At 67.1% G+C, this 113,349-nt stretch carries 103 protein-coding genes, 1 tRNA gene and 2 riboswitches (2 of these 106 only partly in view); of the genes, 66 read left to right on the top strand and 38 right to left on the bottom strand.

Features of this window, described 5'->3' with window-relative positions:
- Positions 1-530: the 5' portion of a LysR family transcriptional regulator gene (locus tag ACW4E8_RS24605; protein WP_456806900.1), read on the bottom strand. Its footprint begins 358 nt before the window's first position; the window shows 530 of its 888 coding nt (coding positions 1-530); its start codon is at positions 528-530; its stop codon lies off the left edge, out of view.
- Positions 531-760: 230 nt separating this feature from the next.
- Here ACW4E8_RS24605 and ACW4E8_RS24600 point away from each other — a divergent pair, with 230 nt between their 5' ends.
- The 13 genes from ACW4E8_RS24600 to ACW4E8_RS24540 all read left to right on the top strand — a co-directional run bounded on the left by ACW4E8_RS24600 (position 761) and on the right by ACW4E8_RS24540 (position 16,858).
- Positions 761-2,317, top strand: coding sequence for a CoA-acylating methylmalonate-semialdehyde dehydrogenase (locus ACW4E8_RS24600; protein ID WP_456806899.1), 1,557 nt, complete (start codon positions 761-763; stop codon positions 2,315-2,317).
- Positions 2,318-2,344: 27 nt separating this feature from the next.
- The gene (locus ACW4E8_RS24595) at positions 2,345-4,012 is read left to right on the top strand and encodes a GMC family oxidoreductase (RefSeq protein WP_456806898.1); all 1,668 of its coding nucleotides are present in this window, start codon (positions 2,345-2,347) and stop codon (positions 4,010-4,012) included.
- Between the two features lie 353 nt (positions 4,013-4,365).
- Positions 4,366-5,142 (top strand): ABC transporter ATP-binding protein, encoded by a 777-nt coding sequence (locus tag ACW4E8_RS24590; protein ID WP_456806897.1) that lies wholly within the window; start codon positions 4,366-4,368, stop codon positions 5,140-5,142.
- 17 nt (positions 5,143-5,159) lie between these two features.
- Entirely contained in the window at positions 5,160-5,897 is a 738-nt protein-coding gene (locus ACW4E8_RS24585; protein ID WP_456806896.1) for an ABC transporter ATP-binding protein, read from the top strand.
- A 74-nt stretch (positions 5,898-5,971) separates the two neighbouring features.
- Positions 5,972-7,180: an ABC transporter substrate-binding protein gene (locus tag ACW4E8_RS24580; RefSeq protein ID WP_456806895.1), complete on the top strand. Its 1,209-nt coding sequence runs from the start codon at positions 5,972-5,974 to the stop codon at positions 7,178-7,180.
- Between the two features lie 164 nt (positions 7,181-7,344).
- A complete protein-coding gene (locus tag ACW4E8_RS24575) occupies positions 7,345-8,229 on the top strand; it encodes a branched-chain amino acid ABC transporter permease (RefSeq protein ID WP_456806894.1) in 885 nt (294 codons plus the stop codon).
- Entirely contained in the window at positions 8,229-9,284 is a 1,056-nt protein-coding gene (locus ACW4E8_RS24570) for a branched-chain amino acid ABC transporter permease (RefSeq protein ID WP_456806893.1), read from the top strand. Before ACW4E8_RS24575 ends, ACW4E8_RS24570 begins: the two co-directional genes overlap by 1 nt.
- A gap of 332 nt (positions 9,285-9,616) precedes the next feature.
- Positions 9,617-10,153 carry a hypothetical protein gene (locus ACW4E8_RS24565; RefSeq protein WP_456806892.1) on the top strand — a complete coding sequence of 179 codons (537 nt, stop codon included), beginning with the start codon at positions 9,617-9,619 and terminating at the stop codon, positions 10,151-10,153.
- A gap of 81 nt (positions 10,154-10,234) precedes the next feature.
- Positions 10,235-10,996: a sulfite exporter TauE/SafE family protein gene (locus ACW4E8_RS24560; protein WP_456806891.1), complete on the top strand. Its 762-nt coding sequence runs from the start codon at positions 10,235-10,237 to the stop codon at positions 10,994-10,996.
- Positions 10,997-11,447: 451 nt separating this feature from the next.
- Positions 11,448-12,599, top strand: coding sequence for an ABC transporter substrate-binding protein (locus ACW4E8_RS24555; RefSeq protein WP_456806890.1), 1,152 nt, complete (start codon positions 11,448-11,450; stop codon positions 12,597-12,599).
- Positions 12,600-13,207: 608 nt separating this feature from the next.
- Positions 13,208-14,260, top strand: a complete 1,053-nt coding sequence (locus ACW4E8_RS24550) for a branched-chain amino acid ABC transporter permease (RefSeq protein WP_316151889.1) — start codon at positions 13,208-13,210, stop codon at positions 14,258-14,260.
- A 3-nt stretch (positions 14,261-14,263) separates the two neighbouring features.
- Positions 14,264-16,105, top strand: coding sequence for a branched-chain amino acid ABC transporter ATP-binding protein/permease (locus ACW4E8_RS24545; RefSeq protein WP_456806889.1), 1,842 nt, complete (start codon positions 14,264-14,266; stop codon positions 16,103-16,105).
- Between the two features lie 9 nt (positions 16,106-16,114).
- Positions 16,115-16,858, top strand: a complete 744-nt coding sequence (locus ACW4E8_RS24540; protein ID WP_456806888.1) for an ABC transporter ATP-binding protein — start codon at positions 16,115-16,117, stop codon at positions 16,856-16,858.
- 259 nt (positions 16,859-17,117) lie between these two features.
- Here the strand turns inward: ACW4E8_RS24540 and ACW4E8_RS24535 are convergent, their stop codons facing one another.
- Complete coding sequence (locus ACW4E8_RS24535) at positions 17,118-18,053, bottom strand: LysR substrate-binding domain-containing protein (protein ID WP_456806887.1); 936 nt, start codon at positions 18,051-18,053, stop codon at positions 17,118-17,120.
- A 152-nt stretch (positions 18,054-18,205) separates the two neighbouring features.
- On the opposite strand from ACW4E8_RS24535, the gene ACW4E8_RS24530 reads away from it, so the two are divergent.
- The 21 genes from ACW4E8_RS24530 to ACW4E8_RS24430 all read left to right on the top strand — a co-directional run bounded on the left by ACW4E8_RS24530 (position 18,206) and on the right by ACW4E8_RS24430 (position 44,265).
- Positions 18,206-19,198 (top strand): Bug family tripartite tricarboxylate transporter substrate binding protein, encoded by a 993-nt coding sequence (locus tag ACW4E8_RS24530; protein WP_456806886.1) that lies wholly within the window; start codon positions 18,206-18,208, stop codon positions 19,196-19,198.
- A 3-nt stretch (positions 19,199-19,201) separates the two neighbouring features.
- Positions 19,202-20,074 (top strand): N-formylglutamate amidohydrolase, encoded by an 873-nt coding sequence (locus tag ACW4E8_RS24525; protein ID WP_456806885.1) that lies wholly within the window; start codon positions 19,202-19,204, stop codon positions 20,072-20,074.
- A gap of 211 nt (positions 20,075-20,285) precedes the next feature.
- Positions 20,286-22,244, top strand: a complete 1,959-nt coding sequence (mnmG, locus tag ACW4E8_RS24520; protein WP_456806884.1) for a tRNA uridine-5-carboxymethylaminomethyl(34) synthesis enzyme MnmG — start codon at positions 20,286-20,288, stop codon at positions 22,242-22,244.
- Positions 22,245-22,265: 21 nt separating this feature from the next.
- Positions 22,266-22,967: a 16S rRNA (guanine(527)-N(7))-methyltransferase RsmG gene (rsmG, locus tag ACW4E8_RS24515; RefSeq protein ID WP_456806883.1), complete on the top strand. Its 702-nt coding sequence runs from the start codon at positions 22,266-22,268 to the stop codon at positions 22,965-22,967.
- A gap of 84 nt (positions 22,968-23,051) precedes the next feature.
- On the top strand, positions 23,052-23,825 hold the full coding sequence (locus ACW4E8_RS24510) for a ParA family protein (RefSeq protein WP_456806882.1): 774 nt from the start codon (positions 23,052-23,054) through the stop codon (positions 23,823-23,825).
- Between the two features lie 14 nt (positions 23,826-23,839).
- Entirely contained in the window at positions 23,840-24,742 is a 903-nt protein-coding gene (locus ACW4E8_RS24505) for a ParB/RepB/Spo0J family partition protein (protein ID WP_456806881.1), read from the top strand.
- A 357-nt stretch (positions 24,743-25,099) separates the two neighbouring features.
- On the top strand, positions 25,100-25,603 hold the full coding sequence (locus ACW4E8_RS24500) for an ATP synthase subunit I (protein WP_456806880.1): 504 nt from the start codon (positions 25,100-25,102) through the stop codon (positions 25,601-25,603).
- Positions 25,604-25,834: 231 nt separating this feature from the next.
- Positions 25,835-26,701 (top strand): F0F1 ATP synthase subunit A, encoded by an 867-nt coding sequence (gene atpB, locus ACW4E8_RS24495; RefSeq protein ID WP_456806879.1) that lies wholly within the window; start codon positions 25,835-25,837, stop codon positions 26,699-26,701.
- Positions 26,702-26,762: 61 nt separating this feature from the next.
- Positions 26,763-27,029, top strand: a complete 267-nt coding sequence (gene atpE / locus ACW4E8_RS24490) for a F0F1 ATP synthase subunit C (RefSeq protein WP_013958389.1) — start codon at positions 26,763-26,765, stop codon at positions 27,027-27,029.
- 99 nt (positions 27,030-27,128) lie between these two features.
- Entirely contained in the window at positions 27,129-27,599 is a 471-nt protein-coding gene (locus tag ACW4E8_RS24485) for a F0F1 ATP synthase subunit B (RefSeq protein WP_456806878.1), read from the top strand.
- A gap of 2 nt (positions 27,600-27,601) precedes the next feature.
- Positions 27,602-28,144 carry a F0F1 ATP synthase subunit delta gene (locus tag ACW4E8_RS24480; protein ID WP_456806877.1) on the top strand — a complete coding sequence of 181 codons (543 nt, stop codon included), beginning with the start codon at positions 27,602-27,604 and terminating at the stop codon, positions 28,142-28,144.
- A 39-nt stretch (positions 28,145-28,183) separates the two neighbouring features.
- Complete coding sequence (gene atpA, locus ACW4E8_RS24475; protein ID WP_115215777.1) at positions 28,184-29,725, top strand: F0F1 ATP synthase subunit alpha; 1,542 nt, start codon at positions 28,184-28,186, stop codon at positions 29,723-29,725.
- A gap of 74 nt (positions 29,726-29,799) precedes the next feature.
- Complete coding sequence (gene atpG / locus ACW4E8_RS24470) at positions 29,800-30,675, top strand: F0F1 ATP synthase subunit gamma (protein WP_456806876.1); 876 nt, start codon at positions 29,800-29,802, stop codon at positions 30,673-30,675.
- A 33-nt stretch (positions 30,676-30,708) separates the two neighbouring features.
- Positions 30,709-32,112: a F0F1 ATP synthase subunit beta gene (gene atpD, locus ACW4E8_RS24465; RefSeq protein ID WP_456806875.1), complete on the top strand. Its 1,404-nt coding sequence runs from the start codon at positions 30,709-30,711 to the stop codon at positions 32,110-32,112.
- A gap of 142 nt (positions 32,113-32,254) precedes the next feature.
- Complete coding sequence (locus tag ACW4E8_RS24460) at positions 32,255-32,671, top strand: F0F1 ATP synthase subunit epsilon (RefSeq protein ID WP_114131723.1); 417 nt, start codon at positions 32,255-32,257, stop codon at positions 32,669-32,671.
- A 695-nt stretch (positions 32,672-33,366) separates the two neighbouring features.
- Positions 33,367-33,807, top strand: a complete 441-nt coding sequence (locus ACW4E8_RS24455) for a CoA-binding protein (RefSeq protein WP_456806874.1) — start codon at positions 33,367-33,369, stop codon at positions 33,805-33,807.
- Positions 33,808-33,857: 50 nt separating this feature from the next.
- Positions 33,858-34,808, top strand: a complete 951-nt coding sequence (locus ACW4E8_RS24450; protein WP_456806873.1) for an alpha/beta hydrolase — start codon at positions 33,858-33,860, stop codon at positions 34,806-34,808.
- Positions 34,809-34,860: 52 nt separating this feature from the next.
- The gene (gene hemE, locus ACW4E8_RS24445; RefSeq protein ID WP_456806872.1) at positions 34,861-35,952 is read left to right on the top strand and encodes a uroporphyrinogen decarboxylase; all 1,092 of its coding nucleotides are present in this window, start codon (positions 34,861-34,863) and stop codon (positions 35,950-35,952) included.
- A gap of 524 nt (positions 35,953-36,476) precedes the next feature.
- Positions 36,477-38,798, top strand: coding sequence for a primosomal protein N' (locus ACW4E8_RS24440; protein ID WP_456806871.1), 2,322 nt, complete (start codon positions 36,477-36,479; stop codon positions 38,796-38,798).
- Positions 38,799-38,992: 194 nt separating this feature from the next.
- Positions 38,993-42,958: a trifunctional transcriptional regulator/proline dehydrogenase/L-glutamate gamma-semialdehyde dehydrogenase gene (putA, locus tag ACW4E8_RS24435; protein WP_456806870.1), complete on the top strand. Its 3,966-nt coding sequence runs from the start codon at positions 38,993-38,995 to the stop codon at positions 42,956-42,958.
- Between the two features lie 155 nt (positions 42,959-43,113).
- Complete coding sequence (locus tag ACW4E8_RS24430) at positions 43,114-44,265, top strand: branched-chain amino acid ABC transporter substrate-binding protein (protein WP_456806869.1); 1,152 nt, start codon at positions 43,114-43,116, stop codon at positions 44,263-44,265.
- 86 nt (positions 44,266-44,351) lie between these two features.
- On the opposite strand, the gene ACW4E8_RS24425 is transcribed toward ACW4E8_RS24430, so the two are convergent.
- A complete protein-coding gene (locus ACW4E8_RS24425; protein ID WP_456806868.1) occupies positions 44,352-45,596 on the bottom strand; it encodes a hypothetical protein in 1,245 nt (414 codons plus the stop codon).
- A gap of 23 nt (positions 45,597-45,619) precedes the next feature.
- Positions 45,620-46,291 carry a hypothetical protein gene (locus tag ACW4E8_RS24420; protein WP_456806867.1) on the bottom strand — a complete coding sequence of 224 codons (672 nt, stop codon included), beginning with the start codon at positions 46,289-46,291 and terminating at the stop codon, positions 45,620-45,622.
- 318 nt (positions 46,292-46,609) lie between these two features.
- Here ACW4E8_RS24420 and ACW4E8_RS24415 point away from each other — a divergent pair, with 318 nt between their 5' ends.
- The 3 genes from ACW4E8_RS24415 to ACW4E8_RS24405 all read left to right on the top strand — a co-directional run bounded on the left by ACW4E8_RS24415 (position 46,610) and on the right by ACW4E8_RS24405 (position 51,082).
- Positions 46,610-48,574: a hypothetical protein gene (locus ACW4E8_RS24415; RefSeq protein WP_456806866.1), complete on the top strand. Its 1,965-nt coding sequence runs from the start codon at positions 46,610-46,612 to the stop codon at positions 48,572-48,574.
- A gap of 166 nt (positions 48,575-48,740) precedes the next feature.
- Positions 48,741-49,967: a cation:proton antiporter gene (locus ACW4E8_RS24410; RefSeq protein WP_456806865.1), complete on the top strand. Its 1,227-nt coding sequence runs from the start codon at positions 48,741-48,743 to the stop codon at positions 49,965-49,967.
- Positions 49,967-51,082 carry a YbdK family carboxylate-amine ligase gene (locus ACW4E8_RS24405; RefSeq protein ID WP_456806864.1) on the top strand — a complete coding sequence of 372 codons (1,116 nt, stop codon included), beginning with the start codon at positions 49,967-49,969 and terminating at the stop codon, positions 51,080-51,082. The genes ACW4E8_RS24410 and ACW4E8_RS24405 overlap by 1 nt, the downstream gene beginning before the upstream one ends.
- A 24-nt stretch (positions 51,083-51,106) precedes the next feature.
- Here ACW4E8_RS24405 and ACW4E8_RS24400 read toward each other — a convergent pair whose 3' ends face one another.
- The 9 genes from ACW4E8_RS24400 to ACW4E8_RS24360 form a co-directional block, all read right to left on the bottom strand.
- Entirely contained in the window at positions 51,107-51,598 is a 492-nt protein-coding gene (locus tag ACW4E8_RS24400) for a YMGG-like glycine zipper-containing protein (protein ID WP_456806863.1), read from the bottom strand.
- A 137-nt stretch (positions 51,599-51,735) separates the two neighbouring features.
- The gene (locus tag ACW4E8_RS24395; RefSeq protein WP_456806862.1) at positions 51,736-52,593 is read right to left on the bottom strand and encodes an alpha/beta hydrolase; all 858 of its coding nucleotides are present in this window, start codon (positions 52,591-52,593) and stop codon (positions 51,736-51,738) included.
- A gap of 10 nt (positions 52,594-52,603) precedes the next feature.
- Positions 52,604-53,077 (bottom strand): OsmC family protein, encoded by a 474-nt coding sequence (locus ACW4E8_RS24390; protein ID WP_456806861.1) that lies wholly within the window; start codon positions 53,075-53,077, stop codon positions 52,604-52,606.
- A 27-nt stretch (positions 53,078-53,104) separates the two neighbouring features.
- Positions 53,105-53,842 (bottom strand): MBL fold metallo-hydrolase, encoded by a 738-nt coding sequence (locus ACW4E8_RS24385; RefSeq protein WP_456806860.1) that lies wholly within the window; start codon positions 53,840-53,842, stop codon positions 53,105-53,107.
- Between the two features lie 55 nt (positions 53,843-53,897).
- Positions 53,898-55,274 (bottom strand): L-serine ammonia-lyase, encoded by a 1,377-nt coding sequence (locus tag ACW4E8_RS24380; RefSeq protein ID WP_456806859.1) that lies wholly within the window; start codon positions 55,272-55,274, stop codon positions 53,898-53,900.
- A 144-nt stretch (positions 55,275-55,418) separates the two neighbouring features.
- Positions 55,419-58,349, bottom strand: a complete 2,931-nt coding sequence (gcvP, locus tag ACW4E8_RS24375; RefSeq protein WP_456806858.1) for an aminomethyl-transferring glycine dehydrogenase — start codon at positions 58,347-58,349, stop codon at positions 55,419-55,421.
- A 117-nt stretch (positions 58,350-58,466) separates the two neighbouring features.
- Positions 58,467-58,847 carry a glycine cleavage system protein GcvH gene (gene gcvH / locus ACW4E8_RS24370; protein ID WP_010812169.1) on the bottom strand — a complete coding sequence of 127 codons (381 nt, stop codon included), beginning with the start codon at positions 58,845-58,847 and terminating at the stop codon, positions 58,467-58,469.
- 90 nt (positions 58,848-58,937) lie between these two features.
- Positions 58,938-60,065, bottom strand: coding sequence for a glycine cleavage system aminomethyltransferase GcvT (gcvT, locus tag ACW4E8_RS24365; RefSeq protein ID WP_456806857.1), 1,128 nt, complete (start codon positions 60,063-60,065; stop codon positions 58,938-58,940).
- Positions 60,066-60,163: 98 nt separating this feature from the next.
- Positions 60,164-60,289, bottom strand: a riboswitch (glycine riboswitch).
- Between the two features lie 21 nt (positions 60,290-60,310).
- Positions 60,311-60,398: riboswitch (glycine riboswitch) on the bottom strand.
- Between the two features lie 77 nt (positions 60,399-60,475).
- The gene (locus tag ACW4E8_RS24360; RefSeq protein WP_035821473.1) at positions 60,476-60,703 is read right to left on the bottom strand and encodes a glycine zipper 2TM domain-containing protein; all 228 of its coding nucleotides are present in this window, start codon (positions 60,701-60,703) and stop codon (positions 60,476-60,478) included.
- Positions 60,704-60,985: 282 nt separating this feature from the next.
- Here ACW4E8_RS24360 and ACW4E8_RS24355 point away from each other — a divergent pair, with 282 nt between their 5' ends.
- Entirely contained in the window at positions 60,986-63,082 is a 2,097-nt protein-coding gene (locus ACW4E8_RS24355) for a UvrD-helicase domain-containing protein (protein ID WP_456806856.1), read from the top strand.
- Between the two features lie 224 nt (positions 63,083-63,306).
- Here ACW4E8_RS24355 and ACW4E8_RS24350 read toward each other — a convergent pair whose 3' ends face one another.
- Positions 63,307-63,801: a hypothetical protein gene (locus tag ACW4E8_RS24350; protein ID WP_456806855.1), complete on the bottom strand. Its 495-nt coding sequence runs from the start codon at positions 63,799-63,801 to the stop codon at positions 63,307-63,309.
- Positions 63,802-64,086: 285 nt separating this feature from the next.
- Here ACW4E8_RS24350 and ACW4E8_RS24345 point away from each other — a divergent pair, with 285 nt between their 5' ends.
- Together ACW4E8_RS24345 and ACW4E8_RS24340 are read left to right on the top strand one after the other, a co-directional pair.
- Complete coding sequence (locus ACW4E8_RS24345; protein WP_456806854.1) at positions 64,087-64,824, top strand: response regulator; 738 nt, start codon at positions 64,087-64,089, stop codon at positions 64,822-64,824.
- Positions 64,821-65,948: a sensor histidine kinase gene (locus ACW4E8_RS24340; RefSeq protein WP_456806853.1), complete on the top strand. Its 1,128-nt coding sequence runs from the start codon at positions 64,821-64,823 to the stop codon at positions 65,946-65,948. The genes ACW4E8_RS24345 and ACW4E8_RS24340 overlap by 4 nt, the downstream gene beginning before the upstream one ends.
- On the opposite strand, the gene ACW4E8_RS24335 is transcribed toward ACW4E8_RS24340, so the two are convergent.
- Positions 65,934-67,076 carry an ABC transporter substrate-binding protein gene (locus ACW4E8_RS24335; RefSeq protein WP_456806852.1) on the bottom strand — a complete coding sequence of 381 codons (1,143 nt, stop codon included), beginning with the start codon at positions 67,074-67,076 and terminating at the stop codon, positions 65,934-65,936. The two genes, ACW4E8_RS24340 and ACW4E8_RS24335, sit on opposite strands and share 15 nt — an antisense overlap.
- 201 nt (positions 67,077-67,277) lie before the next feature.
- On the opposite strand from ACW4E8_RS24335, the gene hemN reads away from it, so the two are divergent.
- Complete coding sequence (hemN, locus tag ACW4E8_RS24330; RefSeq protein ID WP_456806851.1) at positions 67,278-68,762, top strand: oxygen-independent coproporphyrinogen III oxidase; 1,485 nt, start codon at positions 67,278-67,280, stop codon at positions 68,760-68,762.
- A gap of 73 nt (positions 68,763-68,835) precedes the next feature.
- Here the strand turns inward: hemN and ACW4E8_RS24325 are convergent, their stop codons facing one another.
- The gene (locus ACW4E8_RS24325; protein ID WP_456806850.1) at positions 68,836-69,729 is read right to left on the bottom strand and encodes a c-type cytochrome; all 894 of its coding nucleotides are present in this window, start codon (positions 69,727-69,729) and stop codon (positions 68,836-68,838) included.
- Between the two features lie 460 nt (positions 69,730-70,189).
- On the opposite strand from ACW4E8_RS24325, the gene ACW4E8_RS24320 reads away from it, so the two are divergent.
- The 3 genes from ACW4E8_RS24320 to arfB all read left to right on the top strand — a co-directional run bounded on the left by ACW4E8_RS24320 (position 70,190) and on the right by arfB (position 71,769).
- Positions 70,190-70,265: transfer RNA gene (locus tag ACW4E8_RS24320), tRNA-Arg, on the top strand.
- 236 nt (positions 70,266-70,501) lie between these two features.
- Positions 70,502-71,329 (top strand): MipA/OmpV family protein, encoded by an 828-nt coding sequence (locus tag ACW4E8_RS24315; RefSeq protein ID WP_456806849.1) that lies wholly within the window; start codon positions 70,502-70,504, stop codon positions 71,327-71,329.
- A gap of 35 nt (positions 71,330-71,364) precedes the next feature.
- Positions 71,365-71,769 (top strand): alternative ribosome rescue aminoacyl-tRNA hydrolase ArfB, encoded by a 405-nt coding sequence (gene arfB, locus ACW4E8_RS24310; protein WP_414218619.1) that lies wholly within the window; start codon positions 71,365-71,367, stop codon positions 71,767-71,769.
- Between the two features lie 18 nt (positions 71,770-71,787).
- On the opposite strand, the gene ACW4E8_RS24305 is transcribed toward arfB, so the two are convergent.
- From ACW4E8_RS24305 to ACW4E8_RS24295, 3 genes are all read right to left on the bottom strand, one after another.
- Positions 71,788-72,885, bottom strand: a complete 1,098-nt coding sequence (locus ACW4E8_RS24305; RefSeq protein ID WP_456806848.1) for a GNAT family N-acetyltransferase — start codon at positions 72,883-72,885, stop codon at positions 71,788-71,790.
- A gap of 42 nt (positions 72,886-72,927) precedes the next feature.
- Positions 72,928-73,806, bottom strand: coding sequence for a protease HtpX (gene htpX, locus ACW4E8_RS24300; protein ID WP_456806847.1), 879 nt, complete (start codon positions 73,804-73,806; stop codon positions 72,928-72,930).
- A 114-nt stretch (positions 73,807-73,920) separates the two neighbouring features.
- Positions 73,921-74,328, bottom strand: a complete 408-nt coding sequence (locus ACW4E8_RS24295) for a hypothetical protein (RefSeq protein WP_456806846.1) — start codon at positions 74,326-74,328, stop codon at positions 73,921-73,923.
- A 133-nt stretch (positions 74,329-74,461) separates the two neighbouring features.
- Here ACW4E8_RS24295 and ACW4E8_RS24290 point away from each other — a divergent pair, with 133 nt between their 5' ends.
- From ACW4E8_RS24290 to ACW4E8_RS24275, 4 genes are all read left to right on the top strand, one after another.
- Positions 74,462-74,917, top strand: coding sequence for a Cd(II)/Pb(II)-responsive transcriptional regulator (locus ACW4E8_RS24290; protein WP_010812157.1), 456 nt, complete (start codon positions 74,462-74,464; stop codon positions 74,915-74,917).
- A gap of 163 nt (positions 74,918-75,080) precedes the next feature.
- On the top strand, positions 75,081-75,260 hold the full coding sequence (locus ACW4E8_RS24285) for a hypothetical protein (RefSeq protein ID WP_456806845.1): 180 nt from the start codon (positions 75,081-75,083) through the stop codon (positions 75,258-75,260).
- A gap of 196 nt (positions 75,261-75,456) precedes the next feature.
- Positions 75,457-75,876: a nucleoside diphosphate kinase regulator gene (gene rnk, locus ACW4E8_RS24280; RefSeq protein WP_456806844.1), complete on the top strand. Its 420-nt coding sequence runs from the start codon at positions 75,457-75,459 to the stop codon at positions 75,874-75,876.
- Between the two features lie 281 nt (positions 75,877-76,157).
- Positions 76,158-76,571, top strand: coding sequence for a hypothetical protein (locus ACW4E8_RS24275; protein WP_035816072.1), 414 nt, complete (start codon positions 76,158-76,160; stop codon positions 76,569-76,571).
- A 158-nt stretch (positions 76,572-76,729) separates the two neighbouring features.
- Here the strand turns inward: ACW4E8_RS24275 and ACW4E8_RS24270 are convergent, their stop codons facing one another.
- The 7 genes from ACW4E8_RS24270 to gcl form a co-directional block, all read right to left on the bottom strand.
- Positions 76,730-79,876 (bottom strand): multidrug efflux RND transporter permease subunit, encoded by a 3,147-nt coding sequence (locus tag ACW4E8_RS24270; RefSeq protein ID WP_456806843.1) that lies wholly within the window; start codon positions 79,874-79,876, stop codon positions 76,730-76,732.
- Positions 79,877-80,279: 403 nt separating this feature from the next.
- Positions 80,280-81,149: a KPN_02809 family neutral zinc metallopeptidase gene (ypfJ, locus tag ACW4E8_RS24265; RefSeq protein WP_456806842.1), complete on the bottom strand. Its 870-nt coding sequence runs from the start codon at positions 81,147-81,149 to the stop codon at positions 80,280-80,282.
- Between the two features lie 223 nt (positions 81,150-81,372).
- A complete protein-coding gene (pyk, locus tag ACW4E8_RS24260) occupies positions 81,373-82,836 on the bottom strand; it encodes a pyruvate kinase (RefSeq protein ID WP_456806841.1) in 1,464 nt (487 codons plus the stop codon).
- A gap of 108 nt (positions 82,837-82,944) precedes the next feature.
- Positions 82,945-84,267 carry a glycerate kinase type-2 family protein gene (locus tag ACW4E8_RS24255; RefSeq protein WP_456806840.1) on the bottom strand — a complete coding sequence of 441 codons (1,323 nt, stop codon included), beginning with the start codon at positions 84,265-84,267 and terminating at the stop codon, positions 82,945-82,947.
- A 66-nt stretch (positions 84,268-84,333) separates the two neighbouring features.
- Complete coding sequence (gene glxR, locus ACW4E8_RS24250) at positions 84,334-85,248, bottom strand: 2-hydroxy-3-oxopropionate reductase (protein ID WP_456806839.1); 915 nt, start codon at positions 85,246-85,248, stop codon at positions 84,334-84,336.
- Between the two features lie 269 nt (positions 85,249-85,517).
- On the bottom strand, positions 85,518-86,300 hold the full coding sequence (gene hyi, locus ACW4E8_RS24245; protein WP_035816082.1) for a hydroxypyruvate isomerase: 783 nt from the start codon (positions 86,298-86,300) through the stop codon (positions 85,518-85,520).
- A gap of 111 nt (positions 86,301-86,411) precedes the next feature.
- Entirely contained in the window at positions 86,412-88,196 is a 1,785-nt protein-coding gene (gcl, locus tag ACW4E8_RS24240) for a glyoxylate carboligase (protein WP_456806838.1), read from the bottom strand.
- Between the two features lie 252 nt (positions 88,197-88,448).
- On the opposite strand from gcl, the gene ACW4E8_RS24235 reads away from it, so the two are divergent.
- The 3 genes from ACW4E8_RS24235 (at position 88,449) to ACW4E8_RS24225 (ending at position 90,629) form a co-directional block, all read left to right on the top strand.
- A complete protein-coding gene (locus tag ACW4E8_RS24235) occupies positions 88,449-89,174 on the top strand; it encodes a hypothetical protein (protein ID WP_456806837.1) in 726 nt (241 codons plus the stop codon).
- Between the two features lie 148 nt (positions 89,175-89,322).
- Entirely contained in the window at positions 89,323-90,243 is a 921-nt protein-coding gene (locus ACW4E8_RS24230) for a LysR family transcriptional regulator (RefSeq protein ID WP_456806836.1), read from the top strand.
- A gap of 17 nt (positions 90,244-90,260) precedes the next feature.
- Complete coding sequence (locus ACW4E8_RS24225) at positions 90,261-90,629, top strand: DUF2784 domain-containing protein (protein ID WP_456806835.1); 369 nt, start codon at positions 90,261-90,263, stop codon at positions 90,627-90,629.
- A gap of 10 nt (positions 90,630-90,639) precedes the next feature.
- Here ACW4E8_RS24225 and ACW4E8_RS24220 read toward each other — a convergent pair whose 3' ends face one another.
- The 5 genes from ACW4E8_RS24220 to ACW4E8_RS24200 form a co-directional block, all read right to left on the bottom strand.
- Positions 90,640-91,476: a crotonase/enoyl-CoA hydratase family protein gene (locus ACW4E8_RS24220; RefSeq protein WP_456806834.1), complete on the bottom strand. Its 837-nt coding sequence runs from the start codon at positions 91,474-91,476 to the stop codon at positions 90,640-90,642.
- 98 nt (positions 91,477-91,574) lie between these two features.
- Complete coding sequence (locus ACW4E8_RS24215; protein WP_114131692.1) at positions 91,575-92,354, bottom strand: enoyl-CoA hydratase-related protein; 780 nt, start codon at positions 92,352-92,354, stop codon at positions 91,575-91,577.
- Positions 92,355-92,396: 42 nt separating this feature from the next.
- Positions 92,397-93,200 (bottom strand): SDR family oxidoreductase, encoded by an 804-nt coding sequence (locus ACW4E8_RS24210; RefSeq protein WP_456806833.1) that lies wholly within the window; start codon positions 93,198-93,200, stop codon positions 92,397-92,399.
- 748 nt (positions 93,201-93,948) lie between these two features.
- On the bottom strand, positions 93,949-94,641 hold the full coding sequence (locus tag ACW4E8_RS24205; RefSeq protein WP_456806832.1) for a GntR family transcriptional regulator: 693 nt from the start codon (positions 94,639-94,641) through the stop codon (positions 93,949-93,951).
- 48 nt (positions 94,642-94,689) lie between these two features.
- Positions 94,690-96,090, bottom strand: a complete 1,401-nt coding sequence (locus ACW4E8_RS24200; RefSeq protein ID WP_456806831.1) for a C4-dicarboxylate transporter DctA — start codon at positions 96,088-96,090, stop codon at positions 94,690-94,692.
- A gap of 426 nt (positions 96,091-96,516) precedes the next feature.
- Between ACW4E8_RS24200 and ACW4E8_RS24195 the strand changes: the two genes are divergently transcribed.
- Both ACW4E8_RS24195 and ACW4E8_RS24190 read left to right on the top strand, forming a co-directional pair.
- The gene (locus tag ACW4E8_RS24195) at positions 96,517-97,773 is read left to right on the top strand and encodes an allantoate amidohydrolase (protein WP_456806830.1); all 1,257 of its coding nucleotides are present in this window, start codon (positions 96,517-96,519) and stop codon (positions 97,771-97,773) included.
- Positions 97,774-97,832: 59 nt separating this feature from the next.
- Entirely contained in the window at positions 97,833-99,101 is a 1,269-nt protein-coding gene (locus tag ACW4E8_RS24190; protein WP_456806829.1) for a M20/M25/M40 family metallo-hydrolase, read from the top strand.
- A gap of 125 nt (positions 99,102-99,226) precedes the next feature.
- On the opposite strand, the gene ACW4E8_RS24185 is transcribed toward ACW4E8_RS24190, so the two are convergent.
- The 3 genes from ACW4E8_RS24185 to ACW4E8_RS24175 all read right to left on the bottom strand — a co-directional run bounded on the left by ACW4E8_RS24185 (position 99,227) and on the right by ACW4E8_RS24175 (position 100,459).
- The gene (locus ACW4E8_RS24185; protein WP_456806828.1) at positions 99,227-99,499 is read right to left on the bottom strand and encodes a type II toxin-antitoxin system RelE/ParE family toxin; all 273 of its coding nucleotides are present in this window, start codon (positions 99,497-99,499) and stop codon (positions 99,227-99,229) included.
- Positions 99,496-99,780 (bottom strand): antitoxin of toxin-antitoxin stability system, encoded by a 285-nt coding sequence (locus tag ACW4E8_RS24180; protein ID WP_456806827.1) that lies wholly within the window; start codon positions 99,778-99,780, stop codon positions 99,496-99,498. The genes ACW4E8_RS24185 and ACW4E8_RS24180 overlap by 4 nt, the downstream gene beginning before the upstream one ends.
- A 97-nt stretch (positions 99,781-99,877) precedes the next feature.
- Entirely contained in the window at positions 99,878-100,459 is a 582-nt protein-coding gene (locus ACW4E8_RS24175) for an N-acetyltransferase family protein (protein ID WP_456806826.1), read from the bottom strand.
- A gap of 174 nt (positions 100,460-100,633) precedes the next feature.
- Between ACW4E8_RS24175 and arsC the strand changes: the two genes are divergently transcribed.
- A complete protein-coding gene (gene arsC, locus ACW4E8_RS24170; protein WP_456806825.1) occupies positions 100,634-100,993 on the top strand; it encodes an arsenate reductase (glutaredoxin) in 360 nt (119 codons plus the stop codon).
- Between the two features lie 88 nt (positions 100,994-101,081).
- Here arsC and ACW4E8_RS24165 read toward each other — a convergent pair whose 3' ends face one another.
- The 3 genes from ACW4E8_RS24165 to ACW4E8_RS24155 form a co-directional block, all read right to left on the bottom strand.
- On the bottom strand, positions 101,082-101,309 hold the full coding sequence (locus tag ACW4E8_RS24165; protein WP_456806824.1) for a hypothetical protein: 228 nt from the start codon (positions 101,307-101,309) through the stop codon (positions 101,082-101,084).
- Between the two features lie 207 nt (positions 101,310-101,516).
- A complete protein-coding gene (locus tag ACW4E8_RS24160; RefSeq protein WP_456806823.1) occupies positions 101,517-102,173 on the bottom strand; it encodes an exonuclease in 657 nt (218 codons plus the stop codon).
- Between the two features lie 4 nt (positions 102,174-102,177).
- A complete protein-coding gene (locus tag ACW4E8_RS24155; RefSeq protein WP_456806822.1) occupies positions 102,178-102,828 on the bottom strand; it encodes an MBL fold metallo-hydrolase in 651 nt (216 codons plus the stop codon).
- A gap of 280 nt (positions 102,829-103,108) precedes the next feature.
- On the opposite strand from ACW4E8_RS24155, the gene ACW4E8_RS24150 reads away from it, so the two are divergent.
- The gene (locus ACW4E8_RS24150) at positions 103,109-103,885 is read left to right on the top strand and encodes a septal ring lytic transglycosylase RlpA family protein (RefSeq protein WP_456806821.1); all 777 of its coding nucleotides are present in this window, start codon (positions 103,109-103,111) and stop codon (positions 103,883-103,885) included.
- An 87-nt stretch (positions 103,886-103,972) separates the two neighbouring features.
- Here the strand turns inward: ACW4E8_RS24150 and rsmI are convergent, their stop codons facing one another.
- Positions 103,973-104,881: a 16S rRNA (cytidine(1402)-2'-O)-methyltransferase gene (rsmI, locus tag ACW4E8_RS24145; RefSeq protein WP_456806820.1), complete on the bottom strand. Its 909-nt coding sequence runs from the start codon at positions 104,879-104,881 to the stop codon at positions 103,973-103,975.
- Positions 104,882-104,899: 18 nt separating this feature from the next.
- On the opposite strand from rsmI, the gene ACW4E8_RS24140 reads away from it, so the two are divergent.
- The 11 genes from ACW4E8_RS24140 to soxY form a co-directional block, all read left to right on the top strand.
- Complete coding sequence (locus tag ACW4E8_RS24140; RefSeq protein WP_340530996.1) at positions 104,900-105,295, top strand: YraN family protein; 396 nt, start codon at positions 104,900-104,902, stop codon at positions 105,293-105,295.
- A 63-nt stretch (positions 105,296-105,358) separates the two neighbouring features.
- Positions 105,359-105,946, top strand: coding sequence for a phosphoheptose isomerase (locus ACW4E8_RS24135; RefSeq protein ID WP_456806819.1), 588 nt, complete (start codon positions 105,359-105,361; stop codon positions 105,944-105,946).
- Between the two features lie 47 nt (positions 105,947-105,993).
- Positions 105,994-106,854, top strand: coding sequence for a BON domain-containing protein (locus tag ACW4E8_RS24130; protein WP_456806818.1), 861 nt, complete (start codon positions 105,994-105,996; stop codon positions 106,852-106,854).
- Positions 106,855-107,023: 169 nt separating this feature from the next.
- Entirely contained in the window at positions 107,024-107,374 is a 351-nt protein-coding gene (locus ACW4E8_RS24125) for a c-type cytochrome (RefSeq protein ID WP_010812125.1), read from the top strand.
- A gap of 15 nt (positions 107,375-107,389) precedes the next feature.
- Entirely contained in the window at positions 107,390-108,655 is a 1,266-nt protein-coding gene (locus ACW4E8_RS24120) for an FCSD flavin-binding domain-containing protein (protein WP_456806817.1), read from the top strand.
- 127 nt (positions 108,656-108,782) lie between these two features.
- A complete protein-coding gene (locus ACW4E8_RS24115) occupies positions 108,783-109,673 on the top strand; it encodes an EamA family transporter (RefSeq protein ID WP_456806816.1) in 891 nt (296 codons plus the stop codon).
- A gap of 47 nt (positions 109,674-109,720) precedes the next feature.
- A complete protein-coding gene (locus tag ACW4E8_RS24110) occupies positions 109,721-110,140 on the top strand; it encodes an ArsR/SmtB family transcription factor (protein WP_456806815.1) in 420 nt (139 codons plus the stop codon).
- A 108-nt stretch (positions 110,141-110,248) separates the two neighbouring features.
- The gene (soxC, locus tag ACW4E8_RS24105; protein ID WP_456806814.1) at positions 110,249-111,598 is read left to right on the top strand and encodes a sulfite dehydrogenase; all 1,350 of its coding nucleotides are present in this window, start codon (positions 110,249-110,251) and stop codon (positions 111,596-111,598) included.
- Positions 111,582-112,619: a c-type cytochrome gene (locus tag ACW4E8_RS24100; protein ID WP_456806813.1), complete on the top strand. Its 1,038-nt coding sequence runs from the start codon at positions 111,582-111,584 to the stop codon at positions 112,617-112,619. The genes soxC and ACW4E8_RS24100 overlap by 17 nt, the downstream gene beginning before the upstream one ends.
- 117 nt (positions 112,620-112,736) lie before the next feature.
- Entirely contained in the window at positions 112,737-113,063 is a 327-nt protein-coding gene (locus ACW4E8_RS24095) for a c-type cytochrome (protein ID WP_456806812.1), read from the top strand.
- Between the two features lie 156 nt (positions 113,064-113,219).
- Positions 113,220-113,349 carry the start of a thiosulfate oxidation carrier protein SoxY gene (soxY, locus tag ACW4E8_RS24090; RefSeq protein ID WP_010812118.1) on the top strand. The gene runs 326 nt beyond the window's last position, so 130 of the gene's 456 nt are visible here — the first part of the coding sequence; its start codon is at positions 113,220-113,222; its stop codon lies off the right edge, out of view.

The raw sequence follows: 113,349 nt of genomic DNA, 5'->3' as shown, positions 1-113,349 counted from the left end.
GTGCGCTCTTTCCAGCCCTTGGGCGCCACCACGTAGTAAGAGAAGGGCGTCAGCGTCAGCGCATGGAAGCCGGCGTCGGGCGGCTGGCCCAGGTAGAAGCCCACGTCGAGCGCGCCGCTGCGTACCTGTTGCAGCACCCAGCCCGACATGCCGTGGCGCAGCTCGGTGCCGATCTGCGGATGGCGTTCCACCAGCGTGCGCAGCATCGGGCCCAGCCGCGTGAATTCCGGATCGAGAATGGTGCCGATCGCCAGCCGGCCGCGCACGGTGTGATGCATCGCGCTGACGGTATGCTGCAGGTCGCCCACGCCGTCGAGGATGCGCTCGGCCAGCGGCAGCAATGCGGTGCCGTCGGCGGTCAGCGTCAGGCCCGCGGCAGTGCGCTCGAACAGCCGGATGCGCCACGCCGATTGCAGCGCCTTCAATTGCAGGCTCACTGCGGGCTGCGTCAGGTGCAGCCGCTGCGCGGCGCGGGTCAGGTTGCCCTCGCGCGCGACGGCAACGAAGGCGCGCAGGTGGTGGAGGTCCAAGGCGGTGTCGGGGCGAAAGGTGGCGCGGGAGCGTGGCGTGGTGCGGCGCAATATTTTGCGCGGCTTATATTGCGATTGACGATAAATCATTGGACGGGGCCGCGCAACTGCACCAAGCTTGCGCTCAATACGGCCCGGCACGCCTTGTGCGGCGCGGCATCGATGCCAGTGCGAGACTGGCGGATGTTTGCGCCAGCGTCTTCACCAGACGCAAAGATCCGGCAAGCCGCATGCCGTCGACCCAGCATTCAGGAGCGGAAGTGGAAGACATCCTTGCAGAAGCCAGCGCGGTGCAGACCATCATCGGCCATAGCATCGCAGGCCGGCAGACACGCGGCGCATCGCAGCGTCTGGCCGATATCTATAACCCCGCCACGGGCGAAGTCGCCGCGCGCGTGGCACTGGCCACCGCGCAGGACGTGGCCGATGCCGTCGCCGCCGCCCATGCTGCATTCCCCGCCTGGGCCGACACCCCGCCGCTGCGCCGCGCGCGCATCCTGTTCAAGTTCAAGGAGCTGCTCGACCAGCACCACGACGACCTGGCCGCGCTGATCACGCGCGAGCACGGCAAGGTGTTCTCCGACGCCAAGGGCGAAGTCACGCGCGGCATCGAGGTGGTGGAATTTGCCTGCGGCATCCCCAACCTGCTCAAGACCGACTTCACCGACAACATCGGCGGCGGCATCGACAACTGGAACCTGCGCCAGCCGCTGGGCGTGGTGGCCGGCATCACGCCGTTCAACTTCCCGGTGATGGTGCCGATGTGGATGTTCCCGGTGGCGCTGGCGTGCGGCAATACGTTCGTGCTGAAGCCGTCGGAACGTGATCCGTCGCCGAGCCTGCTGATTGCCGACCTGCTGCGCCAGGCTGGTTTGCCCGATGGCGTGTTCAATGTCGTGCAGGGTGACAAGGAAGCCGTGGACGCGCTGCTCGCACATCCGGACGTGCAGGCGCTGTCGTTCGTCGGCTCGACGCCGATCGCCGAGTACATCTATACGGAAGGGACGAAGCACGGCAAGCGCGTGCAGGCGCTGGGCGGCGCCAAGAACCACCTGGTGGTGATGCCGGATGCCGATCTCGACCAGGCGGTCGATGCGCTGATCGGTGCCGCGTATGGTTCTGCCGGCGAACGCTGCATGGCGATCTCGGTGGCGGTGGCAGTCGGCGATGTTGCCGACAAGCTGGTGCCGCGGCTCGCCGAACGCGCCAGCTCGCTGAAGATCCGCAACGGCATGGACTCCGACGCCGAAATGGGTCCGCTGGTAACCGCTGCGCACAAGGCGAAGGTGGAGGGCTATATCGCCAAGGGCGTGGAAGAGGGCGCGACGCTGGTGACCGATGGCCGCGGTCATACCGTACCCGGCCATGAGAACGGCTTCTATGTCGGCGGCACGCTGTTCGACAACGTCAAGCCCGACATGACGATCTACAAGGAAGAGATCTTCGGCCCGGTGCTGTCGGTAGTGCGCGTGCATGACTTTGCCGAAGCCGTGGCGCTGATCAATGCGCATGAATACGGCAACGGCGTATCGTGCTACACCAGCGACGGCGGCATCGCGCGTGCGTTCGCACGGCAGATCCAGATCGGCATGGTCGGCATCAACGTGCCCATTCCGGTGCCGATGGCATGGCATTCGTTCGGTGGCTGGAAGCGATCGCTGTTCGGCGACCATCACGCCTATGGCGAAGAGGGCGTGCGCTTCTACACGCGCTACAAGAGCGTGATGCAGCGTTGGCCGGATTCGATCGCCAAGGGCGCTGAGTTCACCATGCCGGTGGCGAAATAACCCGCAACGATGATGACAAGAACAGCGATGGAGACATTCGACTACATCATCGTGGGAGCCGGTTCAGCCGGCTGTGTCCTGGCGAACCGCCTGACGCAGGACCCGGACGTCAGCGTGCTGCTGCTGGAGGCCGGCGGCAAGGACGACTACCACTGGATCCATATCCCGGTGGGCTACCTGTACTGCATCGGCAACCCGCGCACCGACTGGCTCTATCGCACCGAGGCCGAGGCGGGGCTGAACGGCCGCTCGCTGGGCTATCCGCGCGGGCGCGTGCTGGGCGGTTGCTCGTCGATCAACGGCATGATCTATATGCGTGGCCAGCGCGAGGATTATGACGAGTGGGCGCGGCTGACCGGCGACGATGGCTGGCGCTGGGACAATGTGCTGCCGCTGTTCAAGCGCAGCGAGGACCACCACCGCGGCCCGAGCGAATTCCATGGCGCCGGCGGCGAATGGCGCGTAGAAGGCCAGCGCTTGCGCTGGGACATCCTGGAGCGCTTTGCCGATGCCGCAGAAGAGGCGGGGATTCCGCGCACGGAGGATTTCAACCGCGGCGACAACTTCGGCGTGGGCTATTTCGATGTGAACCAGCGCCGCGGCATCCGCTGGAACACGGCCAAGGCCTTCCTGCGGCGTGCGTCGGAGCGTCCCAACCTGACCATTGTCACCGGGGCGCAGGTGAGCGGGCTGACCTTCGACGGGCGCCGCTGCACCGGCGTGAACTATATCGGTGGCGGCCGGCCGCACACGGTGGCGGCCACGCAGGAAGTGATCCTGGCCGCGGGCGCGGTCAATACGCCACAGCTGCTGGAGCTGTCGGGCATCGGCCAGGCCGAGCGCCTGCAGGCGCTGGGTATCCCGGTGCGCCATGCGCTTCCCGGCGTGGGCGAGAACCTGCAGGACCACCTGCAGCTGCGCTCCGTGGTGAAGGTCAGCGGCGTGCGCACGCTCAACACGCGCGCCGCGAGCCTGTGGGGCAAGTTCTGCATCGGCGTGCAGTACGCCTTCAACCAGAGCGGGCCGATGAGCATGGCGCCGTCGCAGCTGGGCGCCTTTGCGCGCTCGGACCCGTCGCAGGCGCGGCCGAACGTGGAGTACCACGTGCAGCCGTTGTCGCTGGACAAGTTCGGCGACCCGCTGCATGCGTTCAATGCCTTTACCGCGAGTGCCTGCAACCTGCGGCCAACCTCGCGCGGCAGCGTGCATGTCGGCAGCGCGGATTTCCGCCAGGCGCCGGTGATCGCGCCCAATTACTTGACGACCGACGAAGACCGGCGCGTCGCGGCCGACTCCATCCGGCTCACGCGCCGCATCGTGGCGTCGCCGGCGCTGGCGCCGTACCAGCCCGAGGAATGGCTGCCGGGTCCGGCATTCCAGACCGACAAACAGCTGGCCGAAGCGGCCGGCAATATCGGCACCACCATCTTCCATCCGGTGGGCACCTGCAAGATGGGCCGCGCCGACGACCCGATGGCCGTGGTCGACCATCGCCTGCGCGTGCTGGGCATCGACGGCCTGCGCGTGGTCGATGCCTCGGTGATGCCGCTGATCACGTCGGGCAACACCAATTCGCCGACCATCATGATCGCCGAGCGCGCCAGCGACCTGATCCGCGAAGACCGCCGGCAGGGCCTGGCGGCGGCGGAAGTATTGGTGCACCCGGCGCCGGCGGCAGCCGCTGCAGGCGCCTGACATGAGCGCGCCACGGGGTCGCGGGCGGGGCCGTGACCAAGTGGCGCAGCCTGCTCATGTGCGCTCGCAGAAAAACTGACACTTGGTTCATGTTTCATAGTGCAAACCCCGATGTTTTGCGATGCAACAGGCGCACACAATAGACGCCTCACAGGGTGCGTCGGCAGCACATCAAAGCCATCGCCGCAACCTGCGCGGGAGCCGCCCCGCACCTGAACAGAAAGCCGCAGGCAGGGCCGCAACCACGGCCAGCCTGACGGAACAAGCGGCAGCAAGGGCCTACAAGGCCGGTTCGGACCATTGTCAGTGCCGGGCATCACCCCGGCAGTTCAGCAAGAGGGCGGGCAGGAGACATGAACCAGCAGGAAACCATCCTGGAAACGCGGAACCTCACCAAGGAGTTCAAGGGGTTCACGGCGGTGAGCGACGTCAACCTACAGGTGCGCCGCGGGTCGATCCATGCGTTGATCGGGCCCAACGGCGCCGGCAAGACGACCTGCTTCAACCTGCTCACCAAGTTCCTGGAGCCGACCACCGGCACCATCCTTTTCAACGGCATCGACATCACCCGTGAAAAGCCCGCGCAGATCGCCCGGCGCGGCGTGATCCGTTCGTTCCAGATCTCGGCGGTGTTCCCGCACCTGACGGTGATGGAGAACGTGCGCATCGGGCTGCAGCGGCAACTCGGCACGGCGTACCAGTTCTGGCGCAGCGAGCGCTCGCTGGACGTGCTCAATGACCGCGCCATGGAGCTGCTCGAACAGGTCGGCCTGACCGAGTTCGCGCAGACGCTGACGGTGAACCTGCCGTACGGCCGCAAGCGCGCGCTGGAGATTGCCACCACGCTGGCGATGGAGCCCGAGCTGATGCTGCTCGACGAACCCACCCAGGGCATGGGCCACGAAGACGTGGACCGCGTCACGCAGCTGATCAAGAAGGTCTCGGCGGGCCGCACCATCCTGATGGTGGAGCACAACATGAGCGTGGTCTCGTCGATCGCTGACAAGATCACCGTGCTGCAGCGTGGCGCGATCCTGGCCGAAGGGCCGTATGCGGAAGTGTCCAAGGACCCGCGCGTGATGGAGGCCTACATGGGCACCGTCGACGCGGAACTGCAGGGCGCGCACTGAGACGGCCGGGGAACGATATGACTTCATTGAACACACCCGCCAACACACCCGCGCTCGAGATCAAGGACCTGCACGCCTGGTACGGCGAATCGCACATCCTGCACGGCGTTGACCTGACCGTGAACCGCGGCGAAGTGGTCACGCTGCTGGGCCGCAACGGCGCCGGCCGCACCACCACGCTGCGCGCGATCATGGGCCTGACCGGGGCGCGCAAGGGCTCGATCAAGGTGGACGGCCACGAGACCATCAGCCTGCCCACGCACAAGATTGCGCACTACGGCATTGGCTATTGCCCTGAAGAGCGGGCGATCTTCTCCAGCCTCTCATGCGAAGAGAACTTGATGCTGCCGCCGGTGCTGAAGGGCGCCGACACCAGCAAGGGCATGAGCGAGACCGATATCTACGAGATGTTCCCGAACCTGAAGGAGCGCCGCCAGAGCCAGGGCACGCGTCTTTCCGGCGGCGAGCAGCAGATGCTGGCGGTCGGGCGCATCCTGCGCACCGGCGCGAACCTGCTGCTGCTCGATGAAATCTCGGAAGGGTTGGCACCAGTGATCGTGCAGGCGCTCGCGCGCATGATCCTGATGCTCAAGCAGAAGGGGTACACGGTGGTGATGGTGGAGCAGAACTTCCGCTTTGCCGCGCCGCTGGCGGACCGCTTCTACGTGATGGAGCATGGCAGCATCGTCGAGCGTTTTGCCGCCAGTGAGCTGGAGGCCAAGATGCCGGTGCTGCACGAACTGCTCGGGGTCTGATCCGCACGGATCATGGGTTGATGTTTGGCAGGAACGGGTGGCGCGCACGCCGCCGCAAATCAGGAGACATAGAGATGAAAAAGACTCGGCTCGCGGCCGCGATGGCGGCCATTGCCATGGGTGCGGTTTCCTTCAGCGCCGTTGCCCAGGTGTCGGGTGACACCGTGAAGATCGGCTACATCACCGACATGTCGGGCCTGTACGCCGACATCGACGGCCCCGGCGGCCTGGAAGCCATCAAGATGGCGGTCGAGGACCGCGGCGGCAAGGTGCTGGGCAAGCCCATCGAAATCGTCTCTGCAGACCACCAGAACAAGGCCGACATCGCCGCCTCGAAGGCGCGCGAATGGATGGACCAGCAGGGCCTGGACCTGCTGCTGGGCGGCACCAACTCGGGCACCGCGCTGGCGATGAACAAGGTGGCTACGGAGAAGAAGCGCGTCTACATCAATATCGGCGCCGGAACCGCGCGCCTCACCAACGAAGAGTGCTCGCCGTACACGGTGCACTACGCCTATGACACGGTGGCGCTGGCTAAGGGCACCGGCAGCGCGGTGGTCAAGCAGGGCGGCAAGTCGTGGTTCTTCCTGACCGCCGACTACGCCTTCGGCCATTCGCTGGAAAACGACACCGCGGCGGTGGTCAAGGCCAGCGGTGGCACGGTGGCGGGTCAGGTGCGCCATCCGCTGTCGGCATCGGATTTCTCTTCGTTCCTGCTGCAGGCACAGTCGTCCAAGGCGCAGATCCTGGGCCTGGCCAACGCCGGCGGCGACACCATCAACGCGATCAAGGCGGCCAAGGAATTCGGCATCACCAAGTCGATGAAGATCGCCGGCCTGCTGATGTTCATCAACGACGTGCACAGCCTCGGGCTGAAGAACACCGAAGGCCTGCTGATGACCGACAGCTGGTACTGGGACATGAACGACGACACCCGCAAGTTCGCCAACCGTTTCTTCGGCAAGATGAAGAAGATGCCTAGCAGCCTCCAAGCGGCGGACTACTCGGCGGCCAGCACCTACCTGAAGGCGGTGGAAGCGGCCAAGACCGACGATCCGGACAAGGTCATGGCCGAGTTGAAGAAGATGAAGATCAACGACTTCTACACCAAGGGCTATATCCGCCAGGACGGCCGTGGCATCCACGACATGTACCTGATGCAGGTGAAGACCGCGGCAGAGTCGAAAAAGCCGTGGGACTACCTGAAGGTGGTCGCGACCATTCCGGGCGACCAGGCCTTCACCACGGTGGCCGATTCGAAGTGCGCAATGCTGAAGAAATAAGCTGATGTGAGATCTGCCGGCGGCGCGCCACCTGCGTGCCGCCGGCATCGGACGCGGTTCTTTGCTGCGGTGTTCGCCAAAGGTGTTCGCCGCAGCGTTCGCATTACCTGGCACCAACCGCAGCAATCCCCGCCATACAACGGCGGTATCAACGGCACTCCGCGATGGACATCTTCGGAATCCCCTTGCCGGCCATGCTTTCCCAGCTATTGCTGGGGCTGGTCAACGGCGCCTTCTATGCGATGCTGAGCCTGGGCCTGGCGGTTATCTTCGGCCTGCTCAACGTCATCAACTTTGCGCACGGCGCGCTCTTCATGCTGGGCGCGGTGCTGGCCTGGATGGGCATGGAGTACGCCGGGCTGAACTACTGGATCATGCTGCTGCTGTCGCCGCTGGTCGTCGCCGCCTTGGGCGTGGTGATCGAAAAGACCATGCTGCGCTGGATCTACAAGCTCGACCATATCTACGGCCTGCTGCTGACGCTGGGCATCACGCTGGTGATCGAGGGCATCTTCCGCTCCATCTACGGCGTCTCCGGGCTGCCGTATTCGGCGCCGGACGCGCTGCAGGGCGCGACCGACCTGGGCTTCATGATCCTGCCCAACTACCGCGCGTGGGTCGTGGTGGCGTCGCTGACGGTGTGCTTTGCCACCTGGTACGTGATCGAGAAGACCAAGCTGGGCGCCTACCTGCGCGCCGGCACCGAGAACCCCAAGATGGTCGAGGCCTTCGGCGTCAACGTGCCGCTGATGGTGACCCTGACCTACGGCTTCGGCGTGGCGCTGGCCGCGTTTGCCGGGGTGCTGGCCGCGCCGGTGATCCAGATCTCGCCGCTGATGGGGCAGAACCTGATCATCATCGTGTTCGCGGTGGTGGTGATCGGCGGCATGGGCTCGATCATGGGTTCGATCCTGACCGGCCTGGGGCTGGGCGTGGTCGAGGGGCTGACCAAGGTGTTCTATCCTGAAGCGTCGTCGACCGTGGTGTTCTTCATCATGGTGATCGTGCTGCTGCTGCGCCCGGCCGGGCTGTTCGGGAAGGAGAAGTGATGAGCACACCCTCCACATCATCGACGCCATCCACGGTGGCGGCCAACGCGGGCAACGCAGGAAAGGGACAAGGCGTGCAGAAGAAACTGTTGTACGGATTGCTGCTGCTGGCACTGGTGGCCGCGCCGCTGGCCGGTGCGTATCCGGTGTTCGTGCTCAAGGTGATGTGCTTTGCGCTGTTTGCGTGCGCCTTCAACCTGCTGATCGGCTATACCGGGCTGCTGTCGTTCGGCCATGCGGCCTTCTTCGGCGGCGCTGGCTATGCGGCCGGCCAGGCGATGAAGGTCTGGGGCGTGACCCCGGAAATCGGCCTGATCGTGGGCACCGGTGCGGGCGCGCTGATCGGCTACGTGGTGGGCTCGCTGGCCATCCGCCGGCAGGGCATCTACTTCTCGATGATCACGCTGGCGCTGGCGCAGATGCTGTTCTTTATCTGCCTGCAGGCGCCGTTCACCGGCGGCGAGGACGGCCTGCAGGGCATCCCGCGCGGCAAGCTGTTCGGGGTGCTGCCGCTGTCGGACGACCTGACGCTGTACTACGTGGCGCTGGCGATCATCGTGGCCGCCTTTGCGCTGATCGTGCGCACGGTGCATTCGCCGTTCGGCCAGATCCTGAAGGCGATCAAGGAGAACGAGCCGCGCGCGATCTCGCTGGGCTATGACGTCGACCGCTTCAAGCTGACCGCCTTCGTGCTGTCGGCGGCGCTGTCGGGGCTGGCCGGGTCGATCAAGGCGCTGGTGCTGGGCTTCGAGACGCTGACCGACGTGCACTGGTCGATGTCCGGCTCGGTCATCCTGATGACGCTGGTCGGCGGCCTGGGCACATTGTCGGGCCCGATTGTCGGTGCCTTCGTGGTGGTCGCGCTGGAGAACAAGCTGGGCGACATCGGCAACTTCCTGGCGTCGGTCACCGGCATGTCCTGGTTCGGCACGCTGGGCGAGTCGGTGACGATGGTGACCGGCGTGATCTTCGTGATCTGCGTGCTGACTTTCCGCCGTGGCATCATGGGCGAGCTGCTGGCGCGCTTCGGGGGCCACGCGGGCAAGCGGGAATAAACCCGGCAGGAGTGACCGCGAGTCGACATGCCCGATTCTGGGGCTAGGGTTTTTTCTAGCTTGTCCTCGATGCACCGCTTCGTTACATTCCATATACGGTTTTCGCAGGTTAAATGGAGGCGGAAGCGAGGAGACGACAGGCGCGCACCCGGTGTCGGGTAGCAGCGTTATAAATAAAGGGCGTTGCCGGGTGATCCTCGGCAACGCTTTTTTCATTTGGGCTTCCCAACCCCTCCTGTGGCGCTTTCGCCCCACCATGGGGCATCCAGGCTGCATCGGCATCACCTGGCTATCCTCCACATGCGACAATGCGGGCGCTCTCATTGCCCGCCATGCCTGCCGCCCCTGATTCCCCCGACTCCCCAGCCGTTCCGGATCGTCCTGACGCACCCGCGCCGCAGGGCTTGGTACGCCTCGGGCTGGGTGCCGACGCAGCCACGCTGGAGGCCTGGCTGGATACGGTGCAGCCACTGCCGGTGCCCGCCGCGCGCGCGCGCCGGCTGATGCTGGACGACCTGCTGGCCCAGTCCGGTCGCGGCATCTGCCTGCTGGTGGACGACGCGCAGGCTCCGCACGATCTGCTGGCGTGCCTGCCGGTGGCGCTGCTCCCGAGCCTGGAGCTTGCCGGCCTGGCCGCCTGCGGCATCGAGTGGTGGGTACGGCCCGGGCTGGACGGCGGGACCCGCCGTGCCTGCCTTGAGGCCTGCTGCGCCACGCTGGCCGACTGGGGCCGCGCGCACGGTATCCGCCACGCGCTGCTGGCGCCGGGGCTGGTGGCAGGGCAAGGCGGCGCGCCGCCGGGCTTCGGCCCGCATGGCAACGGCATGTGGCACCGCAGCCTGGTGCCGGCGGCCAAGGTGTTGGGCTGAACCGGCGCCGCCCGGCTGCGCGCCGGTCTGTCCGCACCGATCTCTTCCGATCTTTCCCTTTTCGCTTCCCTGCTTCCTGCAATGACGGAATTCGCATTCCTGGCGGTTGCCGCCTTTCTCGCCGGCCTGATCGACGCGGTCGCCGGCGGCGGCGGCCTGGTACAGATCCCGGCGATGTTCTCGGCCTATCCTAATATCGCGCCGGCCACGCTGCTGGGCACCAACAAGATGGGCTCGATCGCGGGCACCGCCAACGCGGCGCTGCGCTACGGCCGCAGCGTGCGCATCTACTGGGGCGCGACCGCGCCCGCGGTGGTGGCGGCCTTTATCTTCTCGATGGCCGGTGCCTGGGCGCTGACCAAGATCCCGGCCGAGCCGCTGCGCAAGGCGCTGCCGTTCGTGCTGGTGGTGTTGCTGGTCTACACCGTGGCCAGGAAGGACCTGGGCACGGAACACGCGCCGACGCTGTCGGGTTCGCGCGAGCGCGTCGCGGCGTTGCTGGCCGGGGCTGCCATCGGCTTCTATGACGGCGTGTTCGGTCCGGGCACCGGCAGCTTCCTGATGATCGCGTTCGTGCGGGTGTTCGGCTATGACTTCCTGCACGCGGCGGCCTCGACCAAGGTGGTCAACCTTGCCACCAACCTGGCGGCGCTGCTCTTGCTGGCGAGCAAGGGCCATATCTGGTGGCAGCTGGGCCTGGTGATGGCGGTGGCCAACATCGCCGGCAGCCAGGTGGGCAGCAAGCTGGCCCTGCGCCACGGCAGCGCCTTCGTGCGCAAGGTGTTTATCGTGGTGGTAAGCGCGCTGATCCTGAAGACCGCCTGGGACGCGTTCCTGCGTTGACGGCAAAGCCAGGCGGCGCGCGCGATGCGGGTTAATCCTCCCTTTTCGCGGTAGGTCGCTGTGCTAGACTCGATCCGAATTCCCGACCGTGCGGTCGGTGAATGGCCGGAGCGCGCCTATCCGGGGGAGTGGTGCGGACGGGGAAATTGGGGAGCGGCCTCGCGTCGTTCCTGGCTGTAGCGCAGGTGCCGGCGATGTGCCTGTGTTGACCCGAGGGGTCGATCCAAGGCCCACTGAACCGGATGGAATGCGCACCCGCTGGGCTGCGCCTCAAGGCCGTATGCGTCGTTGCAAATGCTCGCAATAGCCGTGCTATTGCTGCGCTTTGCGCCTAGCCTACGACCTTGCTGCGCAGCCCCTCGAGTGCGATTCATCCAGTTCAGTGGACCAGGGCATCCGCCGGTGGACGCCGGACGGATGCCTTTCCGTTTCAGGAACCGAAGGAGACAAGATGGATTTCAAGCGCGCCAGCCTGCTGGCAATCGCTGCGGCGAGCCTGGTTGCCGGTGCAGCCCACGCACAGGTCAAGGTCGGGGTGACGGTGTCGGCCACGGGTCCGGCGGCATCGCTGGGCATTCCGGAAAAGAACACCTTCACGCTGATGCCCAAGGAAATCGCGGGCAAGAAGATCGAGTACATCGTGCTGGACGATGCCTCCGACACCACCACCGCGGTCAAGAACACCCGCAAGCTGATCAGCGAAGACAAGGTTGACGTGGTGGTGGGTTCCACCGTGACGCCGAACTCGCTGGCGATGGTGGACGTGGCGGCCGAGAACGAGACGCCGATGATCACCATGGCCGCCTCGGCCCGCATCATCGAGCCGATGGACGCCAAGCGCGCCTGGGTTTTCAAGACGCCGCAGAATGACTCGCACATGGCGACCGCCATTGCCGAGCACATGACCAACAACAACGTGAAGACGGTGGCCTTCATCGGCTTCGCGGACGCCTATGGCGACAGCTGGGCGCAGGAGTTCGCCAAGGTGGCGGAGCTGCGCAAGATCAAGGTCGTCGCCAACGAGCGCTTTGCCCGCACCGATACCTCGGTCACCGGCCAGGTGCTGAAGATGATGAGCGCCAACGCCGACGCCGTGCTGATCGCAGGCTCGGGTACGCCCGCGGCGCTGCCGGCCAAGACGCTCAAGGAGCGTGGCTTCAAGGGCAAGATCTACCAGACCCACGGCGTGGCCAATGCCGACTTCCTGCGCGTGTGCGGCAAGGACTGCGAAGGCACCTTCCTGCCGGCTGGCCCGCTGCTGGTGGCTGAGCAATTGCCCGACAGCAACCCGGTGAAGAAGCCGGCCATGTCCTACAAGACTGCTTATGAGAAGGCCTTCGGCGGCCAGGTCTCGACTTTCGGCGGCCATGCCTGGGATGCGGGGCTGATCCTGCAGCATGCCATCCCTGAGGCGCTGAAGAAGGGGCAGCCGGGTACCAAGGAATTCCGCAAGGCGTTGCGGGATGCGATGGAGCAGATCAGGAATCTGCCGGTTTCGCATGGGATCATGAACATGAGTGCCACCGACCATCTGGGCTTCGATCAGCGGGCGCGGGTGATGGTGCAGATTGTTGATGGGAAGTGGAAGTTGCTGACTAAGTGAGGGTGGGGGGCGGCGTGGCGCTATGCGGTTGGATGTCGCTCTTGACTAGCGTGGGCTGTTTCGCCGGCGTAGCCGGCGACTTACTTCTTGTCCAAGCGACAAGAAGTAAGCAAGAAACGCGTCGCCTATGCGGCTGGCAATAAATTGCACGGCGTTGGTGGTTCGCACGGTGGTGCTTGCCGTTTGGGCGTGGGTGCCCGTTCGACCCTGCTACGCCATGTGAGTCAGGGATAGTGCCTGCGTTAACCCACTATTGAACGATCCCCATGCAGGGTGTAGGCCGCCTGCTGCCGACCGTATCGCGGGGACGCCTACGGCTGCTGCGCCGGCTCAAAATGCGCCGACGGTCATTGGGCGCTTGCGCGGAGCGCAGCCGAAGGCGTTGATGCGATATCGCTGGACAGCCGACGCCCGCCAAGAGCCACAAACCAACCGCATAGCGACAAAGCGAAACTCCCGCGCCCACGCCCACCACACGCCTCTCGTTAGGGCTTGCCCTGTACTTCCACAATAGGCAATCCGTTTACTATTGCGTAAATCCCAAAGCGCACAGCACCCTGTCGGCCCCCCTATGATGCAGGCAGGTATTTCCAAGAGACGGGGAGACAATGGACTTATCAATCGCTGCCATCCTGGCCCAGGACGGCATCACCTCGGGCGCGATCTACGCGCTGCTGGCACTGGCCCTGGTGCTGGTGTTCTCGGTGACCCGGGTCATCTTCATCCCGCAAGGGGAGTTTGTTGCCTACGGCGCGCTGACGCTGGCGGCGATGCAGGCCGGGCACGCGCCGCAGACCAGCTGGCTGCTGCTGGCGATGGGGGCGCTGACCTTCCTCTATGAAACTGTCACGGTGCTGCGCAGCGCCGAGTTGCGCCGCACGCTGGGCCAGCGGCTGGCGGTGCTGGCCGGCAAGTACCTGGTGTTCCCGCTTGCGGTGCACTGGCTGGCGCAGCAGTATGGCGCGCAGCCGCTGCCGATGCTGGCGCAGATCGCGCTGACGCTGCTGATCATCATCCCGCTGGGGCCGATGCTGTACCGGCTGGCCTACCAGCCGCTGGCCGAAGCCAGCACGCTGGTGCTGCTGATCGTCTCGGTCGGCGTGCACTTTGCGCTGGTGGGGCTGGGCCTGGTGATGTTCGGGGCGGAGGGCTCGCGCACCAATGCGTTCTCGGATGCGCGCTTCGACGTGGGGGCGCTCAGCATCTCGGGCCAGAGCCTGTGGATCGTGGGCGTGTCGGCGCTGTTGATCGGCGCACTGTACTTCTATTTCGAGCGCACGCTGCAGGGCAAGGCGCTGCGCGCGACCGCGGTGAACCGGCTGGGTGCGCGCCTGGTCGGCATCGGCACCACGCAGGCGGGGCGCCTGTCGTTCACGCTGGCCGCGGCGATGGGTGCGCTGTGCGGCATCCTGATCGCGCCGCTGACGACCGTGTACTACGAGTCGGGCTTCCTGGTGGGCCTGAAGGGCTTTGTCGGCGCCATCGTCGGCGGGCTGGTGAGCTACCCCGTGGCGGCGCTGGGTGCGCTGCTGGTGGGGCTGCTTGAATCCTATTCGTCCTTCTGGGCCAGCGCGTTCAAGGAGGTCATCGTCTTCACACTGATCATTCCGGTGCTGCTGTGGCGCTCGCTGACGAGCAAGCATGTCGAGGAGGAGGAATAAGCCATGACCATGCTGACCGACAAGCAGGCGGGGGTGGCCAGTGCCGAGGCAGGCAGCCGTGCGCGGCTGAACCGCAACCGGGTATTGGTGCTGGCTTTCATTGTGGTGCTGGTGTTGCTGCCGGCGCTGCCGACGCCGGAGTTCTGGATCACGCTGGGCAATTACATTGGCCTGTACAGCATCGTGGCGATCGGGCTGGTGCTGCTGACCGGGGTGGGCGGCATGACCTCGTTCGGGCAGGCCGCGTTCGTGGGGCTGGGCGCGTACAGCACCGCCTACCTGACCACGCAGTTCGGGCTGTCGCCGTGGTTCGGGTTGCTGGTGGGGCTGGTGATCACGGTGGGCTCGGCCTATGTGATCGGGCTGATCACGATGCGGATGTCCGGTCACTACCTGCCGCTGGCCACCATCGCGTGGGGCCTGTCGTTGTTCTTCGTGTTCGGCAACCTGGAGTTCCTGGGCAAGTACGATGGCATCAGCGGCATCCCGGTGCTGTCGCTGTTCGGCATCGAGCTGCAGTCCGGCCGCTCGATGTTCTACCTGATCTGGGCAGTGGTGCTGCTGGCCGTGCTGGCGATGCAGAACCTGCTGAACTCGCGCCCCGGCCGCGCCATCCGCGCGCTCAAGGGCGGTGGCGTGATGGCCGAGGCGATGGGCGTGAACACCGCATGGATGAAGGTGGTGATCTTCGTGGTGGCGGCGATCCTGGCGTGCGTGTCGGGCTTCCTGTATGCACACCTGCAGCGCGCGGTGAACCCGACGCCGTTCGGGCTGAACTACGGCATCGAATATCTCTTCATGGCGGTGGTCGGTGGCGTGGGTCACGTGTGGGGTGCGGTGCTGGGCGCCGGCATCCTCACCATCCTGAAGGACGTGCTGCAAGGCGTGCTGCCCAAGCTGCTCGGTGCCGACGGCAATTTCGAGATCATCGTCTTCGGCGTGCTGCTGGTGCTGCTGCTGCAGTACGCGCGCGATGGCATCTGGCCGTTCCTGCGGCGTCTGGTTCCTTCGGGGCCGCCGGTACTGGCGCCGGCGCAGGCCGAGGCCCTGGCCGTGCGCCAGAAGCCCGAGGCCGGCGACCTGATCCTGGATGTACGCGCCGCGCGCAAGGAGTTCGGCGGGCTGGTGGCGGTGAACGATGTCAGCTTCCAGGTGCGCGCGGGCGAGATCATCGGGCTGATCGGTCCCAATGGCGCGGGCAAGTCCACCACCTTCAACCTGGTGACGGGCGTGCTGCCGGTCACGCGCGGGGAGGTGCGTTACCGCGGTGAAGTGATCTCGGGCCTGCCGTCGCGCGAGATCGTCAAGCGGGGCATCGGCCGCACCTTCCAGCACGTGCACCTGCTGCCGACCATGACGGTGCTGGAGAACGTGGCCATCGGCGCGCACCTGCGCGGCGATTTCCGTGCCCAGGGCGGCGTCTCGGCCGCGATCCTGCGCATGAACAAGGCCGAGGAAGAGAAGCTGCTGTTCGAAGCGAAGCGCCAGCTTGAACGCGTGGGCCTGGCCGATTGCATGTACATGGAAGCCGGCAGCCTCGCGCTGGGCCAGCAGCGGATTCTTGAAATCGCGCGTGCACTTTGCTGTGACCCGGCGCTGCTCTTGCTCGACGAGCCGGCAGCGGGCCTGCGCTACAAGGAGAAGCAGGCGCTGGCCGAGCTGCTGCGCAAGCTCAAGGGCGAGGGCATGAGCGTGCTGCTGGTCGAGCACGACATGGACTTCGTGATGAACCTGACCGACCGGCTGGTGGTGATGGAATTCGGCACGCGCATTGCCGAGGGCGTGCCCGAGGAAGTGCAGAAGAACCCCGCGGTGCTGGAAGCCTACCTGGGTGGCGTGGAGTAAGGACCGGACATGAGCCTGATTCTCGAAGTGAAGGACCTCCACGTCCGCTACGGCAAGGTGGAAGCGGTGCACGGCGTCAACCTGAAGGTGGAGGCCGGCAGGATCGTCACGGTGATCGGCCCCAACGGCGCCGGCAAGTCGACCATGCTCAATGCGATCATGGGTGCGCTGCCTGTGACGGGGTCGTCGAGCGACTCGGTGAGCTACCTCGGCCACGACATGGCCGGCATCCCGGTGGAGGGGCGCGTTGCGCGCGGCATGTGCCTGGTGCCGGAGAAGCGCGAGCTGTTTGCGTCGATGACGGTAGAGGACAACCTGCAGCTGGGCGCCTTCCGCCGCAAGCGCGCCGGCGAGAAGAACTACCTGGACCAGATGGGCGTGGTCTACGACCTGTTCCCGCGCCTGCGCGAGCGCGCCCGCCAGGACGCCGGCACGCTCTCCGGGGGCGAGCGCCAGATGCTGGCGGTGGGTCGCGCGCTGATGGCCAAGCCGCAGTTGCTGATGCTGGACGAGCCCAGCCTCGGCCTGGCGCCGCTGATCGTGAAGGAGATCTTCCATATCATCAGCAACCTGCGCCAGACCGGCGTGGCCACGCTGCTGATCGAGCAGAACGCACGCGCCGCGCTGCAGGTGGCGGACTACGGCTATGTGATCGAGACCGGCGATATGGCGATGGAAGGCCCGGCCGACGAGCTGGCGGCGAATCCGAAGGTGATCGAAACCTATCTTGGCTTGGCAAAAAAGGCGGCTTGATCCGCTCGGTTTTCGCCAGAGGAATGAGGGCCTGCTGATGCAGGCCCTTTTTTATTGGTGGTGTGAATAACTTTGGGGATAACCCAATTCAGAGGCGCTTCGGACTGATGTCGCTACCAGTGCGCTGATATAGGTACGCCAATATCTATCAGATTGATTTTTGGCAATCAAACTTACCGCTTAACATCCATCCAGATCATAACTTGAGGATTGTTATTTTTGAGATGAATGTATTTCTGCAGAATTTTGGTTGTGTGAGTTATATCGTGAATAAAGTGTTGGTGCCGCTGCCTGCATCCTTCGCTGCGGTCTCCAGCAGCCAATCCCGGAAGCAGTTCAGCGCCGGATGGTCGCGCCGTTCCTTCGGCACACACAGGAAATAGCCCCGTTGCAGCGTAATTGGCAGGTCAAACGGCGCCGTTACGCGTCCGGCGGCAATTTCGTCGCGCACCAGGCAGCGCTGCAGCACGGCGACGCCGATGTCGGCGCGCACCGCCTGGATCAGGATCGAGACCTGGTCGAACGCTGTGGATAACCTTGGCGCAGCGTTGGGTACGCCGGCGGCCTGCAGCCAGTTTTGCCAGTTCGCCGGCGCGGTGGTGTGGTAGAGCAGGGGCTCGTCCAGCAGCTCCGCGGGAGACTGCCAGCGGCCGGCCTCGCGCCGTGCGCGGGCGCGGTCCGGATGGCAGACCGGCACCATTTCACGTCCCACCACATAGTCGGCCTGCAGGCCGGGCCACTTGCCGGCTTCACCAGCCAGGATGGCGGCGTCGGGGGACGGGCCGGAGAGGTCCTCGTCGCGCTGGTAGGGCACGAAGTCCAGCCGGATTTCCGGATGGCGGCGATGGAAGTCCGGCAGACGCGGCACCAGCCAGACACTGGCGAGCGTGGGCACGACGGACAGCGTCAGGTGGTGCCGGCGGTCGCCGGCGCGCAGGGCGGCGCTGGCGTGCTCGATCGTGGCCAGCGGCCCGGCCACGGCATCAAGCAATTGCCGGCCGGCATCGGTCAGCACCAGCCGGTGGGCATTGCGCTGTAGCAGCGGCTGCCCGAAATGCGCTTCGAGCCGCGCGATGGCGCGGCTGATGGCACCCTGCGTCACGCACAGTTCGTCCGCTGCACGCGTAAAGCTGCCCAGCCGTGCCGCGGTGGCAAAGGCGTGCAACTCGGACATCGATGGGGAATGCAGCCGCATGGCGGAGGAGGGGAGGAAGGGCGGGCGGCTGCCGGAGCGGCCGCTGCAGGATGATCTTTGGTAATGCAAACGTGCAATATAGTCGTTTGTGCCCGCCCGGTAAACGGCTGACACTCGTCCGGTTCATGCACAAAACCAACAGGAGAAACCCCATGGTCCGAGCCAGGATGTCCCGCCGCCAGCTGCTGCTGTCCGGTACCGCCGCCGCCACGCTGGCCTTTGTCGGCAGCGCTTGCGCGCAAGCCAACTACCCGACGCGCCCGATCCGCCTGATCGTGCCGTTCGCGGCGGGCGGCTCCACCGATCTGTCGGCGCGCCTCGTGGCCGAGTTTGCCGGCCGCGAGCTGGGCCAGTCGATCGTGGTCGAGAACAAGGGCGGTGCCGGCGGCTCGCTGGGCATGGAGCAGGTGGCCAACGCCGCGCCGGATGGCTACACCATCGGCATGGCCACGGTCAGCACGCACGGCTCTAACCCCGCCGTATTCCCGAAACTCAAGTACGACCCGATCAAGGACTTTGCCCCGATCACCAACGTGGTGTCGATGCCGAGCGTATTCACGGTGCATCCGAGCGTGCCGGCGAAAACCATGCAGGAATTCATTGCCTTAGCCAAGGCCAATCCGGGCAAGTATTCGGTTGCCTCGCCGGGCACAGGGACCCTCGGCCACGTAAATCTTGAGAACTTCCAGATGCTGGCGAAGATCGAGTTGCTGCATGTGCCGTACAAGGGTGCCGGCCTTGGGCTTAATGATGCGGTGGCAGGGCAGGTCAATGCAATCTCGGACAACCTGGCCTCCGCGCTGCCTCACGTGAAGTCGGGCCGCCTGCGCGCGCTGGCGGTGCTTGGCGCCACGCGCTCGCCGCAGTTGCCAAACGTGCCCACCTATGCGGAACTGGGCTACAAGGAGATGGGCGACGGCGGCTGGTTCGGCATCGTCGCGCCCGCGGGCACGCCGCCCGCCATCGTGGCAAGGCTGAACCAGGCCATCCTCAAGGCCATGCAGAACCCTGAATTCAAGCGCAAGGTGGAAGAGTCCGGCGGCACGTTGGTGCCGACCACGCCGGAGCAGTTCAAGGCCCAGATCCAGCAGGCCATTGCGCGCTATGCCCGCGTCGCCAAGGCCGCCAACATCCAACTGGACTGACGCATGGCTGAAGCGAATCACCTGGCCGCCGCGCTGCCGCCGGTCATCGTTCGCCTGCCGGAAGGGGAGGTGCTACCGCTGGTGTGTGACTCGCCGCACAGCGGCACCGCGTACCCGGCTGATTTCGGTGCGGCGATCCCGGCCGTGCGCCTGCGTGGCGGCGAGGATACCCACGTCGATGCCTTGTGGGAGGCCGTGCCCGCAGCAGGCGGTACGCTGCTGGCGGCCACCTTCCCGCGGGTCTATATCGACCCGAACCGGATGCCCGACGACATCGACCCGGCCCAGCTCGACGGCACCTGGCCGTCGGCGCTGGCCCCGGGGCCGAAGACGCAGCTGGGCTACGGCCTGATCTGGAGCCGGGTCGACGCCAGCACGCCGATCTATGACCGCCGCCTGTCCGTGGCGGAAGTGCAGGCCCGTATCGACCGCTACTACCGGCCGTACCATGCGGCGCTGGCCGAGGCCGTGGAGGGTGCTCACCAGCGCTTTGGCGCGCTCTGGCACCTGAACCTGCACTCCATGCCCAACAACGCCTACGAGCGGCTCAAGATCGCCAGCCTGCACCCGCTGGCGGACTTTGTGCTGGGCGACCGGGACGGCACCACCTGCGAGCCGGGGCTGGTCGACCTGGTCGAACGGGAACTGCGCGGCATGGATTACACGGTGGCACGCAACGACCCATACAAGGGCGTGCAGCTGATCGCGCAGATCGGCCGGCCGGCGGAGCGGCGCAATAGCCTGCAGATTGAGATCCGGCGGCCGCTGTATATGGACGAAGTGACGCGCGAGCGCAATGCCGGGTTCGCCACCTTGCAGCGCGATCTTGGCAAGCTGACCGAGCAGGTTGCGGGCTATATCCGCGCGCAGCTCTGAGGCGCTTGTTCCACGTGAAACATCCGGCCGGGCCATGTGCCCGGCCTTTTTGTTTCACGTGGAACATAACGTCGCTTTCGAGCGACTCGCCGGGTATCGCCAACGCCATGTTTCACGTGAAACATGGTTACCGTCGGAAAGCGGCTAGTCGAATACCGCTATAATTTCGCATTCCCGTATTTTCCCGCCAGCCTCCTGGAGGAGGTGCCCCATGCTTTACCCAAAAGAATTCGATGTCATCGTCGTTGGCGGTGGCCATGCCGGCACTGAAGCTGCTCTCGCCGCGGCCCGTATGGGCTGCCAGACGTTGCTGCTGACCCACAACATCGAGACGCTGGGCCAGATGAGCTGCAATCCATCGATCGGCGGCATCGGCAAGGGGCACCTGGTCAAGGAAGTGGACGCGATGGGCGGTGCCATGGCCGCCGCCACGGACGAGGCCGGCATCCAGTTCCGCATCCTCAACTCCAGCAAGGGTCCGGCTGTACGCGCCACGCGCGCCCAGGCGGACCGCGTGCTGTACCGCAAGGCGATCCGTACCCGGCTGGAAAACCAGCCGAACCTGATGCTGTTCCAGCAGGCCGTGGACGATCTGATGGTGGAGGGCGACCGCGTAGTCGGCGCCATGACGCAGGTCGGCATCGCCTTCCGCGCCCGCGCGGTGGTACTGACCGCCGGCACCTTCCTGGACGGCAAGATCCACGTCGGGCTGGACAACTACACCGGCGGACGCGCCGGCGACCCGGCAGCGGTGTCGCTGTCGGCGCGCCTGAAGGACCTGAAGCTGCCGCAAGGCCGCCTAAAGACCGGTACGCCGCCGCGCATTGACGGCCGCACCATCGACTTCTCGGTGATGGAAGAGCAGCCCGGCGACCGGGATCCGGTACCGGTATTCTCCTTCCTGGGCCGTCCGGAGCAGCACCCGCAACAGCTGCCGTGCTGGATCACCCATACCAATAGCCGTACCCACGACATCATCCGTGGCGGGCTGGACCGCTCGCCGATGTACACCGGCGTGATCGAAGGGGTAGGGCCGCGCTACTGCCCCAGCATCGAGGACAAGATCCATCGCTTTGCCAGCAAGGAAAGCCACCAGATCTTCCTAGAGCCGGAAGGCCTGACCACCAACGAGTTCTACCCCAACGGGATCTCGACCAGCCTGCCCTTCGACGTGCAGCTGGAACTGGTGCACTCGATCCGCGGGATGGAGAACGCGCATATCCTGCGCCCCGGCTATGCGATCGAGTATGACTACTTCGATCCGCGCGGGCTCAAGGCATCGCTGGAGAGCAAGGCCATCCGCGGCCTGTTCTTTGCGGGACAGATCAATGGCACCACCGGCTATGAAGAAGCCGCCGCGCAGGGCCTGCTGGCCGGCATCAATGCTGGCTGCTATGTGCGCGAACGCGATGCGTGGACGCCGCGCCGCGACCAGGCCTACCTGGGCGTGCTGGTCGACGACCTGATTACCCGCGGTGTGACCGAGCCGTACCGCATGTTCACCAGCCGCGCGGAATTCCGCCTGAGCCTGCGGGAAGACAACGCCGATATGCGCCTGACTGAGGTCGGCCGTGAGCTGGGCGTGGTCGACGATGCGCGCTGGGATGCCTTCAACCGCAAGCGCGACGCTGTTTCACGTGAAACAGAGCGCCTGAAGAGCACATGGGTGAACCCGACCATGCTGCCGGCCGAAGACGCCGTACCGCTGCTGGGCAAGCCGATCGAACGCGAGTACAGCCTGGCCGACCTGCTGCGCCGGCCGGAAGTCCGCTATGAAGCACTGATGGCGCTGCAGGGCGGCCGACTAGCCCCGGAAACGCCGCTGGACGCCGAGCCGATGCTGGCAGAGCAGATCCGCGAGCAGATCGAGATCGGCATCAAGTACCACGGCTATATCGCCCGCCAGGCGGCGGAGGTCGACAAGCTGGAAGCCAACGAGTCGACGCGCCTGCCCGAAGGGCTGGACTACACCGAAGTGCGTGGCCTTGGCTTCGAGGTCAGCCAGAAGCTGAACCAGCATCGTCCGGAAACGCTGGGCCAGGCCTCGCGCATTTCCGGCGTGACGCCAGCCGCGATCTCGCTGCTGCTGGTGCACCTGAAGAAGAAGGGGCTGGGGCGCACGCGCTCTGAGTCGGGCGCACCTTCCGGCAACTCCGAAGAGGCCGCCTGAGTGCCCGGTCCGCGACACACCATGACCGACGACGCCACGCAGCGTCGTCGCCTTGAAGCCGGTCTGGCCGAGATCGGGCTGGCGCTGGCGCCAGCCCGGATCGACACCTTGTTTGCCTACCTGGCGCTGCTGCGCAAGTGGAACGGCGTCTACAACCTGACCGCAATCCGCCACCCCGATGAGATGCTTACGCATCACATGCTGGACTCGCTCGCCGCCGTGCCGGCGCTGGCCGAAGCCGCGCGCGCCGCAGACGTAGGCACGCCGGCGCGGGGCAGGGTATTGGACGTGGGCTCGGGCGGCGGCATGCCTGGCCTGCCGCTGGCCATCGCCTGTCCCGACGTGTCGGTGCTGATGGTGGACATTGTGCAGAAGAAGACGGCCTTTCTGACCCAGTGTCGTGCGCAACTCGGGCTTTCCAATGCCGCGGCGCATTGGGGGCCGGTGGAGAAGCTGGACGATGCCGATGGCTTTGCCGTGATCACCTCGCGCGCGTTTGCCGAGCTGACCGACTTCGTGAACCTGTCAGGCCAGCTCCTCGCACCCCACGGCAAGCTGATCGCCATGAAAGGTGTTTATCCACAGGCCGAGCTGGACCGGATGGAAGCTGCCGGGCTGATGGCGCAATGGCAGGTCGATGCGGTGCCCCGCATCACCGTGCCCGGGCTGGATGCCGAGCGCCACCTGGTGGTGCTGTCGCGGCGCGCAAGCGCCCACGCATGACGTACGCCGCGGCGCTGCATGCAGCGCCGCGAACTGCCAGCCCCGCGCTGGTCGGATGAAATGAAGCAGGAGCCTCAGTAGCTTATGGCCAAGGTATTCGTGATCGCAAACCAGAAGGGCGGGGTAGGCAAGACCACCACCACGGTCAACCTCGCCGCGGGCCTGGCCGCGCAGGGCCAGCGCGTGCTGCTGGTCGACCTGGACCCGCAGGGCAATGCCTCGATGGGTTCGGGCATCGACAAGCAGGCGCTGGAGCACAGCGTGTACCAGGTGCTGGTCGGCCTCGCCAGCATCAAGCAGGCGCGCCAGCGTTCCGAGACCGGCAGGTACGACGTGCTGCCCGCTAACCGCGAACTGGCCGGCGCGGAAGTGGAACTGGTCGACCTGGACCAGCGCGAGCGCCGCCTCAGGCATGCCATCGAAGAGGTCAATGACGAATATGACTTCGTGCTGATCGACTGCCCGCCGTCGCTGTCGCTGCTGACGCTGAACGGCCTGTGCGCCGCGCACGGCGTGATCGTGCCGATGCAGTGCGAGTACTTCGCGCTGGAAGGGCTGTCGGACCTGGTCAACACCATCAAGCAGGTGCACGCCAACCTGAACCGCGACTTGCAGGTGATCGGCCTGCTGCGCGTCATGTTCGATCCGCGCGTCACGCTGCAGCAGCAGGTGTCGGCGCAGCTGGAATCGCACTTCGGTGAAAAGGTCTTCAAGACCCTGATCCCGCGCAATGTGCGGCTGGCCGAGGCACCGTCCTATGGCATGCCGGGCGTGGCGTTCGATCCGTCATCGAAGGGCGCAAAAGCGTACCTGGATTTCGGCGCCGAGATGATCGCGCGCGTCAGGCAGCTGGGCTGAAGGAGAGGGCAAGCATGAGCACTGCAAAGAAAAAGGGCCTGGGCCGCGGCCTCGAAGCGCTGCTGGGCGGGCCGGCTGAAATCGTTGAATCGGCGAAGCAGGAGGGTGCGCCCACCGTGCTGCGCCTGACCCAGTTGCAGCCGGGCAAGTACCAGCCGCGCACGCGCATGGATGAAGGCGCGCTGCAGGAGCTGGCCGCCAGCATCCGCGCGCAGGGCCTGATGCAGCCGATCCTGGTGCGCCGCGTGGCCGAGCCGGACCGCTATGAAATCATCGCGGGCGAGCGGCGCTTCCGTGCGTCCAAGCTCGCCGGCCTGGACAAGGTGCCGGTGCTGGTGAAGGACGTGGCCGATGAAGCCGCGGCCGCGATGGCGCTGATCGAGAACATCCAGCGCGAAGACCTGAACCCGCTGGAAGAAGCGCAGGGCATCATGCGCCTGATCCGCGAGTTCAGTTTCACGCATGAGCAGGCGGCCGAGTCGGTCGGCCGTTCGCGCAGCGCGGTGTCGAACCTGCTGCGCCTGCTGAACCTGGCCGCGCCGGTGCAGACCATGCTGATGGCGGGCGACCTCGACATGGGCCACGCGCGCGCGCTGCTGGCGGTGGACGGCGCCAACCAGATCACGCTGGCCAACCAGATCGTGAACAAGCGGCTGTCGGTGCGCGAGACCGAGAAGCTGGTGGCGTCCACACTCAAGCCGTTCGACCTGAAGTCGCTCAAGCAGAAGGGCGCCAACAACGTGCGCGACGTGGCACGGCTGGAAGAAGAATTGTCGGATGCGCTGGGCCTGGCGGTGCAGATCAAGCTGGGCGCGCGCGGCAAGGGCCAGCTTACTATCCACTTCAGCGACAACGACGCGCTTGAAGGCGTGCTCGAGCGCCTGCGCGAATCCACTGAAAGGCAGAAGGTCGCCTGAGGCAAGATGCGAACGCGCAAGTAACTTCGCGTGCGCAATTCGGTGCGATTAACGGCCATTGCGGCGATGACTGTTGCGTGTACGCTGCAGTGGCCGTTCCAAGGGCCGGTATACGTACGGCGTGCCCCGTAATCCCTCATCATGCGCAGGGTTCGCTGCGCAATCCAATTACGTCAAACATCATTGCTGCGCAATTTTTGCGCGGCCATCATGCAATCGTGATGGCAACCGTTGTGCGCAACGCACTGCAAGGTAAATGTAAGCGGATTGACGCGAATCAGTAGTTCCCCTTAAAATCGTGCGGTTTGAATTCTGGTCTGGCCGAAAAGTTCCGGCCTGGAATGAGGCAGGCAGGTAGTGGTTCGAGACCGTCAGCAGCAAGGCGCCGGGTCCCGTCAGGATGATGACTGGGACGACTGGAAAGAGGGCGCAGACCGAGAGGAAGATGCGGTCGATCCGCTGTCGCGCGCCGAAGCGGAAACGCTGTTTGGCGAACGCGCGCTGCGTCCTTCGCGCATGACCCCGGGCAAGGTTGTCCTGGCGCAGGTGATTGTCACCCTGCTGTCGGCACTGTGCTGGGCGCTGTTCGCGAAAGAGGCGGGCCCGTACGGCTGGTCGGCGCTGTTCGGCGGCATGGTGTGCTTCGTGCCGAGCGGGTTCTTCGCGTTCCGCCTGTGGCTGGCGCGCGACCGGGCTTCGGTGGGCGGACTGGTCCTGGGCGAGGCGATCAAGGTCTTTGGCACGGCGGTACTGCTGGTGCTGGTGGTGGTGCTGTACCGGGATCTGCGTTGGGTGCCGATGCTGGTCACGTTCCTGCTAGCGCTCAAGACATATTTGGTGGTGGCCCTGGTGATCCGCTAGGCCAGTCGCACGAAGACGGTGCTTCATCCGGAGGTGGGGCACCAAGACGGAATATCAAGATTTGCCGTGCCGGTTTCACAGTGGTGACACCGGACACGGCCAAGGTTGGACCCCGCTTGCATTGCGGTGACCGGCGAATCCGCCGAAGGCAATGCAAGACGCGTACCGGGCGTTTGCCAGACAGTGGCGGCGCGCGGCCTGAAGATTTCGCAATATACCGTTCGTATCGACATGTCTGATGCTACCCAAGGCGCCGAACACGCGCTGACACCCTCCGGCTATATCGCCGAACACTTGCAGAACTTGAACTCGGTCGGCGGCAAGCAAGCGTCGGTGGTCGATTTCTCCGTGCTCAACTACGACACGGTGTTCTGGTCCGTCCTGTGCGGCGCCATCGCCGTGCTGTTCCTGTATGCCGCCGCGCGCCGCGTCACCGCCGGCGTGCCGGGCCGCTTCCAGGCCTTCGTCGAGATGATCGTCGAGATGGTCGACGACCAGGCCAAGGGAATCATTCACGGCGACCGCTCGTGGATCGCTCCGCTGGCGCTGATGGTGTTCTGCTGGATCACCATGATGAACGCCATCGACCTGATTCCGGTCGACTGGGTCACCGGCCTGAACAGCCTGCTGGGCGTCTTCCACATTCACCTTCCCCACCACCGCGCAGTGGCCACGGCCGACCTGAACGGCACGCTGGGCATGTCGTGCTCGGTGCTGGTGCTGATGATCTACTACAGCTTCAAGATCAAGGGCACGGGCGGCTTCATGCACGAACTGTTCTCGGCCCCGTTCGGCGCCAAGTGGTACCTGGCTCCGTTCAACCTGATCCTGAACCTGATCGAATTCCTGGCCAAGGCCGTTTCGCTCGGCATGCGGTTGTTCGGCAACATGTACGCCGGCGAACTCGTGTTCCTGCTGATCGCGCTGCTGGGTTCCATCTGGACGTTCGGCGCCGACCTGTCCGCGCTGGGCTTTGTCGGTCACGTGCTGGCCGGCACGGTATGGGCGATCTTCCACATCCTGATCGTCCTGCTCCAGGCCTTCATTTTCATGATGCTGACGCTGGTGTACATCGGCCAGGCTCACGATCACCACTGATTTTCGGTTTTTGGTTTTTTGGTTTTTTGGTTCTAAGTCTCTCTAAATTAAAGGAGTCATCATGCAAGCATTTCTCGCCAACATCCAGGGTCTGACCGCCATCGGTATCGGCATCATCATCGGCCTGGGCGCTATCGGCGCCTGCCTGGGTATCGCCCTGATGGGTGGCAAGTACATCGAAGCCTGCGCACGTCAGCCTGAGCTGATGAACCCGCTGCAAACCAAGATGTTCCTGCTGGCTGGCCTGATCGACGCTGCATTCCTGATCGGCGTGGGTGTTGCAATGCTGTTCGCCTTCGCCAACCCGCTGCTGGCTGTCATCAAGTAATTCTTTTCGGTCTGCATGATGCTGACGGGCGGCGCGGGCCACCAGCCCAGCCGCCTTTTGTGCATTTATCTGTAGTTTGATTACCGAAAGGAACACACCATGAATCTGAACGCAACGTTTTTTGCGCAGATGGTCGTGTTCTTCATCCTGTGGTGGGTTGTTGCCAAATTTATTTGGCCGCCGCTGGTGAAGGCGCTCGACGAACGCGCAAAGAAGATCGCCGATGGCCTCGCCGCTGCCGAGAAGGGCAAGGCCGAGCTCGAACTCGCCAACAAGCGTGTGGACCAGGCTATGGCCGAAGCCCGCACCGAAGGCGCCCAACGCGTCGCTGACGCCGAGAAGCGCGCCCAGCTGACGGCGGACGAGATCAAGCACAACGCCCAGGCAGAAGCCGCACGCATCATTGCCCAGGCCAAGGCCGAAGCAGACCAGCAGGTTACCCGTGCACGTGAAGAACTGCGTGACCAGGTTGCCGTGCTGGCCGTCAAGGGTGCCGAGCAGATCCTCAAGCGTGAAGTGAACGCGCAGGTCCACACCGACCTGCTCAATCAACTCAAGGCTGAGCTCTAATCATGGCTGAAACCGCAACCATTGCCCGTCCCTACGCTGAGGCGCTGTTCCGCGTCGCCAGCGAATCGAGCGCAGGCAATCTGGGTGCATGGTCCGAGCTGGTGTCGGAGATGGGGCAGGTTGCTGCCAATCCCGACATGAAGGCGCTCGCCGGCGATCCGAACGTTCCCGGCGAGAAGCTGGCCGAACTGTTCCTGTCGGTGCTGAAGTCCCCGCTGAATGACGAGGCTCGCCGCTTCGTCAAGCTGCTGGTGGATAACGGCCGCCTGACGGTGATGCCGGAAATCGCCGAGCAGTTCCATGTGCTCAAGAACGCCCGCGAAGGGTCGTCGGATGTCGAGATCACCAGCGCATTCCCGCTGGAAGGTTCGCAGTTGAACGACCTGGTCGCTGCACTCGAACGCAAGTTCGGCCGCAAGCTGTACGCGCAGGTGGCGGTGGACCCGTCCCTGATCGGCGGCGTGAGCGTCAAGGTCGGCGACGAAGTGCTCGACACCTCCGTGCGTTCGCGCCTGGCTGCCATGCAAGCCACGCTGACCGCCTGACCGCACCGGCCGACGGATTGAAGAATTAGGAGCATTGTGATGCAACTGAACCCCTCAGAAATCAGCGAGCTGATCAAGACCCGCATCTCGGGCCTTGGCGCTGAAGCTGAAGTGCGCAATACCGGCACGGTGATCTCCGTGACCGATGGCATCTGCCGCGTGCATGGCCTGTCCGGCGTGATGCAGGGCGAGATGCTGGAATTCCCCGGCAACACCTTCGGCCTCGCGCTGAACCTCGAGCGCGACTCGGTCGGCGCCGTGGTGCTGGGTGACTACGAACACATTTCCGAAGGCGACACGGTCAAGTGCACCGGGCGCATTCTGGAAGTGCCGGTGGGCAAGGAACTGCTGGGCCGCGTGGTCAACACGCTGGGCCAGCCGATCGACGGCAAGGGCCCGATCAACGCCAAGGAAACGGACGTGATCGAGAAGGTCGCCCCGGGCGTGATCGCGCGTCAGTCGGTGAGCCAGCCGGTGCAGACCGGCCTGAAGTCGATCGACTCGATGGTGCCGATCGGCCGTGGCCAGCGTGAGCTGATCATTGGCGACCGCCAGACCGGCAAGACCGCCGTGGCTGTCGACGCGATCATCAACCAGAAGGGCAAGGGCATGTACTGCGTGTACGTCGCCATTGGCCAGAAGGCTTCGACGATCGCCAACGTGGTGCGCAAGCTGGAAGAGCACGGCGCGATGGAATACACCGTCGTCGTGGCCGCCGCCGCTTCGGACTCGGCCGCCATGCAGTACCTGGCTGCCTACGCCGGCTGCACGATGGGCGAGTACTTCCGCGACCGCGGCGAAGACGCGCTGATCGTCTATGACGACCTGACCAAGCAAGCCTGGGCCTACCGCCAGGTGTCGCTGCTGCTGCGCCGCCCGCCGGGCCGTGAAGCGTACCCGGGCGACGTGTTCTACCTGCACTCGCGCCTGCTGGAGCGTGCTGCCCGCGTGAACGCCGAGTACGTCGAGAAGTTCACCAACGGCGCCGTCAAGGGCAAGACCGGTTCGCTGACCGCGCTGCCGGTGATCGAAACGCAGGCCGGCGACGTGTCCGCGTTCGTGCCGACCAACGTGATTTCGATTACCGACGGCCAGATATTCCTGGAAACCGACCTGTTCAACGCCGGTGTCCGTCCCGCCATCAATGCCGGTATTTCGGTGTCGCGCGTGGGTGGTGCTGCCCAGACCAAGGTGGTGAAGAACCTGGCCGGTGGTATCCGTACCGACCTCGCCCAGTACCGTGAACTGGCTGCTTTCGCGCAGTTCGCTTCGGACCTGGACGATGCCACCCGCAAGCAGCTGGAGCGCGGCCGCCGCGTGACCGAGCTGCTGAAGCAGGCGCAATACCAGCCGCAGCAGGTGTGGCAGCTGGCCGCGTCGCTGTTCGCCGCCAACAACGGCTTCCTCGACAACGTGGAAGTGAAGGACATTCTGCCGTTCGAGAAGGGCCTGCACGACCATCTGAAGACCAAGTACGCCGACCTCATCAACCGTATCGAAGAGACCAAGCAGCTCTCGAAGGAAGATGAACCCGCCCTGCGTGCCGCGATCGAGGATTTCAAGAAGTCCGCCGCGTTCTAACCGCGCAATTCTCCGATACCGCCGCCGCGCCTGGCTAACGCCGGCGCGGCGCTGGTTCGGACGGAGAGGAAAGTATGGCCGGAACGAAAGAGATTCGAACCAAGATTAAGAGCGTGCAGAACACGCGCAAGATCACCAAGGCGATGGAGATGGTCGCCGCATCCAAGATGCGCAAGGCGCAGGAACGGATGCGCAATGCCCGTCCCTATGCCGAGAAAGTGCGTAACATCGCGGCGCACCTGGCTTCGGCCAACCCCGAGTTCAAGCACCCGTTCATGCAGGAGCGCGAAGTCAAGCGCGTCGGCATGATCGTGGTCACGACCGACAAGGGGCTGTGCGGCGGTCTGAACACGAACGTGCTGCGTGCGGTGACCAACGAGCTGAAGAGCCTGCAGGGTCGCGGCGTGGGTGTGCAAGCCACTGCCATCGGCGGCAAGGGCATGCAGTTCCTGAGCCGCATCGGCGCCAAGGTGGCCTCGAATGTGGTGCAGCTCGGCGACACCCCGCACCTGGAAAAGCTGATCGGCGCGATCAAGGTCCAGCTCGATGCCTTCACCAACGGTGAGGTCGACGCGGTGTACCTGGCGTACACCAAGTTCATCAATACGATGAAGCAGGAACCGATGGTCGAGCAGCTGCTGCCGCTCGCCGCCGACAAGCTGGTTCAGACTGAAGAAGAGAAGCGCGCCTACTCGTGGGACTACATCTACGAGCCTGACGCGCAGACCGTGGTGGAAGAGCTGTTGGTTCGCTACGTCGAGGCGCTGGTGTACCAGGCCGTGGCCGAGAACATGGCGTCCGAACAGTCGGCGCGCATGGTGGCTATGAAGGCGGCATCCGACAATGCCAAGAACGTGATCGGCGAACTGCAGCTGGACTACAACAAGACCCGGCAGGCAGCGATCACCAAGGAATTGTCAGAGATCGTCAGCGGTGCGGCAGCGGTCTGAGGCGTTAAGAATTCAAGCTATCGGAGATACGAAATGAGTATCGGAAATATTGTGCAGTGCATCGGCGCCGTGGTGGACATCGAGTTCCCGCGCGACGCGATGCCGAAGGTGTACGAAGCGCTGGTGCTGGAAGACAGCGGCGAAACGTCGTTCGCCGAAAAGGGCCTGACGTTCGAAGTCCAGCAGCAGCTGGGTGACGGCGTGGTCCGTACCATTGCCCTCGGTTCGTCGGACGGCCTGCGCCGCGGCATGCCGGTGAAGAGCACCGGCGCGCCGATCTCGGTGCCGGTGGGTCAAGGCACGCTGGGCCGCATTATGGATGTCCTGGGTCGACCCATCGACGAAGCTGGCCCGATCGCTTCCGACGAGCGGCGCGCGATTCACCAGAAGGCGCCGAAGTTCGACGAACTGTCGCCTTCCACCGACCTGCTGGAAACCGGCATCAAGGTGATCGACCTGATTTGCCCGTTCGCCAAGGGCGGCAAGGTGGGTCTGTTTGGTGGCGCAGGCGTGGGCAAGACCGTCAACATGATGGAGCTCATCAACAACATCGCCAAGCAGCACAGCGGTCTGTCGGTGTTCGCCGGCGTGGGCGAGCGTACCCGTGAAGGGAACGACTTCTACCACGAAATGAAGGACTCGAACGTGCTCGACAAGGTGGCCATGGTGTTCGGCCAGATGAACGAGCCGCCGGGCAACCGTCTGCGCGTGGCACTTTCCGGCCTGACCATGGCCGAGAAGTTCCGCGACGAGGGCCGTGACATCCTGTTCTTCGTCGACAACATCTACCGCTACACGCTGGCTGGTACCGAAGTGTCGGCACTGCTGGGCCGTATGCCTTCCGCCGTGGGCTACCAGCCGACGCTGGCTGAAGAAATGGGCAAGCTGCAGGAGCGTATTACGTCGACCAAGACTGGCTCGATTACGTCGATCCAGGCCGTCTACGTGCCTGCGGATGACTTGACCGACCCGTCGCCGGCTACCACCTTCCTGCACCTGGACTCGACCCTGGTGCTGTCGCGTGACATTGCCGCTCTCGGTATCTACCCCGCAGTGGACCCGCTCGACTCGACCTCGCGTCAGATGGACCCGCAAGTGGTTGGCCAGGAGCACTACAACGTTGCGCGTGCCGTGCAGCAGACCCTGCAGCGCTACAAGGAACTGCGCGACATCATCGCGATTCTGGGCATGGACGAACTGTCGCCGGAAGACAAGATGGCCGTGAACCGCGCTCGTAAGATCCAGCGTTTCCTGTCGCAGCCGTTCCACGTGGCCGAAGTGTTCACGGGTTCGCCGGGCAAGTACGTGCCGCTGAAGGAAACCATCCGTGGTTTCAAGATGCTGGTGGATGGCGAGTGCGATCACCTGCCCGAGCAGGCGTTCTACATGGTCGGCTCGATCGACGAAGCCTTCGAAAAGGCCAAGAAGCTCCAGTAAGCGGCGTCTTTCGCCTTCATGCGTCGTTGCGGCCGCCTTGCCGTAGTTAATCTACTGTCTGCGGCGGCCGCGCCTGGCACGAAGGCGAAATACTTGCTTCCCGGAAACGGGAAGCCAAAGCTTTCAGGAGAAAGGATCTGATATGGCAACCATTCTTGTAGACGTCGTCAGCGCGGAAACGTCGATCTTCTCCGGCCAGGCGAAGTTCGTGGCGCTGCCGGGCGAGTCGGGTGAGCTGGGCATTCTGCCGGGTCACACGCCGCTGATCACGCGCATCCAGCCGGGTGCCGTGCGGATCGAGAAGGAAGACGGCAGCGAAGAGTTCGTGTTCGTTGCCGGCGGCATTCTCGAAGTCCAGCCCAAGCACGTCACCGTGCTGGCCGATACCGCTATCCGCGGTGGCGACCTGGACGAAGCCAAGGCGCAGGAAGCCAAGCGTGCTGCCGAAGAGCTGATGCAGAACCAGAGCAGCGATCTGGATCTGGCACGGGCTCAGAGCGAGCTCGCCGTGGCGGCTGCCCAACTGGCTGCCATCGCCCGCCTGCGTCGTAAGAAGTAAGCAATTAGTGGGTTGTCGCGCTGTTGTTTTTCTGGCGCGACAATGAAAAAAGGCAGCCGCATGGCTGCCTTTTTTTTGGGCGTGGCGATATGCTTTTGTCCTGCCTGGACAAAAAAAAGCGCGCGGGCCGGGGAGGCTCCGCGCGGACGGGAAAATCCCTTCGAGGGGTCAATTCGAAGGAACGGGTACGGTCCAGGTCGACAATCAAGGCGCAACGGATATCCAATATCCGACCAGAGGCCGCAAAGGCCACGCGCTGCAACGGTCTACCTGGTGCTCCGGTCCAGCGGCGATCTGCTGGATCGGATAATCGGGTTACTGCTTCAAAAAGGCTTTCTTCACCACGCCCCTTTAAGTCTGCACAGCCTTATTCACTGGGGCGCCACACGCCGCACAGCGGGTGTGTCAATGCATTGTGGGGGAAACTCCCCGGCATGGCAGTAACAAAATGTATCGTTTTGCAAGAAGTTGAAAGCCCGAGGCGTCGGGATCTGGCGTGTTCGGCATATTTTCATGCGTTCACGTCACGTTAGCCGAAGAAAGGTGCCGTTGGCTTATCTTTAGCGGCGCGATTTCCGTGTTCGCTCCCCCACCAATCCCTGCGTGACAATTCCGGTTACGATTCAGGACGCCTGTGGCCTTCGCGTTGCGTTTTTGCATGTCCGCGGGCCCGCCCTTGCCCACCCGGAGACGCGATGCACCCTGAGATGCAGCAAGCCATACAAGCCATGCTGGCGATGAAGACCGTGGCCGTGGTCGGCCTGTCCGACCGCCCGGAGCGTCCCAGCCATGAGGTTGCGGAGTTCCTGCAGGACCACGGCTTCCGGATCGTACCGGTCAATCCGCGCCATGCCGGCGAACGCATTCTGGGCGAGACCTGCCACGCCACGCTGCGCGAAGCCGCCGACGCTGCCGCGGCAGCAGGCAGCCCCATCGCGTGGGTCGACATCTTCCGCCGTGCCGAGGAAACGCCCGGCGTGGTCGATGAGGCCATCGCCATTGGCGCACAGGGTGTCTGGCTGCAGCTGGGCATTGTCAACGACCATGCCGTGCGCCGCGCATCTGATGCCGGCCTGCTGGCGGTTCAAGATTGCTGCAGCAAGGTCGAGCTGACGCACCAGCTCGGGCTGGACTGATTCCCGCCTGGCACCGCTTTCACTTTCCGCTTTCCCATCAGCCGCCAACCATGGCCATCGACCCGCAACTACTTGCCTATTACCGCCGCCTGGCGGAGCGCTATGCCAATGCGCCCGCGCCGGCCGACATTCCCGCACAGCGGGCCCGTTTTGCCGAGATCGCAGCCGCGTCGCTGTTGCCGGAACCGGCCGGCATCACGGTGCAGGACCTGGAGCTTGCGCTCGCCGGCCGCACGCTGGGTGCCAAGCTGTTCCGGCCGGCCGGCGAGACAGCGCCGCGGCTGGTGGTCTACTTCCACGGCGGCGGCTGGGTGATCGGCTCGCCGCAGACGCACCATACGGTTGCCGCCTTGCTGGCGGCCGACACGGGCTGTGCGGTGGCCAGCGTCGACTACCGCCTCGCCCCCGAACACGCGTTCCCGGCACCCTGCGACGATGCCGCCGAGGCCGTGCTGTGGTTCGCCGGGCAACGCCAGGCACTCGGGCTGGCGACCGACTTCCTGGCCGTGGCGGGCGACAGCGCCGGCGGCCACCTGGCGGCGCAGGCAGCGCAGCAGCTCAACGGCGGCGGCGCGGTGCAGGTCGATGCGCAACTGCTGATCTATCCGGTGACGGCACCGGTGCTCAGCACCGAAAGCTACCGCGCCTTTGCCGACGGCCCTGGCCTGACGCGTGACGAGATGGCCTGGTTCTGGGCCCAGTTCATCGGCGCCGAGGCCCTGGCGCAGGGCGCCGCCCACCCCGACCCCCGCGTGCACCTGATGGCCGCGCCGCCGGTGCGCCCGCCCGCCACCGTGCTGATGGTGGCCGCGCACGATGTGCTGCGCGACGACGGCCTGGCCTATGCCGACTTCCTGGTGCGCCACGACGCCCCGGTGATTACCATCGAGGCCAGCGGCATGACCCACGGCTTCGCGCGGCTGCAGCCCGATGCCGAACGCGCGCGCGAATGGATGCGGCGTGCCGCATCGGCCTTCGCCGGGATGATCGACGACGTCTGAGCGGCATCCACCGGCAGCCATCCCTTAGAATGGCGGTCTTACGAGGATGACCATGACCGCACTGCAGAACGATACCTTCCTGCGCGCGCTGCGCCGCCAGCCGACCGAATACACGCCGCTGTGGCTGATGCGCCAGGCGGGCCGCTACCTGCCCGAGTACAACGCCACGCGCGCCCGCGCCGGCAGCTTCCTCGGGCTGGCGAAGAACCCGGCCTACGCCACCGAAGTGACACTGCAGCCGCTGGACCGTTATCCGCTGGACGCGGCGATTCTCTTTTCCGACATCCTGACCGTGCCCGACGCGATGGGCCTGGGCCTGTCGTTCGCACAGGGCGAGGGCCCGCGCTTTGCGCATCCGCTGCGCACCGAAGCCGACGTGCAGAAACTGGCCGTGCCGGACATGGCGTCGCTGCAGTATGTCTTTGACGCGGTGAGCGAGATCCGCCGCGCACTGGTCCAGGACGGCCGCCAGCGCGTGCCGCTGATCGGCTTTTCCGGCAGCCCCTGGACGCTGGCGTGCTACATGGTCGAAGGCGGCGGCTCGGACGACTTCCGCACGGTCAAGGCGATGATGTACGGCCGCCCGGACCTGATGCACCGCATTCTCGAGATCAACGCCCAGGCGGTGACGGCGTACCTGAATGCCCAGATCGAAGCCGGCGCGCAGGCCGTGATGATTTTCGACACCTGGGGCGGGGCGCTCGCCGACGGCATGTACCAGGCGTTTTCGCTGGCCTATATGCGCCGGGTGCTGGCCGGCCTGAAGCGCGAGCACGATGGCCAGCAGGTGCCCGCGATCGTCTTTACCAAGGGCGGCGGCCTGTGGCTCGAGGCGCTGGCTGACACCGGCGCCGACGCGATCGGGCTGGACTGGACCGTCAACCTGGCCGAAGCGCGCCGGCGCACCGGCGGGCGCGTGGCGCTGCAGGGCAATATCGACCCGACCGTGCTGTTTGCGCCCGAGGCCGCGATCCGCGAGCAGGTGCGCGGTGTGCTGGACAGCTACGCCGCCGCCGGGGGCAGTGATGGTCACGTATTCAACCTGGGCCACGGCATTTCGCAGTTCACGCCGCCGGAGAACGTCTCGGTGCTGGTGGATGAAGTGCATCGCCACAGCCGCCAGCTGCGCGCCGAGCAGAAGTGACGGTGACAGTATGCGGTCGGCCTGGCGGCTGCTGCGGCGCCCTGCGCTGCAGCGCGCCGGCGCGCCAGCGTACCCAGTGCTGCGGGAGCCGCGCCGCTGGACCCTGTCAAGTTAACTTTTTCGCCAGCATTCGCCAAAAAGGTGCTCGGCCTTGACTGGCAGCACTTGACTTATGCACACCGATAGGTTTGCCGCAGTGCGGGACAGGGTTATTCCCTAACCTATCCGGGGGATGTTTGCAAGCCCTTGATTTTTAAGGATTTGGAAGATTTGCAAAGGAAGGCCCGATGCCGGTGGATCCCTTGTTTCTCGGGGCTTCCCGGCCAGCCAGTGCGACTTTTCAACAAAGTTATCCACAGGGGCGGTGGAATTAGTGGAAAACCAGTCATCTATCATCGACTTAGGGCCACATTTGAAGTTTTACTTTAAGTTGATGTTGCGCCGCACACTAGATTTCCACCCTCCATACGCCTGCCGCCCGTTGCACAAAGGTTGCGCAAACGCGGTGCACCAGGAAGGGCCGCATGGCGCCAACTAGCGGCGCGCTCCCACTGGTCGAGGACAGCACGGCGGTGGGCGCCGTGATGCCGTCCGCAGCCGCCCAGCCAGTCATCCGGGTCGCGCTGGACACCCCCGCCGACGACTGCTTCGACTATCTCGCCACGCCCGAGGTCGCCCCAGGTGACCTGGTGGTGGTGCCGTTCGGCCGCCGTAGCATGGTCGGCGTCGCGGTGGCGTACGCCGACAACTCCGATGTGCCCGCCGACCGGCTGCGCCCAGTGGCGCAGCGCCTGGACTGGATGCCGCCGCTGCAGCGCGACTGGATCGAGCTGGCCGCCTTTGCCGCGCGCTACTACCAGCGCCGCCTGGGCGAAGTGATGCTGCCGGCCTTGCCGCCGGCCTTGCGTGAGGCCGAGAGCTGGCCAGGCCTGGCCCAGCGTGCCCGCACCGACGAATACCGCCTGTTGCCCGAGCATGCAGAGGCCCTGCTGGCTGCCGTGCCGCCACGCGCACGCAGCGTGCGTGCCCTGGCGCAGGCGCTGGCCGAGCGCGCCGCCGCGGCCGAGCCGCTGACGCTGGCCGACGCCCGCGTGCTGTGCGCGGCGGCACCGGCGCGGCTGGCCGAATGGCAGGCCGCCGGCTGGGTCGAGGCCAGCCGCACCGCGCGCACCCTGCTGCTGACCGACCCCGCGCAGCCGCCATCGGCCGCGCCGCCGCTGCACGACGAGCAGCGCGCCGCGGTGCAGGCCATTGCCGAGGCCGAGGGCTTTGCGCCGTTCCTGCTGCACGGGGTGACCGGCAGCGGCAAGACCGAGGTCTACCTGCATGCGATGCAGGCGGTGCTCGAACGCGACCCCCAGGCCCAGGTGCTGATGCTGGTGCCTGAAATCAACCTGACCCCGCAGTTGCAGGCCCGCATCGCCGCGCGCTTCCCGCACCTGCCGCTGGCGGTGCTGCACAGCGGCCTGGCCGACCAGGAGCGCAGCCTGCAGTGGCTGGCCGCGCACCGCGGCGAGGCCCGCATCGTGCTGGGCACGCGCATGGCGGTGATGGCGTCGCTGCCGGCGCTGGCACTGATCGTGGTCGACGAGGAACACGACACTTCCTACAAGCAGCAGGAAGGGCTGCGCTACTCCGCGCGCGACCTGGCGGTGTGGCGCGCCAAGCAGCGCGGCATTGCCGTGGTATTGGGTTCGGCCACGCCGTCGATGGAGACCTGGTGGCGGGCCGGGCAGGGCACCTACCGCAAGCTGGTGCTGCGCGAGCGCGCCCAGGCTGAAGCGACCCTGCCGACGGTGCGCCTGGTCGACCTGAACCACGAGCGCCAGCGCCAGCGCGCGCTGTTCGAAGGGTTGTCGGTGCCGCTGCTGGAAGCCATCGACGCCCGCCTGGCGCGCGGCGAGCAGAGCCTGCTGTTCCTGAACCGCCGCGGCTACGCGCCGGTGATTGCCTGCGACAGCTGCGGCTGGCTGTCGGGCTGCCCGCGCTGCTCGGCGTACCTGGTGCTGCACCGCCCCGAGCGGCGCCTGCGCTGCCACCACTGTGGCCTGGAGGCGCCGGTGCCGCACCACTGCCCGGACTGCGGCAATGTCGACATCGCGCCGCTGGGGCGCGGCACGCAGCGTATCGAAGAGGCATTGGCGGCGCGCTTCCCGCAGGCCCGCATCGCCCGCATCGACGCCGATTCCACGCGCCGCAAGGGCAGCGCGCAGGCCATGTTCGACGAGGTCCATGCTGGCGAAGTCGACATCCTGGTGGGCACGCAGATGGTGGCCAAGGGGCACGACTTCCAGCGCGTGACCCTGGTCGGCATCGTCCATCCGGATGCGGCCATGTTCAGCCACGACTTCCGCGCCGCCGAGCACCTGTTCGCCTCGCTGATGCAGGTGGCCGGGCGGGCAGGGCGGGCCGGCCTGCCGGGCGAGGTGCTGATCCAGACACGCTACCCGGACACCCCGGCATTGCAGGCGCTGACGCGCCACGACTATGATGGATTCGCGGCCAGCCAGTTGCGCGAGCGGCGCCAGGCCGGGTTGCCCCCGTTCTGCTACCAGGTGCTGGTAACCGCCGAGCACGGCCAGCTGGAGCGTGCACTGCAGTTCCTGGAAGTGGCGCGCCGGCATGCCGAAACCTGCGAGCTGGCGGCCGAGGTGCAACTGCACGACCCGGTGCCGATGTCGATGGTGCGCATCTTCAACCGGGAGCGTGCGCAGATGCTGGTGGAGGCCACCTCGCGGCCGGTGCTGCAACGCTTCGTGGCTGAGTGGGTACAGACTTTCGCAGATGTAGGGACGGAGGCAAAAGGGGTGCGCTGGCAGCTTGAGATCGACCCGTTGCGGATCTGAGCCGGCTGGCGTGGCAGTGAAAGGTGCAACCCTTGCATTAGGGTTTTCGATAGGGTTGCACCAGGTTGCACCTTGGTGATTTTCGGGAGTAAGATCGCGCCAGCTCACAGGCTGCGGCCGGTCGCGCGCCCGTGCCTGCCGGCATGGACGAGGTAGCACCGGCGGCGGCTCCAGTCTTTCGGAGAATTGCCCGCATGGCCACCACCACTCTCGGCGTCAAGCTCGACGACGCCTCGCGCGACCGCCTCAAGCGCGTTGCCCAATCCATCGACCGCACGCCGCACTGGCTGATCAAGCAGGCCATCTTCACCTATCTCGAGCAGATCGAGCGCGGCCACCTGCCGCACGAGACCGGCGCCGCCGGTAGCGCGGATGCGGATGGTGCCGACGGAGCCGAGCTGGTCCATGGCGATGCGCCGCAGCCGTTCCTGGAGTTCGCCCAAAGCATCCAGCCGCAATCGGTGCTGCGTGCTGCCATTACCTCCGCCTATCGGCGTCCAGAAACCGATTGCGTGCCGGTGCTGCTGGAGCAGGCGCGCCTGCCGCAGCAGCAAGGCGAGGCCGCCATCAAGATGGCCAAGACCCTGGCCACACGGCTGCGCGAGCAGAAGGTCGGCACCGGCCGCGAAGGCCTGGTGCAGGGCCTGATCCAGGAATTCTCGCTGTCGTCGCAGGAAGGCGTGGCGCTGATGTGCCTGGCCGAGGCCCTGCTGCGCATCCCCGACAAGGCCACCCGCGACGCGCTGATCCGCGACAAGATCAGCGGCGCCAACTGGCAGTCGCACCTGGGCCAGAGCCCGTCGCTGTTCGTCAACGCCGCCACCTGGGGCCTGCTGCTGACCGGCAAGCTGGTCGCCACCCATACCGAATCGGGCCTGACAACGGCGCTCACGCGCATCATCGGCAAGGGCGGCGAGCCGCTGATCCGCAAAGGCGTGGACATGGCCATGCGCCTGATGGGCGAGCAGTTCGTCACCGGCGAAACCATCTCCGAGGCGCTGGCCAACGCGCGCAAGTACGAGGCCGAAGGCTTCCGCTACTCCTACGACATGCTGGGCGAGGCCGCCATGACCGAGGCCGACGCGCAGCGCTACCTGGCCTCGTACGAGCAGGCCATCCATGCCATCGGCCAGGCCTCACGCGGGCGCGGCATCTATGAAGGCCCGGGCATCTCGATCAAGCTGTCGGCGCTGCACCCGCGTTACAGCCGCGCGCAGCATGAGCGCGTGGTGGGCGAACTGTACGAGCGCCTGAAGTCGCTGACGCTGCTGGCACGCCAGTACGACATCGGCATCAATATCGACGCCGAGGAAGCCGACCGCCTGGAGATCTCGCTGGACCTGCTCGAGCGCCTGTGCTTCGAGCCCGAGCTGGCCGGCTGGAACGGCATCGGCTTCGTGGTGCAGGGCTACCAGAAGCGCTGCCCGTTCGTGATCGACTACCTGATCGACCTGGCCCGCCGCAGCCGCCACCGCCTGATGATCCGCCTGGTCAAGGGCGCCTACTGGGACAGCGAGATCAAGCGCGCCCAGGTCGAAGGGCTGGAGGGCTACCCGGTCTATACGCGCAAGGTCTACACCGACGTGTCGTACATCGCCTGCGCGCGCAAGCTGCTGTCGGTGCCGGACGCGATCTACCCGCAGTTCGCCACGCACAATGCGCATACGCTGTCGGCCATCTATCAGATCGCCGGCCACAGCTACTACCCCGGCCAGTATGAGTTCCAGTGCCTGCACGGCATGGGCGAGCCGCTGTACGACCAGGTGGTTGGCGCCACTGCGGACGGCAAGTTCAACCGCCCGTGCCGCATCTACGCGCCGGTCGGCACGCATGAAACGCTGCTGGCCTACCTGGTGCGCCGCCTGCTGGAGAACGGTGCCAATACCTCGTTCGTGAACCGCATCGCAGACGACACCATCTCGCTGGACGAGCTGGTGGCCGACCCGGTCGCCGTGGTCGAGGCCATGCACCGCGACGAGGGCGTGCTGGGCCTGCCGCATCCGCGCATCCCGTCGCCGCGCACGCTTTACGGCAAGAGCCGTCCCAATTCGGCCGGCATCGATCTCGCGAATGAGCACCGGCTGGCCTCGCTGTCGTCGGCACTGCTCGCCGGCACCAGCGAACGCGCCGTGGCCGAGCCGCTGCTGGGCGCAGAGTTGCCGCGCGCTGCCGACGCCATCACGGCACCGGTGCTGAACCCGGCCGACCACCGCGACGTGGTGGGCCATGTCACCGAGGCCAGCCAGGCCGACGTTGACGCCGCGCTGCAGGCCGCCATCAATGCCGCGCCGATCTGGCAGGCGACGCCGCCGGACGTGCGCGCGGCCGCGCTGGAACGCGCGGCCGACCTGATGGAAGCCCAGATGCAATCGCTGATGGGCATCATCATGCGCGAGGCCGGCAAGACCTTCTCCAACGCCATCGCCGAAGTGCGCGAAGCCGTGGACTTCCTGCGCTACTACGCCGCCGAGATCCGCCGCAGCTTCGACAACGAGACCCACCGCCCGCTGGGCCCGGTGGTCTGCATCAGCCCGTGGAACTTCCCGCTGGCGATCTTCACCGGCCAGGTAGCCGCGGCGCTGGCGGCCGGCAACCCGGTGCTGGCCAAGCCCGCCGAGCAGACCCCGCTGATCGCTGCCGCCGCCGTGCGCCTGCTGCGCGAAGCCGGCGTTCCGGCCGGCGCGGTGCAGCTGCTGCCGGGCCGCGGCGAGACCGTGGGCGCCGCGCTGGTGGGCGATGCCCGCGTCAAGGGTGTGATGTTCACCGGCTCGACCGAAGTCGCGCGCATCCTGCAACGCAACGTCGCCGGCCGCCTGGACGCCGCCGGCCGCCCGATCCCGCTGATCGCGGAGACCGGCGGGCAGAACGCGATGATCGTCGACTCGTCGGCGCTGGCTGAACAGGTGGTGGGCGATGTCCTCAGCTCCGCTTTCGATTCAGCCGGCCAGCGCTGCTCGGCGCTGCGCGTGCTGTGCCTGCAGGAAGACGTCGCCGACCGCGTGCTGGAAATGCTCAAGGGCGCCATGCAGGAACTGAACATGGCCAACCCGGACCGGCTGTCGACCGACGTCGGCCCGGTGATCGACGAAGAAGCGCGCGGCAATATCGTGCGCCATGTCGACGCCATGCGCGCCAAGGGCCGCCGCGTCCACCAGGCCGACCCCAACGCCGCGCAGGGCGCCAGCTGCCGCAACGGCACCTTCGTGCCGCCGACGCTGATCGAACTGGACAGCATCGAGGAACTCAAGCGCGAGGTGTTCGGCCCGGTGCTGCACGTGGTGCGCTTCCCGCGCGCGGCGCTGGACACCATGGTCAGCCAGATCAATGCCACCGGGTACGGCCTGACGCTGGGCATCCATACCCGCATCGACGAGACCATCTCGCACATCGTCAGCCGTGCCCATGTGGGCAACCTGTATGTCAACCGCAATATCGTCGGCGCCGTGGTCGGCGTGCAGCCCTTTGGCGGTGAAGGCCTGTCGGGCACCGGCCCGAAGGCGGGCGGCCCGCTGTACCTGCACCGCCTGCTGTCGGTCTGCCCGCAGGATGCAGTAGTACGCAGCGTGCGCGCGTCGGACGCAGGCGGCGGCGCCGAGGCGGCCACGCTGCGCGACGAGGCCGCAGCGGCCTTCCAGGCCTGGGCCAGGGCCGAGCTGCCGGCGGTGGCCGGCGCCTGCGAGCGCCTGGCCGAGGCATCGCCCTCGGGCCTGACCGTGACGCTGCCCGGCCCCACCGGCGAGCGCAACACCTACACCCTGCTGCCGCGCGAGCGCGTGCTGTGCCTGGCCACGCAGGAGGCCGACCTGGCCCTGCAGCTGGGCGCCGTGCTGACTGTCGGCGCCGAGGCCGTATGGCCGGAAAACCCTGTCAGCCGGGGGCTGTTTGCGCGCCTGCCTAAGGGCGTACAATCGCGCGTCCGCATGGTGGCCGACTGGACCGTTGCGGACACGGCAATCGATGCGGTGCTGCACCACGGCGATTCCGACCAGCTGCGCACGGTGTGCGAACAGGTGGCTGTGCGCCCCGGTCCGATCATCGGCGTGCAAGGCCTGGCGCAAGGTGAACCAAATATCGCGCTCGACCGTTTGCTGATCGAGCGCTCGCTCTCGGTCAACACCGCGGCCGCGGGCGGCAATGCCAGTTTGATGACGATCGGCTGAGGCAACCCTCGGACCTCGTCATGTCGAAGCACGCAGCGGTGGCGGCGATCCCGCCCCGTTGCGTATTGAAGCAAGGTGCGGCACTGCCAGGCTGCGCCGCTATAACTGCCGGCAACGGCACCACATCGGCACCATTTGGGACCCAAGGAGATCTGATGAGCTCGACATTCCACAAGACGGCAATGACCGTTGCCCTGACCCTGGCTGGCCTGACCGCCGCCTCCGCCGCGTTCGCGCAGGCCCAGGAAATCAAGCTGGGCTTTGCCGGCCCGATGACCGGCGGCCAGGCGCAGTACGGCAAGGACATGCAGAACGGCATCGTCCTCGCAATCGAGGACATGAACGCCACCAAGCCCAAGATCGGCGGCAAGGAAGTCAAGTTCGTGCTGGTCTCCGAAGACGACCAGGCCGACCCGAAGACCGGTTCGGTGGTGGCGCAGAAGCTGGTGGATAACGGCATCCAGGGCATGCTGGGCCACTTCAACTCGGGCACCACCATCCCGGCGTCGATGGTCTACAGCCGCGCCGGCATTCCGCAGATCGCCATGGCGACCGCACCGGAATACACCAAGCAAGGCTTCAAGACCACCTTCCGCATGATGACCTCCGACACCCAGCAGGGTTCGGTGATCGGCGCCTTCGTGGTGAAGAAGCTGGGCGCGAAGAACATCGCCATCGTCGATGACCGCACCGCCTACGGCCAGGGCCTGGCCGACGAGTTCGAGAAGGCCGCCAAGGCCGCCGGCGGCAAGGTCGTGCGCCGCGAGTTCACCAACGACAAGGCGGTGGACTTCAAGGCCGTGCTGACCAACATCAAGCGCAGCAACCCGGACATCATCTTCTACGGCGGCGCCGAGACCCAGTCCGCGCCGATGGCCAAGCAGGTCAAGGAACTGGGCATGAAGGCCCCGCTGGTGTCGGGCGAAATGTCCAAGACCGACAACTTCCTGAAGCTCGCCGGCCCGGCCGCCGAAGGCACGGTGGTGTCGCTGGCCGGCCTGCCGCTGGACCAGATGCCTGGCGGCTCCACGTATGAGAAGAAGTACGAGAAGCGCTTCGGCTCGAAGGTGCAGACCTACTCGCCGTACGCCTATGACGGCGCCACCGCGATGATGTCCGCCATGGTCAAGGCCGGGTCGACCGATCCGGTGCGTTACCTGCCGGTGCTGGCCGCTACCAATATGCAGGGCGTGACCACCAAGATGCTGGCGTATGACGCGCGTGGCGACCTGAAGGATGGTGGTATCACTGTCTATAAGGTGGTTGGCGGCAAGTGGACGGTGCTGGAGACGGTTGGCGGGAAGTAACGCCTCGGTTTCTACCGGTCTGCACATAGAAAACGCCATCCTCAGGGATGGCGTTTTTTGTTTGCTCGGTCCGTATGGACGATGCGCTAAGGTTCAGGATGCATAGGGCTGCGCCTATGCGAGCGACCTGCCAGCCGCATCTGGATATCTGCAACGATACCGCTTGCTTCGGCATCGTTAAGAGCGGCAAGTTGAAACCGGTCTAATCGTCTGAGGGCATCTTCGACGAGACCGCGTTCAATCAGGACGTCCATCATGGGCTCTGACATCGGCGAGGCCGCAACGGCAATGAGCCCGCGAGGGTCGGCATCCGGCTGCATTACCAGCGAGGCGAGCAGGTTCGGAACCGGCTCACCGGACAAGGCGTTGGCAATCGTGGAGCTTGCCTTCGCCCAGTTGTTGTAGCGTGCAAGCGCGAGGACATCCAGATCGAGCGAATCGATTGCGAATGCGGGAGGGTTCGAGTCGAGAATTCGACGCATTGAGCGCAAGGTATCCGGTGCCAAGGAAGCAAGCGCATAAGGCAGTTGTGCTGTCGTAGCCAGGATCTGCGCTAGCTCCTGGTTGGAAAGGCCTGAATTCTCGATCAAGCCGAGCAAATGAAGCTGTTGTCCTGGATCCGCAATGAGTGGAAGGTGAAAGCTGATTTCATTCACGTACTCATTGATATTGATCGTGCCGTTTGATCTCGCGGCATCTAACAGCGCGATGCTATCCTGCGTTTCGCCAAGTCGTGAATATTGCAATGTCGCCTGATGGGCAGTTGCATGATCGCTGGAGCCCGCCACCTTACGCAGCGACCCAAGCACCAAGGGATTTCCGGGAAGCTGCCACTCATCCGCGGAAGTCATTGATGCATTGCGTTCAAACTGCGAGGAAAGGAGGTTTACAAGCGAACGCCTCACTCCATCGTCATAGCTACCACGATGCAGGCTGTTTTCAATCCGTTCGATGATCTGCTCTTTATTTTTTGGTTTGATGAATTGCATCGTATCCAATAGATAACGGGCAGTCTCAGGCTCCTGGGCGTGGATTTCGAAGGTCTTCCATAGCTGGTCGATTTTCTCGTCGGCGGTCAGGTTTGAATTTTCCAGCATGCCCTGGATGTCAGCGGGCAAGCGATCACTCTGCTCATGCTCGAATCGCTGAGAAGATGCGGCCGGCTCATCTGAAATGGGTGGGGTGAGAGCCGCCGGTAAAGAGTCACCCGCGCTCGGGGGCGAGTATCCAGCGAAGTGCTTTCCGCCGTCACGGTCTGGGACGAAGCCGTACCAGGCTGCGCATACAAGAGAAGCTCCTGTAACTAGCAGGATGATCGTAAGCCGGCTCATGGCACATACTTCTCCATCGCTCATTACTTGGGCAGAAGGAAGACTCCCCTCTCATTCAGAGAGCTGAACAGAGTGGATGGCCGATCTGTCTTGTACATGACATTCCATCGCGCCAGGTTTGAATTCGAAAGTGGAGAAAATGCATCGATGACAAACTTGTCGCATCGGTAGAGGCCGCGGACCGGCCGACGATAGCTTGTGCATGCCGGTGGTGAGCACGCTGGTCTCGCCGAAATATAGCCGTCTGTAATGGTGTAGTCGGCGCCGATCTGCTTGATCACCAATGCGTTTTGGACAATCGCTTCCTTCATGCCAAGGGAGATCAAATACGAGCAGGCTGCATCCACGCACATGCGCTGCTGCGGCAGTTTTTCCAATTCAGCTACAAATACGGCTCCCCAGTAATGGGTGCGGGATTTGAAATCTGCTAGTGAATTCATGTTGATGGCATTTCCGCTTGTGTTTAGAGCCTCAATGACATGTTTTCCGGTCCAGATTCCCACATGCCCTACGCCCCGTAGTCCGACGAGATCCAAATTTCGACCGACTATATCGGCAGCACTGACCGGATCTGAGCCGACTTGCATCGGCACCACTGTTGGCGGGCGACGCCATTGTGCGTATGCTGGCATCGCCAGCAGTAGCGCAATACCGAGGGAGATATGCGACACCCTCCGGAATATGGGAGCTTTCATCGGCTTCTCGGTTATGGTTGACACCGCTACGGACCGTTCCAACGTCATTTCTCGCCAGTTCAATAACGAGAATGCGTTTGTCTTGTCTCAACCTAGTTCGAAGTCATCCGCCTTTCAGTAGCCGATTGCGTAAATGTTGGCGCGAAGATTCGCCGAATGTACGCAGACGATCCCGATGCCGCAGTCGTCAACACGGGTCGCGACCTGACGGATGTTGAAGACGAACCGAGCGCCTCGCATTCGATGCCGACGCGAATCGCTCCCCAGTTGGCGCATAATCCCGCACTCGCACATTTTTTCAATCCATAGGAGCAGTACGTGTCCGAGCAGGAAGCCAGCTACGACCACGCCATCGGGCTAGCCAACCAGGGGCGCTTCGCCGAAGCCCTGCAGATTGCCGACCAGCTGTCGCAGGCCCGCCCCGAGGTGGTTGATTTCGTCACGCTGCGGGCGCGGCTGCACTTTGACAACGGTGACGCCAACGCCGCGCTGGCGGTGCTGGACGAGGCGCTGGCGCGGCTTGACACGCAGCCGCTGCAGCCGCCGCACCGCTGGGCCTCGCGCGGGGTGATCGCGCACCGTTACGGCGCCATGCTGATGAGCCTGGGCCGCGATGCCGAGGCGCGCCCGTGGCTGCATGAGGCCGCGCAACGCAGCGGCCTGCTGACGGGCGAATGGGCCGCGCATTTCCACGCCGGCCTGGCCGCCCTGCGCATGGGCGACATGGCCGCCGCGGCACGCTACTGGCATGACCTGATGGTCCGCAATCCCGACCTGGGCGCCGACGACATCGCACCGCTGGTGACGGACTACATCGCCCGGGCCGAGGCCGCCGGCGTGCCGGTGGAGCCGCTGATGCGCGTCTGCCTGGGCCGCGTGGCGCTGGACAACCCGCATCTGCTGGCGCTCGATCCCGCAGCCGGTGACACCGTAGCCGCCGACCAGGCCGCCCGTGTGCTGGCCGAGCACCCTGACCACCCCGACGCGCGCCGCCTGCGTGCACCGCTGCGCCACGGCGTGGGCGACGTCCAAGGGGCACTGGACGACCTGGCGGTCTACCTGCGCCAGGTACCCGACCCGCAGAGCCAGGTACGCGAACTGGCCTGGCGCCACCAGCTGGCGCAGCACGCCGACAGCACCCAGCCGGCCGATCGCGAGCCGTGGCTGCGCTTCACGCTGACTGACCAGTCCGACGACGGTGCCGGCTACTACCGCGCCGCCATGGCGCTGGGCGAGTTCATCGACGAGGTGCCGGCCGCCGAGGCCGCGCTGCGGCCGGTGCTGGTGCAGGCCGGCCGTGCCGGCGTGGCGCGCTTCGACCAGTACTTCGCCACCGGCCAGGGCGATGCCGCGGGGCACGGCGGCAATGCTGACCCGCACGTCTATTCGCTGCTGTGCCGGCTGCTGTCGCGCAGCCTGCCGGCCGACGCCGCGCACGTGGACGAGCGCATCGCGCTGCACCAGCAGGGCATGGCCGCCAGCGAGTTCATCGACCACTGGATCGACCTGCTCGACTGCCACGCCGACGCGGGCCAGCACCAGAAGGTGGCCGAGCTGGCCGGCGAGGTGCTCAACCGCTACCCGCTGGAGCGCAACCCGGCCGACGTGACCTGGGCCTTCAGCCGCATGATCGCGGCCTGGAAGGCCATGGGCGGCGCCGAGCCGACCGAGGCCGCGCGTGCCGCGATGATGCACATGGATGCCCGCCTGGACGCGCTGCCGGTGGAAGCCCGCAGCGAGGCCGCGCACCCGATGGCGCACGCGCGCGCGCACTTTGCCGCGCTGCTGCAGGCGCAGGTGGCCGGCATGGACGAGCACGACCGCACCGATGCCCTGGCCGAGATCGAGGCCCAGCAGCGCCGCGCGCTGCTGGTGGAGGACGCCTGGCTGTACAACCGCTTCGGCCAGGTCTGGCGCGACGTGGGCGAGCCCGAGCGCGCGCTGCCGCTGTTCGAGCAGGCGGTGGCGCTGACCGAGGGCGATCCGCTGGACCAGGCCGGCCCGCGCGTGCAGCGCGGGCTTGTCCACAACGCAGCGCGGCGCCACGATGCCGCGCTGGCCGACTTTGTTGCCGCCTTCGCCGTGCGTGACGACTGGGATGCCGAGGTGTACCTGCGTGCCGTGCAGTCGGCGCTTGGCCTGGACCAGCGTGAAACCGCGCTGGGGTATTTCGAGAAGGCCCGTGCCCGCGGGGCCGCGCAGGCCTCGACGCGCACTTTGTACGCACAGGTGGAGGCCGCGCTGAAGGCAACCCGGCCGATGTGGAAAGTCTGGGGCGTCTGAAACGTCGCTCCGGACCCGCGAGCGGTCTGGATGTGTAAGGTATGTAAAAAACGCCATCTGGAGATGGCGTTTTTTACATACAGATGACAGAAGTTGTGCGCGTGTTTTGTGCGGTGTCGGACAATCACTGACATGGATTGTGAAGTGCTTACATTACCATGTCGCCATGAATGGACTGAGCCAACTTTTTCCAAGCCTCCCGCTCGCGCCCGGCGGCCTGTTCTGGGTCGGGCTGGCGCTGGTCGGCGCCGGCCTGGCCGGTGAGCTGAGCCGGCGCTGGCTGCGCTGCCCGCGCATCGTCGGGTATGCCGCGGCGGGGCTTTGCGCCGGCATGCTGGGGCGCGGCATCGTCGACGAGAACATGATCAACCAGACCCGTATCCTGATCGATATGGCGCTGGCGCTGGCCTTGTTCGAACTCGGGCATCGCCTCTCGCTGACCTGGCTGCGCGCCAACCGCTGGCTGCTGCTGACCAGTGCCTTTGAAAGCCTGCTGACCTGGGGCCTGGTGGCGGCGGTGCTGCAATGGATCGGCGCCTCGCCCGGCGTGGCGATCCTGGCCGGCGGCATCGCGGTCAGCACCTCGCCCACCATCGTGCTGCAGCTCAAAAATGAGTTGCGCGCCGACGGCCAGGTCACCGAGCGCCTGATGGCGATGGCTGCGCTCAACAGCATCTACGCCGCCGCCATCGTGCAGGTCGCCACCGGCTGGCTGCATTCGGAATACGGCAACCTGGGCGCAGCGCTGCTGCATCCGCTGTACCTGCTGGTGGGCTCGTGCCTGCTGGCGTGGGTGGTGGGCAAGCTCGGCCATGCCATCTATGACCGCATGTCGGCCGACGACCACTACAGCTTCCTGGTGCTGGTGGGCCTGGTGCTGTTCACGCTGGCGCTGACCCGGGTACTAAAATTGTCAATGCCGCTGACGCTGATGCTGGCCGGTGTCGTGTTCAAGCACCAGGACAACCAGCCGCATGTGTGGCCGCCGCATTTCGGCAGTGCAGGCAGCCTGCTGATCATCGTGATGGTGGTGTCGCTGGGGCTGCCGCTGACGGCACAGGACTGGGCCGTGGGTGGCGTCTACGCCATCGTGCTGGTGGTGCTGCGCCATGTGGCCAAGCTGGCGGGAGTGGTATCGCTGGGCTCGTTCTCGGGCCTGAGTCTGCGCCAGTGCATGGCGCTGGGGCTGGCGCTGGCGCCGATGTCGGGCCTGGCCTACCTGCTGATGCATGACGTCGCGCGCCTTTACCCGGGAACCGGCCAGCCGCTGGCGGCCATCATCCTGTGCGCGCTGGCCATCGAACAACTTTTCGGTCCGGTGATCGCGGCCTGGGCGCTGCGCTACGCAGGCGAAGTCCGCGTCGACATCCGGGCCAATGGAGGAGGGCGCTGATGTCGCTCGAACCGTTCAAGCACTCAGAGGCGCTGACCTTCGGCGTGGAGCTGGAGCTGCAGCTGGTCAACCGGCATGACTATGACCTGGCCCCGTTCGCGCCCGACCTGCTGCGCGCGCTCAAGGGCGCCGAGCATGCCGGCGACATCAAGCCGGAGATCAGTCCGTCGATGATCGAGATCAGCACGGGGATCTGCCACAGCTACCAGCAGGCGCTGGAAGAACTGAGCGTGATGCGCGACCTGATGGTGGCAGCCTCGCGCTCGCTGAACCTGGGCATTGCCGGCGGCGGCACCCACCCGTTCCAGCAGTGGGCCGACCGCACCATCTCGGATTCGCCGCGCTACCAGTACATCTCCGAGCTGTACGGCTACCTGGCCAAGCAGTTCACCGTGTTCGGCCAGCATGTGCATATCGGCTGCCCCAGCGCCGACGAATCGCTGTTTTTGCTGCACGCCATCGGCCGCTACGTCCCGCACTTTGTGGCGCTGGCGGCATCCTCGCCCTATGTGCAGGGCGTGGATACCGGCTTTGCCTCGGCGCGGCTGAATTCGGTCGCGGCCTTCCCGATGAGCGGGCGTGCGCCGTTCCTGCTGACGTGGGACGCCTTCACCGCGTATTTCGAGAAGATGCGCAATACCGGCGTGATCGAGAGCATGAAGGACTTCTACTGGGATATCCGGCCCAAGCCGGAGTTCGGCACCATCGAGGTCCGCGTGATGGACACGCCGCTGACGGTGCAGCGCGCCTGCGATATCGCCGCCTATATCCAGATGCTGGCGCGCTACCTGCTGCTGTCGCGCCCCTTCATGCCGCAGGAAGACGATTACCTGGTGTACACCTTCAACCGCTTCCAGGCCTGCCGTTTCGGGCTGGAGGGGGAGTACGTGCATCCCAACGAACTGACGCGCATGCCGATCGCCGACCATATCCTGTCGATCTGCGACGCGCTGGTGCCGCACGCCGAGGCACTCGGCTCGCTGGAGGCGCTGGCCAATATCCGCGCGCTGGCCGAGCGTCGCGACGGCGATGCCGAGTGGCTGCGCCAGGTCGATGCCGATGCGCGCAGCCAGCGTGAAACGGTGCGCAAGGCGTGTGACCGGTGGGCTTCCTGAGCCTGCGCCGGGCTGCCCTCTGTCTTATTTGACGCTGTAGCCGCGCCCCTGCATGCAGGCGCCCCAGGCCTGGTAGTACGAGCCCATCGCCTGGCTGGTATTGGCCGCCGCCTGCTGGTTCGCGGCGTCCGCCTGCCGCCGCGACTGCCGGTGCGCCACGCCGCCCCCCACCGTACCCGCTGCAGCGCCGACCGCCGCACCCTTGCCGGCATCGCCTGCAATCGCGCCCACCACAGCACCCGCCGCGGCGCCGCCCGCGGCACCCCGCACCCGCTGGCCGCTCTGCGCCTGGGCCGGCGGCGGGGCGTTGGCGGCCTGTGCCGGATCCACGCCGGTCTGCTGCTTGGCCCAGCTGTAGCATGCACCGTCGTCGCTGGCCTGCTGTTGCTGGCTCTGGCCCTTGGCCGGATAGGCCATAGGCTTGTTCTGCGCCATGGCCTGGGCCGGGATCAGCACGATGGCCGCGGCCAGTGCGCCGAGGCAGCTGTATAGCTTGCGAGGCTGGCATTGCTTCATGATGGTGTTCCCCCAACGGGTGTCGGCGTACGTAACGCTGGATGCACCGCCCGGTGCACAAGTGGCGCGCCGTTCTGTGAAGGTCAGTATTTGCGGCCTGCAGGGGTAAGTCAAATCAGCGTTTTGACGGCCTGATGTTATTTGTTTGTGGTTGGTGGCGGGGACAGCAGGAACGCGACCGCTTCCTGCCACCAGGCCGTATCGACATGCCCGGTCCAGTCGTTATGCCCGGCGCCGTCGATCACCGCCAGCCGCCGGGGTTCGCCCAGCGACGCATAGAGCGCCTGGCCGAAGCGTGCCGGCACGATGGTGTCGCGTTCGGCGACCGCGACCATCACCGGGCGGCCGAAGCCTTCCAGGTTGGCCGCGCTGTCGTAGCGGTCGCGCAGCACCCAGCCGGCCGGCAGCCAGGGATAGTGATGCGAGGCAATATGCGCAAGCTTGTCCCACGGCGTGATCAGCAGCACGCCGGCGACGCTCTCTCGCTGGCGCGCCGCGGCCGCTGCGGCCACGCCCGCGCCCAGCGACTCGCCGATCAGCAGCAGTGGGCCGCCGAACTGGCGCCGGGCCAGCGCAATGGATTGCTCCGCGTCATCCACGAAGCTGCGCTCGCCGAGCGCGCCCGTGCGCGGTCCGTACGCCGGATACTCGGCCAGGATCACGCGAAGGCCCAGCTTCGTCAGCGCGCTGGCGTAGTAGTCGCGATGCCCGGCGTGACCGGCGTTGCCGTGAAAGACCATGGCGGTGGCACGCGCGGATCCGGCCGGCTCGGCTACCAGTCCGCGAAAGTCCTGCGGCCCCGGCCAGGCGCGCAGCCCGGGCGCGACCATGTCATCGACCGTCGCCTTGTCGGGGAAGTAGAGGAAGTGATCCTGCAGCATGAAGGCCCCTGCAAGCAGGACTAAACCGGCGGCCAGCCAGCGCAGCAGGCCGTGCCGAACCGGCGTGGTCCGCGGCGACACCAGCAGTGCCGGTGCCGGAATGATGGCAGCCATGGCAAGGCGGCTACGCGCCGGCGAACACCGGTTCGCAGCGCACCTCGGTCCTGACCGAGTTGGCGATAAAGCAGGCGTCATGCGCGGCGTGGTGCAGGGCATCGAGCGCTTCGCGCGTGGGCTCGCGCTCGCCGCCAAACGTCACCTGCGGGCGCAGCGTCACCACGGTCATCGCCATCTGCCCGTCCGCGTTCTTTGCCATCACACCAGTGGCCGCATCGAGGTAGCGGTCGACGACGAAGCGTTGCTTCGCCGCCAGCGACAAGAACCACAGCATGTGGCAGCTCGACAGCGAGGCGATAAACATCTCCTCCGGATCGACTGCGCTCGCATCCGACATCGGCAATGGCACCACATGGGGCGACGACGATCCCGGGACTTCCGCTCCGCCGTCAAAGCGCAGCACATGCCTGCGGCTGTAGCGGTTGCCGGCGAAATCCTGCCCGTCGCGGTGCCACAGGACCTCTGCGGTGTATGTGGACATGCAAAGACTCCTAACGTTAGGAAAACCTCAGGCGCCGTGCGGCACGCTTTCACCGTCGCGCAGGCCCAGGCGCTGGTTGGCCGGCACGGCGACATCGATCAGCTTCGGGCGCGGCAGGTTCAGGTTGCGCATCATCTCGATGAACTCTTCGCGCGTGCGGCCGGCGACGCGGCTGTTGTGGGCGCGCTCCTGGCCGATGGTGGACGAGGTACGGCCCTTGTAGTCGTGGGCCGGATAGACCTGCGTGTCGTCGGGCAGCGCAAACAGCTTCCTGGTCAGGCTGTCGTAGAGCGTGCCGGCGTCGCCCGACTGGAAGTCGGTGCGGCCGCAGCCGTCGATCAGCAGGGCATCGCCGGTGAAGACGCGGCGTACCATGCCGTCGGGCGTGGGCTCTTCCCACAGGTAGCTCATGCTGCCGGCAGTATGCCCGGGTGTATGGATGGCGCGCAGCACCTGCTTGCCGAAGGCGACAGTATCGCCGTCGATCAGCTGCTTCTGGGCGGGCTTGATATCGCAGCCGGACGGCGCCGCAGTGTGCGCGCCGGTCTGCAGCGCAAGGTGGCCGGCCGAGGTGATGTGGTCGGCATGGGCATGGGTTTCGATGACCCAGGCCAGCCGCGCGCCGGTGGAATTCAGCAGCGCCAGGTCGCGTTCCAGCTGGTGGTCGACCGGATCGATCAGCAGCGCGTCCCCGGTGGCGGCGTCGATCAGCAGGTAGGTGAAGGTGGACGAGGTCTCGTCGAACAGCTGGTGGAAGGTCTGCATGGCTGCCCTCTTGTTTTTCGTTCGGGGAACGCCGCCATGATACGCCGCGCTGCCCCTAGCATTCCACGATATTCACCGCCAGCCCGCCGCGCGCGGTCTCCTTGTACTTGGTCTTCATGTCGGCGCCGGTCTCGCGCATGGTCTTGATCACCGAATCGAGCGACACGTAGTGCGTGCCGTCGCCGCGCAAGGCCATGCGCGCCGCGTTGACCGCCTTGACCGAGGCCATTGCGTTGCGCTCGATACACGGGATCTGCACCAGCCCGCCAACCGGGTCGCAGGTCAGCCCGAGGTTGTGCTCCATGCCGATCTCGGCCGCGTTCTCCACCTGCGCGGGGCTTCCGCCCGTCACCGCGGCGAGCGCGCCGGCCGCCATCGAGCAGGCCACGCCGACCTCGCCCTGGCAGCCGACTTCGGCGCCGGAGATCGACGCATTGAGCTTGTACAGCAGGCCGATCGCGCCCGCGGTCAGCAGGAAGTCGACCACGCCCTGCTGGTTGGCGCCGGGCACGAAGCGGTCGTAGTAGTGCAGCACCGCCGGGATAATGCCCGCCGCGCCATTGGTCGGCGCGGTGACCACGCGCCCGCCGGCGGCGTTCTCTTCGTTGACGGCAATGGCGTACAGGTTGACCCAGTCCATCACCGAGAGCGGGTCGGACAGGGTGCGCTCGGCGCGCTCGGTCAGGCTGCGGAACAGTTCGGGCGCACGGCGCTTGACCCTGAACGGCCCCGGCAGCTCGCCGTCGGTGCGGCAGCCGCGCGCGACGCACGCCTGCATCACATCCCAGATATGCAGCAGGCCGCTGGTGACTTCCACCTCGCTGCGCCAGGTCAGCTCGTTCTCCATCATCAGCCGCGCGATGCTCTTGCCGCTGGCGGTGGCCATCTCCAGCATGTCCTTGCCGCTGCGGAACGGGTGTGGCAGCTGCTGCGCGGCATTGAGCACCTGCGTGTTGGGTGCGCCCGCGGTCACGACGAAGCCGCCGCCGACAGACAGGTAGCGCGCCTCGCGCAGCGATGCGCCGCTGGCGTCGAAGGCATGGAACTTCATGCCGTTGGGGTGCTCGGCCATGGCCTCGCGCCGGTAGAAGGCGATGTGCTCCTTCTCGACGAAGCGCACGATATGCTGGCCCAGCAAGGACAGCTCGCGGCTCGCGCGCAGCGCGGCCAGGCGCGTGTCGATCGAATCGGGATCGATGGTGTCGGGGGCCTCGCCCATCAGGCCGAGGATCACGCCCTTGTCGGTGCCGTGGCCCTTGCCGGTGGCGCCCAGCGAGCCGTACAACTCCACGCGCACGCTGGCTACCTGCGGCAGCAGGCCGTCGCGCTCAAGCCCCTGCGCAAACATCAGGGCCGCGCGCATCGGGCCCACGGTATGCGAGCTCGACGGGCCGATGCCCACCTTGAACAGATCAAAGACGCTGACTGCCACGGAATGTCTCCAGCAATGGGATGGCCCTGAAGAGGCTCTTTTTGGTGGGTTGGCGTGGCTGCGACGGGCACCACGACATCGCGATGCCCGTCATCTCGAGCATAGTTCGTTGGCGGGCCGCCGCGGCTGCGGCGGCGCTACGCCTCAGTCCACCACGTAATCGCTGACCGGCACGCAGGCGCAGAACAGGTTGCGGTCACCGTACACGTTATCGGCACGGCCGACCGGCGGCCAGTACTTCTGCGTGCGCAGCGATGCCACCGGGTAAGCGGCTTCCTCGCGCGTGTACTTGTGGGTCCACTCGTCGGCGGTCACGACCGCGGCGGTGTGCGGCGCGTGCTTGAGCGGGTTGTCGTCGCGGTCGAAGGTGCCGTCGGCGACGCGGCCGATTTCCTGGCGGATCGCGATCATCGCATCGATAAAGCGGTCCAGCTCGTGCAGCGCCTCGCTCTCGGTCGGCTCGATCATCAGCGTGCCCGGCACCGGGAAGCTCATGGTCGGGGCGTGGAAGCCGTAGTCCATCAGGCGCTTGGCCACGTCTTCATTGCTGATGCCGGTGTCCTTCTGCAGCGGGCGCAGGTCCAGGATGCACTCGTGCGCGACCAGGTCGTGCTGGCCCGTGTACAGCACCGGGTAGTACGGCGCCAGGCGCTTGGCCACGTAGTTGGCCGCCAGGATCGCATTCTCGGTGGCGGCGGTGAGGCCGGCCGAGCCCATCATCGCGATATACATCCATGAGATCGGTAGGATGCTGGCCGAGCCGAACGGTGCCGCCGACACGCCGCCGATGCCGCGGTCGTCGCGGCGGTAGCCCACGCTGTCCTGGTTGGGCAGGAAGTCCGCCAGGTGCGCACCGACCGCGACCGGGCCCACGCCCGGGCCGCCGCCGCCGTGCGGGATGCAGAAAGTCTTGTGCAGGTTCAGGTGCGACACGTCGCCGCCGAACTGGCCCGGCGCGGCGGTGCCGACCATCGCGTTCATGTTGGCGCCGTCCACGTAGACCTGGCCGCCATGCTGGTGCACGATCTCGCAGATCTGCTGCACGCCCTGCTCGAACACGCCGTGCGTGGACGGGTAGGTGATCATGATCGCCGCCAGGTTCCTGCTGTGCTGCTCGGCCTTCTTCGCCAGGTCTTGCAGGTCAACGTTGCCGTTCTCGTCGCAGGCCACCACCACCACCTTCATGCCGGCCATCTGCGCCGACGCCGGGTTGGTGCCGTGCGCCGACGACGGGATCAGGCAGATGTCGCGATGGCTTTCGCCACGGCTGGCATGGTAGGCGTGGATGATCAGCAGGCCGGCGTACTCGCCCTGCGAGCCGGCGTTGGGCTGCAGGCTGACCGCGGCGTAGCCGGTGGCGGCGCACAGCATGGCCTCGAGCTGGTCAATCATCTCGCGGTAGCCCACGGTCTGGTCCAGCGGCGCGAACGGGTGGATCTGGCTGAACTCGGGCCACGTCACCGGGATCATCTCGCTGGTGGCGTTCAGCTTCATCGTGCACGAGCCCAGCGGGATCATGGTGCGGTCCAGCGCCAGGTCCTTGTCGGCCAGCATGCGCAGGTAGCGCAGCATTTCGTGCTCGGCGTGGTGCGTGTTGAAGACCGGGTGGGTCAGGTATTCGCTGGCGCGTGCCAGCGCCGCCGGGAAGGCGTCCTGCGCGACGGCCTCGAGCTTGTCGAAGTCCAGTTCGGCGGGCAGCGGCTTGCCTTGCGTGAAGACTTCCCACAGCGCGACCACGTCGGCGCGGGTGGCGGTCTCGTCCAGCGAGATGCCGACGCGCGTGGCGCTGATATGGCGCAGGTTGATGCCGCGCGCGGTGGCTGCGGCATGGATCGCATCGGTGTTGAAGCCGGTTTCCAGCGTCAGCGTGTCGAAGAAGCTGGCGTTGGTGCGCGCGAAGCCCAGTGCCTGCAGGCCGGCGGCCAGCGTCGCGGCCAGGCGGTGCACGCGCTGCGCGATGCGCTTCAGGCCCTGCGGGCCATGGTAGACGGCATACATCGAGGCCATCACGGCCAGCAGCACCTGCGCGGTACAGATGTTCGAGGTGGCCTTCTCGCGGCGGATATGCTGCTCACGCGTCTGCAGGGCCAGGCGATAGGCCTTGTTGCCCTGCGCATCGATGGTCACGCCGACCAGGCGGCCCGGCATCGAGCGCTTGAATGCGTCCTTCACCGCCATATAGCCGGCGTGCGGGCCGCCGAAGCCCAGCGGCACGCCGAAGCGCTGCGAGTTGCCCACGGCCACGTCGGCACCCCATTCGCCGGGTGCGGCAATCAGGGTCAGCGCCAGCAGGTCGGCGGCAGCCACCACCAGGCCGCCGGCGGCGTGCACGGCATCGGCGATGGCGCGGTAGTCGTTGACGTCGCCATTCACGCCCGGGTACTGCAGCAGCACGCCGAAGGCGTTGGCCGCGGCGGCATCGGCGGCGGGGCCGACCTTGACTTCGATGCCCATCGGCAGCGCGCGCGTGCGTACCACTTCCAGCGTCTGCGGCAGCACGTCGTCGGCCACATAGAAGGTGTTCGAATCGTGCTTGTTCACGCGCTGCAGCAGCGTCATGGCTTCGGCTGCAGCAGTGCCTTCATCCAGCATCGACGCATTGGCGATATCCAGCCCGGTCAGGTCGGTGACCATCTGCTGGAAGTTCAGCATCGCTTCCAGGCGGCCCTGCGAGATTTCCGGCTGGTAAGGCGTGTAGGCGGTGTACCAGGCCGGGTTCTCGAAGATATTGCGCAGGATGACGCCGGGCGTGACGGTGTTGTAGTAGCCCTGGCCGATAAAGCTCTTCAGCACCTTGTTCCTGCCTGCCAGGCCGCGCAGCCTTGCCAGCGCGGCTTCCTCGCTGAGCGGCTCGGTGAACTCGCCCATCGGCATGCCGTCGCGGCGGCGGATGGCGTCGGGGATGACGGCGTCGATCAGCGCGGCGCGGCTGTCATAGCCAAGCACCTTCAGCATGTGCTGCTGCTCGGGGGTATCGGGGCCGATATGGCGGGCGGCGAAGGCGTCGCGCGCCTCCAGTTCGGCCAGCGTGGGCCGGTTCACTTGGGCGGCGTTCATGGGAAGCGGGGCGTTCATTGGCAAGAACCTCGTGGGGTGCGCGCCGGCCGGTGGTCAGCCGGGACGGCGCGCGTCTGTCTGCAGGGGCCGGTCCGCCAGTCCGCCCGTAGGCGGCAGGGACCGGCGCCGCCGGCGTCAGGCGCCGACGCTGGCCTTGTAGGCGTCGGCCGACATCAGGCCGTTGACGTCGTCGCCGTTGGCCGGCTTGAGCTTGAACAGCCACGCGTCGAAGGCGTCGGCGTTGACGCTCTCCGGGGCGGCCGTGGCGGCCTCGTTGACGGCGATCACTTCGCCGGCCACCGGGGCGTAGATGTCGGAAGCGGCCTTCACCGATTCCACCACTGCCAGCGCGTCGCCGGCACCAACCGACTTGCCCACTTCGGGCAGTTCCAGGAAGACGATGTCGCCCAGCGCGTCCTGCGCGTGGTCGGTGATGCCGATGGTGAGCGTGCCGTCGGCTTCGACGCGTACCCACTCATGCGACTCGGTGTACTTGAGGTCAGCGGGGAAATTCATGGAGGTTCTCCGGATTCAGATCTGTTTCTTGTTGGGTGATGCCTGCCCGGCGAAGCTGCCGGCAGGCGAGGGCGACCGTTGGTATGAGCCTCAGCTCACGAGTGCCTTGCCATTACGCACAAACGGCAGTTTAACCACAGTCGCGTTGAGTTTGCGGTCGCGGATCTCCACCTGCACGGTATCGCCCACGGCGACATCCTTCGGCAGGCGGGCAAAGGCGATGGACTGAGACAGCGACGGGCTGAAGGTGCCGCTGGTGATTTCACCGTCACCGGCCGGGGTGATCACTTTCTGGTGGGCGCGCAGGACGCCGCCTTTGTCACGCAGGATCAGGCCGAGGAATTGCTGGCGCGAACCGGCCGCGGCCAGTGCCGCCTTGCCGGTGAAGTCGCGCTCGCTCTGCAGGTCCACCGTCCAGGCCAGGCCCGCATCCAGCGGCGAGGTGTTGATATCCATGTCCTGGCCATACAGGTTCATGCCGGCTTCCAGGCGCAGCGTGTCGCGCGCGCCCAGGCCCGCCGGGCGCACGCCGGCGGCGTTCAGCTTTTCCCAGACGGCGGCTACGTTTTCGGCCGGCACCACCAGTTCGAAGCCGTCTTCGCCGGTGTAGCCGGTGCGCGCCACCATGATCTCGCCGATGGCCGGGTCCTGGACCACGGCGGCGTTGAAGGGCTTGAGCGCGTCCGAAGGCTGGGTCGAGGGGAAGGTGCTCCACACCTTGGTACGGGCGTTGGGCCCCTGCACGGCGACGATCGCCAGAGGCTGCACGCCTGCAGGCGCAACATCCTCACGGCGCGGCGTGATGGTCACATCGCTGCCGGTAGCGGCATTGCGCGCGCGGATCCATTCGATGTCGCCCAGCGCGGTGCTGGCGTTGACGACCAGGCGGAAGCGGTCTTCGGCAAAGAAGTAGACGATCAGGTCGTCGATCACGCCGCCTTTCTCGTCCAGCATGCAGGAGTAGAGCGCCTTGCCCGGGGTCTGCAGCTTGTCGACATTGTTGGCCAGCAGGCCGCGCAGGAAGCTGCGGGTATTGGCGCCGGTGAGGTCGACCACGCACATGTGCGACACGTCGAACATGCCGGCGTCGGTGCGCACGGCATTGTGTTCTTCGATCTGGGAGCCGTAGTTGACCGGCATGTCCCAACCGCCGAAATCAACCATGCGGGCGCCGAGGGCGCGGTGGATGGCGTTGAGGGGCGTGGCCTGGAGCGTCATGGAATCCTCGGGGGCAATCTCGGTTGGCGAAAACAAAAAAGGGCCATCCGCCGCAACGCTCGCCGCGCCTGAATGTGGCGTAGCAATCCGCTGCGGCGGATGACCCCTCTGTCCTCGATACCTGAGAGATTACAAGGCGGATCCTGCCGGACCCCGTCCTCGTGCGCCCCTTCGGTGGGCACGCTCGCCACGAATGGCGGGTGCCGCTCTCCAGAGTGCGGCATGCATCGTGTGCATATTGCATGCCGATCCGATCGGTCCGTGGTGCCTGAGAGTTTTCGGGTGATACCCCTTCGGCGGCGCAGGCGATGCGCGCTCTCCCGGTCGGATGCGCGCAATGTACGGGAGGCCCCGGCCTTTGTCAAACCGGCCAGGGGAGCCTGCCGTACCTGTCGCTGCGGCGGTCCGGCTTACTTCTTCTTGTCGTCGGTGACAACGTTACCGATCACGCCGCCCACGGCCGCGCCACCCAGCGTACCCAGCGCACTGCCGTCGGTGAGGATGGCGCCGCCCACGGCGCCCGCGCCCGCGCCAATGGCGGTATTACGCTGCTTCGGGGTCATGTCCGCGCAACCGGCAAAGGCCGCAACGGTCGCGCCGATCAGGGTCACCTTGGTCAAAGTCTGCAGGGTTTTCATTATTGGCTCCGATGTGATGATTCAAGCATGTCACCCCCGCCGCGCAGGCCGGGGGACATACCAGTTAGAGCGTTGCGTTGCGCGATTGGCTCCGGCCTTTACGAAGTGTTACGCCGGTGACACAACCGGCCCTGTCAACGCGGTTTTCGCCGACTGACCTGCCGCGGCCAGCGTGTTAACATCGTCAGCTTTGCCGCCGTGCCCGTTTTTGGGGTGCTGGCGTGTCCCGCCTGGCCTTCCGCTGTTCCTGCTGATTTCCCTGCCTCCAACCGCATCCCACGCATGACCCATGGCCTGAACTCCGCCCAATCCGAAGCCGTCCGCTACCTGGACGGCCCTTGCCTGGTGCTGGCCGGGGCGGGCTCCGGCAAGACCCGGGTGATCACGCAGAAGATCGCGCATCTGATCGAGGACAAGGGTTTCGAGCCGCGCCATATCGCCGCCGTCACCTTTACCAACAAGGCCGCCAAGGAGATGCAGGAGCGCATCGGCAAGCTGATGGAGGGCAAGACCACGCGCGAGGGCAAGCGCATCCCGCTCAAGCAGCTGACGGTCTGTACCTTCCACTCGCTCGGGGTGCAGATCCTGCGCATGGAGGCCGAGCACGTGGGCCTGAAGCCGCAGTTCTCGATCATGGATTCGGACGACTGCTTCGGCCTGATCCAGGAGCAGCTGGGCACCACCGACAAGAAGCTGATCCGCGGCGTGCAGGGCACGATCTCGCTGTGGAAGAACGGCATGGTCGATCCGGAGGCAGCGATCGCGCAGGCCGCCAATGCCGACGAGCACCAGGCCGCGCTGGTCTACCGCAACTACGTGGCGACGCTGCACGCCTACCAGGCGGTGGATTTCGACGACCTGATCCGCCTGCCGGCCGAGCTGTTCGCGCGCAATGAAGCGGTGCAACTCAAGTGGCAGAACCGCCTGCGCTACTTCCTGGTCGACGAATACCAGGACACCAACGCCTGCCAGTACCAGCTGCTCAAGCTGCTGGCGGGCGGCTCGCACCTGCGTGCGCCGGCCTTTACCGCGGTGGGCGACGACGACCAGGCCATCTATGGCTGGCGCGGCGCCACGCTGGACAACCTGCGCGGGCTGCAGACCGATTTCCCGGACCTGAAGGTGATCAAGCTGGAGCAGAACTACCGCTCCACCGTGCGCATCCTGGAAGCGGCCAACGCGGTCATCGCCAACAATCCCAAGCTGTTCGACAAGAAGCTGTGGAGCGAGCACGGCATGGGTGACCCCATCGCCATCCACCCGATGAACGACGAGGAGCACGAGGCCGAGTCGGTGGTGTTCCGCCTGTCCGCGCACAAGTTCGAGCGCCGCGCGCAGTTTCGCGACTACGCCATCCTGTATCGCGGCAACCACCAGGCGCGGCTGTTTGAGCAGATCCTGCGGCGCGAACGGATTCCCTATGTGCTGTCGGGCGGCCAGAGCTTCTTCGACAAGGCCGAGATCAAGGACATCTGCGCCTACCTGCGCCTGATTGCCAACCCCGACGACGATCCCGCCTTTATCCGCGCCATCACCACGCCGCGCCGCGGTGTGGGCACTACCACGCTGGAAGTGCTGGGCACCTTCGCGGGACAGGCCAAGGTGTCGCTGTTCGAGGCCGCGATGATGGGCGGCATCGAAGGCAAGCTGCAGCCGCGCCAGCTGGAGCCGCTGCGCGTGTTCTGCGAATCGATGGTGCGGCTGGCCGACCGTGCGGCCAAGGATCCCGCCACCGTGGTGCTGGACGACCTGATGGAAGGCATCCACTACGAGGCCTACCTGTACGACGCCTTTGACGAACGGCAGGCGCAGTCGCGCTGGACCAATACGCTGGAATTTCTGGACTGGCTCAAGCGCAAGGGCACCAAGCCCGAAGGCGCGGAAGGCGAGGAAGCCACCGGTTTCGACAATGCCGACGGCTTCGGCAGCGAAGGCAAGAACCTGCTCGAACTGACCCAGACCGTGGCGCTGATGAGCATGCTGGAAGGCCGCGAGGAAGATCCCGACGCGGTGCGGCTGTCCACGCTGCATGCGTCCAAGGGGCTGGAGTATCCGCACGTGTTCCTGGTCGGCGTGGAAGAGGGCATCCTGCCGCACTGCCGCGAAGACGAGGACATGAGCGACGAGAAGATCGAGGAAGAGCGGCGGCTGATGTATGTCGGCATCACCCGCGCCCAGCGCAGCCTGCATGTCAGCTGGTGCAAGAAGCGCAAGCGCGCGCGCGAGACCTACTCGTGCCAGCCTTCGCGCTTTATCGGCGAGATGAAGCTGGAGGAAGCGCCTGCGCCGGTGGATGAAACCCCGGCGATGAGCCCCAAGGACCGGCTCGGCGCGCTCAAGGCGCTGCTGGGAACCGGCGGCAAGACGGCCCCGGGCTGAACGGGCGCTACAGTCCCGATACAAAGGCCTACCAGGCTGACAAGACGCCGGGTGCAGGCGTACCTAGTATGGCGGCTGTGCTGCTCGCGCCGTTTGCGCCGGTGGCGCCGCGGCAGGCCCGCCCGGTCTGCCTGCTGCGCCGGACTTCTCGTTCGGAACTTCCCTGTTATTCGGCCCCCGGCACGTGAAGCGTACGGGGGCGTTTTTTTGCGGCGGCTGCGAACCTACCGCTGCGGTCCGCCCGGCGGCGGCATCATCGCGCCCGCGGGCGGCAGGCCCAGCCAGCGCGCGGCTTCGGGCGCGGCGCGCAGGCGCCGGCGCTGGGCCGCGTCGAGGCTGTCGTCGAGCGCCAGCCAGCGTTCGCGCACCGCGCGGCGGTCCTGCTCCAGCGCATCGTGCAGTCGGTCCATGGCCTGCGCGCGCGGCCGCAGCGGCGCGTCGGGGGTTTCGTCGGCGGTCTCGCGCAGCAGGCGCGCGTGCAGTTCCAGTGCATGGGCCTCGGCTTCGCGCGTGGCGCTGCGTGCGGCCTGCCAGAGCCTGGCCTGCGCGGCACTGAGTCCCAGGGACTCAGCGAATGCCGGCGCGGCGGGCGGTGGCGGCATCGCCCCTGTCGGCGGCGGGCCGGATTGCAGCGCGCTGGCCGGCGTGGCCAGCAGGCACACGGTGCACAGCGCCAGCAGGGAAGCGGCGGTGCGCAGGCGGGAAAGGGGAAATGGCATGGCGTTCTCCTGTGATGGCGGACACCGTCGTGGCAACGTGCCGCACGATGCCCGCGGTTGGCTCGGGTCAATGCCGGTCCATGCTAGGGAAGGCTGCATGCCAATGCTTGAGCACTTGGTCAGGCCCGTATTGCAATCCCGTACAAAGGACGGCTGGCCGGCAAGACTGCGTATCAGGGCTGATACAAAGCCGGCACAGTGGGGGCATCGCGGGCTGGTAAAGTTGGGCACCGCATGCCCCCCGGCACCGGCCCCTGCTGCCGGCATATGCCGATCCCTTCGCTTATGGAATTCACCCCCACACTCCCGATCCGCCTGCTGATCGTCGACGACGATCCCCAGATCCGCGCCATGCTGGCCGACTACCTGTCCACCTTCGGCATGCAGGCCGATGGCGTCGAGGGCGGTGCCGAGATGCGGCAGGCGATGGCCGCCACGCGCTACGACCTGGTGATCCTTGACCTGTCGCTGCCCGGCGAAAACGGCCTGGCGCTGTGCCGCGAACTGCGCGCGCGCACCGAAGTCGCGGTCATCATGCTGACCGCGCGCGCTGAGTTGGCCGACCGCGTGGTCGGGCTGGAAGTTGGCGCCGACGACTACGTTACCAAGCCCTTCGAGATGCGCGAACTGGTGGCGCGCATCCACACCGTGCTGCGCCGTATCCGTGGCCACGGCGCCGACGCGCGCCAGGGCGCGGCGCCTTCCGGGCATGAGGTGCGCTTCGGCGACTGGCGCCTGAACACCACGCTGCGCCAGCTGGTCGACCGCGACGAGGTGGTGGTGCCGCTGTCCAATGCCGAATTCCGCCTGCTGCTGGCCTTTGTCGAACAGCCCAACCGCGTGCTCGACCGCGAACTGCTGATCAACCAGGCGCGCGGCCGCGGCCTCGATGTGTTCGACCGCAGCATCGACCTGCTGGTGTCGCGGCTGCGCCAGAAGCTGCGCGACGATCCGCGCGACCCCACGCTGATCCGCACCGTGCGCGGCGAGGGCTATGTCTTTACCGCCACGCAGCAAGGATGAACGCGATGGGCCGGCTGGCGCGCCATGATTCGATGTTCGTGCGGCTGTTCGTGGTGATGGCTGCGATCATGCTGGCCATGCACCTGCTTGGCATGACCGTGATCGAAAGCCTGTTCCCGCGGCCGGGCAGCGAGCACGTGCTGCGTGACCGCCCCGGCGGGCCGCCGCCTCCGCCCGAGGCGTGGCCGCCCGGGCCGCGGACGGAAGGCGCGCCCGCCGGGGTGCCCGCCGAACGCATGCCGCCCCGGCCGCCGCCGCGCTGGCCCTGGCCGCCGCACCTGGGCCTGCTGTTCCAGGTAGCGGCGATCGTGGCCGCTTCGTGGGCCGGCGCGCGCCTGCTGGCGCGCCCGGTGCAGGAGCTGGCCAGCGGTGCCGGCCGGCTGGCGCAGGACGTGCACGCCGCGCCGCTGGACGAGCGCGCCGGCCCGGCCGAAGCGCGTGCCGCGGCGCAGGCGCTGAACCATATGCAGCAGCGCATCCGCACGCAGCTGGCGCAGCAATCGCGTTTCCTGGCGGCGGTGTCGCACGACCTGCGCACGCCGCTCACGCGCATGAGCCTGCGCATCGAGCGCATGGACAGCGCGGATGTCCGTGACGTGCGCTACCGGCTGCGCCAGGACCTGGCCGAGATGAACGGCCTGATCGATGCCACGCTGTACTACCTGCGCGACCGCGACGAAGCCGGTGGCCCGCGCCAGCGTGTGGATGTGCTGGCGCTGCTGCAGGCGGTGGTCGACGATGCCGCCGAGACCGGCCACGAGGTCGCGCTCAGCGGCCAGGCGCAGCCGCTGCTGGCGTGCCCGTCCGAACTGCGGCGCGCGGTGGTGAACCTGGTGGAAAATGCGCGGCGCTACGCCGGCGCGGCCAGCATCGTGCTGACCGACAGCCCGCAGCGCGTGCTGATCGACATCTGCGACAACGGCCCCGGCATCCCGCCCGACGAGCTGCCGCGCGTGCTCGAGCCGTTCTACCGCGTCGAATCCTCGCGCAGCCGCGCCACCGGCGGGGTCGGCATGGGGTTGTCGATCGCGGCCGACATTGCCGCGCGCCATGGCGGCGAGCTGACCCTGAGCAACCGCCCCGAAGGCGGCGTGCGCGCGCGCCTGTCCTTACCGCGCGGCTGACACCGCCAGCGTGACGTACTGCGAGCCGCGCTGCCCGTGCGTGAAGTCGAGCGGGAAATCGCCCACGTCCACGCGCCCCTGCAGCGCCCGCCGCATTTCGGCCGCGCCGCTGCCGCGCAGGCCGGCCAGTGCGCGCGCCAGCCACGCCGCGCCGATATAGCCGGCTAGCGTGGCCGGCGACGGCGGCTCATCCAGGTATTGCTTCATGCGCGCCACGTGTTCCTTCACCACCCGCAGCGTGGCCTGCTGCGGCCCGGGCGCGATCTGGGTCAGCACCATGCCCCCGTTGTAGCCAGCGCCCAGGATCTCGCGCGCGGCGGTGGCGCTGACCGACGACAGCCCGACCAGGAAACCGTACCAGCCCTGCACCGCCAGCGCGCGGCCCAGCCCGGCGTAGGCAAGGGTATCGCCCGCCACGATCACCGCGCCCGGGCGGGTGGCGGCGATGCGCCGGGCGGCGGCGTCGGGATTGGCCTCGAGCGGCACCGCGCGCGTCCCGGTCTGCGCCTCCAGCCGGGCCAGTGACGGGGCAGCGAAGTCCGGCGCCAGGGCCAGCGCGATGCTGGTCAGGCCATAGCTGCGCAACTGGCGTACCGCCGCGTCCAGTTCGGCCTGGTAGTCGGCGCGGGTGAACCAGACATTGTCGGCCGCCAGCCCAAGGCCCGACAGCGGCGCCACGATCTGCACGCCGCGCCGGCCCAGCTCGGCCGATGCGGCCAGCGCCGGCAACAGCCGGTCGCCCGGGCCGAACAGCAGCTCGGCGCGGTCGGTATCGGCCAGCGACACCGCCTGCGCCAGCGCGCGGCGCGGGTCGGGATCGGCGTCGCGGACCACGTGCGCGATGCGCACCGGGCCGTTGCCGGCGTTGACGGCATCGAACATGACCTTGGCCCCGGCCAGGTAGTCGCGCGCAAGGTCGGCTTGCGCGCCGCCGCGGTCGAGCAGGTGGCCGACCACGACCGTGCGGCGCGCCTGCGCCTGGGCCTGCGACAGCGCTGGCCAGGCGGGCAGGGCCAGTGCCGCGCCGGCGGCGGCAAGCAGGCGGCGCCGTTGCCCGGCCGGTGCTGCCAGGTGGCTGCGCAGCGGTGGGTACGGCGGAAACATCGGAGTCTGGTCGGGAGTTGGCATTGCAGGGGCAGGGGCAGGTGACGCGCGGGCCGGCGGTGGCGCGCAGCGTATCCGCCACACATGACACCAATGTGACGGCCGCCGCCCCTCGGCGCCGCGCGTATCTGGCAGGTCCGATGCCCGCGCTTGACGGCGGTCAACGCGCCAGCGGCGGTGCAGTCCTACGATGGGCCGTCACACACCCATTCCCCCGCGCCCCCAATGACCCCGTCTGCCATGACTTCCCCTGCGCCCGACCGCCGCGCGCTGTCCGACTTCCGCGCGCTGGCCGGCCGCATCGACGGCAACGGCCCGCGCTATACCTCGTACCCGACGGCCGACCGCTTCCGCAACGGCCCCGACCTGTCGCTGTACCACGACGCACTGGCCGCCTGCCGGGCCGACGCGCCGGCGCCGCTGTCGCTGTACCTGCATATCCCGTTCTGCGAGAACATCTGCTACTACTGCGGCTGCAACAAGATCATCACGCGCGACCATGGCCGCAGCGCCCGCTACGTCAACTACCTGGGCCGCGAGATGGCGCTGGTGGCAGACCGGCTCGGGCCGCGCCGCCAGGTGCTGCAGTCGCACTGGGGCGGGGGCACGCCGACCTTCCTCGACCCCGACGAGATGCGCCGCGTGATGGCGCTGCTGCATGAGCATTTCGAGCTGGCGGCCGAGGGCGAGCATTCGATCGAGATCGATCCGCGCCGCGTCGACCACGCCCGCATGGCGCTGCTGGCCGAGCTGGGTTTCAACCGCGTCAGCCTGGGCGTGCAGGATTTCGATCCCGAGGTCCAGCAGGCCATCCATCGCATCCAGCCCTTCGAAGAGACCCGCACGGTGGTGGATGCCGCGCGCACGCTGGGTTTCCGCTCGGTCAGCCTGGACCTGATCTACGGCCTGCCGCACCAGACCGCGGCGCGCTTTGGCCGCACCATCGAGCAGGTGCTGGCGCTGCGTCCCGACCGGCTCTCGGTCTATAGCTACGCGCACCTGCCGCATGTGTTCAAGCCGCAACGCCGCATCGACGAAACCGCCTTGCCGCCCGCCGGCGAGAAGCTCGACATCCTGGTCTCCACCATCGAGCGGCTGACCGCCGAGGGCTACGTCTATATCGGCATGGACCATTTCGCGCTGCCCGACGACGACCTCGCCGTGGCCCAGCGCGAAGGGCGGCTGCAGCGCAACTTCCAGGGTTACTCCACGCACGCCGGCTACGACCAGGTCGGGCTCGGCATTTCCGCGATCGGCGCGATCGCGGGGCGCTACGTGCAGAACGCGCGCACGCTGGACGAGTACTACGGCGCGCTCGACCACGGCCGCCTGCCGCTGGCGCGCGGCGTGGCGATGAACGCCGACGACCACCTGCGGCGCGAGATCATCGGCGACCTGATGTGCAATGGGGTGCTCGATATCCCGGCGCTGGAAGCGCGTCACGGCATCCGCTTCAGCACGGCCTTTGCGCCGGAGCTGGCCGACCTCGCCGCACTGGGCGCGGACGGGCTGGTGCAATGCGCGCCGGAACGCATCACCGTGACGCCGCTGGGCCGGCTGCTGGTACGGCGCGTGGCGATGGTGTTCGACCGCTACCTGCGCGAGGATGCCGTGCGGACCGCGGACACTGGTGCCCAGGCCGCTGCCGCCAACGATGGCGCGCAACCGGTACGCTTTGTGCCGCGGGCGCGGTACTCGCGCGTGGTGTAGCGGCCGCGCAGGCGGTACGGACGAAAAAAAGCCCGCGCAATGTGCGCGGGCTTTTCGTTTGCAGCGGGCGGACTTACTTGGCGGCGTTGGCCATGTAGTCCGAGGCGGCGATCACGTCCGCGTCCGGGCCGGCGTAGCCACCCTTGGGCGGCATCACGCCCTTGCCCTTGAGCGCAAAGTTGTGGACCGCGCCCATGCCTTCCTTCAGGCGCGGTGCCCAGGCGGCCTTGTCGCCGAACTTGGGCGCGCCTGCCACGCCGGCGGCGTGGCAGGCGGCGCAGACCTGCTCGTAGACCTTCTTGCCCACGTCGGCCGAAGCGGCGGCCGGCGCAGCAGCGGGTGCGGCGGCAGCAGCTGCCAGGGCCGCAGCAGCGGGAGCTGCCGGTGCAGGCGCGGCAGCGGCGGCCGGTGCGGCGGCGTCAGGGGCCGCGGCGGTCGTCGGCGCGGCCGCCGCCGGGGCAGCCGGTTCCGGGAACTTGGCACCGCCGGCGTCGGCCATGTAGACCACGGCACGGGCCAGTTCGAAGTCGGCGTAGTCGTCCGGCGTGGTGCCGGCGCGCGCGGCCATCGCGCCCTTGCCGTTCATCACCGACTTCATCAGGCCGTCAAAGCCCTGGCCGATGCGCGCGGTCCAGTCGCCGGCGGTGCCGTACTTGGGTGCACCCGCTGCGCCGGTGGCGTGGCACGCGGCGCAGATTTCCTTGTAGACCTGCTCGCCCGTCTTGAAGACGCGAGGCGCGTTGGGATCCTTGATTTCGAGCGAGGCGACCGGCTTGATGCGGTCGTTGACGGCTTCCGCCGTGGTGACAGCTCCGGCACTTTCAGTCGAGCCGTGTCCGACAAAGTTGACCAGCAGAATGATCACGATGATCGGCACCAGGAAAGCCGCGACCACAACTGCGATCAGCTGCTTCGGGGTTTTGATGGGAGACTCGTGTTCGTCGTGTTCGTTGTGGACGTCGCTCATACAGAACTCTCAGTTTTGCAGGAAACCTTCTGGCCGCTTACGCTCGGCTTGCTTATTCTGGCCCGGTCTGGTCATTCGCTGACCGCTATCCGGCCCCATCCGGACCGCCCGTGCTGCCTGCGGCCCTTGCCTGACTTGGGTCTGTCGCTATTTGCGCGCTGCGGACTGTCTCCCGGACCGGGCCTGATTGTCGCCGACAACAAGCCGCGCGGCCTTGACCCCGGTCGACTCATTGCATCGGCGGTGTGGCAGGCACGATTTGACGCAAATAGCTGGCGATTATAGCGCCAAAGGCCCCCCGCCAGTGCCAAAAAGCGGCGGTTGCGAGACGTTCCCTGAAGCCCCTGGCGGGCCCGCATGGACGGCACGGGGCAAAAGCGGTATCCTATGCGACTTTCCTGCGGCGGCACTCGCCCGCCACAACCGCTGTACCCACAAACCGGTTGCAAAACCGTCCTGTGCGCCCGTAGCTCAATGGATAGAGTACTGCCCTCCGAAGGCAGGGGTTGCTGGTTCGATCCCAGCCGGGCGCGCCAATTTCCTTCCTGATCTGTGATGGCCGTGGCCATGCCTGTGGCAATGGCCGGGATGCTGCCGTTCGCGGCCTGAGTGCGCGCCGCCACGGCAAAGCCCGCTATGCCGGGGCAGCCCGGGCGGGGACTGGCACTTAATGCGCCCGCTGAAAACTTTCAGCACGGATGTAGTCGTGCTGCGCGCCTGTGCTGATAGATTCACCCGATCGCATCCAACCACCCGCCGTCGGGACGACGCCATGGCAACTCCGAAAATGCACCGGCGCAGCAGGCGCGCCGCGCTCGCAGGGCTGGCGCTGGCGGCCGCTGCTGCCACGGGTTATGCCGCGCCGCTGAACCTGCCCGGCTCGCTGCCCAATATGGCGGGGCTTGGGGTGGGCTCGACCACCGAATTCGCCGGCGGCAAGGACCGCATGATCGGGGTGGTGCCGGGCCTGCGCTATGTCACGCCGGGCGGCCGGCTGCTGGAATGGTACGGGCCGTACGCGCAGTTCAATTTCGGCGGGCTGACCGGCTTCCAGTGGGGGCCGGCGGTGGCGCTGCGGCTGGGGCGCAACAACGTGGACGATCCCGTGGTCGCGCAACTGCACGAGATCGACACCACGGTCGAGGCCGGCGGCTTTATCGGCTATGAATACCTGAACCAGGGGCGCATCCCGTGGCGGCTGCGTGGCGGCATCAACGTGATGACCAACGCCGGCATCGTTTACGGCGGCACGCATATCGTTGCCACGGGTTCGCTGTGGGTGCCGCTGCATCCGCGTGTCTATGCGGGCGTTGGCCTGGGCGCGACCTGGGTCAGCGGCAGCTTCAACCGCACCTACTTCGGCGTGACGGGGGCGGACGCCGCCGCCAGCGGCCTGCCCGCCTACAGCCCCGGCGGTGGGCTGGAGCAGCTCACCGGCTGGCTGGCGCTGATCTACCAGTTCAACAAGCACTGGTACGGCGGCGCGATGGTATATGCGCAGCGGCTGACCGGCGACGCCGCCGCCAGCCCCATCGTCACGCAGCGCGGCACGCGCAACCAGCTGACCTACGGCGTGGGCATTGCCTACGCCTGGCGTTAGTCCGGTCCTGCCGGGCCGCTTGCTATGATGCAGCCATGACCGACGACCTCGTCATTCCCCACCACGAATACCTGATCACGGCGATCCGCGCGCAGGGAGCGGGCGGCCAGAACATCAACAAGGTGTCCAATGCCGTGCACCTGCGCTACGACGTGCGGGCATCTTCATTGCTGCCCGACCACAAGGAGCGCCTGCTGGCGCTGCACGATCATCGCATCACGCGCGACGGCGTGGTGGTGATCAAGGCCCAGCAGTTCCGCAGCCTCGACCAGAACCGCGACGAGGCGGTGCGGCGGCTGCATGAACTGGTGCGCAGCGTGGCCACGCCGCCGCGCGTGCGCCGTGCCACGCGGCCCACGCTGGCATCGCGCCGGCGCCGGCTGGAGTCCAAGAGCCAGCGCAGCCAGGTCAAGGTGCTGCGGGGCCGGGTGGTCGACTAGCGCCGCAGCAGTCCGATTTCAGGTACCGGTCTTGAATACCGCGAGCGCCGGCGCGTTGTCGCCGGCATCCGCCTGCGGCGGCCCGAAGCGCGCGCCCGGGCGCCGGTAAGCCGGAAAGAAGCCACACAGGTCGTCCAGCGTGGCTTCGTCGCCGCCAGACAGCGCCACGTACCGGTCGGGGTCCACCACCAGGCGCTGGGTCCGGTACACGTGCGTATCGTGCGAAAAGCCGCGCTTGAACTCGTACAGCGAGTCTTTGGCCGATCCCAGCCCGCCGCCCAGGTGCAGGTAGTGCAGGCCGTTGGTGCGGCCCCATTCGCGCGCGGCATGGATCACGGTCTTGGTCGGCTGGCGGTGGCGGTACGCCCAGTCCCAGGCGGACAGGTGATATTGCATGATGCCCGCACCATGCGCCACGGTGAACAGCGCCGCGCCGATCACGCAGCCTTCTTCCTCCGCGACGAACAGCAGCAGGTCTTCGCCCAGCGTGTGCACCAGGGTGCGGTAGTACTGCGCGTCGAAGAAGTAATAGGGCAACGCGTCCAGACGCGCCATGGTCGCGTTGTACAGCGCGATAAAGCGCGGCAGCGTGGCGAAGTCACGGTCCAGGCGTGCGCTCACGCCCGCGCGCCGGGCGCGGTTGATCTCCTGCCTGTGGCCCGCCCTCGTTTCGTGCCACAGCCGCTCGGCGCTCTTGGTCAGGTCGACCGACACCGTCTCGCCCTGTTCGACCACCAGCCCGAGGCGGCTGTCCCAGTCGGCATTGAGCAGGGGGTGCAGGCGGATAAACCACGACACGCAGCCGTGCTCGCGCAGCAGCGCAAGGGCGGCGCCCAGGGCCTCGTCGGCAAAGCCGGCCGGGGCATCGGTGCTCAGCACCGGGCCGCCGTAGCCATAGGCCGAGGTGGCGTCCCAGTTGCCGCAGGCAATGGGCCGGCGCACCAGCGGAACCAGCAGCTCGTGGGCGCCGTCGCGCACCAGCACCGCGGCGGCGCTGCCGTGGTCGCTGCGCTCGGCGGCGGTATGCCAGCCAGGCTTGTGGTGGCAGTCATGGCGACATCGGGCCAGCGTGTCGCGCCACGCAGGGCTTGTCGGTTCCAGCAGGCTCGATCGCATCGAAGCCTCCCTGTCAGGTGGCCGGCGCGCTTGCGCCCGGCTTCAGCGCGCGGATTGCAGCGCGGCAATGCGCTGCTCGATGGGCGGATGGCTCGAGAACAGCGCCAGCCACGACTTGCCGCCGGCGATGCCCATCGCCTGCATGTTCTGCGGCAGGCCGTCCGGGTCCAGGCCGCCCAGGCGGCGCAGTGCCGACACCATCGGCGTGGGCGAACCCATCAGGCCGGCCGCGCCCGCGTCGGCGCGGAATTCGCGGTGGCGCGAGAACCAGGCCACGATGATGCTGGCCAGGATGCCGAACACGAGTTCGCAGACGACCACCGTGACCATGTAGCCGATGCCCGGCCCACTCGATTCCTCGTCACTCTTGCGCAGCATCGAGTCGACGAAGTAGCCGACCACGCGCGCCAGGAAGATCACGAACGTGTTGACCACGCCCTGGATCAGCGTCAGCGTGACCATGTCGCCATTGGCCACGTGCGCCACCTCGTGCGCCAGCACCGCTTCGACTTCGTCGTGCGACATCGACTGCAGCAGGCCGGTGGACACTGCCACCAGCGAGCTGTTCTTGGTTGCACCGGTGGCGAAGGCGTTGGGTTCGCCGTCGTAGATGGCCACTTCAGGCATGGGCAGGCCGGAGCGCTGGGCCAACTTCTCGACGGTCTGCACCAGCCACAGCTCGGTGCTGGTGCTGGGGTGGGTGATGACCTGTGCGCCGGTGGACCACTTGGCGATGGTCTTGGACATCAGCAGCGAGATAAAGGCGCCGCCGAAGCCCATCAACGCGGCGAACGCGAGCAGGGTGCCCAGGTTCAGGCCGTTGGCGGTCAGGTAGCGGTTCACGCCCAGAACGCTGGCGGTGACGCTGAGGACAAGCATGACGGCGAGGTTGGTCGCCAGGAAAAGCAATACGCGTTTCATGAGTATGTGGTGGAGCAGTACGGCGGAAAGACGCGGACGAGCCGCAGGCGCGCGCCGCACGCGGGGCACGGCACACAAGAACGGGCGAGCGCGGCCAGGGCCGCGCCCGGGGATTCAGGCGCGCGGCGGACGCTGCAGCAGTGGCAGGTCGGGTTCGGGCAGCGGGGCGCCGGCATAGCGCGGCGGCCCGGCGCGACCGAACCAGGTCGCAAGGTGCAAAGGTGGCGCCGGCAGGAGCTGCTCGGCGAGATCGGCACCGGGCTGCAGTTGTGGCTCGGCGGTTTCGGAGGAGGGTGGCGGCTGGCCACCCGTGGCGGCATCGTCGTCGAGGTTGCCGCTGCCAGCGGTGGTGGCGGGCGCGCCCACCGCATCGGCAGGGGACGCCACGGCGTGCGCGAGCGTGTCCGCCCAGCCCGGGAGAGGCAGGCAGGCCAGCATCAGGATCAGCAGGAGAAGCCGGATGGAGCGCACGCGAAGACGGCTTGTCAGTAAGTGTTCAAGGAATTCTACAGGATGCGCCATGGCGCAGGCCGCAAGCATGAGGGATACCACACCATGCGCAACCAGTTGCCTGGGGCTGCTCAACTTGGACCGGGCTACACTATCGCCTACCCTGTAGTGGTTACAGGGATTGCCTGGCCAGAGAGGAAACGATATGCGCATTGGCGAACTCTCCCGTACCAGCGGCTGCGACGTCGAGACCATCCGCTACTACGAACGCGAAGGGCTGCTCGACGCGCCCCGGCGCGAGGCCAACGGCTATCGCCGCTATGACGACGGCCACCTGGTCCAGCTGAATTTCGTGCGCCACTGCCGCTCGCTCGGCATGGGCCTGTCGGATGTGCGGCGGCTGCGTGAGTTCGAGCGCAATCCGTCGCAGGACTGCGACGACATCAATACGCTGCTGGACCGCCAGATCGCGCAGATCCATGCGCAGCGGGTGGCGCTGGAGGCGCTGGAAGGGCAGTTGCGCGCGCTGCGCGAGACCTGCCACCACCACCAGCCCGCCAGTGAATGCGGCATCCTGCAGAACCTGCAGCAGGCCGCCGCCGGCGCGGCCTGCGAATGCCATGCGGGCGCGCACGAGGCCGGGCCTGCTGCCAACGGGTGACGCGCGCAGGCGCGTCGCTGTGCTACGATGACTGCTCCCGTGATCGCACCACTGCGGTGCACGGGCCCGGCGGCAGCGCAGCCAGTGAGCGATGTAGTGAGCAACGACTTACGTGGCTCGCCTGTTCAGAGCACCATCCGCTGCCCCTTATCAAACCTTCTGCATGACCATGACTGATCGCCTGACGCCGATGATGCCCGATGCGCCTGTCCGCCTGATGCGGACCGGCCGCGCGCACGCGTCCGCGATCGCCACGGCCAACATCCTGCCCCAGCGCGCCACGCGCGCGGTCTCTCCCCGCCGGATCAGCGCACCGCCTGATTCCGCCCGGTTCCCAGCCTGATTCGTCTCCATAGCGGGGCCCGGGCCGAACCGGGCCCGAGCCAGCGTTCTCAGTTTTTCCGGCCACTGCCGCAAGGCCCGCGCCGGATCGTTGATGTCCGCGCTGCTGCGCAAACGCCAAACCTGCCAGACCTGACCGCCGCCGCCTGCCATGCTGACCGGGCCGCGCCAACCACCTGACTGCCGGAGGACCCGCCATGACGGCCACCAAAACGAATACCGCCACCCTGTACCTGACCGAGCTCGACGTGACCCGCCTGGAGCGCATCGCCAGCCGCGCCGGCTCGGCACAGCTTGAGGACATGCTCGACAGCCTGCTGGCGCGCGCCACCATCGTCGCGCCCGAAGAGATCCCGACCGACGTCGTCACCATGAACACGCGCGTGGTCTGCAACCTGCCCGGCGAGCAGGCCCCGCGCAACTGGACGCTGGTGTACCCCGACGCGGCCGACTTTGATGCCGGCCGGCTGTCGGTGCTGTCGCCGGTGGGCCAGGCGCTGCTGGGCGCGCGCGCCGGGCAGACCGTCAGCTACCGGCTGCCCGACGGCCGCGAGCAGCAGGTGAGTGTCGCCGGGATCGCGTTCCAGCCGGAAGCCAGCGGCCAGTACACGCTTTGAGCCGCATCCTGAGCCGCATCCCGGCCGCCTGAGGCGTGCTGCCGGGGCCACGCAGGCGCGTCCTGCGCCGCGCGTGCGCGGCGATCCATGGACACCATTCATCGGCAAGCCAGTCGTTTCACGACTCGCAACGCACCATTCGTCGCAGCGGTATTTCTGCTTGCGCGGACTGTGACTAATCTTCAGTCCGTGCTCGCATCGCAACATAGATTGCGGAGCGGTCGGAGTCTTATCCCGGTCCATACAAGAAAGAACGACGAAATCAGTTGAAGGAGTCCCAAATGATCGCCAGACGTATCCTTGGCGGCGCGCTCGTGTTCGCGGCGGTCGCCGCGTCCGCTGTGGCGTTGGCTGCCCCCGCTGCCAGCAAGGTTGGCAAGTTTGATGTGTATGCCGATGCGCTGAAGGCCGGCAAGTACGATGTGTATACGGACGGCGCCAAGCAAGGCAAGTTCGATACGTACACGGACGGAGCCCGCACTGGCCGCTTCGACCCGTACTCGGAAGGCTCGCGCCGCGACGGCAAGTTCGACAGCTTCACCGAAGGCTCGCATAGCTTCAGCGGCGAGATCTCGAAGAAGGACAAGTTCGATACCTTCAGCGAAGGTGCGCACACCTTCACGGGTGATATTGCCGACCGTGCGCTCGACAATTCCCGCTCGGGTGACGGTTCGCTGTACGGCTATCGCGTCTGATCCTCGCAGGTCTTCCCAAAGACCTCGTGCGGCCACTGCGGTGGCCGCAAGTTTTCTCTCCCGCCTGCCCGGCTGACCTCCTCCTCCTTCTCTCTTCGCCAGGCAGGCGCTTTTCTCTTCCGTCGGCTCGTGACCGCGTCAGCGCGCAGGCATGCCCCTCATGCTGAAGGCGGCTGCGTGGCTGTCGCGTCGTGTCCGGGTTCCGGCTGCGCGCGCGGCAACCTGCGCGCGATCGCTGCATAGAGCAGCGGCACCGCCAGCGTACCCAGCACCGTCGCACCCAGCATGCCGCCCAGCACGCCGGTGCCGACCGCCTGCTGCGCACCCGCGCCCGGGCCGGTGCTGATCGCCAGCGGCACCACGCCCAGCACAAAGGCCAGCGAGGTCATCACCACCGGCCGCAGCCGCTGGCGCGCCGCGCGCGTGGCGGCTTCGACCGCGTCCATGCTGCCCGCGGCGCTGCGCCGCAACTGCTCGGCATATTCGACGATCAGGATCGCGTTCTTGGCCGCCAGCCCCATGATCACCACCACGCCCACCTTGAAGTAGACGTCGTTGGGCATGCCGCGCAGCCAGACCGCCGCGGCCGCGCCCATCAGGCCGGTCGGCACGATCGCGATCACCGCCAGCGGCAGCGTCCAGCTTTCATACAGCGCCACCAGGCACAGGAAGATAAACAGCAGCGACAGCGCGAACAGCCACGGTGCCTGCGTGCCGGTCTGCTCCTGCTCGAAGGCGCGTCCGGTCCAGCGCACGTCGTATTCTGGCCCCAGCTCGCGCACCAGTTCGGCCAGCCGCGTCATGGCCACGCCGGTGGTGTAGCCCGGCGCCACCTCGGCATTAATGTGCACCGAGCTGAAGCCGTCGAAGCGCTCCAGTGTGACCTCGCCGCGTCCCCATTCCAGCGAGGCGAACGCGGCCAGCGACACCATCGCGCCCTTTGCGTTGCGCACGTGCACGCGCGCCAGCTGGTCCGGCTGCATGCGGAAGGGCGCGTCGGCCTGCAGGATCACGCGCCGCACGCGGCCCTCGCGCGCGACTTCGTCGATATAGCGCGAGCCCAGCGTGGCCGACAGCGTGTGGTGCACGGTATCGGCATCGACGCCGAAGGCCTCGGCCTTGCGGTAGTCGATCTTCAGGTCCAGCGCGGGCACCGGCTGGCCGGTGGTGGCGCGCACCTCGCCCAGCACCGGGTCCTGTTTGGCGCGCTCAAGCAGCTTGTCGCGCGCGGCGAAGAGCGCCTCGCGCCCCACCGCCTGGCGCGCCACCAGGCGCATGTCCAGGCCGCCGATGCTGCCCAGTTCCGGCAGCGCCGAGCTGTTGTACGCAAACAGCTGCGCCGCGCCGCGGCCCGGCCAGGTTTCCAGCCCGGCCGACAGCCGCTCCAGCACGGCCTGGGCCGTGTGCTTGCGCCCGCGCGCCTTCCAGTCGGTCAGGCCGATAAACAGGCTGGCGCGCTGCTCGCCGCTGCCGCCGCTGGACCAGCCCAGCACGGCAAAGCTCGAATGCACCGGGTAGTGCTCGTCGCGCATCCACTGTTCCAGCCCGGCCACCAGCCGGCGCGTGTCGGCCTGCGTGCTGCCGGCGGGCAGCTCGACATCGACCACGATCTCGCCGGTATCCTCTTCCGGCAGGAAGCCGCTGGGCATCTTCCACAAGGCGTAGCCGCATGCCAGCGTCAACGCCAGGTAGACCGCCAGCCAGCGCAGCCGCTTGCGCTGCAGCGCCTGCACCCAGCCGGCATAGCGCCCGGTGAAGGCGGCAAAGCGCGCATCGAACCAGGCCAGCGGCCCGCGCGCCGGCGCCGCGCTGTGGCGCAGCAGGCTGGCGCACATGGCCGGCGCCAGCGTCAGCGCAAAGAACAGCGAGAACGCGATCGACACCGCCAGCGTCACCGCGAAGTGCCGGTAGATCACGCCCACCGCGCTGCCGAAGAACGCCATCGGCACGAATACCGCGCACAGCACCAGCGTCACCGCCACCAGCGCGCCCGAGACCTCGCGCATCGAGCGCGCCGCGGCCTGCATCGCGCCCACGCCGTCGGTGCGCATGATGCGCTCGACGTTCTCGACCACCACGATGGCGTCGTCCACCAGGATGCCGATCGCCAGCACCACGCCGAACAGCGTGATCACGTTCAGCGACAGCCCCAGCGCGTACAGGCAGGCGACCGTGCCCAGCAGCGATACCGGCACCACGATGCACGGGATCAGCGTCGCGCGCAGGTTGCCCAGGAACAGGTACAGGATCAGGAACACCAGCACCGTGGCTTCTACCAGCGTCAGCACCACGCGCGAGATCGACGCCTGCACGAAGGTGGCGCCGTCATACGAGATTTCATAGCGCAGGTCGCCCGGAAAGCCCTTGCTGGCGGCATCGAGCGCGGCACGCACGGTGCGCGAGGTCTGCAGCACGTTGGCGCCGTCGGCCAGCTTCAGCCCGATCGACGCGGCGTTGCGCGTGTTGAGCGTGGAGCCGTAGCGGTAGTCGCTGGCGGCCAGTTCCACCCGCGCCACGTCGCGCAGCAGCACGGCGGAGCCATCGGTCGCGGCGCGCACCACGATGCGCCCGAACGCCTGCGCATCGCTCATCGGCGCGGGCGGGCGCACGATGGCCTGGAACGGCTGACCCGGCACTGCCGGCGCGGCGCCCAGCTGGCCCGGCGTCACGTTGCCGTTGCGCGCGCGGATGGCGGCCTCGACCTCGGCCGTGGTCAGGTTGAAGGCGTGCAGCTTGTCGGGATCGAACCAGATCCGCAGCGCGTATTCGGCGCCATACGGCTCGGCCTTGCCGATGCCGGGCATGCGGCGCAGCAGCGGCAACACCGAGCCGGCGGCAAAGTCGCCCAGCGCGGTCTCGTCCAGCTGCCCGCTGTCGGACACCAGCGACACGTACATGAAGGCGCTGCTGCTGGCCTGGTCGACATAGACGCCGCCGCGGCGCACCGCCTCGGGCAGCAAGGGCTCGGCCTGCGCCACGCGGTTGCGCACGTTGACCTGCGCCAACTGCGGGTCGGTGCCCTGGCGGAAGCCCAGCGTCACCGTGGCGGTGCCGCCTTCGCTGCTGGAATCCAGGTAGAGCAGGCCGGGGATGCCGTGCATCTGCTGCTCCAGCACCGCGGTGACGCGGTCCTCCACCGTGCGCGCGGACGCACCCGGGTAATCGGCATAGATGATCACCGTGGGCGGCGCCACCGCCGGGTACTGGGCGATGGGGATGCGGTTCAGGGCCATCAGGCCCGCTACCACGGTCAGGATGGCCAGCACCCAGGCAAACGCCGGGCGCTTCAGGAAAAACGACGCCATGTCAGGTCAGGGCTGGCACGGGCGCACGGCAAGTGAAGATCGGCCGTGGCTCCGGTGCGGTTGGAACGGAACGGCTTGGGTGTAGAGACGCCGCAAGGCTCAGCGGCAAGAGGCGGCAAGTCGCGGCAATGCTGGGCCGATGTTGCCGGCGGGGCCGCGTGTCGGGTCGCCTGTCGGTCAGGGGGCGCGTGGCCCGTCGACCGGGGCCGGCGTGCACCGCGGCGCGTGCAGGGGTCCTGTGGGGAGAACCCGGCGCTGCGGCAGGAAGGATCGGTGAGGATCGACGCCGGCGACTGGCCGTCGTAAAGCGGCCTTGCCGGCGATTATAGACAGGGAACGGGGGGTGGGCAACGCAAACGTCACATTGCCGGCACCCCTCAGACGTCGGGGGTGGAGCCCGCGCTTACAGGTCGCGCGAGGCGAAGGTATCGCACTTGCGGATATCGCCGGACTCAATGCCGCGGCGCAGCCAGCGCACACGCTGCTCGCTGGAGCCGTGGGTAAAGGCCTCCGGCACGACATAGCCCTGCGACTGGCGCTGCAGCCGGTCGTCGCCGATCGCGGCTGCGGCCTTCAGGCCTTCTTCGACATCGCCGGGCTCCAGCAGCTGCTGGTTGGCGCGCTGCGCGGTGGCGGCCCAGACACCCGCCAGGCAGTCGGCCTGCAGTTCCATACGCACCGACAGCTGGTTGGCCTGCGCCTCGCCCATGCGGCGGCGCGCGCTGTCGACCTTGTCCGATACGCCCAGCAGGTTCTGCACATGGTGGCCAATCTCGTGCGCGATCACATAGGCCTGGGCAAAGTCGCCGCTGGCGCCGAAGCGCTGGCGCAGCTCGTCATAGAAGGCCAGGTCGATATAGACCTTCTGGTCGCCGGGGCAATAGAACGGGCCCATCGCCGACTGGCCGGTGCCGCAGGCCGTGGGCGTGGCGCCGGAGAACAGCACCAGCGTGGGGGGCGCATAGCGGCGGTTCAGCTGGGTTTCAAAGATGTGTTGCCAGGTGCGCTCGGTATTGCCCAGCACCTTGCGCGTGAACACCGTCATCTGATCCGTTGCCGGCGGGCGGTTCACCTGCTGCTGTTGCTGCTGCGGGCCGGAGCCTTGCAGCACCGAGGCGCCCTGCATGATCAGCATCGGGTCGATGCCAAAGAAATAGGACGCCGCCAGCGCGACGATGACCGTGCCGATGCCGATGGTCTTGCCGCCGACACCGCCGAATCCGCCGCGGCGGTCTTCAACGTGCTGGCTTTCGGCTTCGTCATCTAGGCGCATGGGGGGCTCCGGGGGGAGGGGGAATTGCAGGGTAGGAGGATGGCAAGCAGTATAGCAATCTGGGGTCAGGTGCTGTCTTCGACACCAAGCCAAATAAAAAAACACCACCCACTCACCCTGGAGACGGGCAACGCAGGCGGTGTGCGGCAAAACAAAGAAACCGGGTTTGCACCCGGTTCCGTCGTGACCTGAACGTTCCGGGACGGGAACGCAAGCAGCGCTGTCAGGCCAAGGCAGCCTCACGCGCAGCCGGTGCGGTTGCCACCGCGCTGGCGCCAACTTCAGCCACGCGCAGCAGGTTGGTCGTCCCGCCTTGCCCGAACGGCATCCCCGCGGCGACGGTGATCTGGTCGCCCGGCACGGCATAACCTTCGGCAACCGCCGCGCGCGTGGCGGCTTCGACCATTTCATCCACGCTCTGCACATCCGGGCTCACGGTGGAGTGGACGCCCCAGGCAATTGCCAGGCGGCGCGCGATCTCCAGGTTCGGCGTGATGCTGACGATCGGCGCGCACGGCCGCTCGCGCGCGGCGCGCAGCGCGGTGGCGCCCGAGGACGTGTAGGTCACCGTCGCGGCGGCGCCGATGATCTGCGTGACTTCGCGCAGCGCCGCGCAGATTGCATCCTGGCGCGTGTTCAGCGGGGTCTCATGCTGGGCATCGAGCAGGTTGCGGTACAGCGGGTCGCGTTCCACCTCGGTGACGATGCGGTTCATCATCGACACCGCCGGCACCGGGTAGCGGCCGTTGGCCGACTCGGCCGACAGCATCACCGCGTCGGCGCCTTCATAGATGGCGCTGGCCACGTCCGACGCTTCGGCGCGGGTCGGCACGGGCGAGTCGATCATCGATTCCAGCATCTGCGTGGCGATCACCACCGGCTTGCCCAGCTGGCGGCACACGCGCAGGATGCGCTTCTGCACGCCGGGGACGCGCTCGGGCGGCAGTTCCACGCCGAGGTCGCCGCGCGCCACCATCACGGAATCGGACACGCGCACGATCTCTTCGAGCTGCTGCAGCGCGGCCGGCTTCTCGATCTTGGACAGGATGCCGGCGCGGGTGCCGACGATCTCGCGCGCTTCGACGATGTCGGACGGGCGCTGCACGAACGACAGGCCGATCCAGTCAGCGCCCAGCGCCAGCGCGAAGTCCAGGTCCTTGCGGTCCTTCTCGGTCAGCGCGGGGATGGGGATCACGGCGTCGGGCACGTTCACACCCTTGCGGTCGGACAGCGTGCCGTTGTTGACCACGCGCGTGGTGATGGTGCCGGTGGTCACAGCTTCGATCGACAGGCGCACCTTGCCGTCGTCGATCAGCAGCGACTGGCCCGGCTGCGCGGCGGCGAACAGTTCGGGGTGCGGCAGGTAGACGCGGGTGCCGTCGCCCGGGGTGGGATCGCTGTCGAGCACGAACACATCGCCCGCGCGCACCGCGACCTTGCCGGCGGCGAAGGTGCCGATGCGCAGCTTGGGGCCCTGCAGGTCGGCCAGGATCGCGATCGGGCGGCCGGTCTCTGCCTCGATCTTGCGCACGGCGTCGTAGCGCGCGCGGTGGTCTTCGTGCGTGCCGTGGCTGAAGTTCAGCCGGAACACGTCGGCGCCCGCCTCGAACAGTTCGCGGATCACCGCGATGTCGGTGCTTGCGGGTCCAAGCGTGGCAACGATCTTCGCTTTGCGCTGGCGTCTCATGATGTCTCCTCTTCCATTCTCGGACGGCGCGCCACGTGGCGCGCCGGGTAATGCTGTTCAGGTGAACTACAGCTTCGGTCCGGCGGTACTGCGCTGACGACTGCAGGCCTACACAATCAGGATGGCGCGGAAGTCATTCACGTTGGTGCGGGTCGGGCCGGTGACGATCAGGTCGTCCACGCCGGCAAAGAAGCCATAGCCGTCGTTGTTGTCCAGGTGCGCGCGCGCCGACAGCCCGCGCGCGGCGGCGCGGGTCAGGGTGTCAGGCGACAGCAGCACGCCGGCGTTGTCCTCGGAGCCGTCGATGCCGTCGGTGTCGCCGGCGATCGCGTGCACGCCGGCCAGGCCGTCGAGCGCCACCGCCAGCGCCAGCAGGAACTCGGCATTGCGCCCGCCGCGGCCCTTGCCGCGCACGGTCACAGTGGTCTCGCCGCCGGACAGGATCAAGCAGGGCTTGCTGAAGGGCTGGCCGCGCTGCGCGACCTGGCGCGCGATGGCGGCATGCACTTCGGCCACTTCGCGGGCTTCGCCTTCGATGCAGTCGGACAGGATGTGCGCCTCGTAGCCCAGTTCACGCGCGCGGACGGCTGCGGCCTCCAGCGATTGCTGCGCGGTGGCCAGCGTCACGTTGCGGTGGCCTTCGAAGCGGGCATCGCCGGGCTTGGGCGTTTCGCCGGCGCCGCTTTCCAGGTGGGCGCGCACGTTGGCGGGAACTTCAATGCCGTACTTGGCGATGACGGCCAGCGCGTCGGCGCAGGTGGTCGCGTCGGGCAGCGTCGGGCCGCTTGCGATCAGGGTCGGGTCATCGCCGGGGATATCGGAAATCAGCAGCGTCTCGACGCGTGCCGGGGCGCAGTGCAGCGCCAGGCGTCCACCCTTGAGCGCGGACAGGTGCTTGCGCACGCAGTTCATCTCGCCGATGCTCGCGCCGCTGCGCAGCAGGGCCTTGTTGACCGCCTGCTTGTCGGCCAGCGAGATGCCGGGTGCGGGTGCGGCCAGCAGCGCCGAACCACCGCCGGAGATCAGGCACAGCACCAGGTCGTCGGCAGTCAGGCCCTGCACCAGTTCCACCATGCGTTGCGCGGCGCGCTGGCCGGCTTCGTCGGGAACAGGGTGCGCGGCTTCCACCACTTCAATGCGCTGGCAATCGGCACCATGGCCGTAGCGCGTCACCACCAGGCCCGACAGCTCGCCTTGCCAGTTCGCCTCGACCGCCTGCGCCATCGCGGCAGCGGCCTTGCCGGCGCCGATCACTACCGTGCGGCCCTTGGGCGGCGTGGGCAGGTGCGGCGGCAGGCAGTGGCTGGCGCTGACGGCAGCGACCGCGGTGTCGAACAGGTCGCGCAGCAACGCGCGCGCGTCGGACTGTCCGGGATGCGCTGCGGCGCGCTGGGGCGAGAGCAGGGCGGCTTGAGGTTCGGTGGCGAGCATGAAAAGTCCTGGTGCTGACGGGGAAAGCTAGTCGTCCCCGCAGGGCGGGGACGACGTGGTTGCTGCTTACTTGGCGATCTGGTGGTTAGACATGATCTCGATCGCGCGGCACAGGGCCGAATGGTCCTGCTTGCCAAGGCCGTTGGCGGCGCAGGTATTGAACAGCTCCTGCGCGGTGGCGGTATTGGGCAGTGCCACGCCCAGTGCCTTGGCACCCTGCAGCGCCAGGTTCAGGTCCTTCTGGTGCAGTTCGATGCGGAAGCCCGGGTCGAAGGTGCGCTTGACCATGCGCTCGCCGTGCACTTCCAGGATGCGCGAGGCCGCAAAGCCGCCCATCAGCGCCTGGCGCACCTTGGCCGGATCGGCGCCGGCCTTGGAGGCGAACAGCAGGGCTTCGGACACGGCCTGGATGTTCAGCGCCACGATGATCTGGTTGGCCACCTTGGTGGTCTGGCCGTCACCGTTGCCACCGACCAGCGTGACGTTCTTGCCCATCAGGTCGAACAGCGGCTTGACCTGGTCATAGGCTTCCTGCGGGCCGCCGACCATGATCGTCAGCGTTGCGGCCTTGGCGCCCACTTCACCGCCCGACACCGGCGCGTCCAGGTACGAGGCGCCCAGCTTGTTGATGCGCGCGGCGAAGTCCTTGGTGGCGATCGGCGAGATCGAGCTCATGTCGACCACGATCTTGCTGTGGCTGGCTTCCTTGCCGGCGGCCTTGAACGCGGCGGCCACGCCCTTTTCGCTGAACAGCACGGCTTCCACGTGCGGGGTGTCCGGCACCATGATGACGATGATGTCGGCACGCTTGGCGACTTCCTCGGCGCTGGTGCAGACGGTCACGCCTGCATCGACCAGCGCCTGCGGGGCCGGGTTGACGTCATGCACGAACAGCGTGTGGCCGGCGGCGCGCAGGTGGCCCGCCATCGGTGCGCCCATGATGCCCAGGCCGATGAAGCCGACGTTGCGATTGGTTGCCATTGTGGTGTCTCCTTGATTAAGAACTGAATCGAAGCCAGCGGTGTTGGGTGCGCCAAAGACGCTCGAACTGGCCTATGTAAGGTGTTCTCCCTCCCCCCTCATGGGGAGAGGGTTGGGGTGAGGGGTGGTTTGGCTAGGAGCCACATCGAGCGGGGCCTTCGGTTTTTTGAAAGCTCCATGGCTCCGGCAAGCGCCGGCCCTCACCCCCGCCCCTCTCCCGCAAGCGGGAGAGGGGAGCAAACAAGCGGGATTTGAAGACTGACAGGCTGTTACTGCACGCCGTGCTCGGCGCGCCAGCCCAGGCCGGCTTCGGTGGTGGTCTTGGGCTTGTATTCGCAGCCGATCCAGCCGGTGTAGCCGATCTCGTCCAGGAACTTGAACAGGTACTGGTAGTTCAGTTCGCCGGTGCCGGGTTCGTTGCGGCCGGGGTTGTCGGCCAGCTGCACGTGCTTGATCTTCGGCAGGTTGGCCTTGATGGTGTTGGCGATCTCGCCTTCCATCCGCTGCATGTGGTAGATGTCGTACTGCACGTACAGGTTGGGCGCATTGACCTGGTTGATCAGGTCCACGGCCTGCTGCGTGCGCGACAGGAAGAAGCCGGGGATGTCGAAGGTGTTGATCGGCTCGACCAGCAGGTCGATATGCTCGGCGGCCAGCGCGCTGGCGGCGAAGCGCAGGTTTTCCACCAGCGTTTCCTGGGCCTGCTCGCGCTTGACGTTCTGCGGCTGGATGCCGACCAGGCAGTTCAGCTGGCGCACGCCCAGCACCTTGGCGTACTTGATGGCCTCGCCCACGCCGTCCTGGAACTCGCCGACGCGGTCCGGGTGGCAGGCAATGCCGCGCTCGCCCGCTTCCCACTTGCCGGCGGGCAGGTTGTGCAGCACCAGGTCCAGCTGGAAGCGGTTCAGGCGGTCAGCGATCTGGTCCGCGTGGAAGGCATAGGGGAAGAGGAATTCCACGCCGCGGAAGCCCGCGCGCGCGGCGGCTTCGAAGCGGTCGAGAAAACCCACTTCGTTGAACAGCATGGTGAGGTTGGCCGCAAGTTTAGTCATGAGTCTCTCCGGTTTAGTTGTGTTGTCGTTCTGCCGGTGCAGAACCGGTGATACAGGGGCGCTGGATTTGCGCGGGCCGTAGCCCGCGCTTCCATGTTGGAATGGTGCTGCTTACGCCGTTTCCACTTCTTCCTTCAGGATCGCTTCCTCGATGTCCTCGATGTCTTCGATCGGCTCGAACTCGTTGACGTTGTCGATCTCGGTGCCCATCGCGATATTGGTCACGCGCTCCAGGATCACCTCGACCACCACCGGCACCGAGAACTCGGCCATCAGGTCGCGCGCTTCGGCAAAGGCCGGGGCGATGTCTTCCGGCTTGAACACGCGGATCGCCTTGCAGCCCAGGCCCTCCACCACCTTGACGTGGTCCACGCCGTAGCCGTTCAGCTCAGGGGAATTGACGTTGTCGAAGGCCAGCTGCACGCAGTAGTCCATCTCGAAGTTGCGCTGCGCCTGGCGGATCAGGCCGAGGTAGGAGTTGTTCACCACCACGTGGATGTACGGCACCTTGAACTGCGCGGCCACGGCCAGCTCTTCGATCATGAACTGGAAGTCGTAGTCGCCCGAGATCGCCACCACATCCGAATCCGGCGAAGCGGTCTTCACGCCGATCGCGGCCGGGATGGTCCAGCCCAGCGGGCCGGCCTGGCCGCAGTTGATCCAGTGGCGCGGCTCATTGACCGACAGGAACTGGGCCGCGGCGATCTGCGACAGGCCGATGGTGCTGACGTAGCGCACGTCGCGCGGGAAGTACTGGTTCATCTCGCGGTACACGCGCTGCGGCTTGACCGGGACGTTGTCGAAGTCGCTCTTGCGCTGCAGGGTGCGGCGGCGCTTCTGCACGTCGGCCACCCACGACTTGCGGCACGGCAGGCGGCCGGCCATCTTCATTTCGCGGGCAACTTCAACGAACAGTTCCAGCGCGGCCTTGGCGTCCGACACGATGCCCAGGTCCGGGCCGAACACGCGGCCGATCTGGGTGGGCTCGATATCGACGTGCACGAACTTGCGGCCCTTGGTGTAGACATCGACGCTGCCGGTGTGGCGATTGGCCCAGCGGTTGCCGATGCCCATCACGAAGTCCGAAGCCAGCAGCGTGGCGTTGCCATAGCGGTGCGAGGTCTGCAGGCCGACCATGCCGGCTTGCAGCGGGTGGTCGTCGGCCAGCACGCCCCAGCCCATCAGGGTCGGCACCACCGGCACGTTGACCAGTTCGGCAAACTCGACCAGCAGTTCCGACGCGTCAGCGTTGATCACGCCGCCGCCGCAGACGATCAGCGGGCGCTCGGCCGCGTTCAGCATCGAGATGGCCTTCTCGATCTGGGCGCGCGAGGCGGCCGGCTTGTACGGCTGCAGCGACTGGTAGGTGTCGATATCGAATTCGATCTCGGCCACCTGCACGTCGAACGGCAGGTCGACCAGCACCGGACCCGGGCGGCCCGAACGCATGATGTGGAACGCTTGCTGGAACACTTGCGGCACCAGTGCCGGCTCGCGCACGGTCACGGCCCACTTGGTCACGGGCTTGGCGATCGATTCAATATCGACGGCCTGGAAGTCTTCCTTGTACAGGCGCGCGCGGGGGGCCTGGCCGGTAATGCAGAGGATGGGGATCGAATCGGCCCAGGCCGAGTACAGGCCGGTGATCATGTCGGTGCCGGCGGGGCCCGAGGTGCCGACGCAGACGCCGATGTTGCCCGGCTCAGCACGGGTGTAGCCTTCGGCCATGTGCGAGGCGCCCTCGACGTGGCGGGCCAGCACGTGGTTGATGTTGCCCGACTTGCGCATTGCGGAGTAGAACGGGTTGATGGCCGCGCCCGGCACGCCGAATGCCGTGGTCACGCCTTCCTTCTCCAGCACGGCGATTGCCGCGTCGATTGCTCTCATCTTTGCCATGATCTTGTCTCCAGTGATGGTGTGAATTCCGTTGGAGTCGATCCTATTCCCGCAGGCGGGGTGGGATAAACAGAAGGGAGATCAGTTGATTCGATACCTGGGGTACGTAATATCGCCTTGGAAGCCAGATCGGACGGTCGGTGGGCGTACGCCGGGGTACGCAATTGGATATGTGGTGTGACGGTACGGGCACGCGGCGCAGCGGTGGGTACGGGCCGGCGCCGGCGGGCCGCCGCTGCGCAGTGCGGCAAAATGGCGGGATTCCTCGCCATCCGGGCCGACCATGTATTCCAGGCGCCGTCTACCTACGAACTGCTTGAAGCGCTTGCCGCCGCCCCGCCCAGGCCGGCCGCCGACCCTCCGGCGCCGGGCGGCCGCCTCGGGCGTTCGCTGTGGGCTGGATTTATCGCGGCGCTGGTCGCGACCATCCTGAGCGGCGCGGCCCTGGCCGTCTGGCGGTTGTGGCTGAAGCACCCGGTGCCGCTGTGGTCGCTGCGGACCTTCGAGGCGCTGCTGGCCCTGTCGGCCGCCTGCTATGTCGGCGCCGGGCTGGCGCGCGCCGGCACCGTGCTGGCCAGGCTGCGCCATCCGCTGCGCTGGCAGGCCGCCGAGATGGACCGCCACAGCGCGGCCGAGGATGCGCTGCTGCGCCGGCTGGCGCGCATCCCGCCGCAGCAGCTGCAGGCGCGCCAGCGGCGCGTGGCGCTGCAACTGCGGTTGTGGGAAGGTGCTGCGCGCACCCTGGCAGTGCTCCTGGCACTGGCGCCGGCTGCGATCGTGGTGGCCGCACTGCCGCGCCAGCAGGCCATGGCCGGGGCGCTGCTGTGGCTTTACGGCGTGATGGTGGTGACCGGGGCGGCCTGCTACCTGTACCTGCACGTGCAATGCAGCCGGCCGCTGCGACGGCTGGCCCATGTGCTGGGCGAAGCGGCCGAGATGAACGCGCAGGTCAGGGCGCGGGCGGCTCCAGCCGCCTGATTCCGCACAGGCGCCGGGTGATGCGGCGTGCCCCTGGCAGCCGCCCTGACGCGGCCGTATGCGGATGCCGCGATCCTGCTCATCAGCCGCGCAGGGATGCCACATCCCCGGGGATGCCGCACAATGGCGCCCGGGAGACGAATATCCGATGGACAAACTCAAGCAAATCGAAGCCTTTATCGCCGTGGTGGAGCACGGCAGCATGGCGGCCGCGGCGCTCACGCAGAACGTGACGCCGGTGATGATCGGCCGCCGCATCAACGCGCTGGAAGCCCGCATCGGCGTCAAGCTGCTGCACCGGTCCACGCGCCGCATCGCCGTGACCGAGCAGGGCGCGGTGTTCATGGAGCAGTGCAAGAAGGCGCTGGCCGACCTGGACCGCGCCGAGATGCTGATTGCCGAAGGCAAGCACAAGGCCACCGGCCACCTGATCGTTTCGGCACCGGCAGCGTTCGGGCGCAAGCACGTGGCACCGCACGCGCCGGCGTTCCTCTCGACCAACCCGGAAGTGCAGATCTCCTTCAACCTGACCGACCGCGTGGTCGACCTGGTGCGCGAAGGCTATGACGTCGGCATCCGCATCGGCGGCGCCATCGACCCGAACTTTGTCGCGATCAAGCTGGCGTCGAACAAGCGCGTGGTGTGCGGCACGCCGGCGTACTTTGCCAAGTACGGCGTGCCGCAGACGCTGGACGACCTGGCCCAGCACAACTGCCTGGCGTTCAACCTGCAGGGCGGCCAGCAGCGCGGCTGGTACTTCAGCCAGAACGGCAAGACCGTGACCGTGCGCGTCAACGGCAACCTGGACTGCAACGACGGCGAGCTGCTGCACCGCTGGACCGGCGAGGGCCTGGGCCTGGGCTGGCGCTCGACCTGGGAGATCCTGCCGCAGCTGGAGAGCGGCGAGCTGATCACGGTGCTGGACGAATACGCGCTGCCGGCCTACGACATCCTTGCCGTGTACCCGCAGCAGCGCCCGGTGCCAGCCAAGATCCGTTTCTTCATCGAGCACCTGAAGGCGCAGTTCGCGCGCCCAGGCTACTGGATGGACACGGCGGGCGGCAACTGACGCCGCCGCCGAGCGCGATGCCGATCACAGCCTGGCTGGCCGACCTGGTGGTCATCGTGCACGGGTTGTTTATCCTGTTCGTGGTGGCGGGCGGCCTGCTGGTATTGCGCTGGCCGCGTGTCGCATGGCTGCACCTGCCCGCGGCAGTGTGGGGCGTGCTGATCGAATGGTCCGGCTGGATCTGCCCGCTGACGCCGCTTGAAAACTCGCTGCGCCAGGCGGCGGGGCAGGCGGGCTACAGCGGCGGGTTTGTCGAGCGCTACCTGTTGCCGCTGATCTATCCGGCGGGGCTTACGCCTGCGGTGCAACTGTGGCTCGGCGCGGTGGTGCTGGCGGTCAACGTGGCGGTCTATGCGCTGTGGTGGCGCCGACGGCGCCGCCACTGAGCGCGTTGCTTCAGCCCGCCGGCTCGAAGCGCGGCGCGCGCTTCTGCATATTCGCCAGCACTGCCTCGCGCTGGTTGGGCGAGCCGACCAGCCGGTCCTGCTCATCGGACTCGGCCTGCAGGATCTGCGCATTGTCGCCGCGCTCCACCACCGCCATCAGGCGCTTGGCGGCGCGGATCGCGTCCGGGTTCTTCTGTGCCACCTGGCGCGCGGCTTCCAGCGCCGCGGCGCGCGGGTCGTCAGCAAGGTAGGTGCCCAGGCCCAGTTCGCAGGCTTCGGTGCCGCTCAGCACGCGCGCGCTGTAGATCAGCTCGCGCAGCACGTCGGGGCGCACCAGGCCGCGCGTGAGCACCATGCCGGCCATGTCGGGCACCAGCCCCCATTTCAGCTCCATGACCGACAGCCTGGTATCGGGCGCGACGTAGCGTACGTCCGCCCCCAGCGCCACCTGCAGCCCGCCGCCGAACGCCACGCCGTGCACCGCCGCGAACACCGGCACCGGCAGTTCGCGCCAGACCATGCACGCGTACTGCGGGCGATTGGAAATGCCGTGGGTGCGCTTGCCGAGGCGGCCCGCGCCGATGCTGTCGTTGTGGGATTCGCCGCCACCGTCGGACAACATGCCCGCCATGCGGCCCATGTCCAGCCCCGCGCAGAAGGCGCGGCCTTCGCCGGACAGCACCACCGCGCGCAGGTCGGGCATGCGCGCCAGTTGCTCGCCGGTCTCGATCAGCGCCTCGAACATGGCCTGGTCGAGCGCATTCATCTTGTCGGGGCGGTTCAGGCGGACATCGGCGACGCCGTCTTCGATCGTGACGAGGATACGTTCGTTGCTGCTGGCGCTCATGCGCGGGCTCCTTTGGATGCGGGTTGTGGGTTTGATGGCGATGCGGCAGCGCGTCGACAAAGACCACGTCGTCGGGCTCCCGCCAGCGCACCGCGCGCTCAACGGCCCTTGAACTGCGGCTTGCGCTTCTCCATGAAGGCGGCCACGCCTTCCTTGCAGTCATCGCTGCGGCTGGCGCGCGACTGCAGCGTGGCTTCCACTTCCAGCTGCGCGGCCAGGTCGTTGTCGAAGCTCTGGTTGAGGGCTTCCTTGATCATGCCGTAGGCCATGGTCGGCATGGTGGCCAGGTGGCGGGCCAGCTTGCCGGCCTCGTCCTGCAGCGCGTCGTCGGCGTGGACCTTCCACACCAGGCCGATGCGCTGGGCTTCCTCGGCATCGATCTTCTCGGCCAGGATGGCCAGCGCGCGGGCGCGCATCTCACCGGCATAGCGCGGCACGAAGTAGGTGCTGCCGGCGTCCGGGATCAGGCCGATCTTGGAGAAGGCCTGCAGGAAGCTGGCCGAGCGAGCCGCCAGCACTACGTCGCCCGCCAGCGCCAAGCTCATGCCGGCACCGGCGGCCACGCCGTTGACCGCGGTGACGACCGGCTTGGGCATCTGGCGCAGCGCCATGATGATCGGGTGGTAGCGCTCGCGCAGCAGCGTGCCGGAATCGGTGATGCCATCCTTGCCGCGCGCGGCCAGGTCGGCGCCGGCGCAGAAGCCGCGGCCCGCGCCGGTGATCAGCACGGCGCGCACGCCGGCGTCGCCGGCGGCGCGCTCCACGCCCTCGCGCAACTCGCGCATCAGGTCGCCGTTCATCGCGTTGAGCACGTCCGGGCGGTTCAGGGTCAGCGTGGCCACGCCTTCGCTGGCTTGATAGAGGACGGATGCCGTCATGGGTGGTTCTCCTGGTCTCGTGGTCGGTATTCGGTACGGTGATTACTGCGGCTTCTTCAGCGCGTCGGCGGAGGCGTCGCCCAGCTTGCTGCCGCCGTCGCAGTCGAGGATGGTGCCGGTGACGTAGTGCGCGTTGTCGCTACTCAGGTACATCGCGGCATCGGCGATATCGTCCTTGGTGCCGTAGTCGCGCAGCGCCAGGCGGGCCTTGTAGCGGGCTTCGATCTCCGGCGTGGGTGCCAGCCGCGCCATGCCTTCGGTGTTGGCGATCGGGCCGGGCGAGATGCCGTTCACGCGCACGCCGGCCGGGCCCCATTCCATCGCCAGGCACTTGATCAGCATGTTGATGCCGGCCTTGGCGGCGCAGGCATGGGCCTGGAACATCATGGCGTTGACCGCCTGCGGCGCGGTGATCGCGATCAGCGATGCACCCGGCTTGGCCAGGTGGTCGAAGCTGGCGCGGAACACGTTGAAGGTGCCGAGCAGGTCGATATCGACCACGGTCTTGAAGGCATTGGCCGACATGCCGACCACGGGCGCCAGGAAGTTGCCCGCGGCGCCGGAGATCACCACGTCGATCGGCCCCAGTTCGTCCTGCGCGCGCGCAAAGGCCGCTTCCACGGCAGCATAGTCGCGCACGTCGGCGGCCATGCCGATGGCGGTGCCGCCGGCCGCGGTGATGGTGTCGGCGGCGGCCTGGATGCGCTCGGCGGTGCGGCTGATCAGCGCCAGCTTCGCCCCGGCGCGCGCGAAGCCGTGCGCGATGCCGAGGTTGATGCCGGAGGAGGCGCCGGCGACGAATACGGTCTTGCCGGCAAAGGCGTCGGGGCGGAAGGCACTGGGCATGGGAAGTCCTCTCGATCGATGGTCAGGCGATGCGGGCCGCGATCCGGCGGCAGGCAGGACCGTGGCGGGGCGAAATGCAGGGGAGGGCGAGTGTCCTGTTCCGCAAATACCTTGCCATGAAATCGCCCAGTTGGCCGCCATGCGTCGTTGCTCGTCGTTGCCATAGCTACGGCTATGGCGCCTCCTCGCGCCTAGCCTGACGACCAACTGGGCGATTTCATTTTGGCAAGTTATCTACGGAACAGGACACTAGCGCCGGCGGCGTGGCTGCACGGCAGGTATCGCGCGATGGCGCATGACGGTCTCCATGTTTCTGTTCCGGTGTGCGTCCGCCCCGGGTGCTGCGGGGGGGCGGCGCCGGCCTCTGGCTCGGGCCTCCGGCATCCTAACCCGAAGCCGGGATTCGATTTCGCGTATTGCCGGCAATGCCGGCCGCCGCGGACGCAACAATGGGGGCGCCGGGAACGCCGCCCGGGCGCTGCAACTAGCTGGCAGGAAAGGGAAAAACGGGTGCGGGGCTGCGTGGCGGCCACGGGGCGGGACAGGGCGCCATTCCGCAGCGCAAAACCCAGTCCTCAGAAAAAAGAAAGCCCGCACACTGTTGCAGCGTGCGGGCAGCCTTCCGACGATGAGGTGCCGGAAGGCGGAGTGCTCATGAAGTGCGCCCCCGCGTCTTCATGGCGGGGTCAAGTGTGCGCGCGGGCCGCAGGGGCCGCTTTGACTCACGTCAAGCGGTCGCTGCGGAGGCCTACGCCAGCAGCGCGGTCACCAGGTCCTTGCCGCGCGACACCGGCGCGGTTTCCTCGAAATGCAGCGCACCTTCCACGTGGCCCAGGTGGTCCACCATCAGCGCGACGGCCCGCTCGACATCGCCGGCACGGGCGGCCTCGATAAACTCCCGGTGCTCGTCCGACGAGCAGGCCGCATCGCGGCGCGACTGGTACAGCATGGTGATGACCGCGCTGCGCGTCGACAGCTCGCGCATCATCTCGGTCAGCACGCCGTTGCCGACCACCTCGGCCAGCACGATATGGAAGTCGCCCAGCAGGCGGGTGCGCACCTGCGCATCGTTGCCCGTCAGCGCCTTGCGCTCGGCCGCCAGGTGCTTGTCAATCCGCTTGTAGTCGGCGGGCGTCGCCTTGGCGACGAACTCGCGCGCCAGCGCCGCTTCCAGGATGCGGCGCACCGCGAAGACCTCGCGCGCTTCTTCCGCGCTGGGCTTGGCGACGAAGGCGCCCTTGTCCGGCACCATCTGGATGACCTTGTCCTTGGACAGCATCAGCAGCGCCGCGCGCACCTTGGTGCGGCTGACGCGGTAGACGCTGGCCAGGGCCTCCTCGCGCAGCTTGGTGCCGGGCGGCAGGCGGTGCGAGACGATCGCCGCGACAATGTCTTCGGCGATCGCTTCGGCGGTCATGTCAGGATCGATATGCTCGGGCATGGCAGCGCACTTGCGCAGAGGCTGCGCGGTAGGGGAGATGCCGTGATTCTAGCGCCCCGGCACAGGGACAGGAGAACCGGTGGTGACGCCGTCCTCCGCCATTGCCGCCAGACCCGCATCCAGGTCGGTCGCTTCGATGGTGCCGTTGAGCACGCCATGGGCCCGTTCGCGATCGATATCCTTCTCCCAGGCGGCCACCACCACGGTGGCCACGCAGTTGCCGATCAGGTTGCCCAGCGCGCGCGCGATGCCGATGAACCAGTCCACCGACAGCACCAGCACCAGCCCGATCGCCGGGATCGCCGGGTGCGCCGACAGCGTCGCCGCCAGGATCACGATGGCCGAGCCGGGGATGCCGTGCGCGCCCTTGGAGGTGACCAGCGCCACCGCCAGGATGCCAAGCAGGTCGCCCATCGCCAGCGGCGTGTTGGTGGCCTGGGCGATAAACACTGCGGCCAGCGTCAGGTAGATCGAGAACGCATCCAGGTTGAACGAGTAGCCGGTCGGGATCACCAGGCCCACCACCGACTTCTTGATGCCCATGAACTCCAGCTTCTTCATCACCTGCGGCAGCACGCTGTCGGACGAGGCCGTGCCCAGCACCACCAGCAGCTCGGCGCGCAGGTAGCGGATCAGCTTGATCACCGAGAAACCGCACACGCGCATGATCGTGCCCAGCACCACCAGCACGAAGATGATCACTGCGCCGTAGAACAGGAACACCAGGAAGCCGAGCTGCTTGAGCGAGCCGATGCCGTACTTGCCCACGGTGAAAGCCACCGCGCCCAGCACGCCCAGCGGCGCCAGCTTGATGATGAAGCCCATCATCTTGAACAGCGTGTGCGAGAAGGTGTCGATCAGCCTGACCAGCGGCCGGCCCGGTTCGCCCACCAGCGACAGCGCGCAGCCGAACAGGATCGAGACCAGCAGCACCTGCAGCACGTCGCCGTTGGCAAAGGCGCCGAACACGGTATTGGGGATCAGCTTGAGCAGGAAGTCGACCGTGCCCTGGTCCTTCACCTTGGTGGCGTTGTCGATGAAGCCGGCGATGGCCGACGCGTCGAGCGAACGCGGGTCGACATTCATGCCGACGCCGGGCTGGAACACATAGGCCAGCAGGATGCCCAGCGCCAGCGCGATGGTGGTGACGATCTCGAAATACACCACTGCCTTGATGCCGACGCGGCCGACCTTCTTCAGCTCGCCCGCGCCGCAGATGCCGGCCACCACCACGCAGAACACGATCGGGCCGATCAGCATCTTGATCAGCTTGATAAAAGCATCGCCAAGCGGCTTGAGCTTGGCGGCGAATTCGGGGAATGCCAGGCCGAGTGCCGTACCAATCACCAGGGCAATCAGCACCTGGCCAAACAGCGAACGGGTGAAGCGGGTGTGCAAACGGGGCTGGGGAGCGCCGGGGCGGGGCTGCGAGGGAACTGCATGCTGCATGGTTGTCTCCGTACCGGGCCGGTCCGGCGCCTGTCCATTGGTTGGCGCTGGCTGGCCCATCTGATCCAGGAATCACCGGCGGCCCCGTACTGCTCTACTGGCGGGTGGCTGCCGGCCTTACGTTCCGTGCGGGGCTTCCGGGTCGGGAGCGCGCCACCTCGCGGACAGCCCCCCTGTTGAGGCGGAATCCACGCAATCTCCTGTCCGGACCGGATTGTCCGCGGCAAATTGTCTGAACGTGGAAGCGAATATAGTGCATATCATTTTTGTATGCAATTTTTGAATTCACTGTGCTAACATGAATCGCACAGAATAGAGCTTCGGCCCGGGCGCCCCGCCCGCGCCGGCAGGCCTTGCGGCAGACGCCGGCGGGCCTTGCCGGACCACCCGCCGCGGCGTTCACGCACTTCCAGCAGGAGACAACGCATGGCAGCAAATCCGTCGCCGTCCGCCGCAGAGACTGGCACGCGCATCATGGCCTGGGCCGAAGCCCTGGCCGCCCACACCGAGCAGCCCGGCATGCTCACCCGTACCTACCTGACCGAGGCCCACCACGGCGCCGCCGCGCAGCTGACCGAATGGATGCAGCAGGCCGGCATGACGGTGCGGCGCGACGCCGCCGGCAACGTGATCGGCCGCTATGAGGGCACCACGCCCGACGCGCCCGCGCTGCTGACCGGTTCGCACTTCGACACCGTGCGCGACGGCGGCCGCTATGACGGCAACCTCGGCGTGATCCTGCCGACCGCGTGCGTGGCCGAATGGAACCGCCAGGGCAAGCGCTTCCCGTTTGCGATCGAAGTGGTCGGCTTTGCCGAGGAAGAGGGCGTGCGCTTCAAGGCCACGCTGCTGGGCAGCCGCGCCATCGCCGGCACCTTCGACAACAACGTGCTGGACAACGTCGACGACAGCGGCAAGACCATGCGCCAGGTAATGCGCGAGGCCGGTTTCGACGCCGCTGCCTTGCCCGCCGCCAGGCATGACCGCAGCAAGGTCGCGGCCTTCATCGAAGTCCATATCGAACAAGGTCCGGTGCTGCTCAATGAAAACCTGCCGGTGGGCGTGGTGACCGCCATCTCCGGCGCCACCCGCTTTATCGTCGAGCTCGAAGGCCTGGCCGGACACGCCGGCACGGTGCCGATGGACATGCGCCGCGACGCCGCCATGGCCGGGGCCGAGATCGGCCTGTATATCGAGCAGCGCTGCGGCGGCAAGCCGGGCCTGGTCGGCACGGTCGGCCAGTTCAACGTGCCCAACGGTGCCGCCAACGTGGTGCCCGGCCATGCGGTGTTCTCTATCGACATCCGCTCGGGCATTGACGCCGAGCGCGAGGCCGCCGCCAACGACGTGCTGGCCGAGGTCGAGCGTGTCTGCGCGCGCCGCAACGTGCGCGCGCAAGTGCGCAAGACCCACGAGGCGAAGAGCGTGCCGTGCGCCCCGTGGCTGCAAGAGCAATGGGCCGCCGCGATTGCCCGCCAGGGCGTGCCGGTGCGCCACCTGCCGTCGGGCGCCGGCCACGACGCCATGGCCATTGCCGCCATCGCCGACGTCGCCATGCTGTTTGTGCGCTGCGGCAACGGCGGCATCAGCCACCATCCCACCGAAACCATGACCGCCGAGGATGCCGCCCTGTCCGCGCGCGTGTTCAGCGATTTCGTCGAGCACTTCCGCCTGCCGCAGTAGGCCAGCGCAGATCCCCCGGAACCCACCCGAACCCTCCTCCGTAGTTAAGAGAACAAGTCATGACCGCACGAGACAATATGAACCCCACTGAAACCACGCTGACGCAATTCATCGACCAGCACCGTCCGGAACAGGAAGCCTTCCTGGCCGAACTGGTCAAGGTTCCCTCGGACAACCCCGCAGGCGACTGCGACGCCCATGGCAAGCGCGCCAAGGAACTGCTGGAGGGCCTGGGTTTCACGGTGGAGGCGCACAAGGTGCCGGACGAGCTGGTGAAGGCAGCCGGCATGATCAGCGCCTCCAACCTGATCGTGCGCAAGCAGTTCGGCACGGGCGGCCCGACCATCGCCATGAACGCCCACGGCGACGTGGTGCCCCCGGGCCTGGGCTGGACCAAGGACCCGTACGGCGGCGAAGTGGCCGACAGCGAGCACGGCCCGGTCATGTACGGCCGCGGCGTGGCGGTGTCCAAGTCGGATTTCGCCACCTACACCTACGCCGTGCTGGCGCTGATGGAAGCCGAGAAGCAGGGCGCCAGGATCAACGGCGCGGTCGAGCTGCAGTTCACCTATGACGAGGAAACCGGCGGCGACATCGGTCCCAAGTTCCTGCTCGACAACAACCTGAGCAAGGCCGACTACGCCATCTCGGCCGGCTTCTCGTACGGTATCACCTCGTCGCACAACGGCTGCCTGCACGTCGAAGTGACGGTCAAGGGCAAGCAGGGCCACGCCGCCATGCCGCACACCGGCGTGGACGCGATCGAGGCCGCCACCCACATCCTGCAAGCCATCTACGGCCTGCGTGCCGAGCTGGCGACGCGCAAGTCCAAGGTGCTTGGCATCGACACCGCCACGCTGAACGTGGGCCTGATCAAGGGCGGCATCAACACCAACGTGGTGCCTGACCTGGTGACCTTCCGCGTCGACCGCCGCATGATCCCCGAGGAAATCGGCTTCGACGCCGAAGGCGAGCTTCGCGCCGTGGTGGAAAAGGCCGCCAAGGACCGTCCGGGCATCGAAGTCAAGGTCGAGCGCATCATCCTGGCCGAGCCGCTGTCGGAACTACCGGGCGTGGAAAAGCTGATCGGCGCCCTGAAGAGCCGTGCCGAGTCCATGTTCGGCGTGGAGATCCCGGTGCAAGGCGTGCCGCTCTACACCGATGCCCGCCACTACACCAAGCGCGGCATCCCGACCGTGCTGTACGGCGCCGGCCCGCGCACGCTGATGGAAGCCCGCGGCCATAACTCGGACGAGAACCTGCGCCTGAACGACCTGAACCGTGCGACCAAGGTGGTGGCGCTGGCGCTGTCGGACCTGATGAAGTAAGTCATTTCGATTGAGCCGGACCGCCAATAAGCGGTTGGCCAATGCAAAAGCGCCACGGAGACCCCGTGGCGCTTTGCTTTTATGTTCTCGACCTGTTGCACAGGTTGCCAACGTCACTTTGCACCCTAGGAGGGGCGCCGCGATGTGTGCGCGATCCCCACAATCCAGATCACTCCTTCGTTGAGTTCGTAAATCAGTCGGTAGTGCTCGTGCGCCACGAATTCACGAGCGCTCGGCGAGCGGCCTGCCGTTCCAAGTTCAGGGAACTTCTGCAGCCGCGCAGCCGCCTCATTGAACCGCTTTTCCATCCGGACAGCGGCAACCGGATCATGCTGTGCGATGAAGCTCCGGATCGCTGTACGTTGTTGCAGTGCCTGTGGCGTCCAAATGAGCCTCAAGCTTTCCGCAATATCGCGGCACACCACTCGGCGGACTCGGCTTCCACCTGCTCGTTTGGAATGCCGATGCCGGCACGCATCGAAGCCCTGCCTTCCTCAACCATCTGCTGGAAAAGGACCTCGTCGTCGCGGGCTTGTTGGCGCCGCGCCAGATACTCGCGCACCAGCGCCTCAGCAATCTGCGAGGTGGTAAGGCCCTCAGCCGCGGCCTCGGCTATGAATGCGTCACGCAATTGCGGGTTCAGCGTGAGAATGAACGTGGTCTCTTCCGACACAAGCATGTCCAATGTCCTTGTAATGACGAAGTATAGGCATTGTCGATACCAGGACACCTGCGCGACTATGGGACACGTCTGAACTTGCCGCGGCCGATTCCGCCTACTCCGGCAGCGTTGTCGCCCCCGCCCCCAGCACCCGCTGCATCAGCACCGTATCGATCCATTGCCCATGCTTGAACCCCACCGCCTCCAGCCGGCCGACGGTGCGGAAGCCCAGCCGCTCATGCACGGCCAACGAACCGGCGCCTTCGCCGCCGGCGGTGCAGGCGATCACGGCGACCATCTGGCGCCACGGCCCGGTCTCGCAGCGGGCGACCAGTTCGGCCAGCAGGGCCTGGCCCAGGCCCTCGCCGACGCGGCGGTGGTCGATATAGATCGAGTCCTCGATGGCAAAGCGGTAGGCGCTGCGCGCGCGGTAGGCCGACGCATAGGCGTAGCCCAGCACCTCGCCGTCGCGCTCGGCGACCAGGTAGGGCAGGCGCTTGCGGTGCACTTCGGCAAAACGCTGCTGCATCTCGTCCAGGCTCGGCGGCGCTTCCTCGAACGAGGCGCGGCCGTGCAGCACATGGTGCGCGTAGATGGCGTGGATGGCGGGGACGTCGGCGGGCGTGGCGTCGCGCAGGGTGAAGGGTTTGCGTGTGCCGGCGGACGGCGTCGTGGCGGAAAGGGTAGTGGAAGTCATCGGGAATGGTGCCCTATGCAAGGACTTGGGGCAACGCAGGATGCGTGCCGGGCACATGCACCAGCGTGATGCTGCGCGAGGCCCGGTGTCTTGTATATAGTGCGGATTGATTTGCACCGCATTAGTGCCAACGCCCCGGGGCGGGGCACGGAAACGACAAGAAAGGACCCTGCCATGATCACCATCTACCACAACCCCCGCTGCTCCAAGTCGCGCGAAACGCTCGCCCTGGTCCAGGCCGCCAGCGAGCGGCTGGGCGAACCGGTGGAAATCGTGGAATACCTGAAAGAGCCGCCGTCGCTGGCCACGCTGCGCCAGTTGCACACCATGCTGGGCGTGCCGGTGCGCGAGATGCTGCGCGACAACGAAGCGCCGTTTGCCGAGCTGGGCCTGGCCGATCCCGGCCTGACCGAGGCCGAGCTGCTGGCCGCCGTGGCCGACAACCCGATCCTGTTGCAGCGCCCGGTGGTGGTGCGCAACCGCCGCGCCGCGATCGGCCGGCCGCCCGAGAACGTGGCGCCGCTGCTGGCCTGAGCCAGCCAATGCACGGCCCCAAATAAAACCGGCCCCCACGTTGTGGGGGCCGGCCGGTGCTTGAGGCAAACAGCTTCAGGCGGGTCGTCTAATGAACACCCAGCCAGTGCATGGCCTCCTGACCGAAAGCGATGGCCGCCAGCACGACCAGCAGCACCACCAGCGTCACCGTGCTGATGTATAGCGTGGCCTTGGCGACTTCGGCGTCCTCATCCGAGGTGTGGCGATGGGTAATGGGCGTGGCGCCCCGCGTGGCATGCGGCCAATGGATCCGGCCGGCCAGGTCTTTCAAGTGCAGGTCGGTATGAAAACGCATGATCGACACCTCCTCGGCAGGCGCCGCGCGATCCGGGCAACATGACTCAAACGGCATATGGCGTGGCTGCGCAAGTGCGCCGGATGATCTGTGGCTCGTTTCGCCCGGTACGCCATATCCGCTTCTACTATAGGCGCGCTGGCGTCAGATGCGAACGCAAGCCTGCAAGGGGCGTGCCGCCCGGGCTGCCGCAGCGCAGTAACCGGTTCAGGGTTGCCCGGGCGCAGGTGAGGGCTCGCTAGCGTCCGCTGCCGCGTCGGACGCCAGGCTGGCCAGTGCGGCCTCGCGCTCACGCAGCGTAGCCAGCATGTTGCAGAACAGCGCACCCTGTTCGAGCGCATCGTCCAGCGCCACATGGGTGTGCGGCAGCGGATCCATCCAAGCGGCCGGGAAGGCCGCCTTGACGGTCTTGCGATAGGGGCGCCCGGTCAGCGCAAAGCCCAGCGTCTTGATGTCGAGGGCGGCCCAGCCAAAGGGCGAGCGCCCGGCGAACCGCGTCATGTACCAGAACATCCAGGTGAAATCGAAGCCGGCCGGGAAGGCCACGAAGACCGGCTTGCCGGGCAGGCTCTCGACCCATTCGACATAGCGGACCATGGCGTCCTCGGGGCGCTGCAGGTCGCGCCGGCAGGCGCTCCAGGCTTCGGGCTGGGTTTGCCACCACTGCATCTGCACCGGGTGGCCGGCGGCGCCGGGCAGGGTCTCGAGATTGGCGGAGAACGTGGCCACCACGGTCTTGTCCGCCAGCATCGCCGCGGACGCGAACGACAGCATCGAATGCGGGCCCGGGATCGGGCCGTCGGCTTCCACGTCGGTGCTGACGTAGATCTCCGGGCGGGTGTCGGGCGCCTGTCGCTTGGCCACGGCCTCAGCCCACGTCGAGCAGGTGATCGGCCACGAACGGGTTGTTGCGGCGTTCCTCGCCGAAGGTGGAGACCGGGCCGTGCCCGGGGATGAAGGTCACGTCCTCGCCCAGCGGCCACAGCCGCGTGCGGATCGAGCGGATCAGGTCGGCGTGGTTGCCGCGCGGGAAGTCGGTGCGGCCGATCGAGCCGGCGAACAGCACGTCGCCCACCACTGCCAGCCGGTTGGCGCGCGAGAAGAACACCACGTGGCCGGGCGTGTGGCCGGGGCAGTGGTAGACCTCCAGCGTCTCGTTGCCGAACTGCACGGTGTCGCCGTTCTCCAGCCAGCGGTCTGGCTCGAAGCTCTCGGCCTGGCCGAAGCCGAAGCGGCGCGTCTGCTCGGGCAGCTGCTCGATCCAGAAGCGCTCGTCCTGCTGCGGGCCTTCGATCGGGATGCCCAGCTCGCGCGCGAGCGCCGCGGCGCCGGCGCAGTGATCGACATGGCCATGCGTCAGGAAGATCTTTTCCAGCGTGACGCCTTGCTCTTTCACCGCCGCGCGGATGCGATCCAGGTCGCCGCCGGGATCGCAGACAGCGGCGCGGCCGGTGCTTTCATCGATCAGCAGCGAACAGTTTTGCTGGAAGGGCGTGACGGGAATGAGCAGGGCTTTCATGGACGATTTCTTGTGCGCCGGGCGCCTTCTGGCCGGGCGCCACGGACTGTCCCGCACGGACGGCGGGCGGTGCCCAGCATTGTAGCGCCGGGCGGCGATTCGCCGCCCCGATGCAAGTCGTGTGCTTTACGCGTTACCCGCGCGAAAGCCCCGTCTCGGGCGGGAATCCCTTGCCACAAGCGGGATTCCGGGCAGATAGGCCACGATGGTGCGAAATCGCACAGATTTCGTAACAAAATGAAAGAGATAGTCGTAAAGAGTCAATGTTAGACTGCCGCCCATGTTACGGATCTCCGCTCTCGCTAAGCGCTGGCAACGGCTGGCCAAGCTCAGCGCATGCACCGCATGCGCCGTGGTGCTGGCCGCCTGTGCCACGCCCCCTGAAGGCGACAACGCAAGCAACGACAACGCTGGCGCCGTGCCCACGCGCGCGGCAAAGAACGGCAAGGCCGGCAAGCCCGATCGCACCGACGCCGACAAGTCCGCGCGTGCCCCGCGCTCCTCGGACGGCGGCAGCTGGAACCTGTTCGGCTATGACGCGGACGAAGGCCGCAGCGGCAGCTCGCTGGACGGCCTGCGCGCGGACATCGGCACGTTCGAGCAGCGCGGCGTTTCGTCCTGGTACGGCAAGGGCTTCCACGGCCGCAAGACCGCCAACGGCGAACGCTTCGACATGCGCGCCATGACCGCCGCCCATCCGTCGCTGCCGCTGGACAGCTGGGTGCTGGTGCGCAACCTGCGCAATAACAAGGTAGCAGTGCTTCGCATCAATGACCGCGGGCCGTATCACGGCAACCGCGTACTGGACGTGTCCTACGGCGCCGCACGCCGCCTCGGCTTTGTCGAACGCGGCGCGACCAACGTCGAAATCCGCCGCCTGACGCGCACTGAAGTGGCCGCGCTGGGTCCGCAGGTCGATGCCGGCGGCACCGAGGCCGGCGACGGCAGCGGCGACGACGACGTATCCGTGCCGGAACTGGCCAACTCGCTGGCGCCCGCCAAGGCGCGCAATTCGACCAAGGCCAGCGGCAAGACCGTCAAGCGCACACGGCGCTGACCAGGGCAGCGCCGCCGCATGCCGCCGCGCGCTGACACCTCTGCTTTACTTTCCTCCTCCCAATCCCGGGACCACGCGCGGGCCGCGTCAGTCCTCTGCCTGCCCCGCGCGCTGTGCCAGCGCCAGCTGGTAGAGCGCATCGGTGCCGGCGCCGGTGATCGCGGCCGCCAGCTTGGCGGCGCGCTTGGCCGGCAGTTCCGCCAGCAGCAGCGCCAGCACGCGCTGGGCTTCGGCATCCGGCAAGCCATCCGCGGCAGTTGCCGCGCCAGCGCCTTCCACCACCAGCACGAATTCCCCCTTGGCCCGGTTCGGGTCGGCGGCCAGCCAGGCCGGCGCCTGCGCCACCGGCAGCACCGCGATGTCCTCAAACAGCTTGGTCAGTTCACGCCCGACCAGCAGCCGGCGCTCGCCTGGCAGGCCCGCGGCCAGCGCTGCCAGCGTGTCGGCAATGCGGTGCGGCGCCTCGTAGCAGACCCAGGCGTGGTCCAGCGCCGCCAGCCGGGCGATGGCCTCGGTGCGCGCCTTGGGCTTGCTGGGCAGGAAGCCGACAAAGGTGAAGCGGCCCTCGCCGGCATCGAGCATGTCGCCCGCCACCGACAGCGCGGCCACCGCGGCACTGGGGCCGGGCAGCGGCACCACCGGATGGCCGGCGGCGCGCACCGCCTCGACCAGGCGCGCACCCGGGTCGGAGATGCCCGGCGTGCCGGCGTCCGAGACGTAGGCGATGCGCTCGCCGGCCGCCAGGCGCGCCGTGATGCGGCCCGCGGCCTCGCGCTCGTTGTGCTCGTGCACGGCCACCAGCGGCCGATGCAGGCCCACGCGCGACAGCAGCTGGCCGGTATTGCGGGTGTCTTCGCAGGCCACGGCGTCGGCCAGGCCGAGCACATGCAGCGCGCGCAGCGACAGGTCGGCGACGTTGCCGATGGGCGTGGCCACGACATAAAGGGTGCCGGCCGGGTAGGACTGGCTGGCCGCCAGGGAGATCCAGTCACTCATGCTTGAGAACTTCCGTTGATGCGATCATTCAAATCCACCACGCAGTTGCAAACCACACAGCTACGCGGTGCGCAGGCGGAGGACCGGGCCCTGGCACACCTGCGGCGCCAGGGCCTGGAGCCCGTGGTTCGCAATTATCGCTGCAAAGGCGGCGAGATCGACCTGGTCATGCGCGCGCCGGACGGCACGCTGGTGTTCGTGGAGGTGCGCCAGCGCAGCGGCCGGGGCTTCGGCGGCGCGGCGGCCAGCGTCACGCCGGCCAAGCAGCGCCGCGTGCTGCTGGCGGCCGCGCACTACCTGGCCACGCTGGCCCAGGTGCCGCCGTGCCGCTTCGACGTGGTGGCCCTGGAACCCGGCCGGCTGGACTGGCTGCAGCATGCCTTTGACCAGGATGCCGCCGGGGCTGGTTCATAATGCGCGGCAGACCCTAAGGTACGATCCGCGGATCGCAATGGCAACAACAAGGCCCCCAGAGCCATGAGTATCGACAGTATCCAGCAACAGTTTCTAGACAGCGCCGAGACCAAGCAACAGGCCGCGGCGGTCATGGCCCCTTATATCAACGCCGCCGTGGAACGCATGGTCGGCGCGCTGACCAGCGGCAACAAGATCCTGGCCTGCGGCAACGGCGGCTCCGCAGCCGATGCGCAGCACTTTGCCGCCGAACTGGTCGGGCGCTTCGAGCGCGAGCGCCCGGGCCTGGCCGCGATCGCACTGACCACCGACAGCTCGATCCTGACCGCGATCGGCAACGACTATGACTTCAGCAAGGTGTTTTCCAAGCAGGTCGAGGCGCTGGGCCAGCCCGGCGACATCCTGCTGGCGCTTTCCACCTCGGGCAATTCGGCCAACGTGATCGCCGCCATCGAAGCCGCGCGCCAGCGCGAGATGGCCGTGATTGCGCTGACCGGCAAGGGCGGCGGCACCATCGCCGGCCTGCTCGATGAATTCGATATCCACCTGTGCGTGCCGAGCGAGCGCACCGCGCGCATCCAGGAAGTGCACCTGCTGACCCTGCATTGCCTGTGCGACGGCATCGACGAGGCACTGCTCGGGGAAGCCTGATCCTGCCCTTCCTCACATTCCCAACATCCAGCCACAGCAAGGACCGCATGACGAACCTGCCCACTACGCAAGCCCCCTGGAACGGCGCCGGCGCGCGCCATCCTTCCCGCACCGCCGGCCTTGGCCGCGCCAGCCTGGCCGCGGCGGCCGTGCTGGTCTGCGCCACCCAGCTCGCCGGCTGCTTCCCCGTGATCGCCGGCGCCATGGGGACCGGCGTGGCCATGGCCACCGACCGCCGCCCGGCCGCCACCCAGACCGTGGACCGCGGCCTGCAGCTCGAGGCCGAGAACACCATCAACTCGCGCTACAGCGGCCAGGCACGCGTCAACGTGACCGTGTTCAACCGCAAGGTGCTACTGACCGGCGAAGCCAGCAACGACAACGTCAAGCAGCAGATCGAACAGTACGTGCGCGGGCTGCCCAATGCGCGCGTGGTGATCAACGAGCTTGAGATCGTCAACTCGCCCGGCTTCATGACCCAGAGCCAGGACGCCTACCTGACCAGCAAGGTCAAGACGCTGATGATGACCGCCGAGGGCGTGCCGTCCAACTCGATCAAGCTCACCACCGAGAAGAGCGTGGTCTACCTGCTGGGCGTGGTGACCGCCGCCGAAGGCGACCGCGCCACCGACGTGGCGCGCAATGCCTCGGGCGTGACCAAGGTGGTCAAGGCCTTCGACTACGTCAACGACACCGAGCGCGCGCGCCTGGACGCGGCTTCCACCTCGCAGAACCCGTCGCTCGACGGCAATGTCGGCACGCCGGCGCCGGTGCAATCGGTGCCGGGCGTGGGCGGTCCGATCGATGCGCCGGCCGGTGCCGCCGCTGGCACCACGGCGACCACCAGCCCGGTCGCCGCACCGGTGACTTCGCCGGTGGCGTTGCCGCCGGGCCGCAGCCTGCCCTGAGCACGCGCCCAGTCCAGCTTCCGGGGCCGATCTCGACGGCGTCCGCTCATGCGGACGCCGTTTGTCCTTCTGCGGTTTTCACCGCACACCGTCCCCGCCCGATGTGCTACGGTTGCCACGCCGGCCGCCTCCAGCGGAACCCAGCGCCGGCCCCACACGGAGCGAGACCATGACAATCTTCCCCCGGCCCGCTGTGTTGCTGCGGCTGGCGCTGCTGGCCGCGGCGCTGTGCGGCGCCCAGCCGGCGCTGTCGGCAGACAGCGCCGCCCCTGCCACCGATGCCGCGCTGCGTGCGCGCAGCCAGGCCGCCGCCTGCACCAGCTGCCACGGCCCCGCCGGGCGTGCGCCGGCGGGCAGCACGATCCCGCCGCTGGCCGGCCGCCCGCAAGCGGAACTGGCCGCGCAGATGCAGGCCTTCAAGGCCGGCACGCGGCCGGCCACGGTGATGCACCAGATTGCCAAGGGCTACAGCGACGACCAGATCGCGGCCATCACGGCGTGGTTCGCCGCGGTGCGCTGACAGCAGGGGACTACCATGCAAAGACGAAGCTTCCTGGGCGCCGCGGGCGCCGCAGTACTGGGTTCGGTCGGGGTCAGGGCGGCACGCGCCGCGGCGCCGGCCAAGGTGGTGGTGGTGGGTGGCGGCTACGGCGGCGCCACCGCTGCCCGCTACCTGCGCGAGTGGAGCGGGCAGGCGATCGAGGTCACGCTGGTCGAACCCAATCCGGCCTTTATCTCCTGCCCGCTGTCGAACCTGGTGCTCGGCGGCAGCCGGCAGCTGGCGGACCTGACCTTGCCGTACGACGCGCTGGTGCGCCGCCACGGCGTGCGGCTGGTGCGCGATACCGCCGTGGCCATCGACCCGGCCAAACGGACCGTGCGCCTCGCGGGCGGCTCCACGCTGCCGTACGACCGCCTGCTGCTGTCGCCCGGCGTCGACATGATGAGCGATGCGCTGCCCGGGCTGAAGCAGCCCGGCGGGGACCAGATCCTGCACGCCTGGAAGGCCGGCCCGCAGACCGTGGCGCTGCGCCGCCAGCTGGAGGCCATGCCGGACGGCGGCACCTATGCCATCAGCGTCCCGCTGGCGCCGTACCGCTGCCCGCCGGGACCGTACGAGCGCGCCTGCCAGGTGGCGTACTACTTCAGGCAGCACAAGCCGCGCAGCAAGGTGCTGATCCTGGATGCCAACCCCGACATCACCTCCAAGGCCGGGCTGTTCCGCAAGGTGTGGGCGTCGCAGTACCCGGGCCTGGTGGAATACCGGCCGCAGTTCAATGCGGTGGATGTGGACCCCGCCACGCGCACGCTCAAGTTCGATGTGCAGGATGACGAGCGTGCCGATGTGCTCAACGTGCTGCCGCCCCAGCGCGCCGGCGCGATCGTGGTGTCGGCGGGGCTGGCCACGGCCAATGGCAAGTGGTGCGAGGTGGACTTCGTCACCTTCGAGTCGCGCGCCGCGGCCAATATCCACGTGATCGGCGATGCCATCCAGATCGCGCCGCTGATGCCCAAGTCGGGCCATATGGCCAACCAGCATGGCAAGGTCGCGGCCGCGGCCATGGTCGCGCTGCTGTCGGGCCGGGCACCCGACCCGCAGCCGCTCTACAACAACACCTGCTACAGCTTCACCTCCGACCGCGAGGCGGTGCACGTGGCCAGCGTGCACCGCTATGACGCGGCGCAGAAGACCATGCTCACGGTGCCAGGATCGGGCGGGCTGTCGGAGGCGCCGAACCAGCTCGAAGGCGACTACGCACTGGCGTGGGCAAAGGGCATCTGGGCGGAGATGCTGGGGTAGGGGCAGGGCGGCTCGCCCTGCCGCGCGGCAGAAGCGAGCCATGCCCCGAAGGCCGCGGGCTGCTACCCTATGGGTTTCGTCCGGCACCGCGCCGGGCCGCACCCCCAGCCCCAGGCCCAGCCCCCCCATGCAAGCCAGAGACCGTCTCCTCGCCCTCGCCATTGTCTGCGTCTGGGGCGTCAACTTCGTCGTCATCAAGGTTGGCCTGGCGGGCGTGCCGCCGATGCTGCTGGGTGCGCTGCGCTTTCTGCTGGTGGCGTTCCCGGCGATCTTCTTCGTGCCGCGCCCGCGCGTGCCGTGGCGGCCGCTGCTGGCCTACGGCGTCACCATCAGCCTGGGCCAGTTCGCCTTCCTGTTCTACGCCATGGCGGTCGGCATGCCGGCCGGCCTGGCCTCGCTGGTGCTGCAGTCGCAGGCCTTCTTCACGCTGGCGATTGCGGCGCTGTGGCTGGGCGAGCCGGTGCGCTGGCACAACATTGCGGGCATGGCGGTGGCGGCGGGCGGGCTGGCCTTGATCGGGGCCGGTGCCGGCAGCGCCGGCGGCATGAGCGTGGCGGGCTTTGTATTGACGCTGTGCGCGGCGTTCTGCTGGGCCAGCGGCAATATCGTCAGCAAGAAGATCGGCCCGGTCGACCTGCTGGGGCTGGTGATCTGGGGCGCGCTGATCCCGATCGTGCCGTTCGCGCTGCTGTCGCTGTGGGTCGAGGGCCCGGCGCGCATCGTGCAGAGCGTCACCCATGTGTCGGGCATGGCCGTGTTTGCCGTGGCTTACCTGGCCTTTGCGGCGACGGTGTTCGGCTACACCATGTGGGGCCGGCTGCTGACGCGCTACCCGGCCAGCCAGGTGGCGCCGCTGACGCTGCTGGTGCCGGTGGTGGGGCTGGTGTCGGCGCATGTGCTGCTGGGCGAGGACCTGTCCGGCGCGCAGTGGGCGGGCGCGGCAGTGGTGATGGCTGGGCTCCTGCTCAATGTGTTCGGCCAGCGCCTGTGGGCGGGCAGGGCGCTGGCGCGCCGCTGATCCTCCCGCCGCGCTTATGCTGTGCCGCATCAGTGGGTAAACACTATATGCGCATTCACGCATATACGAATATATTGGATGGCATGGAAGAGCTGGATCGCGTATTCGAAAAGGTATCGGGCTACTTCAGCCTGTTGGCGGAGCCGACGCGGCTGAAGATCCTGCACGCCTTGTGCGATGGCGAGAAGCCGGTCAGCACGGTGGTCGAGACGGTGGGTTCGTCGCAGACCAATGTGTCGCGGCATCTCAACGCGATGTACCGCTCGGGCGTGCTGTCGCGCCGCAAGGAGGCGAACCTCGTGTTCTACGCCATTGCGGACGAAAGCGTGATCGAGCTGTGCCGCACGGTCTGCGTGCAGGTGGCGAGCCGGCTGGAGGACAGCGCCTTGCCCTCCGGCGTGGTCGACCGCTTCATGGCACAGCCGGCGCCTGAGGCCCCGGCGCGCAGGCGGCGCACGGCAGGCTAGCTCCGCTCTTCCGGTAGAAGGATCGCTGCCGCACCCGCTGCAGCGGCCCGATAACAGGCACGCCGACCGGTCCAGGGGACCGTGGCGAGCGCGCCGGAGGAGACCGATTTGCAGGAACGGAACCGGCCCGGGCGCATCGTGCCCGCGCCCGAGCACTTCGTCAGCGCATCGCTGCAGCAGGACATCGGCCGGCACGGCCTGGACGCGCCGCGGCGCGACTTCCTGCGCAAGAGCTTCCTGGGCGCGGCCGCGGGGATTGCCGCCGCCACGGCGGGCCGCCAGGCGCTGGCGGCCGGCGGCGATCCCGCCATCCTGCAGGCGCAGCCCTGGGCCACGTCGCTGGGCCAGCCGGTCGCGGCACGGCCGTATGGCCAGCCGTCCGTGCATGAGCAGAACCTGGTGCGGCGCGAGTCGCCGGGCCTGACGCGTGTTTCCGCTGCTTCGGTTGCCTTCGCGCCGCTGCAGGGCTTCTTCGGCATCATCACGCCCAACGGCCTGCATTTCGAGCGTCACCACCAGGGCTGGCACGATATCGACCCGGCCCGCCACCGCCTGATGCTCAACGGCCTGGTGCGCACGCCGCGCGTCTACACCATGGACGACCTGATGCGCCTGCCGGCGGTGTCGCGCATGCATTTCATCGAATGCGGCGCCAATACCGGCATGGAATGGGGCAATGTGGCCGTGCCCACGGTCCAGTACACCCACGGCATGCTGTCGTGCTGCGAGTTCACCGGCGTGCCGCTGCGGGTGCTGCTGGACGATGCCGGCGCCGACCTGCGCCGCGGCCGCTACCTGCTGGCCGAAGGCGGCGATGGCTCGTCGATGACGCGCACCATCCCGATGGAACTGGCCGACGAGATCATCGTCGCCTGGGGCATGAACGGCGAGATGCTGCGCCCCGAGAACGGCTATCCGCTGCGGCTGGTGGTGCCGGGCGTGCAGGGGGTGTCGTGGGTCAAGTGGCTGCGCCGGCTGGAGCTGGGCGACCAGCCCTGGAACGCCAAGGACGAGACCATCCACTACGTGGACATGATGCCGGACGGCAAGCTGCGCCAGTACACCTCGATCCAGGAGTGCAAGTCGGTCATCACCACGCCTTCGGGCGGGCAGCAGCTGGTGGGCAAGGGCTTCTACAACATCAGCGGGCTGGCGTGGTCGGGGCGCGGGCGCATCAGGCGTGTCGATGTCTCGACCGACGGCGGGCGCAACTGGCGCACCGCGCGGCTGGAGGCGCCGGTGCTGTCCAAGTGCCTGACGCGCTTCAACCTGGACTGGGTCTGGGACGGCGGCCCCGCCATCCTGCAAAGCCGCGCGATCGACGACACCGGCTACGTGCAGCCGAAGCTGGGGCAGCTGCGCGCGGTGCGCGGCACGCGCTCGGTCTACCACAACAACGCCATCCAGAGCTGGCAGGTGGCGGCAGGCGGCGAGGTGTCCAATGTCCATGTGGGCTGAGCTCAGGACCGCCGCCGCCTTGGTGCTGGCAGCCGTCAGCGCCGCCCCGGCGTGGGCGGGCACGGCCGACGCACGTGCGGCACTTGGCCGCACCGCCACGCCCGCCGAAGTCGCCGCGTGGGACATCGACGTGCGCCCGGACTTCCAGGGCCTGCCCAGAGGCAGCGGCACGGTGGCGCAGGGGCAGAAGGTCTGGGACGGCAAGTGCGCGTCGTGCCACGGCGACTTTGGCGAATCCAACGAGGTGTTCTCGCCGCTGGTCGGCGGCACCACCGCCGAAGACATCAAGCGCGGCCGCGTGGCCGGCATGACCGGCAACCAGCCGTACCGCACCACGCTGATGAAGGTCAGCACCGTCAGCACGCTGTGGGACTACATCCATCGCGCCATGCCGTGGAACGCGCCCAAGAGCCTGAGCGTGAGCGACGTCTACGCGGTCACCGCCTATATGCTGCACCTGGGCGAGATCGTCCCGGCCGACTTCACGCTGTCTGACACCAATATCGCCGAGGTCCAGCGGCGCATGCCCAACCGCGACGGCATGACCACCGGCCACGGCCTGTGGCCGGGGCGCGGCCGACCGGACACGCGCAATACGGCCTGCATGAAGGACTGCACCGGCAAGGTGGTGATTGCCTCGTCGATACCGGACTACGCCCGCGATGCCCATGGCGAGCTGGCACAGCAGCAGCGGACCTTCGGCCCGGTGCGCGGCGTGGCCGCGGGCAATGCCGCATCGAAAAGTGCTGCATCAGCGCCTTCGGAGCCGGCCGCGCCAGGCGCGCGGCTCACCAGCCAGTACCAGTGCATGGCCTGCCACGCGATGGACCGCAAGCTGGTGGGGCCGTCTTTTGCCGACATCGCCGGCAAGTACAAGGGCCAGGACGCGCATGCCGCGCTGGCGCGCAAGGTCAAGGCGGGCGGGCAGGGCGCATGGGGCAGCGTGCCGATGCCGCCGCAGCCGCAGATCCCGGATTCGGACGTGCAGGCCATGGTGGGCTGGATTCTTGAGGCAAAATAGCGGACTGGCCGTCGCAGTGCCCCCAGGCGGCGGCCAGTGTGTGCCGCGAAGCCACTGCAGTACGGCCCAGCGGCCTTTGCCGTCCCCACGGCTTTACAGAGCTTGGAGAGCTTAACAATGAAGCAGTTTGTCATCGCAGCGCTGATGCTCGGCGCCGCCGCATCGGCCCACGCGGTCGATGCCGCCAAGGCACAGGATATCGCCAACAAGAACGCCTGCATGGGTTGCCACCAGGTCGACAAGAAGCTGGTCGGTCCTTCCTACAAGGAAGTGGCTACCAAGTACAAGGGCGACAAGAACGCCCTGGCGACCCTGACCAAGAAGGTCAAGAGCGGTGGCTCGGGCGTCTGGGGCCCGGTGCCGATGCCCGCCAACGCGGCGCTCAGCGACGCCGACCTGAAGACCGTGGTCGAGTGGGTGCTGGCTGGCGCCCCCGCCAAGTAAGCCTTACCGACCAGGCGGGCAGTCCGCCGATGCACCAGGCCGGGCGGTGAATGCCGCGCGGCCAGGACAGACCAGCGGCCGGCCATGTACCGGCCGCATGAAGATCCCCGAAGCGGTCATCGACCGACTGGAACGGAGTAGCCGGAGAGCAGAAAAATGAATTCCAAACGACGAGAAGTGCTGCGGGTCACCGCTGTCCTGTCGCTGATGGCCGCCACCGGCCTGATCAGCGAAGCGCAGGCGGCCGAGTGGAACAAGAACGCCTTTGACGGCAAGAGCGTTGCCG

It is taken from the genome of Cupriavidus sp. CP313, assembly GCF_054072015.1.
Note: the sequence above shows the minus strand (reverse complement) of the source record. Positions and strands in the feature narration are given on the sequence as shown.

Coding starts and splice junctions, on each gene's coding strand:
- ACW4E8_RS24600 (WP_456806899.1), top strand. CDS start 761: ATGCCGTCGACCCAGCATTCAGGAGCGGAAGTGGAAGACATCCTTGCA.
- ACW4E8_RS24595 (WP_456806898.1), top strand. CDS start 2,345: ATGGAGACATTCGACTACATCATCGTGGGAGCCGGTTCAGCCGGCTGT.
- ACW4E8_RS24590 (WP_456806897.1), top strand. CDS start 4,366: ATGAACCAGCAGGAAACCATCCTGGAAACGCGGAACCTCACCAAGGAG.
- ACW4E8_RS24585 (WP_456806896.1), top strand. CDS start 5,160: ATGACTTCATTGAACACACCCGCCAACACACCCGCGCTCGAGATCAAG.
- ACW4E8_RS24580 (WP_456806895.1), top strand. CDS start 5,972: ATGAAAAAGACTCGGCTCGCGGCCGCGATGGCGGCCATTGCCATGGGT.
- ACW4E8_RS24575 (WP_456806894.1), top strand. CDS start 7,345: ATGGACATCTTCGGAATCCCCTTGCCGGCCATGCTTTCCCAGCTATTG.
- ACW4E8_RS24570 (WP_456806893.1), top strand. CDS start 8,229: ATGAGCACACCCTCCACATCATCGACGCCATCCACGGTGGCGGCCAAC.
- ACW4E8_RS24565 (WP_456806892.1), top strand. CDS start 9,617: ATGCCTGCCGCCCCTGATTCCCCCGACTCCCCAGCCGTTCCGGATCGT.
- ACW4E8_RS24560 (WP_456806891.1), top strand. CDS start 10,235: ATGACGGAATTCGCATTCCTGGCGGTTGCCGCCTTTCTCGCCGGCCTG.
- ACW4E8_RS24555 (WP_456806890.1), top strand. CDS start 11,448: ATGGATTTCAAGCGCGCCAGCCTGCTGGCAATCGCTGCGGCGAGCCTG.
- ACW4E8_RS24550 (WP_316151889.1), top strand. CDS start 13,208: ATGGACTTATCAATCGCTGCCATCCTGGCCCAGGACGGCATCACCTCG.
- ACW4E8_RS24545 (WP_456806889.1), top strand. CDS start 14,264: ATGACCATGCTGACCGACAAGCAGGCGGGGGTGGCCAGTGCCGAGGCA.
- ACW4E8_RS24540 (WP_456806888.1), top strand. CDS start 16,115: ATGAGCCTGATTCTCGAAGTGAAGGACCTCCACGTCCGCTACGGCAAG.
- ACW4E8_RS24535 (WP_456806887.1), bottom strand. CDS start 18,053: ATGCGGCTGCATTCCCCATCGATGTCCGAGTTGCACGCCTTTGCCACC.
- ACW4E8_RS24530 (WP_456806886.1), top strand. CDS start 18,206: ATGGTCCGAGCCAGGATGTCCCGCCGCCAGCTGCTGCTGTCCGGTACC.
- ACW4E8_RS24525 (WP_456806885.1), top strand. CDS start 19,202: ATGGCTGAAGCGAATCACCTGGCCGCCGCGCTGCCGCCGGTCATCGTT.
- mnmG (WP_456806884.1), top strand. CDS start 20,286: ATGCTTTACCCAAAAGAATTCGATGTCATCGTCGTTGGCGGTGGCCAT.
- rsmG (WP_456806883.1), top strand. CDS start 22,266: ATGACCGACGACGCCACGCAGCGTCGTCGCCTTGAAGCCGGTCTGGCC.
- ACW4E8_RS24510 (WP_456806882.1), top strand. CDS start 23,052: ATGGCCAAGGTATTCGTGATCGCAAACCAGAAGGGCGGGGTAGGCAAG.
- ACW4E8_RS24505 (WP_456806881.1), top strand. CDS start 23,840: ATGAGCACTGCAAAGAAAAAGGGCCTGGGCCGCGGCCTCGAAGCGCTG.
- atpB (WP_456806879.1), top strand. CDS start 25,835: ATGTCTGATGCTACCCAAGGCGCCGAACACGCGCTGACACCCTCCGGC.
- atpE (WP_013958389.1), top strand. CDS start 26,763: ATGCAAGCATTTCTCGCCAACATCCAGGGTCTGACCGCCATCGGTATC.
- ACW4E8_RS24485 (WP_456806878.1), top strand. CDS start 27,129: ATGAATCTGAACGCAACGTTTTTTGCGCAGATGGTCGTGTTCTTCATC.
- ACW4E8_RS24480 (WP_456806877.1), top strand. CDS start 27,602: ATGGCTGAAACCGCAACCATTGCCCGTCCCTACGCTGAGGCGCTGTTC.
- atpA (WP_115215777.1), top strand. CDS start 28,184: ATGCAACTGAACCCCTCAGAAATCAGCGAGCTGATCAAGACCCGCATC.
- atpG (WP_456806876.1), top strand. CDS start 29,800: ATGGCCGGAACGAAAGAGATTCGAACCAAGATTAAGAGCGTGCAGAAC.
- atpD (WP_456806875.1), top strand. CDS start 30,709: ATGAGTATCGGAAATATTGTGCAGTGCATCGGCGCCGTGGTGGACATC.
- ACW4E8_RS24460 (WP_114131723.1), top strand. CDS start 32,255: ATGGCAACCATTCTTGTAGACGTCGTCAGCGCGGAAACGTCGATCTTC.
- ACW4E8_RS24455 (WP_456806874.1), top strand. CDS start 33,367: ATGCACCCTGAGATGCAGCAAGCCATACAAGCCATGCTGGCGATGAAG.
- ACW4E8_RS24450 (WP_456806873.1), top strand. CDS start 33,858: ATGGCCATCGACCCGCAACTACTTGCCTATTACCGCCGCCTGGCGGAG.
- hemE (WP_456806872.1), top strand. CDS start 34,861: ATGACCGCACTGCAGAACGATACCTTCCTGCGCGCGCTGCGCCGCCAG.
- ACW4E8_RS24440 (WP_456806871.1), top strand. CDS start 36,477: ATGGCGCCAACTAGCGGCGCGCTCCCACTGGTCGAGGACAGCACGGCG.
- putA (WP_456806870.1), top strand. CDS start 38,993: ATGGCCACCACCACTCTCGGCGTCAAGCTCGACGACGCCTCGCGCGAC.
- ACW4E8_RS24430 (WP_456806869.1), top strand. CDS start 43,114: ATGAGCTCGACATTCCACAAGACGGCAATGACCGTTGCCCTGACCCTG.
- ACW4E8_RS24425 (WP_456806868.1), bottom strand. CDS start 45,596: ATGAGCCGGCTTACGATCATCCTGCTAGTTACAGGAGCTTCTCTTGTA.
- ACW4E8_RS24420 (WP_456806867.1), bottom strand. CDS start 46,291: ATGAAAGCTCCCATATTCCGGAGGGTGTCGCATATCTCCCTCGGTATT.
- ACW4E8_RS24410 (WP_456806865.1), top strand. CDS start 48,741: ATGAATGGACTGAGCCAACTTTTTCCAAGCCTCCCGCTCGCGCCCGGC.
- ACW4E8_RS24405 (WP_456806864.1), top strand. CDS start 49,967: ATGTCGCTCGAACCGTTCAAGCACTCAGAGGCGCTGACCTTCGGCGTG.
- ACW4E8_RS24400 (WP_456806863.1), bottom strand. CDS start 51,598: ATGAAGCAATGCCAGCCTCGCAAGCTATACAGCTGCCTCGGCGCACTG.
- ACW4E8_RS24395 (WP_456806862.1), bottom strand. CDS start 52,593: ATGGCTGCCATCATTCCGGCACCGGCACTGCTGGTGTCGCCGCGGACC.
- ACW4E8_RS24390 (WP_456806861.1), bottom strand. CDS start 53,077: ATGTCCACATACACCGCAGAGGTCCTGTGGCACCGCGACGGGCAGGAT.
- ACW4E8_RS24385 (WP_456806860.1), bottom strand. CDS start 53,842: ATGCAGACCTTCCACCAGCTGTTCGACGAGACCTCGTCCACCTTCACC.
- gcvP (WP_456806858.1), bottom strand. CDS start 58,349: ATGAACGCCCCGCTTCCCATGAACGCCGCCCAAGTGAACCGGCCCACG.
- gcvH (WP_010812169.1), bottom strand. CDS start 58,847: ATGAATTTCCCCGCTGACCTCAAGTACACCGAGTCGCATGAGTGGGTA.
- gcvT (WP_456806857.1), bottom strand. CDS start 60,065: ATGACGCTCCAGGCCACGCCCCTCAACGCCATCCACCGCGCCCTCGGC.
- ACW4E8_RS24360 (WP_035821473.1), bottom strand. CDS start 60,703: ATGAAAACCCTGCAGACTTTGACCAAGGTGACCCTGATCGGCGCGACC.
- ACW4E8_RS24355 (WP_456806856.1), top strand. CDS start 60,986: ATGACCCATGGCCTGAACTCCGCCCAATCCGAAGCCGTCCGCTACCTG.
- ACW4E8_RS24350 (WP_456806855.1), bottom strand. CDS start 63,801: ATGCCATTTCCCCTTTCCCGCCTGCGCACCGCCGCTTCCCTGCTGGCG.
- ACW4E8_RS24345 (WP_456806854.1), top strand. CDS start 64,087: ATGGAATTCACCCCCACACTCCCGATCCGCCTGCTGATCGTCGACGAC.
- ACW4E8_RS24340 (WP_456806853.1), top strand. CDS start 64,821: ATGAACGCGATGGGCCGGCTGGCGCGCCATGATTCGATGTTCGTGCGG.
- ACW4E8_RS24335 (WP_456806852.1), bottom strand. CDS start 67,076: ATGCCAACTCCCGACCAGACTCCGATGTTTCCGCCGTACCCACCGCTG.
- hemN (WP_456806851.1), top strand. CDS start 67,278: ATGACCCCGTCTGCCATGACTTCCCCTGCGCCCGACCGCCGCGCGCTG.
- ACW4E8_RS24325 (WP_456806850.1), bottom strand. CDS start 69,729: ATGAGCGACGTCCACAACGAACACGACGAACACGAGTCTCCCATCAAA.
- ACW4E8_RS24315 (WP_456806849.1), top strand. CDS start 70,502: ATGGCAACTCCGAAAATGCACCGGCGCAGCAGGCGCGCCGCGCTCGCA.
- arfB (WP_414218619.1), top strand. CDS start 71,365: ATGACCGACGACCTCGTCATTCCCCACCACGAATACCTGATCACGGCG.
- ACW4E8_RS24305 (WP_456806848.1), bottom strand. CDS start 72,885: ATGCGATCGAGCCTGCTGGAACCGACAAGCCCTGCGTGGCGCGACACG.
- htpX (WP_456806847.1), bottom strand. CDS start 73,806: ATGAAACGCGTATTGCTTTTCCTGGCGACCAACCTCGCCGTCATGCTT.
- ACW4E8_RS24295 (WP_456806846.1), bottom strand. CDS start 74,328: ATGGCGCATCCTGTAGAATTCCTTGAACACTTACTGACAAGCCGTCTT.
- ACW4E8_RS24290 (WP_010812157.1), top strand. CDS start 74,462: ATGCGCATTGGCGAACTCTCCCGTACCAGCGGCTGCGACGTCGAGACC.
- ACW4E8_RS24285 (WP_456806845.1), top strand. CDS start 75,081: ATGACCATGACTGATCGCCTGACGCCGATGATGCCCGATGCGCCTGTC.
- rnk (WP_456806844.1), top strand. CDS start 75,457: ATGACGGCCACCAAAACGAATACCGCCACCCTGTACCTGACCGAGCTC.
- ACW4E8_RS24275 (WP_035816072.1), top strand. CDS start 76,158: ATGATCGCCAGACGTATCCTTGGCGGCGCGCTCGTGTTCGCGGCGGTC.
- ACW4E8_RS24270 (WP_456806843.1), bottom strand. CDS start 79,876: ATGGCGTCGTTTTTCCTGAAGCGCCCGGCGTTTGCCTGGGTGCTGGCC.
- ypfJ (WP_456806842.1), bottom strand. CDS start 81,149: ATGCGCCTAGATGACGAAGCCGAAAGCCAGCACGTTGAAGACCGCCGC.
- pyk (WP_456806841.1), bottom strand. CDS start 82,836: ATGAGACGCCAGCGCAAAGCGAAGATCGTTGCCACGCTTGGACCCGCA.
- ACW4E8_RS24255 (WP_456806840.1), bottom strand. CDS start 84,267: ATGCTCGCCACCGAACCTCAAGCCGCCCTGCTCTCGCCCCAGCGCGCC.
- glxR (WP_456806839.1), bottom strand. CDS start 85,248: ATGGCAACCAATCGCAACGTCGGCTTCATCGGCCTGGGCATCATGGGC.
- hyi (WP_035816082.1), bottom strand. CDS start 86,300: ATGACTAAACTTGCGGCCAACCTCACCATGCTGTTCAACGAAGTGGGT.
- gcl (WP_456806838.1), bottom strand. CDS start 88,196: ATGGCAAAGATGAGAGCAATCGACGCGGCAATCGCCGTGCTGGAGAAG.
- ACW4E8_RS24235 (WP_456806837.1), top strand. CDS start 88,449: ATGGCGGGATTCCTCGCCATCCGGGCCGACCATGTATTCCAGGCGCCG.
- ACW4E8_RS24230 (WP_456806836.1), top strand. CDS start 89,323: ATGGACAAACTCAAGCAAATCGAAGCCTTTATCGCCGTGGTGGAGCAC.
- ACW4E8_RS24225 (WP_456806835.1), top strand. CDS start 90,261: ATGCCGATCACAGCCTGGCTGGCCGACCTGGTGGTCATCGTGCACGGG.
- ACW4E8_RS24220 (WP_456806834.1), bottom strand. CDS start 91,476: ATGAGCGCCAGCAGCAACGAACGTATCCTCGTCACGATCGAAGACGGC.
- ACW4E8_RS24215 (WP_114131692.1), bottom strand. CDS start 92,354: ATGACGGCATCCGTCCTCTATCAAGCCAGCGAAGGCGTGGCCACGCTG.
- ACW4E8_RS24210 (WP_456806833.1), bottom strand. CDS start 93,200: ATGCCCAGTGCCTTCCGCCCCGACGCCTTTGCCGGCAAGACCGTATTC.
- ACW4E8_RS24205 (WP_456806832.1), bottom strand. CDS start 94,641: ATGCCCGAGCATATCGATCCTGACATGACCGCCGAAGCGATCGCCGAA.
- ACW4E8_RS24200 (WP_456806831.1), bottom strand. CDS start 96,090: ATGCAGCATGCAGTTCCCTCGCAGCCCCGCCCCGGCGCTCCCCAGCCC.
- ACW4E8_RS24195 (WP_456806830.1), top strand. CDS start 96,517: ATGGCAGCAAATCCGTCGCCGTCCGCCGCAGAGACTGGCACGCGCATC.
- ACW4E8_RS24190 (WP_456806829.1), top strand. CDS start 97,833: ATGACCGCACGAGACAATATGAACCCCACTGAAACCACGCTGACGCAA.
- ACW4E8_RS24180 (WP_456806827.1), bottom strand. CDS start 99,780: ATGCTTGTGTCGGAAGAGACCACGTTCATTCTCACGCTGAACCCGCAA.
- ACW4E8_RS24175 (WP_456806826.1), bottom strand. CDS start 100,459: ATGACTTCCACTACCCTTTCCGCCACGACGCCGTCCGCCGGCACACGC.
- arsC (WP_456806825.1), top strand. CDS start 100,634: ATGATCACCATCTACCACAACCCCCGCTGCTCCAAGTCGCGCGAAACG.
- ACW4E8_RS24165 (WP_456806824.1), bottom strand. CDS start 101,309: ATGCGTTTTCATACCGACCTGCACTTGAAAGACCTGGCCGGCCGGATC.
- ACW4E8_RS24155 (WP_456806822.1), bottom strand. CDS start 102,828: ATGAAAGCCCTGCTCATTCCCGTCACGCCCTTCCAGCAAAACTGTTCG.
- ACW4E8_RS24150 (WP_456806821.1), top strand. CDS start 103,109: ATGTTACGGATCTCCGCTCTCGCTAAGCGCTGGCAACGGCTGGCCAAG.
- rsmI (WP_456806820.1), bottom strand. CDS start 104,881: ATGAGTGACTGGATCTCCCTGGCGGCCAGCCAGTCCTACCCGGCCGGC.
- ACW4E8_RS24140 (WP_340530996.1), top strand. CDS start 104,900: ATGCGATCATTCAAATCCACCACGCAGTTGCAAACCACACAGCTACGC.
- ACW4E8_RS24135 (WP_456806819.1), top strand. CDS start 105,359: ATGAGTATCGACAGTATCCAGCAACAGTTTCTAGACAGCGCCGAGACC.
- ACW4E8_RS24130 (WP_456806818.1), top strand. CDS start 105,994: ATGACGAACCTGCCCACTACGCAAGCCCCCTGGAACGGCGCCGGCGCG.
- ACW4E8_RS24125 (WP_010812125.1), top strand. CDS start 107,024: ATGACAATCTTCCCCCGGCCCGCTGTGTTGCTGCGGCTGGCGCTGCTG.
- ACW4E8_RS24120 (WP_456806817.1), top strand. CDS start 107,390: ATGCAAAGACGAAGCTTCCTGGGCGCCGCGGGCGCCGCAGTACTGGGT.
- ACW4E8_RS24115 (WP_456806816.1), top strand. CDS start 108,783: ATGCAAGCCAGAGACCGTCTCCTCGCCCTCGCCATTGTCTGCGTCTGG.
- ACW4E8_RS24110 (WP_456806815.1), top strand. CDS start 109,721: ATGCGCATTCACGCATATACGAATATATTGGATGGCATGGAAGAGCTG.
- ACW4E8_RS24100 (WP_456806813.1), top strand. CDS start 111,582: ATGTCCATGTGGGCTGAGCTCAGGACCGCCGCCGCCTTGGTGCTGGCA.
- ACW4E8_RS24095 (WP_456806812.1), top strand. CDS start 112,737: ATGAAGCAGTTTGTCATCGCAGCGCTGATGCTCGGCGCCGCCGCATCG.